The sequence below is a fragment of the Methylobrevis albus genome, assembly GCF_015904235.1.
GTDB lineage: Bacteria > Pseudomonadota > Alphaproteobacteria > Rhizobiales > Pleomorphomonadaceae > Methylobrevis_A > Methylobrevis_A albus.
In genome coordinates, this window is sequence record NZ_JADZLT010000041.1 from 1 (window position 1) to 112,261 (window position 112,261).

The 112,261-nt window shown below is 69.5% G+C and carries 100 protein-coding genes, 2 tRNA genes and 1 riboswitch (1 of these 103 cut by a window edge); of the genes, 48 read left to right on the top strand and 54 right to left on the bottom strand.

Annotation, left to right across the window (positions count from 1 at the left end):
- Positions 1 to 72 precede the first annotated feature (72 nt).
- Positions 73 to 999, bottom strand: a complete 927-nt coding sequence (locus tag I5731_RS04465; RefSeq protein ID WP_197310171.1) for a carbohydrate kinase family protein — start codon at positions 997 to 999, stop codon at positions 73 to 75.
- 147 nt (positions 1,000 to 1,146) lie between these two features.
- Between I5731_RS04465 and I5731_RS04470 the strand changes: the two genes are divergently transcribed.
- The 3 genes from I5731_RS04470 to I5731_RS04480 all read left to right on the top strand — a co-directional run bounded on the left by I5731_RS04470 (position 1,147) and on the right by I5731_RS04480 (position 3,086).
- Positions 1,147 to 1,776: a DUF1131 family protein gene (locus I5731_RS04470; RefSeq protein ID WP_197310172.1), complete on the top strand. Its 630-nt coding sequence runs from the start codon at positions 1,147 to 1,149 to the stop codon at positions 1,774 to 1,776.
- Positions 1,773 to 2,774 carry a methylmalonyl Co-A mutase-associated GTPase MeaB gene (gene meaB, locus I5731_RS04475; protein WP_197310173.1) on the top strand — a complete coding sequence of 334 codons (1,002 nt, stop codon included), beginning with the start codon at positions 1,773 to 1,775 and terminating at the stop codon, positions 2,772 to 2,774. Before I5731_RS04470 ends, meaB begins: the two co-directional genes overlap by 4 nt.
- Before the next feature lie 87 nt (positions 2,775 to 2,861).
- Positions 2,862 to 3,086 carry a hypothetical protein gene (locus I5731_RS04480; RefSeq protein ID WP_197310174.1) on the top strand — a complete coding sequence of 75 codons (225 nt, stop codon included), beginning with the start codon at positions 2,862 to 2,864 and terminating at the stop codon, positions 3,084 to 3,086.
- A gap of 19 nt (positions 3,087 to 3,105) precedes the next feature.
- On the opposite strand, the gene I5731_RS04485 is transcribed toward I5731_RS04480, so the two are convergent.
- The 3 genes from I5731_RS04485 to I5731_RS04495 all read right to left on the bottom strand — a co-directional run bounded on the left by I5731_RS04485 (position 3,106) and on the right by I5731_RS04495 (position 6,171).
- Positions 3,106 to 3,816, bottom strand: coding sequence for an EAL domain-containing protein (locus tag I5731_RS04485; RefSeq protein WP_235981541.1), 711 nt, complete (start codon positions 3,814 to 3,816; stop codon positions 3,106 to 3,108).
- Between the two features lie 148 nt (positions 3,817 to 3,964).
- Positions 3,965 to 4,984 carry an asparaginase gene (locus tag I5731_RS04490; RefSeq protein ID WP_197310176.1) on the bottom strand — a complete coding sequence of 340 codons (1,020 nt, stop codon included), beginning with the start codon at positions 4,982 to 4,984 and terminating at the stop codon, positions 3,965 to 3,967.
- Positions 4,985 to 5,007: 23 nt separating this feature from the next.
- On the bottom strand, positions 5,008 to 6,171 hold the full coding sequence (locus tag I5731_RS04495) for an aminotransferase (RefSeq protein ID WP_197310177.1): 1,164 nt from the start codon (positions 6,169 to 6,171) through the stop codon (positions 5,008 to 5,010).
- Between the two features lie 250 nt (positions 6,172 to 6,421).
- Between I5731_RS04495 and I5731_RS04500 the strand changes: the two genes are divergently transcribed.
- A complete protein-coding gene (locus tag I5731_RS04500; protein WP_197310178.1) occupies positions 6,422 to 6,601 on the top strand; it encodes a DUF1328 domain-containing protein in 180 nt (59 codons plus the stop codon).
- A 232-nt stretch (positions 6,602 to 6,833) separates the two neighbouring features.
- Here the strand turns inward: I5731_RS04500 and xylA are convergent, their stop codons facing one another.
- The 5 genes from xylA to sthA all read right to left on the bottom strand — a co-directional run bounded on the left by xylA (position 6,834) and on the right by sthA (position 12,692).
- The gene (gene xylA / locus I5731_RS04505; protein WP_197310179.1) at positions 6,834 to 8,150 is read right to left on the bottom strand and encodes a xylose isomerase; all 1,317 of its coding nucleotides are present in this window, start codon (positions 8,148 to 8,150) and stop codon (positions 6,834 to 6,836) included.
- Between the two features lies 1 nt (position 8,151).
- A complete protein-coding gene (xylB, locus tag I5731_RS04510) occupies positions 8,152 to 9,609 on the bottom strand; it encodes a xylulokinase (RefSeq protein ID WP_197310180.1) in 1,458 nt (485 codons plus the stop codon).
- A gap of 56 nt (positions 9,610 to 9,665) precedes the next feature.
- Positions 9,666 to 10,691 carry a LacI family DNA-binding transcriptional regulator gene (locus I5731_RS04515; protein ID WP_197310181.1) on the bottom strand — a complete coding sequence of 342 codons (1,026 nt, stop codon included), beginning with the start codon at positions 10,689 to 10,691 and terminating at the stop codon, positions 9,666 to 9,668.
- A 258-nt stretch (positions 10,692 to 10,949) separates the two neighbouring features.
- Entirely contained in the window at positions 10,950 to 11,270 is a 321-nt protein-coding gene (locus I5731_RS04520; protein ID WP_197310182.1) for a heavy metal-binding domain-containing protein, read from the bottom strand.
- Between the two features lie 27 nt (positions 11,271 to 11,297).
- Positions 11,298 to 12,692, bottom strand: a complete 1,395-nt coding sequence (gene sthA, locus I5731_RS04525; protein WP_197310183.1) for a Si-specific NAD(P)(+) transhydrogenase — start codon at positions 12,690 to 12,692, stop codon at positions 11,298 to 11,300.
- A 186-nt stretch (positions 12,693 to 12,878) separates the two neighbouring features.
- Between sthA and I5731_RS04530 the strand changes: the two genes are divergently transcribed.
- The gene (locus I5731_RS04530; RefSeq protein WP_197310184.1) at positions 12,879 to 13,679 is read left to right on the top strand and encodes a GGDEF domain-containing protein; all 801 of its coding nucleotides are present in this window, start codon (positions 12,879 to 12,881) and stop codon (positions 13,677 to 13,679) included.
- Between the two features lie 284 nt (positions 13,680 to 13,963).
- A complete protein-coding gene (locus tag I5731_RS04535) occupies positions 13,964 to 14,788 on the top strand; it encodes a hypothetical protein (RefSeq protein WP_197310185.1) in 825 nt (274 codons plus the stop codon).
- A gap of 107 nt (positions 14,789 to 14,895) precedes the next feature.
- On the opposite strand, the gene scpA is transcribed toward I5731_RS04535, so the two are convergent.
- From scpA to I5731_RS04555, 4 genes are all read right to left on the bottom strand, one after another.
- Positions 14,896 to 17,064 (bottom strand): methylmalonyl-CoA mutase, encoded by a 2,169-nt coding sequence (gene scpA, locus I5731_RS04540; protein ID WP_197310186.1) that lies wholly within the window; start codon positions 17,062 to 17,064, stop codon positions 14,896 to 14,898.
- Positions 17,065 to 17,066: 2 nt separating this feature from the next.
- Positions 17,067 to 18,923, bottom strand: a complete 1,857-nt coding sequence (locus I5731_RS04545) for a methylmalonyl-CoA mutase family protein (protein ID WP_197310187.1) — start codon at positions 18,921 to 18,923, stop codon at positions 17,067 to 17,069.
- A gap of 203 nt (positions 18,924 to 19,126) precedes the next feature.
- The gene (locus tag I5731_RS04550; RefSeq protein ID WP_197310188.1) at positions 19,127 to 20,413 is read right to left on the bottom strand and encodes a hemolysin family protein; all 1,287 of its coding nucleotides are present in this window, start codon (positions 20,411 to 20,413) and stop codon (positions 19,127 to 19,129) included.
- A 266-nt stretch (positions 20,414 to 20,679) separates the two neighbouring features.
- Positions 20,680 to 21,054 (bottom strand): DUF2267 domain-containing protein, encoded by a 375-nt coding sequence (locus I5731_RS04555; RefSeq protein ID WP_197310189.1) that lies wholly within the window; start codon positions 21,052 to 21,054, stop codon positions 20,680 to 20,682.
- Positions 21,055 to 21,279: 225 nt separating this feature from the next.
- Here I5731_RS04555 and I5731_RS04560 point away from each other — a divergent pair, with 225 nt between their 5' ends.
- The gene (locus I5731_RS04560; protein WP_197310190.1) at positions 21,280 to 22,830 is read left to right on the top strand and encodes a helicase HerA-like C-terminal domain-containing protein; all 1,551 of its coding nucleotides are present in this window, start codon (positions 21,280 to 21,282) and stop codon (positions 22,828 to 22,830) included.
- A 43-nt stretch (positions 22,831 to 22,873) separates the two neighbouring features.
- Positions 22,874 to 24,262, top strand: a complete 1,389-nt coding sequence (locus tag I5731_RS04565; protein ID WP_197310191.1) for a dipeptidase — start codon at positions 22,874 to 22,876, stop codon at positions 24,260 to 24,262.
- Between the two features lie 18 nt (positions 24,263 to 24,280).
- On the opposite strand, the gene I5731_RS04570 is transcribed toward I5731_RS04565, so the two are convergent.
- The gene (locus I5731_RS04570; RefSeq protein WP_197310192.1) at positions 24,281 to 24,943 is read right to left on the bottom strand and encodes a haloacid dehalogenase type II; all 663 of its coding nucleotides are present in this window, start codon (positions 24,941 to 24,943) and stop codon (positions 24,281 to 24,283) included.
- 159 nt (positions 24,944 to 25,102) lie between these two features.
- Between I5731_RS04570 and I5731_RS04575 the strand changes: the two genes are divergently transcribed.
- From I5731_RS04575 to I5731_RS04585, 3 genes are all read left to right on the top strand, one after another.
- On the top strand, positions 25,103 to 25,981 hold the full coding sequence (locus I5731_RS04575; protein ID WP_235981543.1) for a branched-chain amino acid aminotransferase: 879 nt from the start codon (positions 25,103 to 25,105) through the stop codon (positions 25,979 to 25,981).
- A 95-nt stretch (positions 25,982 to 26,076) separates the two neighbouring features.
- Positions 26,077 to 26,775: a DUF1194 domain-containing protein gene (locus tag I5731_RS04580; RefSeq protein WP_235981544.1), complete on the top strand. Its 699-nt coding sequence runs from the start codon at positions 26,077 to 26,079 to the stop codon at positions 26,773 to 26,775.
- Complete coding sequence (locus tag I5731_RS04585; RefSeq protein ID WP_197310194.1) at positions 26,772 to 27,095, top strand: hypothetical protein; 324 nt, start codon at positions 26,772 to 26,774, stop codon at positions 27,093 to 27,095. Before I5731_RS04580 ends, I5731_RS04585 begins: the two co-directional genes overlap by 4 nt.
- A 403-nt stretch (positions 27,096 to 27,498) precedes the next feature.
- On the opposite strand, the gene I5731_RS04590 is transcribed toward I5731_RS04585, so the two are convergent.
- Entirely contained in the window at positions 27,499 to 28,170 is a 672-nt protein-coding gene (locus tag I5731_RS04590) for a response regulator (protein ID WP_197310195.1), read from the bottom strand.
- A gap of 118 nt (positions 28,171 to 28,288) precedes the next feature.
- Positions 28,289 to 28,885, bottom strand: a complete 597-nt coding sequence (locus tag I5731_RS04595) for a superoxide dismutase (protein ID WP_197310196.1) — start codon at positions 28,883 to 28,885, stop codon at positions 28,289 to 28,291.
- Positions 28,886 to 29,321: 436 nt separating this feature from the next.
- Here I5731_RS04595 and I5731_RS04600 point away from each other — a divergent pair, with 436 nt between their 5' ends.
- A complete protein-coding gene (locus I5731_RS04600; protein WP_197310197.1) occupies positions 29,322 to 30,380 on the top strand; it encodes a coiled-coil domain-containing protein in 1,059 nt (352 codons plus the stop codon).
- 217 nt (positions 30,381 to 30,597) lie between these two features.
- On the opposite strand, the gene I5731_RS04605 is transcribed toward I5731_RS04600, so the two are convergent.
- Together I5731_RS04605 and I5731_RS04610 are read right to left on the bottom strand one after the other, a co-directional pair.
- Complete coding sequence (locus I5731_RS04605) at positions 30,598 to 31,140, bottom strand: DUF3833 family protein (RefSeq protein WP_197310198.1); 543 nt, start codon at positions 31,138 to 31,140, stop codon at positions 30,598 to 30,600.
- A 1,117-nt stretch (positions 31,141 to 32,257) separates the two neighbouring features.
- Positions 32,258 to 34,342, bottom strand: coding sequence for a S9 family peptidase (locus I5731_RS04610; RefSeq protein ID WP_197310199.1), 2,085 nt, complete (start codon positions 34,340 to 34,342; stop codon positions 32,258 to 32,260).
- 234 nt (positions 34,343 to 34,576) lie between these two features.
- Between I5731_RS04610 and I5731_RS04615 the strand changes: the two genes are divergently transcribed.
- Entirely contained in the window at positions 34,577 to 34,990 is a 414-nt protein-coding gene (locus tag I5731_RS04615; protein ID WP_197310200.1) for a DUF3830 family protein, read from the top strand.
- Between the two features lie 10 nt (positions 34,991 to 35,000).
- Here I5731_RS04615 and msrB read toward each other — a convergent pair whose 3' ends face one another.
- Positions 35,001 to 35,408: a peptide-methionine (R)-S-oxide reductase MsrB gene (gene msrB / locus I5731_RS04620; RefSeq protein WP_197310201.1), complete on the bottom strand. Its 408-nt coding sequence runs from the start codon at positions 35,406 to 35,408 to the stop codon at positions 35,001 to 35,003.
- Positions 35,409 to 35,555: 147 nt separating this feature from the next.
- The gene (locus tag I5731_RS04625; protein ID WP_197310202.1) at positions 35,556 to 35,825 is read right to left on the bottom strand and encodes a PepSY domain-containing protein; all 270 of its coding nucleotides are present in this window, start codon (positions 35,823 to 35,825) and stop codon (positions 35,556 to 35,558) included.
- A 123-nt stretch (positions 35,826 to 35,948) separates the two neighbouring features.
- Here I5731_RS04625 and I5731_RS04630 point away from each other — a divergent pair, with 123 nt between their 5' ends.
- The 9 genes from I5731_RS04630 to I5731_RS04670 all read left to right on the top strand — a co-directional run bounded on the left by I5731_RS04630 (position 35,949) and on the right by I5731_RS04670 (position 43,776).
- On the top strand, positions 35,949 to 36,704 hold the full coding sequence (locus I5731_RS04630) for a GNAT family N-acetyltransferase (protein ID WP_197310203.1): 756 nt from the start codon (positions 35,949 to 35,951) through the stop codon (positions 36,702 to 36,704).
- 163 nt (positions 36,705 to 36,867) lie between these two features.
- Positions 36,868 to 39,252, top strand: coding sequence for a putative monovalent cation/H+ antiporter subunit A (locus tag I5731_RS04635; protein ID WP_197310204.1), 2,385 nt, complete (start codon positions 36,868 to 36,870; stop codon positions 39,250 to 39,252).
- A complete protein-coding gene (locus I5731_RS04640) occupies positions 39,249 to 39,668 on the top strand; it encodes a Na+/H+ antiporter subunit B (protein ID WP_197310205.1) in 420 nt (139 codons plus the stop codon). The genes I5731_RS04635 and I5731_RS04640 overlap by 4 nt, the downstream gene beginning before the upstream one ends.
- 4 nt (positions 39,669 to 39,672) lie before the next feature.
- Positions 39,673 to 40,050, top strand: a complete 378-nt coding sequence (locus I5731_RS04645; RefSeq protein WP_197310206.1) for a Na+/H+ antiporter subunit C — start codon at positions 39,673 to 39,675, stop codon at positions 40,048 to 40,050.
- 5 nt (positions 40,051 to 40,055) lie between these two features.
- Positions 40,056 to 41,660, top strand: coding sequence for a Na+/H+ antiporter subunit D (locus I5731_RS04650; RefSeq protein ID WP_197310207.1), 1,605 nt, complete (start codon positions 40,056 to 40,058; stop codon positions 41,658 to 41,660).
- 37 nt (positions 41,661 to 41,697) lie between these two features.
- Positions 41,698 to 42,174 carry a Na+/H+ antiporter subunit E gene (locus I5731_RS04655; RefSeq protein ID WP_197310208.1) on the top strand — a complete coding sequence of 159 codons (477 nt, stop codon included), beginning with the start codon at positions 41,698 to 41,700 and terminating at the stop codon, positions 42,172 to 42,174.
- Entirely contained in the window at positions 42,171 to 42,545 is a 375-nt protein-coding gene (locus tag I5731_RS04660; RefSeq protein ID WP_197310209.1) for a cation:proton antiporter, read from the top strand. The genes I5731_RS04655 and I5731_RS04660 overlap by 4 nt, the downstream gene beginning before the upstream one ends.
- Positions 42,545 to 42,922, top strand: coding sequence for a monovalent cation/H(+) antiporter subunit G (mnhG, locus tag I5731_RS04665; RefSeq protein WP_197310210.1), 378 nt, complete (start codon positions 42,545 to 42,547; stop codon positions 42,920 to 42,922). The genes I5731_RS04660 and mnhG overlap by 1 nt, the downstream gene beginning before the upstream one ends.
- A gap of 434 nt (positions 42,923 to 43,356) precedes the next feature.
- Positions 43,357 to 43,776: a MucR family transcriptional regulator gene (locus tag I5731_RS04670; RefSeq protein ID WP_197310211.1), complete on the top strand. Its 420-nt coding sequence runs from the start codon at positions 43,357 to 43,359 to the stop codon at positions 43,774 to 43,776.
- 754 nt (positions 43,777 to 44,530) lie between these two features.
- Here I5731_RS04670 and I5731_RS04675 read toward each other — a convergent pair.
- The gene (locus I5731_RS04675; RefSeq protein ID WP_328838160.1) at positions 44,531 to 45,523 is read right to left on the bottom strand and encodes an L-threonylcarbamoyladenylate synthase; all 993 of its coding nucleotides are present in this window, start codon (positions 45,521 to 45,523) and stop codon (positions 44,531 to 44,533) included.
- A 148-nt stretch (positions 45,524 to 45,671) separates the two neighbouring features.
- Here I5731_RS04675 and I5731_RS04680 point away from each other — a divergent pair, with 148 nt between their 5' ends.
- Positions 45,672 to 47,435 carry an acyl-CoA dehydrogenase gene (locus tag I5731_RS04680; RefSeq protein WP_197310213.1) on the top strand — a complete coding sequence of 588 codons (1,764 nt, stop codon included), beginning with the start codon at positions 45,672 to 45,674 and terminating at the stop codon, positions 47,433 to 47,435.
- A 22-nt stretch (positions 47,436 to 47,457) separates the two neighbouring features.
- Here I5731_RS04680 and I5731_RS04685 read toward each other — a convergent pair whose 3' ends face one another.
- On the bottom strand, positions 47,458 to 48,429 hold the full coding sequence (locus tag I5731_RS04685; RefSeq protein ID WP_197310214.1) for a DnaJ C-terminal domain-containing protein: 972 nt from the start codon (positions 48,427 to 48,429) through the stop codon (positions 47,458 to 47,460).
- Positions 48,430 to 48,704: 275 nt separating this feature from the next.
- On the opposite strand from I5731_RS04685, the gene pdxH reads away from it, so the two are divergent.
- On the top strand, positions 48,705 to 49,334 hold the full coding sequence (pdxH, locus tag I5731_RS04690) for a pyridoxamine 5'-phosphate oxidase (protein ID WP_197310215.1): 630 nt from the start codon (positions 48,705 to 48,707) through the stop codon (positions 49,332 to 49,334).
- Positions 49,335 to 49,503: 169 nt separating this feature from the next.
- Here the strand turns inward: pdxH and I5731_RS04695 are convergent, their stop codons facing one another.
- The 3 genes from I5731_RS04695 to I5731_RS04705 form a co-directional block, all read right to left on the bottom strand.
- Positions 49,504 to 49,695 carry a hypothetical protein gene (locus I5731_RS04695; protein WP_197310216.1) on the bottom strand — a complete coding sequence of 64 codons (192 nt, stop codon included), beginning with the start codon at positions 49,693 to 49,695 and terminating at the stop codon, positions 49,504 to 49,506.
- A 304-nt stretch (positions 49,696 to 49,999) separates the two neighbouring features.
- Positions 50,000 to 51,385, bottom strand: a complete 1,386-nt coding sequence (locus tag I5731_RS04700; protein WP_197310217.1) for an aminotransferase — start codon at positions 51,383 to 51,385, stop codon at positions 50,000 to 50,002.
- A gap of 178 nt (positions 51,386 to 51,563) precedes the next feature.
- Positions 51,564 to 51,638, bottom strand: a tRNA-Gln gene (locus I5731_RS04705).
- A 654-nt stretch (positions 51,639 to 52,292) separates the two neighbouring features.
- Here I5731_RS04705 and I5731_RS04710 point away from each other — a divergent pair.
- Positions 52,293 to 53,084, top strand: a complete 792-nt coding sequence (locus tag I5731_RS04710) for a sterol desaturase family protein (RefSeq protein ID WP_197310218.1) — start codon at positions 52,293 to 52,295, stop codon at positions 53,082 to 53,084.
- Positions 53,085 to 53,229: 145 nt separating this feature from the next.
- Positions 53,230 to 53,306, top strand: a tRNA-Pro gene (locus I5731_RS04715).
- 580 nt (positions 53,307 to 53,886) lie between these two features.
- Here I5731_RS04715 and I5731_RS04720 read toward each other — a convergent pair.
- Positions 53,887 to 54,630: a TSUP family transporter gene (locus I5731_RS04720; RefSeq protein ID WP_197310219.1), complete on the bottom strand. Its 744-nt coding sequence runs from the start codon at positions 54,628 to 54,630 to the stop codon at positions 53,887 to 53,889.
- A gap of 175 nt (positions 54,631 to 54,805) precedes the next feature.
- Here I5731_RS04720 and I5731_RS04725 point away from each other — a divergent pair, with 175 nt between their 5' ends.
- Positions 54,806 to 55,831, top strand: coding sequence for a serine hydrolase domain-containing protein (locus I5731_RS04725; protein ID WP_197310220.1), 1,026 nt, complete (start codon positions 54,806 to 54,808; stop codon positions 55,829 to 55,831).
- Between the two features lie 87 nt (positions 55,832 to 55,918).
- A complete protein-coding gene (locus I5731_RS04730; protein WP_197310278.1) occupies positions 55,919 to 56,836 on the top strand; it encodes an MBL fold metallo-hydrolase in 918 nt (305 codons plus the stop codon).
- 43 nt (positions 56,837 to 56,879) lie between these two features.
- On the opposite strand, the gene I5731_RS04735 is transcribed toward I5731_RS04730, so the two are convergent.
- The 3 genes from I5731_RS04735 to I5731_RS04745 form a co-directional block, all read right to left on the bottom strand.
- Entirely contained in the window at positions 56,880 to 57,602 is a 723-nt protein-coding gene (locus tag I5731_RS04735; RefSeq protein WP_197310221.1) for a DUF1499 domain-containing protein, read from the bottom strand.
- Positions 57,603 to 57,727: 125 nt separating this feature from the next.
- Positions 57,728 to 57,880 (bottom strand): hypothetical protein, encoded by a 153-nt coding sequence (locus I5731_RS04740; protein ID WP_197310222.1) that lies wholly within the window; start codon positions 57,878 to 57,880, stop codon positions 57,728 to 57,730.
- A 24-nt stretch (positions 57,881 to 57,904) separates the two neighbouring features.
- Positions 57,905 to 58,174 (bottom strand): hypothetical protein, encoded by a 270-nt coding sequence (locus I5731_RS04745; protein ID WP_197310223.1) that lies wholly within the window; start codon positions 58,172 to 58,174, stop codon positions 57,905 to 57,907.
- Positions 58,175 to 58,254: 80 nt separating this feature from the next.
- Here I5731_RS04745 and I5731_RS04750 point away from each other — a divergent pair, with 80 nt between their 5' ends.
- The 7 genes from I5731_RS04750 to I5731_RS04780 all read left to right on the top strand — a co-directional run bounded on the left by I5731_RS04750 (position 58,255) and on the right by I5731_RS04780 (position 66,295).
- Positions 58,255 to 59,691, top strand: coding sequence for a UbiA family prenyltransferase (locus I5731_RS04750; RefSeq protein ID WP_197310224.1), 1,437 nt, complete (start codon positions 58,255 to 58,257; stop codon positions 59,689 to 59,691).
- Complete coding sequence (locus I5731_RS04755; RefSeq protein ID WP_197310225.1) at positions 59,688 to 61,016, top strand: FAD-binding oxidoreductase; 1,329 nt, start codon at positions 59,688 to 59,690, stop codon at positions 61,014 to 61,016. The genes I5731_RS04750 and I5731_RS04755 overlap by 4 nt, the downstream gene beginning before the upstream one ends.
- Before the next feature lie 153 nt (positions 61,017 to 61,169).
- Positions 61,170 to 61,607, top strand: a complete 438-nt coding sequence (locus I5731_RS04760; RefSeq protein WP_197310226.1) for a DMT family transporter — start codon at positions 61,170 to 61,172, stop codon at positions 61,605 to 61,607.
- On the top strand, positions 61,604 to 62,614 hold the full coding sequence (locus I5731_RS04765) for an NAD-dependent epimerase/dehydratase family protein (RefSeq protein WP_197310227.1): 1,011 nt from the start codon (positions 61,604 to 61,606) through the stop codon (positions 62,612 to 62,614). Before I5731_RS04760 ends, I5731_RS04765 begins: the two co-directional genes overlap by 4 nt.
- Before the next feature lie 168 nt (positions 62,615 to 62,782).
- Entirely contained in the window at positions 62,783 to 64,234 is a 1,452-nt protein-coding gene (locus tag I5731_RS04770; protein ID WP_197310228.1) for an aspartate aminotransferase family protein, read from the top strand.
- Between the two features lie 124 nt (positions 64,235 to 64,358).
- Positions 64,359 to 65,594: a hypothetical protein gene (locus I5731_RS04775; protein WP_197310229.1), complete on the top strand. Its 1,236-nt coding sequence runs from the start codon at positions 64,359 to 64,361 to the stop codon at positions 65,592 to 65,594.
- Positions 65,595 to 65,677: 83 nt separating this feature from the next.
- The gene (locus I5731_RS04780; RefSeq protein ID WP_197310230.1) at positions 65,678 to 66,295 is read left to right on the top strand and encodes a glutathione S-transferase family protein; all 618 of its coding nucleotides are present in this window, start codon (positions 65,678 to 65,680) and stop codon (positions 66,293 to 66,295) included.
- Positions 66,296 to 66,572: 277 nt separating this feature from the next.
- On the opposite strand, the gene gcvPB is transcribed toward I5731_RS04780, so the two are convergent.
- The 4 genes from gcvPB to gcvT form a co-directional block, all read right to left on the bottom strand.
- Positions 66,573 to 68,153 (bottom strand): aminomethyl-transferring glycine dehydrogenase subunit GcvPB, encoded by a 1,581-nt coding sequence (gcvPB, locus tag I5731_RS04785; protein WP_197310231.1) that lies wholly within the window; start codon positions 68,151 to 68,153, stop codon positions 66,573 to 66,575.
- A gap of 205 nt (positions 68,154 to 68,358) precedes the next feature.
- Positions 68,359 to 69,705, bottom strand: coding sequence for an aminomethyl-transferring glycine dehydrogenase subunit GcvPA (gcvPA, locus tag I5731_RS04790; RefSeq protein WP_197310232.1), 1,347 nt, complete (start codon positions 69,703 to 69,705; stop codon positions 68,359 to 68,361).
- A gap of 18 nt (positions 69,706 to 69,723) precedes the next feature.
- A complete protein-coding gene (gcvH, locus tag I5731_RS04795) occupies positions 69,724 to 70,095 on the bottom strand; it encodes a glycine cleavage system protein GcvH (RefSeq protein WP_197310233.1) in 372 nt (123 codons plus the stop codon).
- A gap of 30 nt (positions 70,096 to 70,125) precedes the next feature.
- A complete protein-coding gene (gene gcvT, locus I5731_RS04800; RefSeq protein ID WP_197310234.1) occupies positions 70,126 to 71,274 on the bottom strand; it encodes a glycine cleavage system aminomethyltransferase GcvT in 1,149 nt (382 codons plus the stop codon).
- 167 nt (positions 71,275 to 71,441) lie between these two features.
- Positions 71,442 to 71,543: riboswitch (glycine riboswitch) on the bottom strand.
- Between the two features lie 308 nt (positions 71,544 to 71,851).
- Between gcvT and I5731_RS04805 the strand changes: the two genes are divergently transcribed.
- Positions 71,852 to 72,433, top strand: a complete 582-nt coding sequence (locus tag I5731_RS04805; RefSeq protein WP_197310235.1) for a hypothetical protein — start codon at positions 71,852 to 71,854, stop codon at positions 72,431 to 72,433.
- Positions 72,434 to 72,491: 58 nt separating this feature from the next.
- On the opposite strand, the gene I5731_RS04810 is transcribed toward I5731_RS04805, so the two are convergent.
- The 4 genes from I5731_RS04810 to I5731_RS04825 are packed head-to-tail and all read right to left on the bottom strand — an operon-like array spanning position 72,492 to position 78,152.
- Positions 72,492 to 73,997, bottom strand: coding sequence for a glucosamine inositolphosphorylceramide transferase family protein (locus I5731_RS04810; RefSeq protein ID WP_197310236.1), 1,506 nt, complete (start codon positions 73,995 to 73,997; stop codon positions 72,492 to 72,494).
- Entirely contained in the window at positions 73,994 to 75,148 is a 1,155-nt protein-coding gene (locus I5731_RS04815; protein ID WP_197310237.1) for a glycosyltransferase family 4 protein, read from the bottom strand. Before I5731_RS04815 ends, I5731_RS04810 begins: the two co-directional genes overlap by 4 nt.
- Before the next feature lie 44 nt (positions 75,149 to 75,192).
- Positions 75,193 to 76,575, bottom strand: coding sequence for a lipopolysaccharide biosynthesis protein (locus tag I5731_RS04820; protein WP_197310238.1), 1,383 nt, complete (start codon positions 76,573 to 76,575; stop codon positions 75,193 to 75,195).
- Entirely contained in the window at positions 76,572 to 78,152 is a 1,581-nt protein-coding gene (locus I5731_RS04825; protein ID WP_197310239.1) for a hypothetical protein, read from the bottom strand. The genes I5731_RS04820 and I5731_RS04825 overlap by 4 nt, the downstream gene beginning before the upstream one ends.
- A gap of 261 nt (positions 78,153 to 78,413) precedes the next feature.
- Here I5731_RS04825 and I5731_RS04830 point away from each other — a divergent pair, with 261 nt between their 5' ends.
- Complete coding sequence (locus tag I5731_RS04830; protein ID WP_197310240.1) at positions 78,414 to 80,714, top strand: GumC family protein; 2,301 nt, start codon at positions 78,414 to 78,416, stop codon at positions 80,712 to 80,714.
- Positions 80,715 to 80,767: 53 nt separating this feature from the next.
- On the opposite strand, the gene I5731_RS19965 is transcribed toward I5731_RS04830, so the two are convergent.
- From I5731_RS19965 to ispH, 4 genes are all read right to left on the bottom strand, one after another.
- Positions 80,768 to 81,691: a diacylglycerol/lipid kinase family protein gene (locus I5731_RS19965; protein WP_197310241.1), complete on the bottom strand. Its 924-nt coding sequence runs from the start codon at positions 81,689 to 81,691 to the stop codon at positions 80,768 to 80,770.
- Positions 81,688 to 82,218 carry a ribonuclease HI gene (gene rnhA, locus I5731_RS04840; protein WP_197310279.1) on the bottom strand — a complete coding sequence of 177 codons (531 nt, stop codon included), beginning with the start codon at positions 82,216 to 82,218 and terminating at the stop codon, positions 81,688 to 81,690. The genes I5731_RS19965 and rnhA overlap by 4 nt, the downstream gene beginning before the upstream one ends.
- A 26-nt stretch (positions 82,219 to 82,244) precedes the next feature.
- Positions 82,245 to 83,210: a homoserine kinase gene (locus I5731_RS04845; RefSeq protein ID WP_197310242.1), complete on the bottom strand. Its 966-nt coding sequence runs from the start codon at positions 83,208 to 83,210 to the stop codon at positions 82,245 to 82,247.
- A 73-nt stretch (positions 83,211 to 83,283) separates the two neighbouring features.
- Entirely contained in the window at positions 83,284 to 84,255 is a 972-nt protein-coding gene (gene ispH, locus I5731_RS04850) for a 4-hydroxy-3-methylbut-2-enyl diphosphate reductase (protein ID WP_197310243.1), read from the bottom strand.
- A 171-nt stretch (positions 84,256 to 84,426) separates the two neighbouring features.
- On the opposite strand from ispH, the gene I5731_RS04855 reads away from it, so the two are divergent.
- A complete protein-coding gene (locus I5731_RS04855) occupies positions 84,427 to 85,002 on the top strand; it encodes a hypothetical protein (RefSeq protein WP_197310244.1) in 576 nt (191 codons plus the stop codon).
- A 9-nt stretch (positions 85,003 to 85,011) separates the two neighbouring features.
- On the opposite strand, the gene I5731_RS04860 is transcribed toward I5731_RS04855, so the two are convergent.
- The 5 genes from I5731_RS04860 to I5731_RS04880 all read right to left on the bottom strand — a co-directional run bounded on the left by I5731_RS04860 (position 85,012) and on the right by I5731_RS04880 (position 91,236).
- Complete coding sequence (locus tag I5731_RS04860; RefSeq protein ID WP_197310245.1) at positions 85,012 to 86,208, bottom strand: acyltransferase family protein; 1,197 nt, start codon at positions 86,206 to 86,208, stop codon at positions 85,012 to 85,014.
- 10 nt (positions 86,209 to 86,218) lie between these two features.
- Positions 86,219 to 87,415: a GNAT family N-acetyltransferase gene (locus I5731_RS04865; protein ID WP_197310246.1), complete on the bottom strand. Its 1,197-nt coding sequence runs from the start codon at positions 87,413 to 87,415 to the stop codon at positions 86,219 to 86,221.
- 50 nt (positions 87,416 to 87,465) lie between these two features.
- A complete protein-coding gene (locus I5731_RS04870; protein WP_197310247.1) occupies positions 87,466 to 88,653 on the bottom strand; it encodes a glycoside hydrolase family 5 protein in 1,188 nt (395 codons plus the stop codon).
- Complete coding sequence (locus tag I5731_RS04875) at positions 88,650 to 89,486, bottom strand: WecB/TagA/CpsF family glycosyltransferase (RefSeq protein ID WP_235981546.1); 837 nt, start codon at positions 89,484 to 89,486, stop codon at positions 88,650 to 88,652. Before I5731_RS04875 ends, I5731_RS04870 begins: the two co-directional genes overlap by 4 nt.
- A 160-nt stretch (positions 89,487 to 89,646) precedes the next feature.
- Positions 89,647 to 91,236, bottom strand: a complete 1,590-nt coding sequence (locus I5731_RS04880; RefSeq protein ID WP_197310248.1) for an undecaprenyl-phosphate glucose phosphotransferase — start codon at positions 91,234 to 91,236, stop codon at positions 89,647 to 89,649.
- Positions 91,237 to 91,496: 260 nt separating this feature from the next.
- On the opposite strand from I5731_RS04880, the gene I5731_RS04885 reads away from it, so the two are divergent.
- From I5731_RS04885 to I5731_RS04905, 5 genes are all read left to right on the top strand, one after another.
- Positions 91,497 to 91,688 (top strand): CsbD family protein, encoded by a 192-nt coding sequence (locus I5731_RS04885; RefSeq protein ID WP_197310249.1) that lies wholly within the window; start codon positions 91,497 to 91,499, stop codon positions 91,686 to 91,688.
- A gap of 236 nt (positions 91,689 to 91,924) precedes the next feature.
- Positions 91,925 to 92,848, top strand: a complete 924-nt coding sequence (locus I5731_RS04890; RefSeq protein WP_197310250.1) for an ROK family protein — start codon at positions 91,925 to 91,927, stop codon at positions 92,846 to 92,848.
- A gap of 49 nt (positions 92,849 to 92,897) precedes the next feature.
- A complete protein-coding gene (locus tag I5731_RS04895) occupies positions 92,898 to 93,506 on the top strand; it encodes a TetR family transcriptional regulator (protein ID WP_197310251.1) in 609 nt (202 codons plus the stop codon).
- 167 nt (positions 93,507 to 93,673) lie between these two features.
- On the top strand, positions 93,674 to 94,681 hold the full coding sequence (locus I5731_RS04900) for an efflux RND transporter periplasmic adaptor subunit (protein WP_328838172.1): 1,008 nt from the start codon (positions 93,674 to 93,676) through the stop codon (positions 94,679 to 94,681).
- A 3-nt stretch (positions 94,682 to 94,684) separates the two neighbouring features.
- The gene (locus I5731_RS04905) at positions 94,685 to 97,888 is read left to right on the top strand and encodes an efflux RND transporter permease subunit (protein WP_197310253.1); all 3,204 of its coding nucleotides are present in this window, start codon (positions 94,685 to 94,687) and stop codon (positions 97,886 to 97,888) included.
- A gap of 82 nt (positions 97,889 to 97,970) precedes the next feature.
- On the opposite strand, the gene I5731_RS04910 is transcribed toward I5731_RS04905, so the two are convergent.
- Entirely contained in the window at positions 97,971 to 98,684 is a 714-nt protein-coding gene (locus I5731_RS04910) for a DUF1013 domain-containing protein (RefSeq protein WP_197310254.1), read from the bottom strand.
- A gap of 177 nt (positions 98,685 to 98,861) precedes the next feature.
- Complete coding sequence (locus I5731_RS04915; RefSeq protein WP_197310281.1) at positions 98,862 to 99,845, bottom strand: NAD(P)H-quinone oxidoreductase; 984 nt, start codon at positions 99,843 to 99,845, stop codon at positions 98,862 to 98,864.
- 774 nt (positions 99,846 to 100,619) lie between these two features.
- Between I5731_RS04915 and rcdA the strand changes: the two genes are divergently transcribed.
- The 3 genes from rcdA (at position 100,620) to I5731_RS04930 (ending at position 103,207) form a co-directional block, all read left to right on the top strand.
- Positions 100,620 to 101,168: a protease adaptor protein RcdA gene (rcdA, locus tag I5731_RS04920; RefSeq protein ID WP_197310255.1), complete on the top strand. Its 549-nt coding sequence runs from the start codon at positions 100,620 to 100,622 to the stop codon at positions 101,166 to 101,168.
- Positions 101,169 to 101,369: 201 nt separating this feature from the next.
- A complete protein-coding gene (locus I5731_RS04925; protein WP_197310256.1) occupies positions 101,370 to 102,020 on the top strand; it encodes a thiamine phosphate synthase in 651 nt (216 codons plus the stop codon).
- The gene (locus I5731_RS04930; RefSeq protein ID WP_197310257.1) at positions 102,017 to 103,207 is read left to right on the top strand and encodes a tetratricopeptide repeat protein; all 1,191 of its coding nucleotides are present in this window, start codon (positions 102,017 to 102,019) and stop codon (positions 103,205 to 103,207) included. The genes I5731_RS04925 and I5731_RS04930 overlap by 4 nt, the downstream gene beginning before the upstream one ends.
- A 51-nt stretch (positions 103,208 to 103,258) precedes the next feature.
- Here the strand turns inward: I5731_RS04930 and I5731_RS04935 are convergent, their stop codons facing one another.
- From I5731_RS04935 to I5731_RS04955, 5 genes are all read right to left on the bottom strand, one after another.
- The gene (locus tag I5731_RS04935) at positions 103,259 to 104,935 is read right to left on the bottom strand and encodes a formate--tetrahydrofolate ligase (protein WP_197310258.1); all 1,677 of its coding nucleotides are present in this window, start codon (positions 104,933 to 104,935) and stop codon (positions 103,259 to 103,261) included.
- A gap of 285 nt (positions 104,936 to 105,220) precedes the next feature.
- Complete coding sequence (locus I5731_RS04940) at positions 105,221 to 106,846, bottom strand: acyl-CoA synthetase (RefSeq protein ID WP_197310259.1); 1,626 nt, start codon at positions 106,844 to 106,846, stop codon at positions 105,221 to 105,223.
- Between the two features lie 174 nt (positions 106,847 to 107,020).
- The gene (locus I5731_RS04945) at positions 107,021 to 107,374 is read right to left on the bottom strand and encodes a DUF1491 family protein (protein ID WP_197310260.1); all 354 of its coding nucleotides are present in this window, start codon (positions 107,372 to 107,374) and stop codon (positions 107,021 to 107,023) included.
- Between the two features lie 17 nt (positions 107,375 to 107,391).
- Positions 107,392 to 108,330, bottom strand: a complete 939-nt coding sequence (locus I5731_RS04950; RefSeq protein WP_197310261.1) for a peptidoglycan-binding domain-containing protein — start codon at positions 108,328 to 108,330, stop codon at positions 107,392 to 107,394.
- 231 nt (positions 108,331 to 108,561) lie between these two features.
- Positions 108,562 to 110,370, bottom strand: a complete 1,809-nt coding sequence (locus I5731_RS04955; protein ID WP_197310262.1) for a PAS domain-containing sensor histidine kinase — start codon at positions 110,368 to 110,370, stop codon at positions 108,562 to 108,564.
- Between the two features lie 431 nt (positions 110,371 to 110,801).
- Here I5731_RS04955 and I5731_RS04960 point away from each other — a divergent pair, with 431 nt between their 5' ends.
- Positions 110,802 to 111,161: a DUF5330 domain-containing protein gene (locus I5731_RS04960; RefSeq protein ID WP_197310263.1), complete on the top strand. Its 360-nt coding sequence runs from the start codon at positions 110,802 to 110,804 to the stop codon at positions 111,159 to 111,161.
- A gap of 153 nt (positions 111,162 to 111,314) precedes the next feature.
- Entirely contained in the window at positions 111,315 to 111,734 is a 420-nt protein-coding gene (locus I5731_RS04965) for a SufE family protein (protein WP_197310264.1), read from the top strand.
- 27 nt (positions 111,735 to 111,761) lie between these two features.
- Here the strand turns inward: I5731_RS04965 and I5731_RS04970 are convergent, their stop codons facing one another.
- Positions 111,762 to 112,261: the 3' portion of a DUF6456 domain-containing protein gene (locus I5731_RS04970; RefSeq protein WP_197310265.1), read on the bottom strand. The gene runs 25 nt beyond the window's last position; 500 of the gene's 525 nt are visible here — the last part of the coding sequence; the start codon falls outside the window, past its right edge; it ends in the stop codon at positions 111,762 to 111,764.

The following is a 112,261-nucleotide window of genomic DNA, read 5'->3' on the forward strand; positions in this document are numbered from 1 at the left end:
GAGGGGGGAGGCCACACGACGGACACCTCCATCCGCCCTGTGAAAAGTCGGCGACCCCGCGCCGACCCGGCCTCAGCCGAGTTCGTGCCGCCACGGCGGGTTGGCGCCCGGACGCGACACGGTGATGGCGGCGGCGCGGATGCCGAAGCTGGCGGCCGCGGAAATCTCGTCCGCCGTCATCGCGGCGAGCCGGTCGCGGTCGAGGAACCCGCCTTCATAGAGCGCGACCAGCAGCCCCGCCTGGAAGGTGTCGCCGGCGCCGATGGTGTCGGCCACGGTCACCTTGGCGGCGGCGACCTCTATGCGCCCGGCGCTGGCGTGATAGAGCACCACCCCGTCGCCGCCGCGCGTCACCGCGACGAGCCGGATGCCCATGCCGAGCCACTCGGCCGCCTTCGCGTCCCAGTCGGCGCCGTCGTAGAGGTATTCGAAGTCGGCGTCCGACATGCGCAGGATGTCGGTGTCGCGCATGAAGTCCTCCATGCGCTGGCGGTAGTCGTCACGGCTCTTCGTCAGGCTCGGGCGGCAGTTCGGATCGAGCGAGACGATAGTGTGCGGCCGGGCCGCCGCGACCAGCTTGCGATACTCCGCCGACGACGGGTCGTTCACCAGCGTCGTCGAGCCGACGTGCACCACGGCGACCTGGTCGAACGGGATCGATCCGGCGGCAAAGTGCCAGTTCCGCGCCGCCGTCGTCTCGTCATAGAAGGCGTAATGCGCCTCGCCGTTGACGAGCTTGACGAAGGCGAGGGTGGTCTCGGCGTCGGCGCGGGTGAGATAGCCGAGATCGACCTTCGAGGCGGCGAGGTGGGCGGCGATCATCTCGCCGAACATGTCGGTCGAGACGCCGGCGACCATGCCGGTCGGCGCGCCGAGGCGCGACATGGCGACGGCGATGTTGAGGCACGAGCCGCCGACCACATAGCGGTAGGCGTCGGCGCCGTCGGCGGTCTTGGCGGGAACGAAATCGATCAGGGCGTCGCCACAGGAGAGGAGCATTTGCCGTGCCTTCTTCTCGGTCTGTCGCCCGATCCTGTAGCGGCTGCGGCCGACTGCCGCAACGGGGGTTCGGCGGGCGCGATGCGGCGTGCGGCGGGGAAAACGCCGGGGCCGCGTCCAGTCGCCGCTTTGCGGGCCGTGGGGGGCATGCTATCGGCAGTTATGTCTCGAAATGGCCTCCGCCCGCTGTCCGCCCGCCGTGTCGTGATCGCCGTGCCGGTGTTCGCGCTGGCGCTGCCGGCCCTGATGCTCGCCGGCTGTGCCGCCTCCGTCGAGGACATCGCCTCCGTCCCGACCGAAACGCTGCTGATCGCCGGTGAAGCCGGGGTCGGCCCGATCAACGCCGCGACGCCGGCGAGCCGTGCCGCGCTCGAGGCGGCGCTGCCGGGCTTCACGGTCGAAGACGTCACCATGGCCGGCGAGACCAGCACCGCGACCGCGCTCGCCGCCTTCAAGGACGGGCTGCAGGTGCTGCAGGTGATCCCGGCCGGCAGCGGCGCGATCGGGGCGGTGCACGTCGTCACCCATCACGCAGCCGGCCCGAACGGCGAGCGCATCGGCATGTCGTTCGCCGAGGCGCGGCAGGACGCCAGCCTGTGCCGTCCCGGCATCGGCAACTGGCGCGGCATGCCGATCTGCGCGGCGCGCGGCGCCCCGGCCGTGACGCTGGTCTATTCGATCCCGAACTACGAGGCGACCGACCACCTGCCCGACCCGGCGACGATGGCGGGCGCAGCCCTGCAACGCATCGTCTGGACGCCCGGAGCCGCCTCGTGAACGCCCATGCCCACGGCCCCGCGCCGCTCGACCTCGACAAGCTCGCCCGCGGCATCCGGGCCGGCGACCGGGCGATGCTCGCCCGCGCCATCACGCTGGTCGAATCGCGCAAGCCCGCGCACCAGGCGCTGGCGCGCGAACTGCTGCAGGAACTCCTCGCCGAGACCGGCGGCGCGCTGCGCGTCGGCATCACCGGCGTGCCGGGGGTCGGCAAGTCGACGACGATCGACCAGATCGGCTCCAACCTCACCGCCGCCGGCCACAAGGTGGCGGTGCTCGCGGTCGACCCGTCGTCGTCGCGCACCGGCGGCTCGATCCTCGGCGACAAGACGCGGATGGCGCGCCTCGCCGTCGACCGCAACGCCTATGTCCGGCCGTCGCCCTCGGCCGGCACGCTCGGCGGCGTCGCGGCGAAGACCCGCGAGACCATGCTGCTCTGCGAGGCGGCGGGCTTCGACGTGGTGCTGGTCGAAACCGTCGGCGTCGGCCAGTCGGAGACGACGGTCGCCGAGATGGTCGACTTCTTCCTCGTGCTGATGCTGCCGGGCGCCGGCGACGAGTTGCAGGGCATCAAGAAGGGCGTGCTCGAGATCGCCGACATGATCGCCGTCAACAAGGCCGACGGCGACGGCGCAATGCGCGCCCGGGCGGCGGCGTCGGAATATCGCGCCGCGCTGCACATCCTCGCCCCGGCCTCGCCCGACTGGTCGCCGCCGGTGATCACGGTGTCGGGCCTCGCCAACGAGGGCCTCGACGCGCTCTGGGCCGAGATCGAGCGCTACCGCGACGTGACGCAGAAGACCGGCCGCTTCGCGGCGAAGCGTCAGGCGCAGCAGGTGCACTGGATGCGCGAGATGATCTTCGACCGCTTCCACGAGCGTCTCGCCCGCGACCCGGCAATCCGCAGTGCGGTCGCCGAGCGCGAGGGCGCGGTGAAGGCCGGCCGCATGGCCGCCTCGCTCGCCGCCGCGGAAATCGCGGAAATGCTCGGCCTCTGAGCCCGTCCCGCCAGAAAGTGACCGCCGGTGACCCGGAGCGGAACGGCTCTTGCTCTGTAGACGCGGGGCACGTGGCGGAGCACCGAAATGGATCGCAGGGCGTTTCTTTATGGCACTCTCGCCAGCATAGGCACCGCGCTGATGCTGGCCCCGGCACAGTCGCGCACCGCGCGCAAACCGGCCGTGAATGCGCTGTGCGTGCGGCCGTCCGAGGCGGCGCCGGTCGCGCCGAGCTGTCCGGCTCCGGCCGAAGGCATCCGCGCGACGATCGCCGACAATCCCGTCGACAGGCGCCCGCGCCTCGCGGACTAGGGGGCTGGTCCGACCCGGATCAGGCGGACGGCGCGGTCCGGGACTGCGGGAACACCGGCGGGGTCAGCGCCGCGACGGATGGCCGCCCGAAGTAGTAGCCCTGCATCAGGTCGACGCCCAGGTCGCGCAGCACCGCATACTCGTCGTAGGTTTCGATGCCTTCGCAGATCGTCGTCACGCCGAGGTCGGCGAGGATGCCGAGGGTGCCCTTGAGGATCGACCGCTTGACGCGGTCGGTGTCGATGTCACGCACGAGGTCCATGTCGATCTTGACGAAATCGGGCTGGAACTTCGACAGGATCAAGAGGCCCGAATAGCCCGAACCGAAGTCGTCGATCGCCGTCTTGAACCCCATCGCCCGGTAGGTCTCGAGGATGTTCAGGAGGTGGCCGGCGTCGAGTTTCTCGCTTTCGGTGAACTCGAAGATGATGCGATCCAGCGGGAATTTGAACTTCGTCGCGGTTGCCAGCGTCAGGCGGATGCAGGCGTTGGGCTCGTAGACCGCGTTCGGAAGGAAGTTGATCGAAAGGTAGGTTCCGTCATCGCCGAAGCCGAGGTCGGCGGCGATTTCGATCGCCTTGACCCTGCAGGTCTGGTCGAAGGCGTAGCGATTGTCGTCGGAGACCTGGGCGAGGACCTGCCCGGCGCCGGCGCCGTTGGCACCGCGCACGAGAGCTTCCTGGGCGAAGACGCTGCCCTCGACCACGTTCACGATCGGCTGGAACGCCATCGTGATCGGTAGATCGAAGCCGGCGCCATTCCGGCAGCCCTCGCACCTGACTTGAGAATGCATCTCGCCATCTCGCCTGTTCAACACGGACGAACCATACAACTCATTGTTTGAGTAAAAGTTCGAGTTGCGCCCGGCGAGGCTTGCGTCAGCTGGTGGGCAGCCCGGCGATTGCGGCCGTCAGGGCCGACGCCGCGCGGAGATCACCGACGTGCTCCTTGTTGCGGCTGACGATCGCCGGCCGCTGCAACGCGGCGAGCTCGTCGCCGAGGCCGAGCAGGGCGGCGAGCAGGTCCGCCGTCACCACCTCCGAGGCGCGGGCGGCGCCGTCGTCGATCTTGACCGCGATGCCGAGACCGCGCTCGGGCAGGGCGGCCGTGAACACACCCTCCGCGCCGGTCTTCACGAACGCGCGGGTGCCGAGCAGTTCCATCGACCTCGTGCAGAACCGCCCGGTGCCGGCGACCATGAACGGCTCGGCGGCGACCGCCGCGCGGATCCGCGCCGCCGCCTTCGCCCGCTCGGGCGCGAGGCCGGTGCCGGTGGCAAAGCGGGCGAAGCCGTGCGCGAGATGGGTGAGCGGCACCGCGAAGGTCGGGATCGAGCAGCCGTCCGTGCCGCAGAGGTCTTCGGCGAGCGGCGCGCCGGTCATCGTGGCGACGGCGTCGATCACTGCCTCCATCAGCGGGTGGCCGCGCTCGTTGTAGCCGGCGGGATCGGCGCCCATCGCCACCGCGGCGCAGACGAAGCCGGCGTGCTTGCCCGAGCAGTTGTTGTGGATGCGGCCCGGCCGCGCCTGCATCCGCGCGAGCCGCGCCTTGTCGGCCTCGCGCTCGGGCGGCTGCGGCCCGCAGGCAAGGCAGCCCTCGTCGCGGCCTGCGGCGGCGAGCATCGCGCGCGCGGTCTCGACATGGCGCTGCTCGCCGTTGTGCGACGAACAGGCGAGCGCGATCTGGGCATCCGTCAGCCCAAAGCGCGCGGCGGCGCCGCTCTCGAACAGCGGCAGCGCCTGGAACGCCTTCACCGCCGAGCGCGGGAACACCGGCAGGTCGACGTCGCCGAGCGACAGCAGCGTGCGGCCGTCCGCGTCGACCACGGCGACCGCGCCGCGATGGCGGCTTTCGACGACACCGCCGCGGGTGACTTCGACGAGGATCGGGTTGCTCATGCGGAAAAATGCTCCCGGGGGGATCAGGCGGCGCGCTTCAGCCAGCGGCCGAGCCGCTCGACGGCGGCGTCCAGCACCTCGTCGCGCTTGCAGAAGCAGAAGCGGATGAAGCGGGTCGGCGCATCGCCGGCATAGAAGGCCGACACCGGCACGGCGGCGACGCCGGCCTCGCGCGTCAGCCGGCGGCAGGCCTCGGCATCGTCGTCGATGCCGAGCGGGCCGGTGTCGGTGGTGACGAAATAGGTGCCCTGGCAGGGCATCACGACGAAGCCGGCGTCGGCGAGGCCGGCCGAGAGCCGGTCGCGCTTGGCGGCCTGTGACGCGGCGAGGTCGGTGAAATAGGCGTCGTCCATGCCGAGCCCGAGTGCCACGGCCGCCTGCAGGTTGGGCGGCGTCGTGAAGGTGATGAACTGGTGCGCTTTCGCGATCGGCCCCAGCAGATTCGGCGCCGCGGTGATGTAGCCGATCTTCCAGCCGGTCAGCGAGAAGGTCTTGCCCGCCGAGCCGATGCGCACGACGCGCTCGCGCATGCCGGGAAAGCTCATCAGCGTCTGGTGCTTCAGGCCGTCGAAGGTCAGGTGCTCGTAAACCTCGTCGGCGATCACATAGGCGTCGTGCTTCAGGCAGAGTTCTGCGATGAGGCCGAGCTCGGCCTCGGAGAACACCTTGCCGGCCGGGTTCATCGGATCGTTGAGGATGATCGCCTTGGTCTTCGGGCCGAAGGCGGCCGCGAGCCGGTCGGCGTCGAGCGCCCATTCGGGCGGCGTGATGCGCACGAACACCGGCGTGCCGCCGGCCTGGCGGATGATCGGCACGTAGGAATCGTAATAGGGCTCGATGACGATCACCTCGTCGCCGGGCGCGACGAGGCCGAAGATCGCGTCGGCGAGCGCCTCGGTGGCGCCCGAGGTGACCAGCACCTCGCGCTGCCAGTCGACGTCGAGGCCGTAGAAGCGTCGGTTGGCCGCCGCCACCGCCTGGCGGAGTTCCGGGATGCCCATCATCGACGGGTACTGGTTCGGCCCGTCGACCGCGACCTCCGCCGCCTTGCGGCGGATCTCCTCCGGCCCGTCGACGTCGGGAAAGCCCTGGCCGAGGTTGATCGCGCCCGTCTCGCGCGCGAGCGCCGACATCGCCTCGAAGATCGTGGTCGGCATGCCGGTGAAGATCGGATTGGTCGGCTTCATGGAGTTTCCGCAAGGTTTCGAGCAAGGCGGCGACGATAGGGCCGGGCGGGGGAGGGGGCAAGGGCGCGCACGGACGGCGACCGGGCGCCCGCGCGCCAAGGCTGCGCCCCGCTGCTCCCGCTTCGTTCACAACCGCGTCAGATGACCACGGAACCTTTCGCGACCGGCTCCGTTGACTCGCCAGAACCGATGCACGACGTCGCCGCGCATCCGAGGTCACTAAGGAAAGTTCAATACAAGGAGAATCACCATGATCGGTTGGGCTCTCACCTTTCTCGTCGTCGCTCTGATTGCGGCAGTTCTCGGTTTCGGCGGTATCGCCGGTACGGCTGTCGGCATCGCGAAGCTGATCTTCTTCGTCGCGATCGTCCTCTTCGTGATCTCGCTGGTCTACGGCCTGATCACCGGCCGTCGCCCCCCGGCGATCTGACCACCTTCTCCAGCGGAGCCAAAGGCCGCAGGTCGCCCCTGACCCGGCCGCGGCCCCTCCCATCCGCGGAGCGGAGAGTGGACGGCGACATCGCCGTCCACTCTGTCGCGACCGGGATCGTGCAGCCCTGATGTCCCCCCGCATCCCGGCTGCATGAAGCGAAAAGGCCGGACGGCGATTGCCGTCCGGCCTTTTTTTGTCTGCCGATCACCGCGCGCGTGCGGCTTTGCCGTCAGCAGAAGCGGTTGATCAGGTTCTCGAGATATTCCTGCTTGCCCGACACCGGCTTCGGGTCAAGCCCGGTCGTCTCGACGTGGGCGGCGAGGTCGTCCAGCGTCTTTTCGCCGGCGAGGATCGCCTTCGGCAGGTCGCCTTCCCAGCCCGCGTAGCGCGTCTCGACATGGGCGTCGAGGGTGCCGTCCTCGACGATCGCCGCGGCGGCGACCAGCGCCCGCGCCATCGCGTCCATCGAGCCGACGTGGCCGAGCAGCAGGTCCTCGGCGTCGAGCGACTGGCGCCGCACCTTGGCGTCGAAGTTGAAGCCGCCCGTGGTGAAGCCGCCGGCGCGCAGGATCTCGATCATCGCCAGCGTCAGCTCCGGCACGTTCATGCCGAACTGGTCGGTGTCCCAGCCCGCGGTGTAGCTGCCGCGGTTGAGATCGACCGAGCCGAAGATGCCGAGCGCGTTGGCGAGCGCCAGCTCGTGCTCGAAGGTGTGCTTGGCGAGCACGGCGTGGTTCTGCTCGATGTTGACCTGCACTTCCTTCTCGAGGCCGTAGGCCTTGAGGAAGCCGTACACGGTGGCGACGTCGAAGTCGTACTGGTGCGTCGAGGGCTCCATCGGCTTCGGCTCGATCAGGATCGCGCCCTGGAAGCCGGTCTTGTGCTTGTAGTCGACGACCATCGACAGGAAGCGGCCGAGCTGGTCGAGCTCGCGCTTAAGCGAGGTGTTGAGCAGCGTCTCGTAGCCTTCACGGCCGCCCCACAGCACGTAGTTCTGGCCGCCGAGCTCGCGGGTGACGTCGAACACGTTCTTCACCTGCGCCGCGGCGTACATGAAGATGTCCGGATCGGGGTTCGAGGCCGCGCCCGCCATGAAGCGGCGGTTGGAGAAGAGGTTCGCGGTGCCCCAGAGCAGCTCGACACCGGTCTCCTCGATCTTCTTCGCAAAGATGTCGGCGATGGTGCGGACGTTCTTGTTCGATTCGGCGAGGCTCGCGCCCTCCGGCGCGATGTCGCGGTCGTGGAAGGTGAAGAACGGCACGTCGAGCAGCGTGAACAGCTCGAAGCCGACCTCGGCCTTGAGCTTCGCCATCGCCATCTCGTCGCCGGGAGCGAACCACGGCCGCTCGAAGGTGGCGCCGCCGAACGGATCGAGGCCGGCGAAGGCGAGCGAGTGCCAGTAGCAGACGGCGAAGCGGAGGTGGTCCTCCATGCGCTTGCCGAGCACGACCTTGTTCTTGTCGTACCAGCGGAAGGCGAGCGGATTGCTGCTCTCGGGGCCTTCATACTTGATCGGCGTGATGTCGCCGAAGAATCCGGTGCTCATGTCAGTTCAATGCCTCCTTGATGGCGGGATAGAGGGCCCGGTAGCGGGCGTAGCGGTCGGCATAGGCGCGGGCGCGGCCGGCGTCCGGCTCGGTGACGAAGGCGGTGGGCGGCGGGGTGGCGACGCTGGTGAAGTCGGCGCCGGTGGCGGCGATCAGGCCGAGCCGCGCCGCACCGAAGGCGCCGCCGAAATCGCCGTCCTGCGGCACGTCGAGCGGCAGGTCGAGGATGTCGGCCATGATCTGCAGCCAGAGCTTGGAGCGCGAGCCGCCGCCGATCGCCGAGGCGCGCGTCACCGTGGTGCCGGCATCGGCGAGCACGCGCAGGCAGTCGCGGAAGGCGAAGCCGACGCCCTCGAGCACCGCCTGCGTCATCAGCTTGGCGTCCGCCTCGTGGCCGAGGCCGAGGAAGGCGCCGCGGGCGGCGGCGTCGTTGTGCGGGGTCCGCTCGCCCGAAAGATAGGGCAGGAAGGTCACCGGCGACGGGCCCGAGACGCTGTCGCCGAGCGCGGCGGTGAGGTCGGCGGCCGGTGTCTTCAGCAGTCCCGCGAGCCAGTTCAGGCTGTCGGTCGCGGAGAGAATGACGCCCATCTGGTGCCAGGTGCCGGGTACCGCGTGGCAGAAGGCGTGCACGCCGCCGTCGGTGTTGGGCGAATAGCTGGCGTTCGAGACGAACAAGACGCCGGAGGTGCCGAGCGACACGAAGGCCGAGCCCGGCGTCACCGTGCCCATGCCGACCGCGCTCGCGGCGTTATCGCCGCCGCCGCCGGCGACCACCGGGCTGCCGTCGATGCCGAAGCGGCGGGAAAGCTCCGGCCGCAGGCGGCCCGACAGCTCGGTGCCCTCGACGAGGCGAGGCATCTGGTCCCGGGTCATGCCGGTCGCCGCAAGCAGGTCGTCCGACCAGCGCCGGCCGGCGACGTCGAGCCACAGCGTGCCGGCGGCATCCGACATCTCGGACACCTTTTCGCCGGTGAGGTGCAGCCGGACGTAGTCCTTCGGCAGCAGCACCGTGCGCATCGCCGCGAACACGTCCGGCTCGTGGGCCGCGAGCCAGAGCAGCTTCGGCGCCGTGAAGCCCGGGGCGGCGACGTTGCCGGCGATCGCGCGCAGCCGCGGCTCGTTCGCCTCCATCGCCGCGCATTCGGCCGCCGAGCGGCCGTCGTTCCAGAGGATCGCCGGCCGGAGCGGCCGGTCGTCGGCGCCGAGCACGGTGGCGCCGTGCATCTGGCCCGACAGCCCGATGCCGGTGACGGCGGCCATCGCGGCGGGGTGCGCCGCGGCGAGGGCGTCGAGGGTGGCGAAGGTTGCCGCGATCCACGCCTCGGGGTCCTGCTCCGACCAGCCCGGCTGCGGCCGCGACACCGCGAGCGCCTCGCTGGCGCTGCCGATGATGCGCTGGGCGTCGTCGATGAGCAGGGACTTCACCGACGAAGTGCCGATGTCGATACCGATGTACATGCCGTTTCCTCGCTTCTGTCCGGTACGCGGATCAGACTTGTTATGGGGAGAGCACCTTACGGCAGGTTCTCGCGAAGGAAGATGTCGATGCGGATGCGTTCCTGCGCGTCGACGATCGGCAGGCCGGCGGCGAGCGCCTGCAGCACCCGCGCCGCCGAGCGCACCTCGTGGCCGCTGTCCTGGTTGATCACCGCGTCGATGCGCCCCTCGATCAGGGCGGTGCGGTTGGCGGCGGTGAGCTCGTGCGCGATCACCGTCACGGCGCCCGTGCGCCCGGCCGCCGCCACCGCCTCGACCACCCCGGCGCTGCCGGCGCCGACGTTGTAGAGCCCGGCGAGGTCGGGATGCGCGGCGAGGATCGCCGCCGTCGCTGCCCGGGTCGCCCCCGGTTCGTCACGGCCTTCGCGCACCTCGACCACGGCGATGTCGGCAAAGTCCTCGGCGAGCACCTGGCGAAAGCCGAGCTGGCGCTCGGCATGGTCGCGCAGCGCCAGCGCACCGGCGACGATCGCCACCTTGCCGCGCCGCTCGGCCAGGAACCGCCCCATCAGCGCGCCGGCCGTGCGGCCGGCGGCTGTGTTGTCGATGCCGATGAAGCGCTCGCGCTTCGAGGAGGGCATGTCGGAGACCAGCGTCACCACCGGCACGCGCGCCTCCGCAAGGCGGTTGATGCCCTCGCGCACCGCCGGATGGTCGAGCGCGACCAGCGCGACGCCGGCGAGCGGCAGTGCCGCAAGTTCGGTGAGCACGGCGCCGAGGCGGGGGCCGTCGAAGACGTCGACCCGGCGCACCTCGTAGCGGGCGCCGGGGAAGGGCAGCCAGTCGCCGAGCTGCTCGACGGCACCGGCGAGCCCGGCAACGAAAGGGTTCGCCCCGTCCGGCAGCACGAAGACGAAGCTGTTCGCGGTGCGCGCGACGCGGGCCGACAGCGCCGACGGCGCATAGCCGAGCCGCGCGATCGCCTCCTCGACCCGGCGCGCGCTGCGCGAGCCCTGGCCGACGCGGCCATTGAGGACACGGTCGACCGTCGCGACGCTGACCCCCGCCGCCTCCGCCACGTCCCTGATCGTCACCCGCGCCATGATCGCCGCTCATTCGAGTTGATGCGATCATTAATTTGATGTGATTACATCGTCAAGGGGGTGTCTTTCCGTGGGGCTTCCCCCTCCCTGTCCCTCCCCCGCTGCGCAGGAGAGGGGACGATGGGCGATGGGGCTTTCGCCTCACCAGCGCTTCGCCGAACCGAGACGCTCGTTGAAACAAAGCCCTAACCTCCTGCGTCCCCTCTCCTGCGAAGTGGGGGAGGGACAGGGAGGGGGGAGGCCCCACGGCACAACCCCTCACTCCACCGTCACCGCCGTCCCCGTCGCCGACACCATCAGCATCGACCCCGCCTTGCCCACCGTCTCGTAGTCGAGGTCGACGCCGACCACGGCGTTGGCGCCGAGGTCGCGGGCTTCGTCGGCCATCTCGCTGAGGGCGATGCCGCGGGCACGGCGGAGTTCGGCCTCGTAGGCGCCGGAGCGGCCGCCGACGATGTCGCGGATGCCGGCGAAGATGTCGCGAAAGATGTTGGCGCCGAGGATCGCCTCGCCGGTAACGACGCCGTGGTAGGCGGTGATACGGCGGCCCTCGATGGTGGGCGTGGTGGTGGTCAGCATGGGGGTCTCCCTGTCGTCGCCGTGCGCTCAGGCCCGCGACATCCGGTTCCAGGCATCGAGGCCGGCGATCTTGTAGGCTTCGGCGAGCGTCGGGTAGTTGAACGTGTTCTCGATGAAATAGTCGATGGTGCCCTTGAGGTTGAGCACCGCCTGGCCGATGTGGATCAGCTCCGTCGCGCCTTCGCCGACGATGTGGCAGCCGAGCAGGCGGCGCGTCTTCAGCGAGAAGATCATCTTCATCATGCCGGTGTTGAGGCCCATGATGTGGCCGCGCGAGGTCTCGCGAAACCGGGCGATGCCGCACTCGTAGGGAATGCCGCGCTTGCGCACCTCCTCCTCGCTCATCCCCACCGTCGAGATCTCCGGCACGGCGTAGATGCCGTAGGGAAAATAGTCCGGCGCCGGCGGCAGCGGCATCTCGAAGGCGTGGCAGGCGGCGACGCGGCCCTGCTCCATCGAGGTCGAGGCGAGGCTCGGGAAGCCGATCACGTCGCCGGCGGCGTAGATGTGCGGCACGGTGGTCTGAAAGGTCTTCGGGTCGACGGTGAGCCGGCCGCGATGGTCGGTGACGACGCCGATCGCCGCGAGGCCGAGCCCGTCGACCGCACCGACGCGCCCCGCCGCGAACAGCAGCATTTCGGAGCGCACCCGCCGCCCGCCGGCGAGCTTCGCCACCGGCCAGCCGCCGGCGTCGGTCTCGATTGAATCCACCGCGTCGCCGAGGCGAATGATGATGCCGCGGTCGCGCAGGTCGTGCGTGAATTCCTCGATGATCTCGCGGTCGATGAAATCGAGGAAGCTGGTGCGCGGTTCGACCAGCGTCACCGCGACGTCGAGGGCGCTGAAGATGGTGGCATATTCGACACCGATGACGCCGGCGCCGATCACGGTCAGGCTGCGCGGCAACCGGCTGAGGTCGACGATCTCGTCGCTGTCGAGCACGTGTCTGCCGTCGAACGGCACGTAGTCCGGCCGGAACGGCCGGGTGCCGACGGCGATCAGCACGTTGCGTCCCACGAACTCGGTGGTCTCGCCGGCGTCGTTGGTGACCGCGATGCGGTGCTGGTCGACGAAGTGCGCGGTGCCGAGCACCGTATCGACCGCGTTGCGCGCAAACTGGTGCTCGAGCACGTCGACCTCGTGGTCGAGCGTCTTGAACAGCCGCTGCATCAGGTCGTCGGCCTGGATGTCCTTCTTCACCCGGTAGGCGCGGCCGTAGAAGCCGCGCTCGCGCCAGCCGGTGAGGTTGAGCACGGTCTCGCGCAGCGTCTTCGAGGGGATGGTGCCGGTGTGCACCGACACGCCGCCGACGCGGCGGCCCTTTTCGATGACGAGGACGGACTTGCCGAGCTTGGCGCTCTGGACGGCGGCGCGGCGACCCGACGGGCCGCTGCCGATGACGATCATGTCGTAGTCACGCATGGGAGGGCTGCGGTCCGTTCCTTGGCCGACGCGGGGTGCGATCGGTTCATTCTGGCGAGATCCGGCGACGCCCCAATGACGGCGCCGCCGGGCCCGCCTTGCAATTGAGCATGCACAAGAAGCGCCAGACAGGCTTTCGAATCGGTTCGCGGGAAAATAAAACGACTTATCGTTCCGGGGGATGGCATGGATCAGTCGGTGGCGGCGGAGAAGCCGGGCGAAGGGCGGGCCGCCGGGCGGCGGTCGCTGCTCGGTCGCACGGTGCGCTACACGGCCCTGGCCGTGATCGCGTCGATGCTGGTGACCGCCGCGATCGAACTCGTCTTCGTCGTGCCGTTCATTCCCGACGTCGATCTCTGGATCGGCATGGCGATCGGGGCGGGCGTCGCGCTCCTCACCGCCACCCCGACGATCTACATCTTCCTCAGCATGCAGCAGCGCCTGACCGAGCTCCTCGGGCAGGTGCACCATCTCGCCGGGCACGACGACCTCACCGGCCTGCGCAACCGCCGCAGCTTCCTCGCCGAGGCCGCGCGCGGCTATGAGGCGTCGGGCCGCCCGGCCGCGCTGCTGCTGATCGACATCGACCACTTCAAGGCCGTCAACGACGACTACGGCCACGCCTGCGGCGACGCCGTGCTGCAGCGGACCGCCGCGGCGGTGGAGCGGGTGGCCGAGACGACCGGCGCGCTCAGCGCCCGGCTGGGGGGCGAGGAGTTCGTGCTGATGCTGACGATCGAGAAGACCGAGGACGCCGCCCTCGTCGCCGACGCGGTGCGCCGCTACGTCGAGGCGCAGCAGGTCAACTACCTCGGCGCCCGCCTCAGCGTCACCGTCAGCATCGGCGTCGCCGCCGCCCCCGGCGGCTTCCGCACCGACTGGCTGATGTCGCTCGCCGACAAGGCGCTCTACCGGGCGAAGGCGGAGGGTCGCAACCGGGTGGTCTGGTACCCGGCGCAGGCCGCGGCGGCGCGCGCGGCGGAGTGATCATATTTCTTCGGGCCAAGGACATGCGAAAGCTCTTCCCCCTTGAGGGAGAAGGCGGCGCGGCCCCGGATCAGCGAGAAGCTTCTGTTAAGTTTGGCTCCGAGGCAGACGCCCGGAGCAACAGCGAGAGAGGCGAAGAACCGAGAAATTCAGTGCTTCGGGCAATGGGCAAATCTGTCGTCTTCTGCTCGACTTAGTTGGTTGCACCGACCAATTGACACCCCGAGAAGTTGACAATCGATCAGACCGTGGTACTTTTTTTCATTCGTCCATAGGCAGACACAATGGGCTACGAACTTCCTGCAGGAATCATTCTTGGCAGCGCGATACTAGGTATCGCTTTAGATTCTTTTGACGCAGTCGAAAAGGTTAAGAACTACTTCGTACCGCAGCCCATAATGATTGACGAAAATTATATGATTTTTCCGATGCGTAGTTTAGTTGATCAAGAGTCGGGCAGTAGAGAAGTTTACGAGAAGTCGTGGCGCGTTTTCGCTCAAGAATTGTCCAATCAGTTTCCGGATTTTCTGTTTGCGTCACCAGCGTACATGGAGAGAGCTTGGTCTTTTAGCGCTAGTGATGCGATCGATAAATTTTGTAGTTTTTCGTCTAGTGAACAAGGACAGAGAGACTTAAAGGACTGTACCGATAAAGCCGTAATAGATTGGATTGATGTCGTAAGTTATTCAGTCACCAATCGAAATTCCTTCTCGATCGCCGGCATGAGTTTTATCTTGAGACCATATGGAGAGGGTGGCGAATTCACGGAGAATATTGATATTTTTTTTGCCGATACAGAGGAGAACGGAGATTGCCTGACGAGTGAGTTAGCTGATGGCGGCTGTATTGCGCGTCGATCAGGCCAAGACGAGATTATAGATGTCCCTCAGTCGATCGAAATCGGACAAAAACTCGTTCTTCCTCTCTATCTCGGATTGCGGCTTTCCTACACTGCCGAGGAAGGCCCATCGAACTACGACGGCTATGTCGTCGCGCCCTTTCGCTTGCCACTCTCCGTTACTGTCAATGACAGGGTAATTGTAGAGAAGTCTCGTCCGATGTCCTTGACGCCGATGATATCCAAAGGCGAGTATGAAATCAGGGGTTAAACTCGGTCTTTCTTCCCAAGTGCGTCGGCGCTTTCATCACCGGTTTTGCCGCGTCACCCCTCATCTCCTCTCCGCGTAGATTTACAATAATGCGGTAAGAGGTTACCTCACTCCGCCGCGCGTTGCTCGGCGTGGCCGAGGCGGCGGTTGAGTTCGTGGATGAGCTTGGCGGCGGCTTCCGCGATCACGGTGCCGGGCGGGAAGATCGCCGATGCGCCGGCGGCGATCAGCGTGTCGTAGTCCTGCGGCGGGATCACGCCGCCGACGACGATCATGATGTCGCCGCGGCCCTCGGCTTCCAGCGCCGCCTTCAGCGCCGGCACCAAAGTCAGGTGCCCGGCGGCGAGCGACGAGACGCCGACGATGTGCACGTCGTTCTCGACGCCTTGGCGGGCGGCTTCCTCAGGCGTTGCGAACAGCGGGCCGATGTCGACGTCGAAGCCGAGGTCGGCGAAGGCGGAAGCGATCACCTTCTGGCCGCGGTCGTGGCCGTCCTGGCCCATCTTGGCGACGAGGATGCGCGGGCGGCGGCCCTCGTCCTCCTCGAACTGTTCGACGAGCCGCTGGATCTGTTCGATCTGGTCGTGCATGCGCCCGGCCTCACGCTTGTAGACGCCGGCGATCGAGCGGATCTCGGCCTTGTGGCGGCCGAACACCTTCTCCATCGCGATGGTGATCTCGCCGACGGTCGCCTTCGCCCGTGCCGCCTCGATCGAGAGCGCGAGCAGGTTGCCCTCGCCGCTCGCCGCCGAGGCGGTCAGCGCATCGAGCGCGGTCTCGACCGCGGCCGGATCGCGCTCGGCGCGCAGGCGTTCGAGCTTGGCGATCTGCGCCGCGCGTACCGCCGAGTTGTCGATCTTCAGCACGTCGATCTCGGTTTCCGACGAGACGCGGTACTTGTTGATGCCGATGACGGGCTGGGCGCCGCTGTCGATGCGCGCCTGCGTCTTCGCCGCGGCTTCCTCGATGCGCAGCTTCGGAATGCCGGCCTCGATCGCCTTCGCCATGCCGCCGAGCGCTTCGACTTCGGCGATGTGGGCGAGCGCTTTCTCGGCGAGGTCCGCGGTCAGCTTCTCGATGTAGAACGAGCCGCCCCAGGGATCGATCATCTTGGTGGTGCCGCTCTCTTCCTGCAGCACGATCTGGGTGTTGCGGGCGATGCGGGCGGTGAAGTCGGTCGGCAGCGCCAGCGCCTCGTCGAGGCCGTTGGTATGAAGCGACTGGGTATGCCCCTGCGTCGCCGCCATCGCCTCGACCGCGGTGCGCACCACGTTGTTGTAGACGTCCTGGGCGGTGAGCGACCAGCCCGAGGTCTGCGAATGGGTTCGCAGCGACAGCGAGCGCGGATCCTTCGGATCGAACTCCTTCTTCATCAGGTGCGCCCACAGCAGCCGCGCGGCGCGGAGTTTCGCGACCTCCATGAAGAAATTGGTGCTGATCGCCCAGAAGAACGACAGCCGCGGCGCGAAGCGATCGACGGGCAGGCCGGTGCGGATGCCGGTGCGCACGTATTCGATGCCGTCGGCGAGCGTATAGGCGAGTTCGAGATCCGCCGTCGCCCCGGCTTCCTGCATGTGGTAGCCGGAAATCGAGATCGAGTTGAACTTCGGCATCTTCTCCGAGGTGAAGGCGAAGATGTCCGAGATGATCTTCATCGAGGGCGCGGGCGGGTAGATGTAGGTGTTGCGGACCATGAACTCCTTGAGGATGTCGTTCTGGATGGTCCCTGACAGCTTGTCGGCCGAAACGCCCTGTTCCTCGGCCGCGACGACGAAGAGCGCCAGCACCGGCAGCACCGCGCCGTTCATGGTCATCGACACACTCATCTGGTCGAGCGGGATGCCACCGAACAGGGTGCGGGTGTCGTAGATGGAATCGATCGCGACGCCGGCCATGCCGACGTCGCCCGGCACGCGCGGATGGTCGCTGTCGTAGCCGCGGTGGGTGGCGAGGTCGAAGGCGACCGAGAGGCCCTTCTGGCCCTGCTCGAGGTTGCGCCGGTAGAAGGCGTTCGAATCCTCGGCGGTGGAGAAGCCGGCATACTGCCGGATCGTCCACGGGCTCTGCACGTACATCGTCGGATAGGGGCCGCGCAGGTAGGGCGCGAGACCCGGGAAGCTGTCGATGTGGTCGAGGCCGGCGAGATCGGCGGCCGAGTACACCGGCTGCACCGGAATGCCCTCGGGCGTGATCCACGGCGCGGTGTCGTCGGGCGCGGCGGCGACCGGGGCGCGGCGGGCGTAGCGGACGGTGTCGAATGCGGGGATCTTCGCCATCGTCAGGCTCCCGTGGCGGCGTCGGCGCCGAGGCGGCCGGAAAGGTCGGTGAGGAGTGCGACCATGTCGAGCCCCTCGTGCACGAAGCGGTCGACGCCGGCGGCGCGCAGCGCCGCCTCGCTTTCGCCGGCGCGGCCGGCGATCAGCACCAGTTCGGCACCGGCGGCCTTCAGCGCCTCTGCCGCCGGAACGGCGAACTCGGCATAGGTCGCGTCGTTCGAGCAGAGGCAGGCGATGCGCGCGCCGCTCGCCGCGAACCCGGGACCGACGCTGTCCGCGGAGAGGTGCGCCTCACGGCCGGCGGTCTCGATGCCGCCGGCTTCAAAGAGGTTCTTCGCCCAGTTGTTGCGCGCGATGAACGACGCGATCGGGCCGAGGTTGGCGAGGTAGATCAGCGGCCGGGCGCCGGTGCGGGCAAGAATCGCATCGGACGCGTCGCGCAGCGCCTCCCACGGCTCGGCGATGCGGTAGGGCTGCACCGGGCCGGGGGTGGCGGGCTGCTCGGGCAGCGGGCCGGCGACGACGGCGGTGCGCTCGGTGAGCAGCGGCCAGGTGCTGGTGCCGCTGATCGGCTCGCGCCGGCGGGCGACGGCCTTCTGCGAGGCGGCGGCGGCGTCCGCGATGCGGGCGGGCAGGGCGCCGGCGGCGAGGCTGGCGGCGAGGCCGCCCTCGCGCTCGATCTGCTGGAACTCGGCCCAGGCGGCCTCGGCGAGCGCGTCGGTCAGCGCCTCGATGCCGCCGCTGCCGGCGGCCGGATCGGCCACCTTGTGCAGGTTCGATTCTTCCATCAGCACCGTCTGCACGTTGCGCGACAGCCGGCGGGCCTCGTCGTCGGGCAGGCCGAGCACGGCGGTGTGCGGCAGCGTGCCGATGCTGTCGGCGCCGCCGATCGCCGCCGAGAAGGCCGCAATCGTCGAGCGCAGGATGTTCACCCACGGATCGCGCCGCGTCAGCATGCGCCGCGCGCCCTCGGCGTGGACGAAGGCGGCGGACGGGCGGAAGCCGCAGGCCTCCGCGAACAGCGTGTGCAGCCGGCGGAAGGCGCGCAGCCGGGCGATGGTGAGGAACTGGTTCTGGTCGGCGACGATGCGGAATTCGATGCGGCGGAACAGATCGGCCGGATCGACCGAGCCTTCGCTCTCGCCGGCCCGCAGGTACTCGGCGGTGGTCGCCAGCGCCGCGGCGAGTTGCTGCGCCGAGGTCGCCCCGGCGCCGTGCCAGCCCTGGCCGGCGGTGGTGAGCCAGGTGCCGGGCAGCCCGGCCGACTGGCCGAGCGCGATGGCGTCGGAGACGGCGGCGGCGGACTCGGCCACCATCTGGCCCGGTGCATAGGGGTCGATGCCGAGATGCAGCGTGCCGGCGCTGTCGCCGCGGCGGGCGGCGAGGAAGTTCGCGATCTCGGCCCGCGCCGGCGCGCCCGGCGCGATGCCGGCGAGGTGGATGTCGATGAGGTCGGTGTAGACGCCTTCGAACAGCCGGGCGGGATCGGGCAGGGCGCCGGAGCTCAGCACGATGTCGAGCGCGCCGACGCCGCCGTTGAGCTCGTCGAGCGCCGCGGCGTTGGCGGCGGCGGCATCCGGCCCGACGACGAGCCGCTGCACGATGGTCCACGGGGTGCCGGCTGCGCGGCCGGCGATCGCGACGGCGTCGCGGCGCGGCACCGACAGCGGCGGCACGACGATGCCCTCGGCGGTGCGGGCGGCGATGCCGTCGAGCGTGCCGCCCTTCAGCGCCTTGGCGACGGCGGCCTCCCAGTCGGTCGCCATCGCCTTCGGCATCGCCGGGTCGAGGAAGGCGCCGAGCGTCGGGGCGTCGGCCGGTGCCAGGGCCAGGGCCGGAGACGGAGAGGTGCTGGACATCGCCCTTGCTCTTCTTTCGAGGCATCGTTGACGGGGCGCAGGATAGGCCGCGCCCCCGGACGGCGACAGATGGCCGAACGGCTTACGCCGCAGCCGGACTATCAGCCTTCGCGCGTGCAAAAGAAATCAGTTCGCAAGGCCGCGGAACGTGGCGGCTGGTCGCACGCCCGGCCGCGCGCGGCGGCCGGGGCGCTTCGGGCGGCTCAGTCCGCCGCGGCGCGCGAGGCGAGCACCTTGTCGATGCGGCGGCCGTCCATGTCGACGACCTCGAAGCGCCAGCCGAGCATGTCGACGGTCTCGCCCGTGATCGGCAGATGGCGCAGGCCCGCGAGCACGAGGCCGGCCACGGTCTGGTAGCCGCGCTCGGACGGCAGCGACAGGCCGAGGCAGTCGGCCATTTCGTCGGCCGGCATGCTGCCGGCGAGCAGCCAGGAGCCGTCGTCGCGACGCACCGCGTCGGGGTCCTCGTCGTAGCTATCGGAGCGGAAGGCGCCGGCGATCACCTCGAGCACGTCGGCCGGCGTCACCACGCCTTCGAAATGGCCGTATTCGTCGTGGACGAGCACCATCGGCACCGCGGCGTCGCGCAGCGTCTTCAGCATGTCGAGCGCGTCGACGGTGTCGGGAATCACCGGGGCGGTGCGCACGAAGCTGCGCAGGTCGAACTCGGCGCTGCCGGTGAGCAGCGCGGCGAGCACGTCCTTCACCTGGATCACGCCGACCATGGAATCGGTGTCGCTCTCGGAGACCGGCAGCCGCGAATGCGGCGTCGCCAGCAGCTGCGCCCGGATCGCGGCGGGGCTTTCGTCGAGGCCGATCCAGTCGACCTCGGTACGCGGCGTCATCAGCCCGCGCACCGGACGGTCGCCGAGGCGGAGCACGCCGGCGATCATCTCGCGCTCGTGGGTTTCCAGCACGCCGGCGGTCTCGGCCTCGAGCACCATCGTCTTGATTTCTTCTTCCGTCACCGTCGAGGTCGACGCGCCGGACTGCCCGAGCAGGCGGAAGGCGACCCTGGTGGAGCGGTCGAGCAGCCACACGGCGGGCGCCGCGATGCGGGAGAGCACCGTCATCGTCGGCGAGACGGCGCAGGCGATCGCTTCGGGATTGCGCAGCGCGAGCTGCTTGGGCACCAGTTCGCCGATCACCAGCGACAGATAGGTGATCGAGGCGATGACGATGCCGAAGCCGAGCGGTCCGGCGACCGCCGCCGAAACGCCGTTTTCCCGCAGGATCGTCGACAGAAGATCACCGAGCGCGGCACCGGAAAACGCACCCGCGAGGATGCCGACGAGGGTGATGCCGATCTGGACGGTGGAGAGGAAACGTCCGGGATCGGACGAGAGGCGCAGGGCGCTCGTTGCTCCAGCCCGTCCCGCATCCGCCATCGCCTTGAGGCGAGCGGGGCGCGAGGACACCAGCGCCATTTCGGAGAGTGCAAAAACGCCGTTGAGCAGGATGAGTAGAGCGACGAGACCTAACTCTATCACGGATTGTACGGGGCCCGGATACGCGAGAAGCAGCGCCCGGACCTGAGCTCCCTGTGGGCCCGGCGCGCGCCGGTTGCCGCCGGTGGGCGGAAAACCGTCGAGACCGGCGTCGATGCTTGCGAACTTATCGGACGAAGCCGCCGCCCGTCAATTCGAACACCGTAATGTCCGGACAAATCTGCGCCGGTCCGGCGCACCGCGAAACCACCGACCGGGACGGCCGGTGGGCGGCGCTTCTGTCTCGCAATCTGCTGGGAAGAGGCGGCTCAGATGAACTGCGACAGGCCCGGGATCGAGTTGATGATCTCGTCGACGATGTCGGGGCCGGCCTTCTCGCGCGCATAGGCGACGAATTCCTGCGTGACGCCCTGCACCTGGGTCACGTCGAGGCCGGCGGAGCTGAGTTCGGCGAAGGCGGCCATCGCGCCGCCGCCCATCATGTTGCCGAGGCCGGCCAGCAGTCCGCCACCGCCGGCGCGGGGCGCGATCCAGTCGGAGAGGCCGATGTCGGTGGCGAGTTCGCGGACCTTGTCGCTCGGTCCGTCCTGGTCGAGGAAGTTCAGGATGATGCGAACCGCCTGTTCGGCGGTCGCTTCGCCGATGCCGACGTTGTCCGCAATTCTGGTGACAAGCTCGTGCATGCCGCATCTCCTGTGTGGGTTGCGTGGCGGCGACATAGATACCACCAAGGTGGCGATGACAAGTGAAACTCGCGCAAATGCGGCAAATGACTTAAGTCCATGCGCCGTCGCACGCATTGGCGTCGCCGCCAAGCGCACAGAAGCGACATGGGCCTCGATTGTTCCCGCGCCCGCCCCGTCCTATAAACCAGCGGGGCCGCAAGGGCGGTGGACGCGGGGGCGGGCATGATCGAGGACGGCAAGATCTTCATCGGCGGCAGCGGCAAGCCGGAATACCTCACACTGAAACTCGCCAACCGGCACGGGCTGGTCACCGGCGCCACCGGCACCGGCAAGACCGTGACGCTGCAGATCCTCGCCGAGGGCTTCTCGGCGGCCGGCGTGCCGGTGTTCTGCGCCGACATCAAGGGCGACCTCTCGGGCATCGCCGAGGCCGGCACCCCGAAGGACTTCCTGCAAAAGCGCGCCGATGAGATCGGCCTCGGCGCCGACTATCCTCTCGAGGCGTGCCCGACCGTGTTCTGGGACCTCTTCGGCGAGCAGGGCCACCCGATCCGCACCACGATCTCGGACATGGGTCCGCTGCTGCTCGCCCGGCTGATGAACCTCAACGACGTGCAGGAGGGCGTGCTCAACATCGCCTTCCGCATCGCCGACGAGGACGGGCTGCTCCTGCTCGACCTGAAGGACCTGCGCGCGATGCTCGCCCATGTCGCCGAGCGTGCGAGCGAGATTTCCGCGCTCTATGGCAACGTCGCCCCGGCGTCGATCGGCGCGATCCAGCGCGCGTTGCTGGTGCTGGAGCAGCAGGGCGCCGACCACTTCTTCGGCGAGACCGCGCTCGACATCGCCGACCTGATGCGCACCACGCGTGACGGGCGCGGCGTCGTCAGCGTGCTCGCGGCCGACAAGCTGATCAACAATCCCCGCCTCTACGCCACCTTCCTGCTCTGGCTGCTGTCGGAGCTGTTCGAGGAACTACCCGAGGTCGGCGACCCCGAGCAGCCGCGCCTCGTGTTCTTCTTCGACGAGGCGCACCTTCTGTTCGACGAGGCGCCGAAGGCGCTGGTCGACAAGGTCGAGCAGGTGGTGAAGCTGATCCGCTCAAAGGGCGTCGGCGTCTATTTCGTGACACAGAACCCGCTCGACGTGCCCGAAAGCGTGCTCGCCCAGCTCGGCAACCGCATCCAGCACGCACTACGCGCCTATACCCCGCGCGAGCAGAAGGCGGTGCGCGTCGCCGCCGAGACCTTCCGCCCCAACCCCGCCTTCAACGCCTTCGAGGTGATCACCCAGCTCGGCGTCGGCGAGGCGCTGGTGTCGGTGCTGGAAGGCAAGGGCGTGCCGTCGATGGTCGAGCGCACGCTGATCCGGCCGCCGGCGTCGCGGCTCGGCCCGCTCGCCCCGGCCGAGCGCCAGGCGATCATGGCGGCGAGCCCGGTCGGCGCGATCTATGACAGGGAGATCGACCGCGAGTCGGCGTTCGAGATGCTCTCGGCCGCGGCGACCGCCAAACTGGAGCAGGCCAACGCGCCCCCCGCCGGCGGCTTCCTCGGCGGCCTGATCGGCTCGATCTTCGGCACCGCCCCGACCCAGGGCAAGCGCACCACGATGACCACCGGCCAGCGCATGGCCCGCGATGTGACGCGCACCGTGGTCAACCAGGTCGCCGGCAAGGTCGCGGCCGACGTCGGCAAGAGGATGGCCGGCTCGGTCGGCTCCAGCGTCGGTCGCGCCGTCGTCCGCGGCGTGCTGGGGAGCCTGCTCAGGCGCTGAGGCGACGCGCCAACTCCGCTTTCTCCCGCGAGGTCCAGATTCGATGACCGAAGCCCTCGACGCCGTGCTCACCCGCCTCGATGCCGATTTCGACGCCAGCCTCGCGCGGCTGTTCGACCTCCTGAAGATCCCGTCGATCTCGACCGACCCGGCCTTCCGGGCCGACTGTGCACATGCGGCCGAGCGGCTGGTCGCGGACCTTGCGGCGATCGGCTTCGACGCCTCGGTGCGGTCGACGCCGGGGCATCCGATGGTGGTGGCGCACTGGAAGCAGGCGCCGGGCAAGCCGCACGTGCTGTTCTACGGCCACTACGACGTGCAGCCGGTCGATCCGCTGGGTCTCTGGACCACGCCGCCGTTCGAGCCGCGGCTCGAGACCGCCGGCGACGGATCGCAGCGGATCGTCGGCCGCGGCGCCTCGGACGACAAGGGCCAGATCATGACCTTCGTCGAGGCGGCGCGGGCCTACATCGCCGAAATCGGCGGGCTGCCGGTCAACGTCACCATCCTGTTCGAGGGCGAGGAGGAGTCCGGGTCGCCGAGCCTCGTGCCGTTCATGGCCGCGACCGCGGAGGAGCTGCGCGCCGACGTCGCCCTCGTCTGCGACACCGGCATGTGGGACCGGCAGACGCCGGCGATCACCACCCGGCTGCGCGGGCTGGTGGGCGAGGAGATCACCATTGCCTGCGCCGACAAGGACCTGCATTCGGGCATGTTCGGCGGCCCGGCGCTGAACCCGATCCGCGTCCTGACCAGGATCCTCGGCGAGTTGCACGACGACGAGGGCCGCGTGACGATCCCCGGTTTCTACGACGGCGTCGGCGAGGTCTCCGAGGCGATCAAGGCGAACTGGGCCTCGCTCGGCTTCGACGAGGCGGCGTTCCTCGGCGGCGTCGGCCTCACCACCTCGGCCGGCGAGGCCGGGCGCTCCGCGCTCGAACTCGTCTGGTCACGCCCGACCGCCGAGATCAACGGCATCACCGGCGGCTACACCGGCGACGGCTTCAAGACGGTGCTGCCGGCGGTCGCCAAAGCCAAGGTCTCGTTCCGCCTCGTCGGCGACCAGGATCCGGACAAGATCCGCGCCGCCTTCCGCGCCTTCGTGCATGACCGGCTGCCGCCCGACGCCCGGGTCGCGTTCCACCCGCATGGCGGCAGCCCGGGCCTGCGCCTCAACGACGACAGCCCGGCCCTGCACAAGGCGCTCGCCGCGCTCGCCGACGAATGGGGCCGCCCGGCCGCCATGGTCGGCTCCGGCGGTTCGATCCCGGTGGTCGGCCTGTTCAAGTCGATGCTCGGCATGGACAGCCTGATGATCGGCTTCGGCCTCGACGACGACCGCATTCACAGCCCGAACGAGAAGTACGAGCTCGAGAGTTTCCGGAAGGGCCAGCGCTCCTGGGCGCGGGTGCTCGCGGCGCTGGCGGAGTGAGACCCTAGGCGCTCGGCCTCACCCGAGCGCCGTCAGCCCGGTCAGCGACGGCAGCACGGCGGCCGGCTTCATCTCGGCATATTCGTCGGCGGCACCAATGCGGTTGATCCAGACGGATCGAAAACCGAACTCGCTGGCGCCGGCGATGTCCCAGCGGTTCGACGACTGGAACGAGACGTTGGACGGGAACACCCGGAAGCGATTGGTGACGATGTCGTAGACCTGCGGGTCGGGCTTGTAGACGTGGATGGCGTCGACCGAGAGCACCTCGTCGAACAGCCCGTCGAGGCCGGCCGCCGACACGGCCTTGTCGAGCATCTTCGGCGAGCCGTTGGAGAGGATGGCGATCTTGACGCCCATGTCGCGGAGTTCGGTGAGCAGCGCCGGCACCTCCGGATAGCAGTCGAGCTTGGCATAGGCGTCGAGCAGGTCGGCGCGCAGGCCGCGGTCGGCGGTCGGCACCGCGGTGAACGCCCAGTCGAGCGCGTCTTCGGTGAGCAGCCAGAAGCTGCGGTAGCGCCGGCCGAGCGTGCGCACCCAGCTGTATTCGAGCTGCTTCGCGCGCCAGATCTCGGAGAGGCGCTGCGCGTCGGGGCCGAGGGCGGCGGCGTGGCGGCGCACGGCGGAGTGGACGTCGAACAGCGTGCCGTAGGCATCGAAGACATAGACGGAAAAGCGCATGGCGAGCATCGGTCCTGGCGGCGGCCGTCGCCGGCTGCTGCCGGTGCGTGCCGCCGAGGCGACACTAGCCGGATCGTCGCGGCACGCAACCGCGAACGCCGCGAGCGGCGTTTCCCGCGCTTGACCATCCGCCCCGGCGGGGCCAGAACGGCCGCTGAGATGAGCGAACGGGGCGAGGACGCGATGGCGGAGTGGTCGGAAACCTGGACCTATATCGACGGCGGCTGGCGTTCGGGCAACGAGCCGGTGCTCGGTCCGCGCAGCCACGCCTTCTGGCAGGGCTCCAGCGTCTTCGACGGCGCGCGCGCCTTCGAGGGCGTGATGCCGGACCTCGACCTGCACTGCGCCCGCGTCAACCGCAGCGCCGTCGCCATGGGCCTTGCCGCGACGATGGCCGCCGGGGAGATCGCCGAGCTCGCCCGCGAGGGCGTGGCGAAGTTCGCCGCCGGCACCGCGGTCTATATCCGGCCGATGTACTGGGCGGAGGAGGGCGGCTTCATGGGCGTCGACCCGCTGGCCGCCTCGACCCGCTTCTGTCTCTGCCTCTATGAGACGCCGATGCCGGCGCCGACCGGCTTCACCGCCACCATCTCGTCGTTCCGCCGCCCATCCTATGAAGTCGCACCGACCGACGCCAAGGCGGGCTGCCTCTATCCGAACAGCGGCCGGGCCCTGCGCGAAGCAAAGGCGCGCGGCTTCGAGAACGCGATCATGTGCGACATGCTCGGCAACATCGCCGAGACCGCGACCTCGAACCTCTTCCTCGTCAAGGACGGCAAGGTCGCGACGCCGGTGCCGAACGGCAGCTTTCTCAACGGCATCACCCGCCAGCGCACCATCAACCTGCTCCGCGCCGCCGGCATGGACGTCGCCGAGACGCAGCTCCGCCCGCGCGACTTCCTCGAAGCCGACGAGGTGTTCTCGACCGGCAACTATTCCAAGGTCGTGCCGGTGACGCAGATCGACGGCCGCCATTTCCAGCCCGGCCCCGTGATGGCGAAGGCGCGCGAACTCTATTGGGACTTCGCGCACGGCTGAGGGCGACGCACCCTTGACGTCTCATCCTTCCGGGCCATCTCCCAAATAGGGTGAACGACTGGGCGGAGGGACCAATGCGTCGGATCGGTGCACGCTTGCTGGCCTTCGCGGTCGTCATCGCGGCGGCAATCACCCCGGCCGTCGCCGAGCAGGTCGACGTCGAGCTCGTGCTCGCGGCCGACGGCTCCGGTTCCATCGACGATGACGAACTCGCCCTGCAGCGCCGCGGCTATGCCGAGGCGGTCACCAGCCGCGACGTGCTCGACGTCATCCGCGGCGGCCTGATCGGCAAGATCGCCCTCGCCTATGTCGAGTGGGGCGGCCCGGGCTCGCAGCACGTCATCGTCGACTGGATGGTGATCGAGGACGAAACCTCGGCGCAGGCCTTCGCCGACGCACTGGTCAGCCGGCCGCGCGCCGCTGTAGGCTACAACTCGATTTCGGCGGCGATCGACTTCTCGGTCGGCCTGATCGAGAGCAATGCCTATGAGGGCCTCAAGATGGTGATCGACGTCTCCGGCGACGGGCCGAACATCGGCGGCCGTCCCGTGCAGTTCGCCCGCGACGACGCGGTCGCCAAGGGCATCACCATCAACGGCCTCGTCATCGCCGGCCCCGGCGGCGTCGTGCGCCGCGTCGCCAACGAGCCGCTCGACGAGCACTACCGCCGCGACGTGATCGGCGGCCCCGGCGCCTTCGTGATGACGGTGGAGCGGACCGACGCGTTCCCGACCGTGGTGCGCCGGAAGATGGTGCTGGAGATCGCCGACGGCGGCACGACGGTGCGCCAGTGAAGGCGCTGCTGTCACTCGCCGTCCTGGCGGGCGCCGCCGGCCTCGCCGCCTGCGTTGGCGCCGATGCGGGTGGTCCTCCGCAGATCGGCTCGGCCGGCTGCGCGGCGATCGAGGCCGCGGTCGGGCCGGGCAGCGTCTGGTACGGCGGCTTCCACGGCCAGCGCGAGCGCGCCAGCTTCTACGACGACGACCTCCAGACCATCCGCCAGCGCCGCTGCTTCCAGAGCGAGCCGGAATGCCGGGCCTGGCTCTACGACCTGCAGAGCCGCTATTCGGCGAATGTCTACAGCGCGATCTGCCGGCAGGGTGTGCCGACGTAAGGCGGGGGCGACAGCGCGGCGAGGCATCCGGTTGGAGGCTCGGTGGTCAGGAGCGGCCCGACCGCCTTACCGGGAACCAGTGCTGGCCGACGGAAAGCGGACATCCACTCACTCTCCGCCGTCATCGCCGGGCTTGACCCGGCGACCCACTCGCCGTGCCGCGGGCGATGGCGCATCGTCGATAATTGTTGTTTTTCAATCAGGTACTCGGCCAATCTACCCAGGCCATTGGGTTGCCGGGTCAAGCCCGGCAATGACGGCGGAGGGGAATGGAGAAACCCGCGCGGGTCCGGTCCGGTCCCGTCCCCGTCCCAAAGCCAATGCGATGCAAGGCATCGCCGGGTGTCTCGCAGCGCTGTCTCGCCCGGCCTGCCTCACCCATTGTCCCGGTCCTGCCTCCCCCTCAGTCGAGGAAGATCTGATCGACCTTCGCAGTTGGAGCCGGCGTCGGCGCCGGGGCCACGGCCGTCGGGGCTGCCGGGGCTTCGCTGGCGCGGCGGGCGGCGGCGGCGAGGCGTTCGGCGGCGCGGACCTCGCGGATGTGCACGAAGCCTTCCGCGGTGAGTACCTGGTGGTCCTCGACCTTGCGCCGTTCCGGTCCCCGGTAGTTCGGGTCGTGCCGGCGGCGGCGGTCGGGGCCGAAATAGCCGCTGCGGGTCTTGATGTAGACCCGCGGCGTGTCGATCGCGCCCATCAGCCGCTGGTAGACGTGCTTCGGCCGGATCGGCTTCACCAGCACCTCGTCGATGCCGTGGTTGATCGCGCGCTGGATGTTGGTGCGGTCGGCATGGCCGGTGATCATGATGATCGGCATCATGCGGTTGCGCAGGTCCGGGCTGTGCCGTGCCCGGTCGGCGACCTTGAAGCCGTTGGTGCCGGGCATCATCAGGTCGAGAAAGCAGACGTCGACGAACGACGTCTTCATGTAGTCGATCGCCTCGTCGGGATTGTCGAAATCGACGATGGCGCGGAAGCCGAACTCCCACAGCACCGAACGCAGCAGGACCGTGAACGTCCGGTTGTCGTCGATGAGGACGATCTGCTTGAAGCTGCGACTGTCTTCCGGCTCGGCCATGCTGTCCCCCAACAGGGACGCAGAGTGCCGCGCCGGGCTTAATTTTTGATGGAAACGCGCCGGTCCCGCAGCGGGGAAACCGGGCGGCTCTCCGATCGGGAGAGCCGCCCGGCGAAGGTCAGGCCGCCTTGGCGTAGAGCTCGGCGACGTAGTCCCAGTTGACGAGGTTGTCGAAGAAGGCCTCGAGATACTTCGGCCGCGCGTTGCGGTAGTCGATGTAATAGGAGTGCTCCCAGACGTCGACGCCGAGCAGCGGCGTGCCGCCGTGCACCAGCGGGTTTTCGCCGTTCGGGGTCTTGGTGACGGAGAGCTTGCCGTCCTTCAGCGTCAGCCAGGCCCAGCCCGAGCCGAACTGGCCGGCGCCGGCGGCGAGGAACTCCTCGCGGAACTTCGCGACCGAGCCGATGTCGGCGATGATCGCCTTCTCGAGCTCGCCCGGGATCGCGCCGCCGCCGTTCGGCTTCATCCACTTCCAGAAATGGATGTGGTTGAAGTGCTGGCCAGCGTTGTTGAAGAGGCCGGCGTTCTTGCCGTAGCTCTCCTTGACGATCTCCTCGAGGCTCTTGCCCTCGAGCCCCGAGCCTTCCAGCAGCTTGTTGCCGTTGGTGACGTAGGCCTGGTGGTGCTTGTCGTGGTGGAACTCGAGCGTCTCGGCCGACATGTACGGGCCGAGCGCGTCATAGGCGTAGGGCAGTTCCGGAAGTTCGAAAGCCATCATGGTCTCCTTGGGTGGGGGTTGATCCGCGGCGCGGGGCAGGGCGCAGCGGCGTGACGGGCGGGGGGCGCCGGCGGCGGGCGCGCGCGACGGCGACCCGGTCCTCCGACAACGCCACCCCGATGTGGTGGGTTCCGGGCGCGACCTTAAAAGGTCGCCGCGGCCACGGCAACGCCGTCGCCGCCGCCCGGGCGTACCCCTGTCATGTCGGGACGCCGCCGGCGCGGCGCAAGACCGGTCGGAACGGCGCGGGAGCGGGCCCTTTGCGCTGGCCGAGCCCCGGATATCGCCACGCTTTGCCATCAACCGAACCGACCTTCGCCCAACGCCGATCTCGTCGGACGTCTGCTCATCGGCTAGTCTTGCTCGATGTGGCGTCGGCGGCCGGGGCGTGCGGCCGGCTCGACCAGTCTCAGCGCGATCAGGGAGGGGACCCATGGCACGGACCGCAGGTGGCACGGTATCGATCAGGCCGCGGACCCTTCTCGTGACGGCGGGCGCGCTGGCGCTGTTCGGTCTCGCCGGCTGGGCGATCACCTTCGCCACCTGGAGCGAGAACAACGACCTGCAGCGCGAAGTGGCGCTGCTGCGCCAGGCCGTCGGCACCGAGGCCGGGGTGAAGGCCCGTCTCGCCGACCTCGAACGCCGGTCGAGCCGGGCGACGAGCGCGGTCGTCTCGCGCGAGGCGGCGGTGGCAGTGCGCGAGCGCCAGCTCGCCGCCGCGATCACACGGCTCGACGCGTCCGAAAGCGACGCGGCGGCGGCGCGGGCCGAGGAAGCGCGCGCGAAGACGGCAGCGAGCGACCTCGCCGCGGGGAATACGGCGGCGGCCACCGCGCTGGTGCGCAACCACAACCGGCTGGTGCCGATGATCGCCGCGATCGGGGCGCGCGAACGGCAGCTCGCGGACCTCGGCGCCGACGTCGAGGCCGCGTCCGCCTCGCTCGCCGCGGCGGCAAGGTGGGAGACGGAGCGCGAGGAGCTGGACGCTGCCTCCGCGCAGATCGAGCGCGACCTCGTCCGCGCCCGCAGCCGGCTGGTTTCGCTCTCCGCCGCTGCGGAGGCCCGGCAGCGGCAGGTCAATGTCGCGGCCGCCGCGCAGGCAAAAGCCGAGACCGCCGACCGGGAGGCCACCCTGTCGGTCCGGCGAGCGGTGCGCACGCTCGACGCCGCGGAACAGCGCCTCGCGCTCGCCGAGGCCGAGACGGCGCTGCGCGAGCGCGATCTCGTGCGCTCCAACAACCGGCTGGTGCCGCTGCTCGCGGCGGTCTCGTCGCGCCAGGCGGAGGTCACCACGCTCGCCGCAACCGTCGGCGAACTCGAGCAGCGCCGCCGCGAGACGGCCGCTGCCGCGGCGGACGCCGAGAGCCGGTACGAGACCGCCTCCGGCGCACTGGCCACGATCCGCGGCGAACTCGCCGGCCTGCGCGAGCTGATCGCGAAGAGCGCCGCGCTGGTCGAGCCGGCGGCGGAGGGGGCGGCGGTCGGTCAGTAAGGCAGGACGGCTCGCCGACGCCCGGGCTTTTCCCTCGTCCTTCGAGACAGGCGCTGCGCGCCTTCCTCAGGATGAGGGAAAAGGGCAAGAATTTGAGTGAATTGACGAAATTACCGGAGGCCTCATCCTGAGGAAGGCGCGCAGCGCCTGTCTCGAAGGACGAGGCCGGGCACGCCGACCCTCCGGCTCACTATCGGCAGCGGGTCAGTGTGCCGCGCTATTTCCGGAACGTGACCTCGACCGTGCCGATCGGCAGGCCGAACCAGCGCACGCGGGCGGTGTTCAGCACGGTGCGTGGACCGGTCAGGCGCAGTTCGTCGTCGAAGCGCAACTGTCGTTCGGTGCCGTCCGGCCCGGCCACGGTGGCGACGTAGCCCATGCTGACGATGCCGCTCTCGTCGACCCTCACCGGCACGATGGTCGCGACATGGGTGCGCTTGCCGTCGTAGCCGCCGCGGGCGAGCTTCTCGAAGCGCCAGGCCTCGTCGACGACCTGGCCGTCCTCGTAGACGATGTGCTCTTTCAGGATCAGCGTGCGGCCGTCGAAGCTGCCGTCGGCGATGACGCGGAAGCGGCGCTCGACGCCGGCGATCGGCGCGCGGAACACGCCGTCGCCGACCGTGCGGCCGGCGAAGAACTCTTCCATCACCAGGGGGCCGTGCGGCGGCGGCACATCGGTGGCGCCCGCCGGACCGGCGAGGCCGATGAGGGTCATGAGGCCGGCGAGGGCACGGCGCGCGGGGCTTCTGGCGAAGATCATGGTGCAGCTCCGGCTGGCGCGTCGGCGGACGGTCGCCGCTGTCGTCAGTCCGGATACGCGGCGCGACCGGCCGCGGATCGGCCGCTCACGATCTTGTGGGCGGTCAAAACACCCGTCACGACCCGACATTGGTCGCCCGGCGCCAGGTCGTGGCGGTGCTGGAAATCTGCACATCAAGTTTTTCGCGCCATCGACGCCGGAGGCGTACAGGATGCCGTCCAGGCACATATGCGCCACATATACGCACGTGGGGCGTTGTGAGAATGATGCCCAAGGTAGAGCGTTCACGCCTTATCAACTTAACGGGTTGGCTTACCCTGTTTCACGAGGGTGCCCGCGCGGCCGAAGCCGAATTAGCTTCGGCTCCGACAACGTTGGCGTCGGAAACGAGGGGCCGTCGCCGAAACAGAATTGTGAATTCTGTTTCAGAGTCCGCTTGCGACTCATCTCTGTCGTTTAGGGCACAAGGCGGTCTGAAGCGGACCTTGCACGTCGCCGTTGTCTTGGAGCAAATCTGTCGCGGGTTTTGGGAATCTCTCGAAAGCATGGAGCCGGAATCGACCGGGGCCGACTAAAGTGCGCGCACTGAAAATAGCACGATGAACCGGGGAATTGAGCCATCTATCTGACAGGAAATGCGCGGAGGACTTTGTGTAATGGCCGTAGTTTGGCAATACATTCGCGAGCATTTTTGGGCGGCTGTTGTGACTACGGTGATCTTGGCAGGCCTCCTTTACCAGCCAATTATTCAGTCATCTCCTGTTGTTGAAAGAATTCACATCAGCGGCGTGATCGTCGCGATTACACATTCTGGAGAAGGGTACTTAGCGCGTGGAAGGCAGCCAAGTTACGGCTACCAAATTTCGCCTATCGAGGGTAAGGAAACAATAGCACTTAGGTCGTCAATCCTTCATCGCGTAGGTGATGCGGTGAACGTAGAGCGTGTCGTTCGTCGCAACGGAAACATTAGCTATCTGCTCGTCGCTCCTGACCAGCCCTAACCCGCTCCTGTAGAGATCGGCACGCCACCCATCGCGGACATTCAAATCTGAAACAGAATCATAGTGACCTGTTTCAGTCTCCGCCCCCATCGTACTCCGCGGCTCGGGCGGATTCCTCAGCCCGCCTTCCCCATCACCTTCAGCGCGAAGGCAAAGCGCAGGGCGCTCTCTTTGAGCGCGTCGAACCGGCCCGCAGCCCCGCCGTGGCCGGAATCCATGTCGATCTGCATCAGCACCGGGCTGTCGCCGGTGGAGAGTTCGCGCAGCCGCGCCACCCATTTCGCCGGCTCCCAGTAGGTGACGCGGGGGTCGGTGAGACCGGCGATGGCGAGGATCGGCGGGTAGGCCTGCGCCGAGACGTTCTCGTAGGGCGAGTAGGCGAGGATCGTCGCGAAATCCTCGGCGCTCTCGATCGGGTTGCCCCACTCGGGCCATTCCGGCGGCGTCAGCGGCAGGGTGTCGTCGAGCATCGTGTTGAGCACGTCGACGAAGGGCACGATCGCGATCACGCCGCCGAAGAGGTCCGGCGCCATGTTGGCGACCGCGCCCATCAGCATGCCGCCCGCCGAGCCGCCCATCGCGACGATGCGGCCGCGGCTGGTGAAGCCCTCGCGGACGAGGTGCTCGCCGGCGGCGACGAAGTCCTCGAAGGTCTTCGTCTTGCCGGCCTTGCGTGCCGTCCGGTACCAGTGGTCGCCCTTGTCGTTGCCGCCGCGGATGTGGGCGATGGCATAGACGAAGCCGCGGTTCACCAGCGAGAACACGCCGGTCGAGAACGAGGCCGGCATCGCGATGCCATAGGCGCCGTAGCCGTAGAGCACCAGCGGCGCCGAGCCGTCGAGCGGCGTATCCTTGTGGTAGAGCAGCGAGACGGGGACGAGTTCGCCGTCGGCGCTCGGCGCCTGCACGCGGCGGGTGACGTAGTCGGCCGGATCGTGCCCCGACGGCACCTCCTGCTGCTTGCGCAGCGTGCGCTCGCGCGTCGCCATGTCGTAGTCGTAGACGCGCGCCGGCGTCGTCATCGACGAATAGGTGAAGCGCAGCATCGTGGTGTCGAACTCGTAGGAGCCGGCGAGGCCGAGCGAATAGGCCTCCTCGTCGAAGGCGATCGCGTGTTCCTCGCCCGTCGAGAGCTGCCGGATCACGATCCGCGGCAGCCCGTTCTCGCGCTCGAGCCTGACGAGGCGGTCGGCGTAGACGGTGGCGGCGATGATCAGCCGGCCGGGGACGTGCGGCACCACGTCGACCCAGTTGTCGCGGCCGGGATCGGCGAGCGGCGCCGAGACGATCTTGAAGTCCGGCGCGTCGGCGTTGGTGGTGATCAGCAGCATGTCGCCGCCGTCGTCCTCGACGCTGTATTCGACGCCGGTCGCACGCGCCTCGACGAGATGCGGCGGCGTCTCCGGCGCGTCGGCCGGGATCAGGCGCACTTCCGAGGTCTCGTGGTCGTGCGCGTCGATGACGATGAAGCGGCCGGACTGCGTCTTGCCGACGCCGATGAAGAAGGCCGGATCGCTCTCCTGGTAGACGAGCACGTCGTCCTCGGCGGGGGTGCCCACGACGTGCCGGAAGATCTTCTCGGCGCGGTGGTTCTCGTTGAGCACGGCGTAGAAGAAGCTCTTGCCGTCGGCGGCGAAGGCGACGCCGCCGGTGGTCGAGGCGATCTCGTCGGCGAGATCGGTGCCGGTGTCGAGGTCGCGCAGCTTGACGGTGTAGTACTCCGAGCCCTTGTCGTCGGCCGACCAGGCCAGCAAGCGGTGGTCGGGGCTGTGCTCGGCGCCGCCGAGCTTGAAATAGGCCTTGCCCTTGGCGAGGGCGTCCGCGTCTAGGAGCAGCGTCTCCGGGCCGCCGTCGCGCGGCGTGCGCACGATCTTCGGATGCTGGCCGCCCTCCTCGTAGCGCATCGCATAGGCATAGGCCCCGTCGGGGGAGGGGACGGACGAATCGTCCTCCTTGATCCGCGCCCGCATCTCCTTGACGAGCGCCGTCTGCAAATCCTCGGTTCCGGCCATTTCGGCCTTGGTGTAGGCGTTCTCCGCCTCGAGGTGGGCGCGGATGTCGGGCTCGAGCAGGCTCGTGTCGCGGAACACCTCCTGCCAGCGCGCCGATCGCAGCCAGCCGTAGTCGTCGACGATCTCGGTGCCGTGGATGGTGCGGGCGACGGGGCGCTTCTCGGTGCGGGGCGGCAGGGGCTTGGTCATGGTTTTGTCGAACGGCCTCGGTTGGCGGACGGTGGGGCAGGGTTCGGGACAAGGTCAGACGGGAACGGCCGCCCGTGGAAGGCTTGGCAAAGGCGGCGCCGCGACGCAAGGCCGCCGGCGTGGCTGCGGCAGCGCGCGCGGATCGCGTAGAGTGGTTCGACGATTCGCGCGCGCCGGCCGGCCATCGGCCATTTTCAAGGGCGGCGAGCGGACCTGCTGACGGAGAAGGACACGATGACGAAGCTGAAGATCACCGCCGGACCCTACACCTTCGACGCGAAGCTCGAGACCGAGAAGGCGCCCGCGACCTGCGCATCCTTCCTGTCGCGGCTGCCGTTCGAAAGCCAGGTGGTGCACGTGCGCTGGAGCGGCGAGGGCGTCTGGATGCCGCTCGGCGACATGAACTTCGACGTCGGCTACGAGAACCACACCAGCTACCCGGCCCCGGGCCAGATCATCCTCTATCCGGGCGGCATCAGCGAGACGGAGATCCTGCTCGCCTACGGCGGCGTGCACTTCGCCTGCAAGATGGGCCAGCTCGCCGGCAACCACTTCATCACCATCACCTCCGACCTCGACAAGGTGACCGAGCTCGGCAAGATGACGCTGTGGAAGGGCGCCCAGCCGATCCGCTTCGAACTCGCCTGAAGCGAGGGCTTCAATCGCGACGGTCGAGCGTCATCGCGGTGCCGTTCATGCAGTAGCGCAGGCCGGTCGGCGCGGGGCCGTCCGGAAAGACGTGGCCGAGATGCGCATCGCACTTCGCACAGCGCACCTCGGTCCGGCGCATGAAGAACGAGCGGTCGCTGTGTTCCTCGACCGCCTCGGGGGCGAGCGGGGCGTAGAAGCTCGGCCAGCCGGTGCCGGAGTCGAACTTCGTTTCCGATTCGAACAGCGGGTTGCCGCAGCAGACGCAAGAATAGGTCCCGGCCGCCTTCGTGTCCCAGTTCGGGCCCGTGAAAGCACGCTCGGTGCCGTGCTTGCGGGTGACGCGGTACTGCTCGGGGGTCAGCATCTCGCGCCATTCGGCATCCGTCCGGACGATCTTTTCGGCGACGTCGGCCATTGCGGCTTCTCCTTCTGCGATCCGTTTCGGCGGCGGGCGTGGCGGGAGCGGAGCCCGGCCGCCGTGCTGGGGCGCATGTAAGGCGCCGGCCGGGCTCCGGCAACCGTGGGCCTGGTCGCAGGGCGACGGCGGTCGCGCCGGACGCGGTCAGTCGCGCTCGCGCTTGACCACCGCGAGGTTGCTGTCGAGTTCGAGATCGTACTTCATGCCATCGGTATGGATGGCGTCGTCGATCTCCCACAGGCCGTCGTCGTCGAGTTCGATCTTCTCCCAGCTGGTGAAGCCTTCGGCGATCAGCACCTCCTGGATCGCGGCCCGTTCCTCAAGCGTCGGCGGGCGGTCGGCGAGGGCGGCGGTCGCACCGGCGAGGCTGAACAGGGCGGCTACGGCGAGGGTCCGGAACTTGGTCGAAGGCATTGGATCTGGGCTCCTTTCGAGCTGGGCAAAGCAGGTCGGCAGCGGTCGGCTGCGCCTGGTCAACGCACGACGTCCGGGGTTCATTCCCCGCCGCGTGCCCAAAAACTTCGTGATGGAGGTTTGATGTCCGCAGTCGCCGAACCGCTTCTCAACGCATTCGGCCAGCCGGTCGGCCGCCCGCTCGGCGACTGGTCCGGGGCCGCGCGGCCGCCGCGCACGCCGGCCGATGGGCGGCTCGTGCGGCTCGAGCCGCTCGATCCGGACCGGCACGGCGACGACCTGTTCGCCGCCTTCGGCGCCGATGCCGAGGGGCGCAACTGGACCTATCTCGGCTATGGCCCGTTCGCCGACCGCGCCGCCTTCGGCGCCTGGATGGACGCGACCTGCCGCGGCGACGACCCGCTGTTCCACGCCGTCATCGACCGCGTCACGGGCCGCGCCGTCGGCGTCGCGAGCTATCTGCGCATCGACCCCGCGGGCGGGGTGATCGAGGTCGGCCACATCCATCTCTCGCCGGCATTGCAGCGGACCGCGCAGTCGACCGAGGCGATGTTCCTCCTGATGGCCCGTGCGTTCGACGACCTCGGTTATCGTCGCTACGAGTGGAAGTGTGATCGTCTCAATGCGCCGTCGATGCGTGCCGCCGAGCGGCTCGGCTTCGTCTTCGAAGGCATTTTCCGCCAGGCCACCCATTACAAGGGCCGCAATCGCGATACGGCATGGTTTTCCGTGGTCGACGGCGACTGGCCGGTGGTCAAGGCGGCCTTCCTCGACTTTCTCAGCCCCTCGAATTTCGATGGATCCGGCCGGCAGATCCGGTCACTCGCGTCGATCCGCGCCGGCCGCGCCGCGGAGCGCGATACGCAGTCCACCGTATGACCCACGAAATCGTCAGGCGCCGCCGGTTCGACTTTCCTTGCCCGCGGCATGACTTGGCGTTAGTTCTCGGAGCATCCGACGATTCGAGCGGGATTCGGTCGGCCGGCGTCCTGATCACAGGCCGGTCACGTGTCGACCACCGCGACCTCCACAAGGCGGAGATATGACGAGCGAGACGCACGACTGGATCTTTCTGGCCGCCGCCGCGCCGTTCCTCGCCGCCCTTGTCGCCCCCGTGCTGCACCGTCTGCTCGGCGCGCGGGCCGGATGGGTGCTCGCCCTCGTTCCCTTCGCGATCTTTCTGCAGTTCGCCAGCCTCGTGCCGCTGGTCGCGGCCGGTGGCACCGCGACGGCGGCGGCCGACTGGCTGCCGGCCTACGGCGTCCGGCTCTCCTATTTCATCGACGGCCTGTCGCTGGTCTTCGCGCTGCTGATCTCGGGCATCGGCACGCTGATCGTCGTCTACGCCGGCGGCTACCTCGCCGGCCATCCGCAGCTCGGGCGCTTCTTCTCGTTCATCCTGATGTTCATGGGCGCGATGCTCGGCCTCGTCATCGCCGACAACCTGATCGCCCTGTTCATCTACTGGGAACTGACGTCGATCACCTCGTTCCTGCTGATCGGCTTCGACCATTCCCGCGCCGCCTCGCGCCGCGCCGCGCTGCAGGCGCTGCTCGTCACCGGCGGCGGCGGCCTCGCCCTGATGGCCGGCGTGTTGCTGATCGCCTCGGTCACCGGCACCAAGGAAATGTCCGAAGTGCTGGCGAGCGGCGACGTGCTGCGCAATTCGCTGCTCTACGTGCCGATCCTGCTGCTGGTGCTCGGCGGCGCCTTCACCAAGTCGGCGCAGTTCCCGTTCCACTTCTGGCTGCCCAATGCCATGGAGGCGCCGACCCCCGTGTCGGCCTATCTCCACAGCGCGACCATGGTGAAGGCCGGCGTCTATCTCCTGATGCGCCTGCAGCCGGTGCTCGGCGACACCGTGCTCTGGATGACGATCCTGCCGCTGTTCGGCGCGGTGACGCTGCTGGTCGGCACGCTGCTCGCCGTGCGCCAGACCGACCTCAAGCTGATGCTCGCCTATACGACGGTCGCCTCGCTCGGCCTGCTCGTGCTGCTGACCGGCACCAGCAGCGAGAAGGCGATCGAAGGCGCGGTGCTCTATCTCTTCGCCCATTCGCTGTTCAAGGGTGCCCTGTTCATGGTCGCCGGCATCATCGACCACGAGGCCGGCACGCGTGACGTGACCAAGCTCGGCGGCCTGCGCAAACTGATGCCGATCACCTTCGCCGCCGCCCTGGTCGGCGCAATCTCGATGGCCGGCCTGCCGGTGATGATCGGCTTCGTCGCGAAGGAAGTGCTCTACGAGGGCCTGCTCGGCTCGAGCATCTGGCTGCTCGCCGCCGCCGTCGCCGGCAATGCGCTGATGCTGGTGATCGGCTTCGCCGTGGCGCTGAAGCCGTTCCTCGGTCCCGAGGTGCATACGCCCAAGCACGCCCACGAAGGGCCTCCGGCGCTCTGGCTCGGGCCGGTGGTGCTCGGCCTCGTCGGCCTCGCCTCGGCGCTCGCCGTCGGCACCACGGGCAGCCTGCTGCTCGGCCCGATGGCCGCCGCCGTCTTCGGCGGCCCGGTCGAGAGCGACCTGCATCTTATCCCGACCTACATCTCGGCGCCGCTGCTGCTGTCGATCCTCACGGTCATCCTCGGCGTCGGCGCCTTCCTCGCGCTCGACCGCCTGCGCGATCTCGTCGCCCGGGCGCTGAAGGTCATCGGCTGGGGCCCGGATCGCGGCTTCGACCAGGTCGTCTCGGTCATCGTGCGATTCTCGGCCGTGCTGACCCGCTCGATCCAGGGCGGCCGGCTCGAGGTCTACATGACGGTGACGCTGGCACTCGTCGCGCTCACCTTGCTGCTGCCGATGGGCCTCACCGGCACCTGGCCCGCGATGCCGGCGATGCCCGAGCCGACCTTCTACGAGGCGGGCGTCATCCTGATCGCGCTGCTCGGCCTCGCGGCGGTGGTTGCCGCGCGCACGCGCCTCACCGCCATCGTCTCGCTCGGCATCCAGGGCTTTGCCGTGGCGCTGATCTTCATGCTGTTCGGCGCGCCGGACCTGTCGTTCACGCAGTTCATGGTCGAGACGCTGTCGGTGGTGATCCTGACGCTGGCGATGACCCGGCTCAATCTCGCCGAGCGCGACCACCGCCCGAGCAGCCAGCGCCTGCTCGATGGCACCATCGCGATCACCTGCGGCGCCGGCTTCGGCCTGATTCTGCTCGCCGTGACGCAGCAGGCCTTCGACCGCCGCCTGACCGACTTCTTCGACGCCTACAGCCGCACCATCGCGCACGGCCGCAACGTCGTGAACGTCATCATCGTCGATTTCCGCGGCCTCGACACGCTGGGTGAGATCGCCGTGGTGATGATCACCGGCCTCGCGATCCTCGCCGTCGTGCGCCTCAGCGGCCGCCGGCGCGTGCCGGTGGTGCCCGAGCCGGAGCAGGTCGTGGCGTCGCGCCACAGCCGGGGAGCGGAGACCGTCCGATGAGAACGCTGATCTTCCGCACCGTCGCGCCCTACATCGCCAGCCTGATGCTGCTGTTCTCGATCTTCGTGCTGCTGCGCGGCCACAACGATCCGGGCGGCGGTTTCATCGGCGGGCTGATCGGCGCGTCGGGCCTTGCGATCTACGGACTCGCCTGCGGCGTCGCCACCGTGCGCCGGGCGATCCGGGTGCATCCGATGTCGATCGCCGGCATCGGCCTGATCCTCGCCGCCCTTGCGGGCATCCTGTCGCTGCCGGCCGGCGTGCCGTTCATGACGGGGCTCTGGGTCTACCCGACCATTCTCGGCTCCGAGGCGGCGCTGTCGACGCCGATGCTGTTCGACATCGGGGTCTACTGCGTCGTGATGGGCGCGATCACCTCGATCGCGCTCTGCCTCGAAGAATACGACGGGGACTGATCGCATGGAGACCGCTCTCGCCGGCCTCGTCGCCGCCTTCTTCGCCACCAGCATCTACCTGCTGCTGTCGCGCCACCTGATCCGCGTGCTGATCGGCGTCGCCATCCTCGGCAACGCCGTCAACCTGCTGCTGTTCACCAGCGGCCGGCTGACGCGTGAAGTGCCCGCCTTCATCGGCCTCGACGAGATGGTGCCGGCGCCCGGCGTCGCCAACGCGCTGCCGCAGGCGCTGATCCTGACGGCGATCGTGATCTCGTTCTCCTTCTTCGCCTTCCTGCTCGTGCTCGGCTACCGCGCCTACCAGGAGCTCGGCACCGACGACACCAACGGCATGCGCATCGCCGAACCGCGCAGCGAGCCGCCGCCTCCGATGGGATACTGACAGCGATGGCGACCCCCGATCATGCCGCGACCGCCGTCGACCTGACCGCCGCCCTCGTCGCCGCCCCGATACCGGCGGCCGACTGGCTGGTGATCCTGCCCGTGCTGATTCCGATGGTGGCCGGCGCCATCGGCCTCGTGACGCGCTGGCGCTCGGGTCTGCAGTGGCATCTCGCGCTCGGCGCCCTGTCGCTGACCCTCGTCGTCGACGTGATGCTGCTCATCCGCGTCGCGACGGAAGGCCCGATCGTGATGGCGATGGGGCGCTGGCTGCCGCCCTTCGGCATCTCCTTCACCGCCGACGCCCTCGGCGCGACCTTCGCCGTCACCGCCGCCGTGGTCGCACTCGTCGCCACCTTCTACGCCCGCGACAGCTTCAACGTCTCCGAGCGGCGCTACGGCATCTTCCCGTTCCTGCTGCTGCTGATGGCCGGCGTCTCGGGGGCCTTCCTCACCGGCGACCTCTTCAACCTCTACGTCTGGTTCGAGGTGCTGCTGATCTCGTCCTTCGGCATGCTGGTGATGGGCTCGGAAAAGGCGCAGATCGACGGGACGATCAAATATGCCTTCCTGAACCTCGTCGCGACGACGCTGTTCCTGATCGCGATCGGCCTGCTCTACGGCGTGCTCGGCACGCTCAACATGGCCGACATCGTCGGCGCGGCGCAGCGCGCGCCGTCGTCGGCGCCGCTGATCGCCATCGCCTGCCTGTTCTTCTTCGCCTTCGCGATGAAGGCCGGCGCCTTCCCGGTCAACGCCTGGCTGCCGGCCTCCTACCACACGCCGCGCATCGTGGTGTCGGCGCTGTTCGCCGGCCTGCTGACCAAGGTCGGCGTCTACGCCCTGCTGCGCGTGCTGGTCATGCTGCTGCCGCGCCAGGCCGACGCCTTCAGCGGCCTCGTCGCCGTCATCGCGGCGCTGACCATGGTGCTCGGCGCGCTCGGCGCGCTGGCGCAGTCGGACTTCCGCCGCATGCTCGGCTACCTGATCATCTCCGGCATCGGCTCGATGCTGGTCGGCGTGGCGCTCGCCACCGAGGCGGCACTCACCGGCGCGATCGTCTATGCCGTGCACTCGATGCTGACGATGACGGCGCTCTACCTCATCGCCGGTGTCATGGCGGCGCGCGTCGACGGCAGCTTCGACCTCCGCCGCCTCGGCGGCCTCTACGGCGCCTCGCCGCTGCTCGCCGGGCTGTTCCTCGTGCTCGGGCTCTCGGTCGCCGGCCTGCCGCCGTTCTCGGGCTTCTGGCCGAAGCTGGTCCTCGTCGATGCCTCGCTCGCCGCCGGCTCGCGCATGCTCGCCTTCGCGATCCTCGCCACCGGCTTCCTGACCACGCTCGCCGTCGGCCGGGTCTGGCTCTACGCCTTCTGGCGTGGCGGCCCGGAAGGCACCGCCGACGGCACGCGCACCGTGCTCGGCCCCGCCGGCGACACGGCCGCCGCCGACCGCCGCGGCACGGCGCTGCTGCTGCCCGTGCTGGTGCTCGCCGCCGCCATCGTCGGCCTCGGGCTCTGGCCGGCGCCGCTCTACGATTTTGCCGGCGTGGCCGCACGCGGCCTGATCGATCCCACCGCCTATATCGGCGCGGTCTTCGGGGGCCTGCAATGATGCCGAGCGCGCCCATCCTGATCCGCGGGAGCCAACCATGAACGGCCTGCGCCTCGCCAACCTCGTCTTCATGCTGCTCTGGGCGACGATCACCGAGAGCTTCTCGCCGGCCAACCTCGTGCTCGGCTTCCTGCTCTCCGTGCTCGTGCTCTACGTGGTGCGCGAACCGGTCGGCCAGATCGGCTATCTCCGCCGCACCCGCCTGATCTTCGGGCTGATCGGCATGTTCCTGCGCGAGCTGATGCTGTCGGCGATCAAGGTCGCCAAGGTGCTGATGCGTCGCGACATGCGGCTCAATCCCGGCTTCTTCGCCTATCCGCTCACCGTCGACCGCGACTTCGAGATCACGCTGCTGGCGAACCTCATCACCCTGACGCCGGGCACCATGAGCGTCGACGTCTCCGACGACCGCAAGACCATCTTCATCCACGCCATCGACGTTCCCGACGTCGATGCGGCGATCGCGGATATCCGCAACAGCTTCGAGGCGAAGATCCTGGAGACGTTCCGATGATTGCGGCCGGCTTTCTCGACTTCTGCCTCGCCGTCACGCTGGGACTGCTCGTCCTCGCCTTCCTGATGGTCGTGCTGCGCATCCTGCTCGGCCCGACGCTGCCGGACCGGATCGCCGCGCTCGACATGCTGGTCGCGATCGGTATCGGCTTCATCGCCACCATCGGCATCAAGTCGGGCTTCTATCTCTACATCGACATCGCGATCGCCCTCGGCCTCGTCGGCTTCCTCGCCACCGTCGCCTTCGCGCGTTTCGTGCTGACCCGCGGCAAGGCGGGTGATGCGGCGCCCGGCGAAAAGGTGGCGAAACCCCGGCAGGCGGAGGTGCGCGGCGCACCGGCGACGCGCCGACCCGGCGGAAAGGCACGTTGATGGAACTCCTGCAGAACATCCTGGTTGGGTTGCTGCTGCTGGCGGGCGGCGGATTCGCCTTCTTCGGGGCGGTCGGCGTGCTGCGCTTTCCCGATGTCTACACGCGCATGCATGCGGCGAGTAAGTCCGGCACGGTCGGCTCCGGCCTGCTGCTGCTCGCCGTCGCGGTCTATGCCGGCGACCTCGGCGTCGCGATCCGTTGCCTCGCGGCGATCGTGTTCCTGCTGCTGACGGCCCCCGTCGCGGCGCATCTCCTGTCGCGGGCGGCCTATCTCGCCGGCTACAAGCCGGACCCCTCGACCCGGCTCGACGCCTATGGCCCCGCCCTGCGCCGCCAGCGGCGCAGCGCCGCCGCGGCCGAGAACGAGCCCGGCTGACAGATCGCCCGGGCAGTGGTTCGTTCGGCTGCGCGTCTGGTGAAATGCGGCCATGCTTGTTGCGCATGGCGGTTTCGACTCGCCGTGGTCGCCGGCCCGAGGGCGATCCGGCGCGATTGCAGCCGGAACTGCCAAATTCCGCGGCTTTCCGCAGCCCGACTATCCGCCTATTCGCTGGATCGACGCGCCAAATCCTCCAATTGTGGCCGAACAGCTTTCGATCGGGTGGAAATTCGGTCGAAACAACAGAAAACCATGCCTCGAGGTCTTGTCTTCTCAAGCAGAAAGCGCTACTTCGAAGCAACGCCAAATAAGCGCAGGTCCACGCCTGATGCGCGAATGTCGAGGCGGCGGCACCTCAGAGTGCTTTTCTGCCCGGTCATGGTTTCCAGAACCGGCGGGCAGGTTTACCAACAGCAAGGATCAAGCGCGAGATGACCGATATGAGCGATAACGGAGCCGTGATCGATTTGGCCGCCGAGATTGTTGCCGCCTATGTGAGCAACAATACGGTTCCTGCGTCGGAACTCCCGTCGCTGATTTTCGAAGTCGTGGGAGCGCTGAACCGCGTCCACGGCGGCCCGGTCGAATCCGAGCCGGAGCCCGTCAAGCCGGCGGTTCCGCTGAAGAAGTCGGTCACGCCGGACTACATCATCTGTCTCGAGGACGGCAAGAAGTTCAAGTCGCTGAAGCGTCACCTGCGCACGCACTACAACCTCTCGCCGGAAGAGTACCGCGAGAAGTGGGGCCTGCCGGCCGACTACCCGATGGTCGCCCCGAACTACGCCGCGGCGCGCTCCGAGCTCGCCAAGAAGATGGGCCTCGGCCAGCAGCGCCGCCGCACCACCCGCTGAGCGACCGGCGCCGGGGAGATCCCGGGGCGAGGTTGGCTGAACGGACCTGAATTTGCGAAAGCCGCGGACATCGTCCGCGGCTTTCGTCGTTGGGGGGGGCGGAACAGACTGGCGGCGGAGCGCCCGGCGGCGCGGTGGGCGATGCATCGACCCTTGTCTGGGCCGTCATCCCCGCGAAAGCGGGGATCCAACGCGCCGTGCATGCGAGCTCTCGGTTGAGAACCGTCCTATCCAGGGGCACCCGTCCCGCGGATAGTTGGATCCCCGCTTTCGCGGGGATGACGGCGGAGAGGATTGTGGCCCCACCCCTCCCGACCCGGCCTTCGGCCGGGCCACCCCTGCTTCGGAGCCGCGGGTTTCCTCCGCCTGCCCTGCAGCCCCACGAGGGGGAGGGATTTTTCCAGCCGCATCGTCGCAAGCAAGCCGCCACCCCTCCACCCCCGCTGTCGCTCCTCGCCCCGCCTTGGCGCCGCAGTGCGGCACAGACGGACGTTGATGGCTTCGCCGAGCCGTAGAGGGGGCACATCCCTCCCCCTTGTGGGGAGGGTGGCTCGCGGAGCGAGCCGGGAGGGGTACGGCCTCTCCGCGAGTTTCGAACGGTAGTGTTTGGTGAACCGCTGCACCCCTCCCGACCCGGCCTCCGGCCGGGCCACCCCTGCTTCGGAGCCGCGGGTCTCCTCCGCCTGCGCCGCAGCCCCACAAGGGGGAGGGATGTTTCCAACTGCATCGTCGCAAGCTAGCGGCCACCCCGCCATCACCCCCCGCCCTCCCTCGGCGCCGCGGCGCGGCGGAGGCGGTCGTTGATGGCTTCGCCGAGGCCGTGCGCGGGGATCGGCGCGACGGCGATGGTGGCGGCGCCGGCGGCATCCAGCCGGCGCAGGGCGGCGAAGAGGTTGGCGGCGGCCTCGGTGAGGTCGAAGGTGGCGCTGAGTGTTTCGGCGGGGCCCGTGACCCCGGCGGGCAGCGGGCCGAAACCGAGGAAGGCTTCGCTCGGCCGGGGCGCCGCAGCATCGAGGCGGACCCGGGCGGCGGGGGCGTAGTGCGAGGACAGCAGCCCGGGCGCGACGGGGGCGACGTCGTCGGTCACCGGCGTATCATCGAGGGGCGCGCCGAGCACCGCCTCCAGCGCCGCCCGGTCGATGCCGCCGTGCCGTAGCAGGCGAGCGACGGGGCCGGTGAGGTCGAGGATGGTCGATTCGAGGCCGACGGCGGTCGGCCCGCCGTCGAGGATCATCGCGATGCGGCCGTCGAGATCGGCGGCGACATGGGCGGCCGTGGTCGGGCTGACGTGGCCGGAGCGGTTGGCGCTCGGGGCTGCGAGCGGCCGGCCGGAAGCCTGCAGCAGGGCGCGGGCGACTTCATGGTCGGGCACCCGGAGCGCCACGCTGCCGAGGCCGGCGGTGACGAGGTCGGAGAGGCCGGCGTCGTTCCGCTTCGGCAGCACCAGCGTCAGCGCGCCGGGCCAGAAGGCGGCGGCGAGCCGCGCGGCGCGCGGGTCGAACACGGCGAAGCGTGCCGCGGCCTCCGCCGACGGCAGGTGCACGATCAGCGGGTTGAACGACGGGCGCCCCTTGGCCGCATAGATACCGGCGACGGCGCGCCCGTTGGTCGCATCGCCGCCGAGGCCGTAGACGGTTTCGGTCGGAAAGGCGACGAGGTCTCCGGCGGCGAGATGGGCCGCCGCCACCGCGATCGCGGCATCGTCGGCGGCGGCGAGGATCGTTCGGGGGGTTGCGGCCGTGGTCACGATCCGGTCTGGTCTCCTCGCCGTCCGGGTGTCGTCGCGCCGGGCGGCCTGTCGGCGTTGTTTGACGCCGTGGGCGAGGCCGGTCAAGCCATCGGCCGACGGGACGGCGCGCCGCCCGGCGGGCGACCAGCAGGTGGAGTGGAAAGAGATGCAGTTCAGGGCCCCGGTCGAATCGATCGCCGACATGCTCAACCGGGTCGCCGGGCTCGACCGCGCGCTGGAGCGGGGCCATTTTCCCGATCTCTCCGCGGACGTCGTCAGCGCCATTCTCGCCGAAGCCGGGCGCTTCGCCACCGAGCGCCTCGCGCCGCTGAACCAGCCCGGCGACCGCGCCGGCGCGCGGCTGGACAACGGCACCGTCACGACGGCGCCGGGCTTTGCCGCCGCCTATGCCGACTGGACGGCCGGCGGCTGGAACGGTCTCGCCGCGCCGACCGAGCATGGCGGCCAGGGGCTGCCGCTGATGCTCAACATGGCGGTCTACGACATGTGGAACGCCGCCTGTCCGGCGTTTGCGATCTGCCCGGTGCTGACGGGCGGCGCGATCGAGGCGCTGGAGCGGCATGCCTCTCCGGAACTCAAGGCGCGCTACCTGCTGCCGCTCGTTGAGGGACGCTGGACCGGCACCATGAACCTCACCGAGCCGCAGGCGGGCTCGGATCTCGGCGCCTTGCGCACCCGCGCCGAGCGCCGCGACGACGGCAGCTACCGGCTGTTCGGCCAGAAGATCTACATCACCTATGGTGACCACGACATGGCCGAGAACATCGTCCATCTCGTGCTGGCGCGGCTGCCCGATGCCCCGGCCGGCACGCGCGGCATCTCGCTATTCCTCGCGCCGAAGTTCCTCCCCGATGAGGCGGGGCGGCCGACCGTGCGCAACGACATCGCGGTCGCCGGCCTCGAGCACAAGCTCGGCATCCACGCCTCGCCGACCTGCACCATGGTGTTCGGCGATGCGGGGGGCGCTACCGCCTGGCTGGTTGGCGCGGAGAACCGCGGTCTCGCCGCGATGTTCACGATGATGAACAACGCCCGCCTCGCCGTGGCGATCCAGGGGGTCGGCGTCGCCGAGCGCGCCACCCAGCGCGCCGCCGCCTACGCCGCGGAGCGCCGCCAGGGCCGCGCCCCGGACGCTGCGCCCGGCGCCGGGATGAGCCCGATCGCCGAGCATCCGGATGTGAAGCGCATGCTGCTCACCATGCGCGGGCTGACCGACGCCAGCCGGGCGATTGCCTATGCGCTCGCCTTCGCCATCGACATGGAGCGGGCGGCGCCCGAGGCCGAGCGGCCGGGCTGGGCGGTGCGGGCGGCGCTGTTGACGCCGGTCGCCAAGGCGTTCGCCACCGACGCCGGCTTCGAGGTCGCCTCGATCGGCGTGCAGGTGCACGGCGGCATGGGCTACATCGAGGAGACCGGCGCGGCGCAGCACCTGCGCGACGCGCGCATCTTCCAGATTTACGAAGGCACCAACGGCATCCAGGCGATCGACCTCGTCACCCGCAAGCTGACGCTCGCCGAAGGCGCCGCCTTCCGCGACTATGTCGCCGAGCTGCGCGGCATCGTCGCCGACTGCCGCGGCCACGACGCCGAACTCGACGGCATCGCCGATCTCGCCTCCACCGCCATCGGCGACCTGACCTTTGCGGCGAGCTGGCTGACGCGGGCGCTGGCCGAAGAGCGCACCGCCGAGGCGCTGACCGGGGCGAGCGACTTCCTCGCCCTGTTCGGCACCGTCGCGGGCGCGATCTACCTGCTGCAATCGGCGGCGGGCGGCAGCGAGACCCGCCGCGTCGTCGCCCGCGTCTTCGCCGCGACACGGCTGCCGCACGCCGCGGCGTTGCGCCTCGCGGTGACGCACGGCGCGCGGACGATCGCCGATGCGGACGCCGTGCTGGCGGCGGCGGGGTGAGGGTAGGGCGCCCGGCCGCGCCTCAGCTTTCCTTAAACTCCGGCCCGCGCGGGTCGTAGGGCTTCATCTCGCGCCAGCGCGTCATCAGCTGCTCGAGGCCGCCGTCGGCGCCGTCGGGCAGCACGATGCGCGGGGTGACGAGCAGGTCGCCGCGCCCGCCTGCCCGGGTCGGCAGCCCGCGGCCGCGCAGGCGCATGGCGCGGGCGCCGGTGGTGCCGGCGGGAATCGCGAGATCGACCCAGCCTTCCAGCGTCGGCACCCGGATGCGCGCCCCCAGCACCGCCTCGTCGAGGCTGAGCGGCAGGTCGAGGCGCAGGTTGCTGCCATCGGGGCGGAACAGCGGGTGCGGCTCGTGCACCAGCACGGCGATGGCGTCGCCGGGCGGCGTGCCGGGGTTGCCCTGGCCCTTGAGGCGCATCGGCTGGCCCGGCTCGAAGCCGGCGGGCAGGGTGACGTTGAGCACCTTGCCGGAGGGAAGCTCGACCCGCGCCTTGCCCGAGCCGACGATGTCGGCGAGCGGCACCTTCACCGTCACGGTGACGTCGGTGCCCTTGCCGGCGCCGGCCGCCGCGGACGGCTGTTCGCGGCCGCCGTCGAAGTCGAAACCGCCGCCGCCGCGCCGCGCCTTGCCGCCGCGGGCAAAGCCCGCGAAGGCGTCGCCGAACACGTCGTTGAGGATGTCGTCGGCCGAGCGGCCGCCGAAGTCACCGGCGCCGGCCGTGCGGCGTCGGCCCCCGCCACCGCCCATGCCGTCGAAGCCGGTGAAGCGCGGCTTGCCCTCGGCGTCGATTTCGCCGGCGTCGAATTTCTTGCGCTTGTCGGCGTCGCCGACGATCTCGTAGGCGGAGTTCACCTCGGCGAAGCGCTCGGCGGCCTTCGGGTCGCTGGTGTTCTGGTCGGGGTGGTGCACCTTGGCGAGCTTGCGATAGGCCTTCTTGATGTCGGCCTCGCTGGCGCCGCGCGCCACGCCCAGGACGTCGTAGGGATCGCGCATGGAACTTCAAAACCTCGGACTTGCGGAAGGTCGCAGGGGACTGCGATGCCCGGCCGGAGCATACCCCGCCCGGCCGCACCGCGCTGCGCATGTAGGCGGACCTAGGAAAAAAATCCAGAGCGCATGGCGGCCGTTTCGGATCCGCGGCCGCACGGCGCTCGGGGAGTCGCGTCGAGGATACTCCGGATAGCGGTGGAGTTTCCAGCGCCGCGGCGCGGCCCTATATCAGGCGCGCGGCCGGCCGTTCCGGCCGGCAAAGTGATTCGGGGACAATCATGGCCGAGGACGCCGGGACCGGAGCGGTCGCCGCAGACTTCACCGCCGAGCAGGAGCCGTTCGATCTCTTCGCCCGCTGGCTGGCGGAGGCGACCGAGACCGAGATCAACGATCCGAACGGCATGGCGCTCGCCACCGTCGACGCGGACGGCCTGCCCAACCTGCGCATGGTGCTGCTCAAGGGCTTCGATGGCGCCGGCTTCGTGTTCTACACCAACCTCGGCAGCGCCAAGGGGCGGGAACTGATCGCGTCGCGGAAAGCCGCGCTGCTGTTCCACTGGAAATCGCGCCGGCGCCAGGTGCGCGTGCGCGGCCTCGTCGAGGACGTGACGCCGGAAGAGGCCGACGCCTACTATGACACCCGGCCGCGCGGCAGCCGCATCGGCGCTTGGGCCTCGAAGCAGTCGCGGCCGCTGGAAAGCCGGTTCGCGCTGGAAAAGGCGGTGGCGGAGTTCACCGCGCGCCACGCCATCGGCCGCATCCCGCGTCCGGAGTGGTGGTCGGGCTTTCGTGTGCTGCCGCTCGCCATCGAGTTCTGGCAGGACGGCGCCTTCCGCCTGCACGACCGCGTGCTGTTCACGCGGCCGGCCCCCGACGGCGACTGGACACGGGCGCGGCTCTATCCCTGAGCGGGGCCGATCTTCGGAACGACCGGCCCGGGCGAGGCACGGAAGAGGCCCGGGACGGCTGAAGCTCTCGAGCCGGCGCTGCCGGCTCCAGACGGGTCTTTCGGTGTTCTGCGGCGGAATGTGCCGCACCGGACCCGTTCGCAATCAAATGACGCCTGCGCGACCGGCCTCAGCCGTCGTCGCGATCCTCGAACTTCAGCATCTGCCGGTCGATCTTCGCAGGCTTGCGGCCCTTGAACAGCGATACGGCGTTGACGGCCGAGATACCGATGCTCCGGTACTTGCCGGTCAGATCGAGCTTCGACTGCTGTTGCTGCTGCTGCTGGGGACGATCCTTTTCGTCCGCCGGAGGCATATGCATGACACACATCCAAATCAACGCGGCGCCGATCGTGGGGACTTCGCCAAGACCTTGGCGGCGCAGGACAAGTTTACCGCGATCACGCGTTCGAGAGAAGAAACTCGAACCGCTCGCAATGTCATTCCCATCCCGAGAATGAGACTTTATTTTGTCTCAAGCAGTGAGCCGGCGCAATGCATGCAAAATGCCGCAGCGGCGATGGTAGAATGAATGGACTAGGCCGCAGCGCGGAAATATTGGTGCGGTGCGGCAGAATCAATTCGCCTTCCGCGGCTCGGCAAGCGCCGCGGAAGGCGATGGTTCATCATGCTGCAGTGCGAAGATCTTCACGGGCGACGTGCGCCTCGCCGTCGGCGAGCGCCTTCTCGACCCGGTCGAACATCTCGTCGATCTCCGGCTCGGTGATGATCATCGGCGGGCAGAAGGCGATGGTGTCGCCGATCGCGCGCACGATGACGCCGTGCGCCTCGCCGTAGCGCGCGACGATGGCGCCGACCGTCTTCGCCGGCTCGAACGAACGCTTCGTCGCCTTGTCGGCGACGAGTTCGGCGCCGCCGACGAGGCCAACGGAGCGGACGTTGCCGACGAGGGGATGGTCGGCAAGCGCCTTGATGCGCTTTTCGAACAGCGGCGCGATGCGGCGGACGTGGCCGACGATGTCCATCCGCTGGTAGATCTCGAGCGTCTTCACGGCGATGGCGCAGCCGAGCGGATGGCCGCCATAGGTGAAGCCGTGACCGAAGGTGCCGATCTTCGCCGACTGCTGCTCCAGCATGTCGGTGATGAAGGCCGGCAACAGCAGCGCGCCGAGCGGCGCGTAGGCCGAGGTCATCTGCTTCGCCACCGACACCGTGTGCGGCTTCATGCCGAGCGTCGTCGCGCCGAACCAGTTGCCGGTGCGCCCGAAACCGCAGATCACCTCGTCGTCGATCAGCATGATGTCATGCTCCTCGAGGATCGGCTGGATCGCGGCGAAATAGCCCTCCGGCGGGATGATCACGCCGCCGGCGCCCATCACCGGCTCGGCGATCATCGCGGCGATGGTCTCGGGGCCCTCGGTCTCGATCATGCTGCGCAGGTTCGCCGCGAGCCGCGCCACGAACTCCGCCTCGCTCTCGCCCTCAGTGGCGAAGCGGTAGTACTGCGGGCAGTCGGTGTGGCGCACCGAGGCGACGGGCAGGTCGAAGTCGCGGTGGTTGTTCGGCAGGCCGGTCAGCGACGCCGACATCACGGTGACGCCGTGATAGGCCTTCACCCGGCTGATGATCTTCTTCTTCTCCGGCTTGCCCCGGGCGTTGTTGTAGTACCAGGCGAGCTTGATCTGGGTGTCGTTCGCCTCCGAGCCCGACGAGCAGTACAGCACCTTGTCGACCGGGCAGGGCGCGATCTCCTTCAGCTTCTCGGCGAGCTCGACCGCCGGCTCCATGCCCTTGCCACCGAACAGGTGGTAGTAGGGCAGCTTGCGCATCTGCTCCGTTGCGGCGTCGACCAGTTCCTCGTTGCCGAAGCCGAGCCCGGTGCACCAGAGCCCGGCCATCCCCTCGATGTATTCCTTGCCCTGGGTATCGTAGACGTAGATCCCCTTGCCATGCCCCATCACCAGCGGCCCGACCTCGCGCAGCTTGTGCAGCGGCGTATAGGGATGGACCACGGCGGCGAGATCGCGGGCCTGGGCATTGGTGAGCGGCATGGGCGGGCCTCGTTGCTGAACGATAGTACAGTGCGGGGGAGTCTAGCCTGCGGCAGCTGATTTGGGCAGGGGGACGGATGGGCAATCCGCGGGCATCGGCCTCAGGACGTGGCCGAATGTCAGGCGCCGGTGCCGTCGCGCAGCAGACTGGGAGACCCGGAGCGGTGCCTTGCCGGGCTGGCTGGGGCGCCAGGATTCGAACCTGGGAATGGCGGTACCAAAAACCGCTGCCTTACCACTTGGCGACGCCCCATTGCCGGGTGCCGCCTTGGCGGCGGCCGGACGACAGTGCCTATACAATCGCGCGATGCCGCCGTGCAAGCGTTCCGGGGCGGGGCGGGGCAATCCTGCGCGGGGAGGGGCGAGCGGGGCGGGCCGTGGAGCGGGATCCACCGTGGGCCTTGCCGGAACTCGCGGGGCCGGGTTCCACCCCTCTCCGTCCGCGCGGGGCCGGGGGCCTTCCTCTCGGGCCGCGCGGGGCCGGGTTCCCACCTCTAGGGTCGTCATCCCCGCGAAAGCGGGGATCCAACTCTCCGCGGGAGCGGCATTGCCGATGCGGCACGGTCGTGCCGCCCCATCTTCGCCCAGCCCGCCGAGAGTTGGATCCCCGCTTTCGCGGGGATGACGTGTGGAGAGGTTGAGGCGTTGAGCCGAGAGGTCTGGTCGAGGCGCCGAAAGGTCGAGTCGGCGAACCGAGAGCGCAACCTCCAGGAGCCGGGCGGTGGAAGACCGCAGGCTGCGCAGAACGGCACCGCGACGACCGCGTGGCAGACGACGCGGGGCGGCAATGCCCCGGTCACTTCCCCGTGCAGGCCATTCGCCCGGCTGGCGGACCACCCCGCGCAGCGCTAGGTGAGGTGTCGGGCGGCCGTATGGGCAGGGCGCCCGCGGAGCATCGAACCCAGGCATGGAAGCGGCGATCAGGTTTGCGATCTTCTTCGGCGTCTTCGCCGCCGTCGCCGCGGCCGAATGGGCATTGCCGAAGCGGGTGCCGGGGCCGGGGCGCTGGGCGCGCTGGCGGGTCAATATCTCGATCCTGATCCTCGACGTCGTGGTGCAGCGGCTGACGCTGGGGGCCGCGGCGCTTGCCGCCGCGCTCTATGCCGAGGCGAACGGCATCGGACTTTTCCATCTCGCCGGCGTACCGATGCTGATCGCGGCGCCGATCGGCTTCCTCGTGCTCGACTTCGCCGTCTGGTTGCAGCATGTCGCGAGCCACCGCGTGCCGCTGTTCTGGCGCCTGCACCAGGTGCACCACGCCGACCTCGAGGTCGACCTCACCACCGGCACCCGCTTTCACCCGGTGGAGATCCTGCTCTCCGCGCTGTGGAAGGTCGTCGTGGTCCTGGCGCTCGGCATCGACCCGTGGACGGTGATCGCCTTCGAGGCGGTGCTCAACGCCGCCTCCGTGTTCAGCCACGCCAACCTCAGCCTGCCGGCCGGCCTCGACCGGCTGCTGCGCCGCGTCGTGGTTACGCCGGACATGCACCGGGTGCATCATTCGGTGATCCCCGCCGAGACCGATTCCAACTACGGCTTCTTCCTCTCGGTCTGGGATCGCCTCTTCGGCACGATGGTCGAGCAGCCTGCCGCAGGCCACGCCGGCATGACCATCGGCCTCTCCGAGCACCGCGACCCGCAGCGCCTCGGCCTCGCCCGCCTGCTGATGATGCCGTTCGAGCGGCGGAAACCGCGCTGAGCGGGCGGGGCGGATGTCGCCTCGCCACCCATGTCTCGGCGGCCAAGCCCTTGGTTTTTCTCGCCACCGCCATCGATGCGCCGAACCCGAAAATCCCCCTTGCGGCCCCCCGGTCGCGCGGCTATAACCCCGGCCACCAGAGAGTCGGAGTGTAGCGCAGCCTGGTAGCGCACCTCGTTCGGGACGAGGGGGTCGTGTGTTCGAATCACACCACTCCGACCATTTTTCCTACTGATATCTGTCGAACGCCCAGCGCCGCCGAGCGGCTGGTGACGTGTGCTCGGCGTCAAGGTTCCCTCGCGCTTGGTCGGCCGACAGTCTCGATGGACGCAGCAGCTCTGCGGTTCAACTGCCTTTGCATCCGTTGAATGGCTGCGACGATTGGAAGAACCCGGAAGTTCGCCGGCGCCCCGGCTTTTCCCTCGCCCTTCGAGACAGCCGCTGCGCGGCTTCCTCAGGATGAGGGAAAAGGACAAGTGACTGCANAAAACCTCGGAGGCCTCATCCTGAGGAAGCCGCGCAGCGGCTGTCTCGAAGGGCGAGGCCGGGTGCACCGACCTCTGCCGTTGGCTAAAGCGGGACAGCCGTGCTGGACGTCATGGTCCGCGCAGGCGGACCATCCACGAAGCGGCGTCTCGTGTATTTTTAAAGAAGTGATCGGGCTCGGCGTAGGTGCAAATGCCGGCCGGACTGAGTTTTTGGCCCTCGTGGATGGTCCGCCTGCGCGGACCATGACGATCACAACGTATCGTTCACGCGAAACGACAGTCTATCGCCGGTCTGGCGAACCGCCTGATGGCTTTCACCCCCCGAACGTCAGCATCAGCCCCCGCGTCAAATAAATCGCCCCGATCACCGTCACCACCCAGCGCACCCAGCGGCGGAAATTGGCGTCGGTGATGCGTTGCAGGATGGCGTGGCCGGCGGCGGTGCCGGCGATGGCGAAGGGGAGGGAGAGCGCGATGGCGCCGGCCTCGGTCATGCCGAGCACCGAGGCCGAGCGCCAGTAGAACGCAACCTTCACGCCGTGCGAGATCACCTGCAGCGCCGCCTTGGTGGCGATCACCGTGCGGCGGTCGAGCTGGGTGCGGATGAAGAACACGTCCACCGTCGGCCCGGCGACGCCCACCGTCAGCGTCAGCGCGCCGCCGATGAAGCCGCAGACGACGGCCTGCGGCGGGCGTGAGGCGTCGAGCGTGAACCAGTGCGCCGGGATCCAGACGAGAATCGGCATCAGCCCGACGACGATCGAGACGAGGCGAACGTCGGGCGTGTAGTCGACGACGAGCAGCAGCAGCGTGGCGCCGGCGAGCCCCGAGATGGCAAAGCCGAGAATATGCCAGTCGGCGTAGCGCCGCGACATCACGGCGCGCGAGCCGTTGGCGGCGAACTGGATCACGCCGTGCACCGCCATCGCCGCGGTGGCGGGCAGCGCCAGCAGCAGCACCCAGAGCAGCACCAGCCCGCCGGCCATGCCGAACACGCCGGAGAGGGCGGAGGTGAGGAACACCGTCGCGACGAGGCCGAACCCGATGAGTATGCCCAAGCCGATGCACCTCCGTTGCCGTCCTGCTTCACCACGCCGGGCGGCGCAGGGCAAGTGCTTGTCCGTACAAAGTCTGCCGCGGTGCACGCGAAATTGATCGCGACGACGGCGTCCCGCCTCGGCTTTGCCACATCGCGCGGTCGACGATGAGTCCTCATTGCCGGAAGGACCCTCGATGCCGTTGATCGATCGCCGTCGCCTGTTGCTTGCCTCCGCGGGGCTGATCGGCTTCGCCGCCACCCGCCCGGCGTTTGGCGCCGTTCAGCCCCAGTTTTCCGACGTCGTTGCCGCGGCGCGGCAGTATCCGCAGCTGCGTACGGTGCTGGTCGACCGGGGCGGCACCATGGTGCTCAGCGAGACGCTGTCCGGGCCGGCGCCGGAGCGGGCGGTGAATGTGAAATCGGTGTCGAAGACGATCCTCGCGACGCTGGTCGGCATCGCTATCGACCGCGGGCATCTGAAAGGCGTCGACGAGCCCATCGCGCCGCACTTCCGCGACAAGCTTCCGAAATCCCCCGATCCACGACTGGAGCGCGTCACGGTCGGCCATCTCCTGGCGATGCGCAGCGGGCTGGAGCGCACCTCGGGCGCCAACTACGGCCGCTGGACGGCGAGCACCGACTGGGTGCGCTTCGCGCTCGGCCGGCCGTTCGTCGACGAGCCGGGCGGACGGATGCTCTATTCGACCGGCAACTCGCACGTCCTCGGCGCACTCCTCGTCCGCCGCACCGACCGCACGCTGCTGCAGCTCGCGCGCGAGTGGCTCGGCGAGCCGCTCGGCATCACCATCTCGCCCTGGCCGCGCGACCCGCAGGGGCTCTATTTCGGCGGCAACGACATGACGCTGTCGCCCGAGGCGCTGCTGCGCTTTGCCCGGATGACGCTGGCCGGCGGTGAGTTCGAGGGCCGGCGCGTCGTCTCGAAGGCCTGGATCGACGCCGCCTTCGTGCCGCAGGCGCGCTCGCCGCACACCGGCCACGCCTATGGCTACGGCTGGTTCCAGATGGGTCCAGCGGATCGGCCGGTCCATTACGGCTGGGGCTACGGCGGCCAGATGGTCTACGTCGTGCCGCACCTCGGCCTTTCGGTGGTGATCACCTCCGACCCCGCCAGCCCCTCCGGCCGCACCGGCTACGTCCGCGACCTGCATGCGCTGCTGGCCGAGGAGATCATCCCGGCGGTGACGGCCAGCGCGGGCTGAAACAGCGACGTCCGGCTGCGGCGATCGGGTGGGTGCCGCCGCGTCGGCGGCGGGCTATGCTCGGCCGACGGGAGGGGTGTCTTGGCGATCCAGCAGCTTGTTTTCGACCGGGCGTTCGAGCCCGACTATGGCGTCGCCGTCGAGGTGGCGCCGGGGGTGCGGCGGCTGACGGCGCGCAACGCCGGGCCGTTCACCTTCCGCGGCACCAACAGCTGGCTGATCGGCACCTCGGAACTGGTGGTGATCGACCCAGGGCCGGCGGACGAGCAGCACCTTGCCGAGCTGCTGGCGGCGATCGGCGGCCGGCCGGTGAGCCATATCCTGGTGACGCACACCCACCGCGACCATTCGCCGGGCGCCGCGGCGCTGGCGCGGGCGACGGGGGCGATGCTGGTCGGCGAGGGGCCGCACCGGCCGGCGCGGCCGCTGGCGGCGACGGCGCAGACCGAAGCCTCCGCCGACCGGGATTTCCGGCCCGACCTGTTGCTTGGCGACGGCGACCGGCTGCCGACCGCCGCCGGCGAATTCACCGCGCTGGCGACGCCCGGCCACACCGCCAACCACCTCGCCTTCGCGCTCGCCGGCAGCGATCTCGTCTTTTCGGGCGACCATGTCATGGGCTGGTCGACGACGATCGTCGCGCCGCCGGATGGCGCGATGGCCGACTACATGCGCTCGCTGGACCGGCTGGAGGCACTCGGGCCGACCCGCCTGCTGCCCGGCCACGGCGGCATCGTCGCCGACGGGGCGGGCTTCATCGCCGGGCTGCGGGCGCACCGCAAAGCGCGCGAGGCCGCGATCGTCGATGCGGTGGCGGGCGGCGCGGCGGAGATCCCGGCGATCGTGGCGAGGGTCTATGCCGGGCTCGACCCGAAGCTCGTCGGTGCCGCGGCGCTGTCGGTGCTCGCCCATCTTGACGATCTCGCCGAGCGCGGCCTCGTGCGCGCCACCGGACCGGCGGGCGACGCGCAGGCCGGCCTCGACGCGCTGTTCCGTTTGTCCTGACTCCGGGGCCTGACGCCGGGGCCGGACGCCGCGGCGGGCGCGCCTACTGCTCGGCCGGGCGGCGCAGGCCCTCGCCGAGGGCGGCGAAGAAATCGTCGATCCGGCGCTGGCCCAGCCCGCCGTCGACCGTGCCGATCCGGAACGCCGTGGTGAGGTCGGCGCGGGCGCCGCCCGGCGCCGGCCGGATCCGCACCGTGACGTCGGCCGGCACGGCGAGCAGCAGCGTTCGGGTCTCGGCCGCAAAGCCGCCCGCGTCCCCCTCGGCGCCGGGCTCGTCCTCGGAGAGAATCGTCCAGCCGAGTTCGAGCGCCGCGGCGCGGGCGGCGGCGAAGAGCTCGACGGAGGACATCGGATAGCGCCGGCCGGAGATCGCCGCGTCCGGCGCGATCACGGCGCGGCCGTCGGCGGCGACCGGGCGGCCGGCCAGCGGCGGCGGGTCGCCGGGATCGGTGGTGGCGATCGCCCCCGGCGGCGCGAGCCGGAGACCGACACCCGCCGCGACGAACGGCGCCAGCACCACGAGCGCCAACACCCCCGTCAGCAGCGAATGGCCGAACCCGGAGGCCCCGTCGCGCCAGATGTCGCGCCAGGCGACGAGGGTCGCGAGCAGCGCGGCGAGGGTTGCAAGGAGCGCTGCGCCGAGCGCGACCAACAGGGTCGGCGTGTCGATGAGGTCGATGCGATGCGCGAGATCGGCCTCGATGACGAGGAGCGCCGCGAACACCGCCAGCCGGCGGCCCCAGCCGAGCCCGCGGGCTCGCCACACTATCTGGCGTCGGTTCATGCCGGTCCCGGTTGTCGCGGGCGGGCTGCGCCGCGCCGCCGATCCTGCGCACCGTCGTCGATCGCCGGCAGCCGGTCAACCGGATGATGGGAGAGGGATCCGCGCCGTCAGAAGCCGCCGGCCCCGACCAGGGTGGTTGCGACGATGACCGCGAAGGCGGCGGCGACCAGCGCGACGTCGAGAATGCGGTAGGCGCGCGCGCCCAGCGATGCGGAACGCTGGCGGCGGGACCCGGTGCTCGACTGATCGGTGGCCGACATGGCGATGGCTCCATCGCTGTGAACTCAATGGTCGTATTCTCTACCAAGCTGGTGGGGTTGGTCCATTCCATTGATTCCGGCGGCTTGGAACAGGTTGGCGCCGCGCGGAGCGGCCGGAGAAGATTTTTCCGACGCGTCGGCTATCGCCGCTTTCCGGGCCTTTCCCGATAGGGCCGAGATTCGGTGATCGGCTTTTGCTCCCGTTAACCACCGAAACAAGTCGAAGCCCCAGCCGCGGGTTGTCGCCGCACTCGTTAACGGGTGATCCGCCTTGGCGTGGTAGAAGCTGGGCATACGACGACATCTCGTTTTCAAGTCTTCGATCGCCCGGATGTGCAAGTCCGGGTTCGACTGAGTGGTGCAGGGGCAGAATCATGGATGCACGCGTCGGTGAACTGACGACAATACCCTGCTGCGTCGACCTCGACGGCACGTTGGTGGCGACAGATACGCTGCACGAAGGTGTATTGGCGCTCTTGAAGCTCAATCCGCTCTTCCTGTTCCTGCTGCCGTACTGGCTTCTGCACGGCAAGGCGCGGCTGAAGCGCGAGGTCGCCCTGCGCACGCGGCTCGACCCGGCGCTGCTGCCCTACCGGCCCGAGGTGCTGGCGGCGCTCCATGACTGCCGCGCGAACGGCCGCCGGATCTATCTCACCACCGGTGCGCACCAGACGGTCGCCGAGGGCGTTGCAAAGCACCTCGGCATCTTCGACGGCGTCTTTTCCACCGACGGCGACGTCAACCTCACCTCGCATGCCAAGCGCGAACTGCTGGTCGCCAAGTTCGGCGAAGCCGGCTTCGACTATTTCGGCAACAGCCGTGAGGACATCGAGATCTTCGAGCACGCCCGCCAGGTCACGGTGGTGGCGCCCGACCGCACGGCGCGCGGCTGGAGCCGGCGCAACGCGTCCGGCCTGATCGACCACCCGGCCGGGCTGCTGAAGCCGCTGATCAAGGCGATCCGCGTCCACCAGTGGATGAAGAACGTGCTGATCGCCGTGCCGCTGATCCTCGCGCACCAGCACGACGAGTTCGGCGCCGTGCTCGCCGCGGTGACGGCCTTCTTCGCCTTCAGCTTTGCGGCCTCCGCCGTCTACATCCTCAACGACCTGATGGACCTCTCGTCCGACCGTCGCCACGCGACCAAGCGGCGCCGGCCGTTCGCCGCCGGCACGCTGTCGGTCTCTGCCGGGATCAAGACCGCGGTCGTCCTCGTCGCCGCTTCGATCGGTCTTGCGACACTGCTGCCGCCGCTGTTCGGCGTGGCCCTCGGCGTCTACGCGGTGATCACCACGGCCTATTCGCTGTCGCTGAAGCGGATGCTGCTCGTCGACGTCATCACGCTCGCCAGCCTCTACACGCTGCGTGTTCTCGCCGGCGCCGCGGCGACCGGGGCAGGGGTGTCGTTCTGGCTGCTCTCCTTCTCGATGTTCTTCTTCCTCGGCCTCGCCCTCGTGAAGCGCTACGTCGAGCTCAGCGGCCAGGAGAAGTCCGAAGTCCGCATCGAGGGGCGCGGCTACCGCCCGGCCGACATCGACGTGATCATGACCAGCGGCCTTGCGGCGTCCTTCGTCTCGACGCTGGTGCTGGCGCTCTACATCGACAGCGCCGAGGTCCGCCAGCTCTACGGCCAGCCGTGGCTGCTGTGGCCGCTCTGCCCGATGGTGCTCTACATCACCATGCGCATCTGGGTGCTGGCGCGCCGCGAGGAGATGCACGACGACCCGGTCGTGTTCATCCTGAAGGACTGGCGCAGCCAGATCGTCATCGCCCTCGGCGCCGTCCTCGTGTTCACGGCGACCGTCGGATGAGCCCGCGCTTCGAAAGCTGGGGCCGGCTCGGCGGCCCCGCGCAGACCGGCATCGCGCTCGCCGGCTGGCGCACCGCCGCCGGCAGCGTGCTCCCCTACGGCAACGGCCGCAGCTACGGCGACAGCTGTTTCAACAGCGCCGGCGCGCTGGTCGACATGCGCGGCCGCAATCGTATCCTCGGGCTCGATCCCGAAACCGGCGTCATCCGCTGCGAGCCGGGCGTAATGCTCTGGCAGATCGCGGAGGCCGCCGCGCCGTACGGCCTGTTCCTGCCGGTGACGCCCGGCACCCGCTTCGTCACCATCGCCGGCGCCGTCGCCAACGACGTGCACGGCAAGAACCATCACCGCCGCGGCACCCTCGGCCGCCATGTCGCGTCGCTGCGGCTCGAGCGCTCGGACCGCGCGACGACCGACTGTTCGCCGACCGACAACGCGGCACTGTTCTCAGCCACGATCGGCGGCATGGGGCTCACCGGCATCATCACCGAGGTGGCGCTGACGCTGATGCGGGTGCCGTCGCTGGCGATCCGCCAGGTCAGCCACCGCTTCGAGCGGCTGGACGACTATTTCGAGCTCAGCGACGCGCACGACGACGACCACGAGTATTCGGTCGCCTGGATCGACCAGCTCGCCCGCGGCGACCGCTTTGGCCGCGGCGTGCTGATGCTCGGCGATCACGCATCCGAGGGCGGTCTCGACGCCACCCCGGCGCGGCCGCTCGGCACCGTGCCGTTCACCCCGCCGTTGAGCGCACTCAACCGCCTGACGCTGACCGCCTTCAACGCGCTCTACTACGGCCGCGCGCCGATGGGGCGCAGCGAAGCCACCGTGCGCTGGGACAGCTATTTCTATCCGCTCGACCGGGTGATCGGCTGGAACCGGCTCTATGGCCCGCGCGGGCTGATGCAGCATCAGTCGGTGGTGCCGGAGCGCGGCGGCCGCGAGGCGGTGCGCGAGCTGCTCTCCTGCGCCGCGCGGCACGGGCAGGGCTCGTTCCTCACCGTGCTGAAGCGCTTCGGCGACGTGCCCTCGCCGGGCCTGCTGTCGTTCCCGCGCGCCGGCTACACGCTGACCCTCGATTTCCCGCACGCCGGGCCGCGCACGCTGGCGCTGATGGCCGAGCTCGACGCGATCACGGTCGCCGCCGGCGGCGCGGTCAATCCCTACAAGGACGCCCGCATGTCGCCGGCGACCTTCGCGGCTTCGTTCCCGAACTGGCGCACGCTCGAAGCGCAGCGCGACCCGAAGATCCTCTCGGATTTCTGGCGCCGCACCGCGCTGCAACTCGGCGCCGAACGGCCGCTGGCCGAGGCGGCGGAGTAACGTCAAAAATTAGAGTTACTGGAAAATTACTTCGATATCCGAGTATTTTTGGTTCGAGTTGGGAAAATCGAAAAACGTTTCCAGTAAAATTCGCTTCAATTCGATGCCAACGGGCTCGAGGCAGTGTCAGGGTGCGGGGATGCGGCGGCAATGATGAAATATCTACCATTCATTCTCTTCACCGTGCTGACCAATGCGGCGGCGCAGGTGATGCTGAAATACGGCATGATGAACCTCGGCGCGCTACAGTTCAGCGCCGACACGATGGTCCAGCGCGTCTTTCAGATCCTGTTTCAGCCCTGGGTGTTCGCCGGCCTGACGATGTTCGTCATCTCGATGGCCTCGCACCTGTTCGTGCTGTCGCGGGTCGAGCTCTCCTTCGCCTACCCGTTCCTCAGCCTCGCCTATGTCGCTGTCGCGGCCTTCGCGTTCTTCGTCTTCGGCGAGGACCTCAACGCCTACCGGATCGGCGGCATCGCCCTGATCTGCCTCGGCACCGTTCTCATCGCCCAGAGCGGCGTCTCGTCCTCGCACGATGTCGCCGCTGCTGATGCCACCACTCACGAACTCCCCCGGAAGGCAGTCCAATGAGGCACATCATCTATGGTGGCGACGGCTTCGTCGGTCGTCATCTCGCGCAGAAGCTCGTCGCCGATGGCGAAGAGGTCGTCGTCGCCGACATCGTGAAGAGCGAACTGCCGCATTACGCGCAGGCCCGCTTCATCCACACCGACGTGACCGATGCGGCGGCCGTCCGGGCCGTCGGCCTGAAGCCGGACGACATGGTCTACAACCTGTCGGCCAAGATGCTGTCGCCGATCGTCACCCGCGCCGAGCGCCACGAGTTCTTCTTCCCCGTGAATTTCTACGGCACGAAGAACATCATGGAGGCGATGGGCGACGCCGGCGCCGACCGCCTGGTGCACTACACCACCGACATGATCTACGGCCACACCTACAGCTGGCCGCAGACCGAAGAGCATCCGGCGGTGCCGCTCGGCGAATACGGCCTCTCGAAGCTGAAGACCGAGGAACTCGCCGCCGAGTGGCGCACCCGCGGCATGCGCGTGTCGCTGTTCCGGCCGCGCCTGATCATCGGCCCGGGCCGGCTCGGCATCCTCGCCAAGCTGTTCAAGCTGATCGACTGGAACCTGCCGGTGCCGATGATCGGTTCGGGCAAGAACCCCTACCAGTTCATCTCGGTGTTCGACTGCGCCGAAGCCGCGCGGCTCGCCTGGAAGGCGGGCGTGCCGAACGAGGCCTACAACCTCGGTTCGAACGAGCCGCCGCCGGTGCGCAAGCTGCTCGGCGACCTGATCCGCTTCGCCGGATCGAAGTCGATCCTGGTGCCGACGCCGGCCTGGGCGGTGAAGAAGACGCTCGACCTGCTCGACGCCGTCAACCTGCCGATCATGGACCCGGAGCAGTATTTGATCGCCGACGAGATGTGCATCCTCGATTGCACCAAGGCCGAGCGCGACCTCGGCTGGGTGGCGAAGTATCGCGACGAGGACATGCTGATCGCCGCCTACCGCGAGTACCGCGCCAAGAAGACCGGCGCGGCCCACGCACCCGGCGCGGCCGTTCCGGCGGAATGACCTTGCCGCGCGGACGGCGCCAGTCGGCGCCGCCCGCAGCGCGCCAAATTTGACCGGCCGGCGGCGCGTCGCCCCGGCTTGGGTCCGCCGCCCGTCGCGGCTGCGGACACGACACTTCGAACCCGAACCAACCGTTCAACGCCTTGCCGTCCCGGAGGGACAGACCCGATGCTCGATCGTGCTTACCGCCTGCCCGTCGAGGAGCCGGCCGAACTCGCCCCCGTCGTGAAGCCGCCGCTGCTCAGCGTCGACGACGCCAAGGCGATGGACCTCCCGAAGATGACGGAGCTGTTCCGCGACCACATCAACCCCGGCCAGCTCCACTTCATGAAGCTGCTCGGCTTCAACCGGGTGAAGGTCGAGCGTGCCGAAGGCATGTACTACATCGACCAGAACGGCCGGAAGATCCTCGACTTCTTCGGCGGCTTCGGCTCGCTGGCGCTCGGCCACAACCACCCGCGCATCCTCGCCGCCCGCCAGAAGTTCCAGGACGAGCAGCGCCACGAGATCGCGATCGCCTTCCTGTCGCAGTACGCCTCGGCGCTCGCCTACAACCTCGCCCAGATCTCGCCCGGCGACCTCGACATGGTCTTCCTCGGCTCGACCGGCTCGGAAGCGATGGAAGCGGCCGTGAAGGTCGCCGAGCGCGCCGCCGGCCCGAAGCGGCCGAAGATCGTCTATGCGGAGAATTCGTTCCACGGCAAGACCAAGGGCGTGCTGTCGCTCACCGACAGCCCGCTCTACCGCGGCGAATTCCGCCTCGTCGGCGATACGGTCAAGGTGCCGTTCGGTGACATCGAGGCGATCCGCCGGGCCTTCGAGAGCGACCCGACGATCGGCGTGATCGTGCTCGAGACCATCCAGGGCGGCGGCGGCATCATCCAGGCCCCCGAGGGCTTCTGGAAGCAACTGCGCGCGCTCTGCGACAAGCACGGCGTGCTCTGGGTCGCGGACGAAGTGCAGTGCGGCGTCGGCCGCTCGGGCAAGTTCTACGCCTTCGAATACGAGAACGTGGTGCCGGACGTGACGGCGCTGGCAAAGTCGCTCGGCGGCGGCAAGACCGCGATGGCGGCGATGATCGCCCGCCGCGAGGTCTACATGAAGGCCTACGGCTCGCCGAAGACGGCGATGATCCACGCCCAGGCCACCTTCGGCGGCATCGGCGAAGCCTGCGTCACCGCGATCGAGACGCTGAACGTCCTCTACGACGAGAACCTGATCGAGAACTCGGCGAAGCAGGGCGCCTACCTGCTGCAGCGGCTGGAGGCGATCCGCCAGAAGCATCCGAAGCTCGTCAAGGAAGTGCGCGGCCGCGGCCTGTTCGTCGGCCTCGAGTTCCAGGACTTCTCGCAGACGCTGCCGATGGTGCTGAAGCCGATGGTGGCGATGCTGGACGACAAGCTGAAGGGCTCGCTGTCGGGCTTCATCGGCGCGCTCCTGTTGCGCGACTACGGCGTGCTCGTCGCCTTCACCGAGTACAACCGCAACGTCATCCGCCTCGAGCCGCCGCTGATCTGCGAGGCCGAGCACGTCGACGCCTTCTGTGATGCCCTCGACGACCTCCTGTCGCGCGGCATCACCGGCATCGTGAAGGACTTCCTGATGTCGCAGGTCAACTGACCGGCGACCACCGGACAGCATCCCTCGGCAAGAACAACCTTCTCCCCGCGCGGGGAGAAGGCTCGCCCCTCGACGACTGCCGACCGCAAGGGCGCAAGGCCCGAGGTCGGGTGGAGACGACCCCATGAGCGTCACCGACCTCCGCGCCGCCCTGACCCAGCCTCCGCCGCCGCGACCGGCGCCCGTCGATGCGCCGGTGGTCGGCGCCGCCGGGCGCCTCGTCGCCGGCTGGATGAGCGAGGCGCTCGTGACCCGCCTCGCGCAGGTCGTGTTCCTCGCCTTCGTCTGCTTCAGCGCGGCGGGCGCCTGGGTGAAGCCGCTCTACGACTGGGACACGGTGGCCTACATCGCGGTCGCCATGGAGCCGGACTACAGCGATCCGGTCGCGCTCCACCGCGATGCCTTCGCGCTGGTCGAGAAGCACGCCGCGCCGGCCGGCAAGTGGTACTTCTTCACCGCCGAGAACGAGTACAAGGCGCACCAGTACGCGAACGCCGAGAGCTTCGTCTCGCAGCTGCCGATGTACCGGGTGAAGCCCGCCTATGTCGCGGCGATCCGGGCGCTGTCGGGCGTCGCCGACCCCTTCGTCGCGACCAAGATCATCGCCGTGCTCTCGACGCTCGCTGCCGGCCTCGTCGTGTTCTGGTGGATGAGCCGGCGCGGCTTCGCCCAGGCCGGCCTGCTGCTCGCCCCCGTGATGGCGATCGGCGGCTTCTTCCACATGGCGCTGCTCGCGACCCCCGACATGCCCTATGCGGCGCTCGGCCTCGCCGGGCTCTATCTCCTCGCCAAGGGGCGTGACTGGGCGGCCGTGCCGCTGCTGCTCGCCATGTTCCTGATGCGCGTCGACGCGATCATCCTTCTGTTCGCGCTGCTGCTGGCTGCCCTTGCCTTCCGCACGGCGGTGAAGCCGCTCGCCGTCACCTTCGCCGTGGCGCTCGCCGCCTATTTCGCGATCTCGGCGGCGGCCGGGCACATCGGCTGGTGGCCGCACTTCGTGTTCTCCAACATCGAGATCCAGAACACGCTGGTCGGCTTTGCGCCCGAGTTCAGCCTGAAGGTCTACCTCGAGGGCATTTTCCGCGGCGTCGTCCTTGCGGTGCGCGACTACAACTGGCCGGCCATGATGCTGGTGTTCATCGTCGGCGGGCTGATGCTGGTGCGTGGCGGCGTCCGCTTCGAGCGCCGGGCGGCGATGCTGCTCTTCGCCCTCCTGCTCGCCTTCGGCGGCAAGTTCGTCACCTTCCCGCTGCCGGTCGACCGCAACTACTTCCTGTTCGTGGTGGCGACGGCGCTGGTGCTGCTCGAGGCCTGGAAGCCGCGCATGGATCTTGCCGGCCTCTCGCGGCCGGGACGCTGATCGCGGCACGGTGATCGCCCGGCCGCTTGCACGGCCCCTTGCGGCATGGAACCTTCGGCGCCCGACGGGAAAGGGGCGCTGCCATGAAAATCTGGGGCCGGATCAATTCGACCAACGTGCGCAAGGCGTTGTGGGCGGCGGAGGAAGCCGGCGTCGCCTATGATCATGAATCGGCGGGCGGCGCCTTCGGCATCGTCGATTCGCCCGCGTTCCGCGCGATGAACCCGAACGGCCTCGTGCCGGTGCTGGAAGACGACGGCCTCGTGCTCTGGGAATCGAACGCCGTGACGCGCTATCTCGCGGCGCGCTATGCGCCCGGCACGCTCTATCCGGAGGATCCCGCCACCCGCGCCGTCGGCGACAAGTGGATGGACTGGACGGTGACGACGATCGCGCCGGCGCTCCGCCCGCTGTTCTGGGGCCTGCTGCGCACCCCGCCCGCCGAACGCGACCTCGCCGCGATCGACGCCGCGCGTCTGCAGATGGCGAAGCTGCTCGCGATGCCCGACGCGGCGCTGCAGGATGCGCCGTATCTTTCGGGCGAGAGCTTCGCGATGGGCGACATCCCGCTCGGCTGCGTCGCCTACGCCTGGTTCGAACTCCCCATCGAGCGCCCCGACCTGCCGCACCTCGCCGCCTGGTACGAGCGCCTGAAGACCCGCCCGGCCTTCGTCAAGGCGGTGATGACGCCGCTGACGTGAGGGGGGGTGTAGCCCCACGACGGACCCCATCCCTCCCCCTTGTGGGGAGGGTGGCCCGCCGGAGGCGGGGTCGGGAGGGGTTACGGCCTCTCCGCGAACTGTGCGCAAGTGCAGATTCGACCAGCTTCAGCTTAACTGACGTTTGAATTCGAGGCGCCGCCGCTACCCCTCCCGACCCCGCTTCGCGGGGCCACCCCTGCTACGGAGCCGCGGGTCTCCTCCGCCTGCTGCGCAGCCCCACGAGGGGGAGGGATGAGATCCGTCGTGGGGAGCCCCCTCACTCCGCCGCCACACGCCCCTCCGGCTCCGGCGCCCGCCAGGCGAGCCGCGGGTTGCGTGCCGCCGCCGTCTCATCCAGCCGCCGCCGCGGCGCGAACACCGGCGCCGCCTTGAACGCCTCGACCTCGCCGGCCTTCGCCCGTTCCACCAGATGCCGGAGCGCGCCGACGAACTGGTCAAGGCCGGCCTTCGATTCCGATTCCGTCGGCTCGATCAGCAGCGCGCCGTGCACGACGAGCGGGAAATACATCGTCATCGGGTGGAAGCCCTCGTCGATCATCGCTTTGGCGAAATCGAGCGTGGTGACGCCGGTGCCCTCGAGGAAGCGGTCGTCGAACAGCACCTCGTGCATCACCGGCACGTCGCCGAACGGCAGGGTCATCACGTCCATGAGCTGCGCCTTGACGTAGTTGGCGTTGAGCACGGCGTCCTCCGACGCCTGCCGGAGCCCGTCGGCGCCGTGGGCGAGCATGTAGGACAGCGCGCGCACGAACATGCCCATCTGGCCGTGGAAAGCGGTGATGCGGCCGAACGGCGTCGCGCTGCCCGCCGCCTGCTTGCGCGTCTCGACGAACTCGGCCGAGCCGTCGTCGGCAAAGCGCACGAAGGGCACGGGGGCGAAGGGGGCGAGCTTGTCGGAGAGCACGACGGGCCCGGCGCCCGGCCCGCCGCCGCCGTGCGGCGTCGAGAAGGTCTTGTGCAGGTTGATGTGCATGGCGTCGACGCCGAGGTCGCCCGGGCGCGTCTTGCCGACGATCGCGTTGAAGTTGGCGCCGTCGGCATAGAAGTAGGCGCCGGCCGCGTGCACCGCCTCGGCGATGGCGACGATGTCGCGCTCGAACAGGCCGCAGGTGTTCGGGTTGGTCAGCATGATCGCCGCCACCTGCGGCGACAGCTTCGCCTTGACGGCCTCCGGGTCGACGGTGCCGTCGGCGCGGGCCGGGATCGACACGACCTTGAAGCCGAGCTGGGCGGCGGTCGCCGGATTGGTGCCGTGCGCCGATTCAGGCACCAGCACGATGGTGCGGTCCTCGCCGCGCGCCTTGATCGCGGCCTTGATCGCCGCCATGCCGCACATCTCGCCATGCGCGCCGGCCTTCGGGCTCATCGCCACCGAGGCCATGCCGGTCATCTCGAGCAGCCACCGGCCACACTCGGCGACGAGCTCGATCGCGCCGGAAACCGTGCCGAGCGGCTGCAGCGGGTGCACGTCGGCAAAGCCCGGCAGCCGCGCCATCTTCTCGTTGAGCCGCGGGTTGTGCTTCATCGTGCACGAGCCGAGCGGATAGAGGCCGAGGTCGATCGCATAGTTCTGCGTCGAGAGGCGCACGTAGTGCCGCATCGTCTCGGGCTCGGTGAGCCCCGGCAGGTCGAGCGGGGTTTTCCGCGCATGGCCGCCGAGGCGGAACGGGGTCTCGCCGGCGTCCTCGATGTCGACGCCGGAGACCTCACGCCGGCCGACCTCGAAGATCAGCGGTTCCGCGATGTCGAGGCCGCGGTTGCCGGTGAAGGTCGGGCTGGCGGGGAGGGGGGCAGAAGCGGTCGGGGCAGTGGGGCGGCCCTGGGTATTCATGGTCATGCGAACCTCGATCCTGATGCGGCTGCCGCTGCAGCGATCCCTCCCCCTCGTGGGGAGGGTGGCGAGCGAAGCGAGCCGGGAGGGGTGCAGCCTCTCGGTTGAGTCCGGTGGTCGTGATCGGCGCCGCTGCCCCCTCCCGACCCGGCCGTTGGCCGGGCCACCCTCCCCACAAGGGGGAGGGAGGGTTGCGAGGCAGCGCCCGCCATCACCCCAGCACCTCGGCCAGCGCCGCCGCGAACGCCGCCCGGTCCTCGTCGGTATTCACCTCGGTGGAGGCGACGACGAGGAGGTCGGAGAGCTCGGGGTGGCGGGGTTCCAGGCGGGTGGCGGGGACGCCGGCGAGAATGCCGCGGCCGGCAAGCTGCTCGACGATCGCCGCCGCGTCGCCGGGGACGCGGATGGTGAACTCGTTGAAGAAGCTGTCGTTCAGCACCTCGACGCCGGGGATCGCGGTAAGCAGGCCCGCGAGCTTCACGGCGTTGGCGTGGTTGAGCCGGGCGAGCTTCTCGAGCCCCGCGCCGCCGAGCATCGACATGTGGATCGAGAACGCCGTCGCGCAGAGGCCGGCGTTGGTGCAGATGTTCGACGTCGCCTTGTCGCGGCGGATGTGCTGCTCACGGGTGGACAGCGTCAGCACGAAGCCGCGCTGGCCGTCGGCGTCGACGGTCTCGCCGCAGAGCCGGCCCGGCATCTGGCGCACGAATTTTTCCCGGGTCGCGAACAGGCCGACATAAGGCCCGCCGAAGGAGAGCGCGTTGCCGAGCGACTGGCCCTCGCCGACGACAATGTCCGCCCCTTGCGCGCCCGGCGGCTCGATCAGGCCGAGAGCGACGACCTCCGTGAACACGGCGACCAGCAGCGCGCCGTGCGCGTGCGCCTTCTCGGCGATCGGGCGGAGATCAACGAGGTGGCCGTAGAACGACGGCGACTGCACCACGACGCAGGAGGTGGTGTCGTCGATCGCGGCGAGAATGTCCTCGGTGCCTTCGGGATCCGGGGGAAGGTCGGAGACCGTGCCGCCGGACATCGTGGTGACGGTGCGCACGACGCCGCGGTAGTGCGGATGCAGGCCGCCGGAGACGACGGCCTTCGAGCGCCGCGTCAGCCGGTGCGCCATCAGCACCGCCTCGGCGGTGCCGGTCGAGCCGTCGTACATCGAGGCGTTGGCGACCTCCATGCCGGTGAGGCGGGCGACCTGGGTCTGGAACTCGAACAGCACCTGCAGCGTGCCTTGCGAGACTTCCGGCTGGTACGGCGTATAGGCCGTGAGAAACTCCGACCGCTGGATCAGGTGGTCGACGGTCGCCGGCACGTGGTGCTTGTAGGCGCCGGCGCCGACGAAGAACGGCACCGAGCCGGCCGGCACGTTCTTCGCCGCCATGCGGCCGAGCGTGCGTTCGACGGAAAGCTCGGTCGCGCCGCGCGGCAGGTTGAGGAGGCCGTCCACCCGCTTGTCGGCGGGGATCGCGGCGAAGAGGTCGTCGACCGAACCGGTGCCGATCGCCGCCAGCATGGCGGCGCGGTCGTCGGCGGTGAGGGGATGGTAGCGCATGGGCTGGCCTTGCTGCCGTCAGAGGCTTTCGCAGTAGTCGTCATAGGCGGAGCGGCTCATGAGGCCATCGAGCTCGGCGGGGTCGGCGAGCTTCAGCTTCAGGAACCAGCCGTCGGTCTCGGGCGCGGCGTTGACCTTGGCCGGCTCGTCGACGAGCGCGTCGTTGACCTCGGTGACGGTGCCGGAGACCGCGGCGTAGACCTCGCTCGCCGCCTTGACCGATTCGACCACCGCCGCCTCGTCGCCTTTTGCAAAGGTCTTTCCGACCGCGGGGAGCTCGACGTAGACGACGTCGCCGAGGGCGGACTGGGCGTAATTGGTGATGCCGATCATGGCGATGTCGCCGTCGACGGCGATCCATTCGTGGTCGGTCGTGAAGTAAACGGGCATCGATCTGTCCTGCTGGTCGGGGAGGATGGGTCAGGCGGGCTTGCGCACGAAGCGGGCCGGGACGAAGGGGAGGGCGGCGACGGTGGCGGCGAGCGGCTTGCCGCGCACGAGGAGCTGCACAGGGGTTCCGGGCGCCGCGAAGGCGGCGGCGACGTAGCCCATGGCGATTGGGGCACCGACGCTGGGGCCGAAGCCGCCCGAGGTGACGGTGCCGATGTCGGCCCCTGCGGCCGAGAGGATCGGCGTGCCCTCGCGCGCCGGCGCCCGGCCTTCGAGCCGCAAGCCGACGCGGCGGCGCTTCGGCCCCTCGGCGATCTCGCGCAGCACGACGCCGTCGCCGCGGAAGCCGCCCTCGGCGCGGCGGCGCTTCTGGATCGACCAGACGAGGTTCGCCTCGACCGGCGTCGTGGTCTCGTTGATGTCGTGGCCGTGCAGGCAGAGGCCGGCCTCGAGCCGCAGCGAATCGCGCGCACCGAGCCCGACGGGCGCGACCTCGGGCTCGGCGAGCAGCGCGTCCCAAAGCTCGCCCGCGCGGGTCGCCAGCACGGAAATCTCGAAGCCGTCCTCGCCGGTGTAGCCGGAGCGGCTGACGTGGCACGGGATGCCGGCGATGGTGGCCGGGCCGGCGGTCATGAACGGCATGCCGGTGACATCGGCGCCGGAGCGGGTGAGCACGGTGACGGCGAGCGGCCCCTGCAGCGCGAGCAGCGCGCGGTCGTCCGCCACCTCGACGGCAACGGCAGGCGGCAGATGGGCGCGCAGCAGCGCGTAGTCGATCTCCTTGCGGCCGGCGTTGACGACGAGGAACAGGCGGCCATCGTCCGCCGGGTCGGCCGAGCGGTGGATCATCAGGTCGTCGACGATGCCGCCGGTCTCGGTCAGAAACTGGCTGTAGCGCTGGGCGCCCGGGGCGAGGTTCACGATGTCGGCGGGGACCAGCGCTTCCAGCGCGGCCGCCGTCGTGGCGTGGTCCGGGCCGACGAGGAACACCTGGCCCATGTGCGAGACGTCGAACAGGCCGGCCTTGTCGCGGGTGTGCAGATGCTCGGCGAGGATGCCGGCGTACTGCACCGGCATCGCATAGCCCGCGAACGGCACCATGCGGGCACCGAGGGCGCGGTGGCGCGCATCGAGCGGGGTGGTGCGGAGGTCGGTCGGATCACTGTCGGCAGCGGACATCGCGCGCGGGTCTCCCGTCGAGGGTTGCGTCGGACTCCGGGCATCCGGAGTCCTGGAACGCCCCCTCTGTCAGGAAACCTGAGAGATTCCCGCGGCAGTTCACCTGCCTCGCGGTTACTCCGTCGGTGGACGGCCGTTGGACCGGCCGTCGCTTTCCAGAGTGTCGCTCGCCGAGAGCGGTCCTTCTGCCTGAGAGTTTCCGGGGCGGTTGCTCCTTCGGCGCCGGCTTCGCCCATCGAGGGCTGACCGGTCTCTCCCGCTCGGCGGTCTTCGTGCGCCGCACGGGATGCGGCGTGGTGCCGGCGACCGAAGCCGACCGACTACGGGAAACTCTATCAGGTGATCGGAATTGTCAATGGTGGATCAGGTCGATCCGGCGCGCAGGCGGGCGGCCCGGAATGGATCCCGACCGATCGACGCGGGCGCCTCTCGGCGCGAAGGTAACCTTTACCCGTAAGGTTAATTATACTTGGGAAATCACGAAATACTGTTTCCATTTAAAACAAAATCCGCCTGCGTTAAGAATTGAGTCATCAAAGAGGGCGGCGTCGCGCCGACCCATCGAGGGGGCAATACCATGCGGATTCGTGATGCGGTTCTCGCCGCCGGACTGGGTTTCGTCGCCTTGACCGGGGCGCTTTCGTCAGAGGCGGCGGCCGGCGAGCCGGCCCGCGGCAGTGTCTGGTATGTCCAGGCCTCGAGCCTGGCGGCGCTCAATTCCTATATCGAGCGCGAGAACACTGCTCCCAAGGTCGAACGGGTCAGCCTGCAGACCGTGCTCGAGATCACGCACAACGACAACGGCAATTTCGTCGGCCGCGCCGTCCAGTACATGCGTGGCTCGAAGCAGTACCCGCAGGCCCAGCCGCAGACCTATTGCCTGCGCGTCATCGGCAGCGTCTCGAAAGGGATCGTCCAGTTCGGGCTGGTGGGACTGGCGATGACCAACCGCGGTGACGGTCATGGCGTCTTCACCAAGCGGAACGGCCGCGATTTCCTTGAAGTGCAGTTCTCCCGCATCTCGTTCCCGAACGCGGTCGCCCAGAAGGCCGTGATGGCCGAATGCAAGCCGGGGGAGGGGTGCAATACGTCCGTTCCCGGCGGCGGTGGCAAGACGATCCAGGAGATCCTCGCGCTCTGCCCCGCCAACGCGTCCTGATCGGGCTGGCGACAACAACCGTCGGGAACGTCGGTCGAGTCTTCGACCGGCGTCCGCCTTACCCCCGCGGTGCGAAGCGCCGGTCGGCGATTTTCGCCAGTGCCGGCAGCTTCGGACGGTAGGTGGTTCCGTCGATCACCTCGAGCCGACCGGCGCGGTTCAGCGTGTGCAGCTTGCGTCCCGGCCAGCGCGGGCCGGGACGAACGATCGACCTCATCTCCTGCGCAAATCCCTCCGGATCGAGCCGCGTCACCTCGGCGAGCCCGAGCGCGGAACCATAGCCTCCGGAGCAGTCCTGCACCGGGCGGATCAGCCGGCCGCCGATCCTGACCATGTTGCCGGCGGGGCGCGCACTGTCGCGGTCGATCAGCACCGGGTTCAGCGGATGCGCCTGCCACGGGCCGAAGAGATCGGGCGCGTGGAACAGCGACAGCGTGTCGGACCAGCCGCCGGCGTCGTCCCGGGTGGCGGTGAACATCCACTGGCGCCCGCTTTGCGCCGTGATCGTCACGTCGGCGGCCTCGAGCCCTGAGAGCAGCACGGCGCAGCGCTCCCAGCGACCGGGGAACTCGGCGCAGCGATAGACCGCGACGTCGCGGTTGCCGGTCGTCTCCGGAATCATGTAGAGCGCGCCGCCGTGCTCGATCAGGAATGGATAGGAGAGGTGCCACGGGTCTTCGAGCACCGGAAACACCGGGCCGACCGGGCCCTCCGGGCCGAACTCGACGCCCGAGATCACGCCCTTGCCGTGGCGATGATCGAGATCCTCGAAGAACAGCACCGTGCGGCCCTGCCACACCACCGGCACCGGGTCGGCGTAGAAATGGTCGCCCGGATCGGCGAGCACCTGCCAGCGGGGACCGGAGAGATCGCCGGTCTCCAGCACCCCCGGCCCGTCGTGCAGCCGCCAGCCGATCCGCCAGTGCGGCGCGTGGCAGCAGAGCCGGTAGAGCGCCCTGACTGCGGTAGCGGCGAGGTTGCGCGCGGCGAACAGTGGCACGGGGCGGGGCTGCAGCAGGGGAGGCGAGGTTCGGTCCAGCCGAGCCGGTGTCCGGCCGGTCAGGTGCTCGCGGACGATCTTTTCCAGCAGGGTGACGACCCGCGCCGACACCGCGTCGATGCCGCCCGACAGGCCGCCGGCGGTCTCGGGCGAAGGGTTGGCGCGGCCGCGGACGACGCCGTGTTCGTCGATGATCTCGATCAGCGGCAGCCGGCCGCCAAGCACGCTGGCGAACAGCGCGTCCTCGCCGGTGGCACCGTCGTAGAGCACCTGCAGCGCCGCGGTGCCGGCCGGGAGTGACAGGCCGGCGAGGTCGATCACGAGGTCGGGGGCGCCGTCGTCGGCGGGAGAGGCGGGCAACTCGGCCGCATCCGCGGCGCCGGGGCGGCTGCGATGCAGCACCATGCGCTCGAAGGCGAGCAGGAGCGACACGGCGGACGCCGGCGGGGTGCCGGGGGCCGCCTCGACCCTGAGGTCGATGCCGCGAACGGCCGCGAGCCGCTCGGCGAGGCGCACGGTCCAGCGGCGGGTGCGCGCCGCATCGATCCGGAGCAGGACCCTCATGCGGTGCGGACGTCGGTGGTCGCCCGCTGCGGGGCGCCTGAACGCAGCCCTTCGATCACCTTCACATAGCCGTCGACCATGGCATCGAGCGAATAGCGCTGCTCGAGACGCTTGCCTGCCCGCGACAGCTTGCCGGCGAGCACCGGATCGGCGAGCAGGCCCCCGACGGTCGCTGCAAACGCCTCGGTGTCGCTGGCGTCGACGAACAGCGCGCAGGGTTCGCCCTCGGTTTCCAGCACCTCGCGTAGCACCGGCATGTCGTTGGCGACGACGGGGAGACCGGTCTGGGCGGCCTCGACGCCGGCGAGCCCGAAGGTCTCCGAGCGCGAGGGAAACAGGAAGACGTTGAGCGCGGCGAGGAACTCGCCGACGCGCTCGGCCTCGACCTCGCCGACGAGGTGGAACCGGTCGGCGACGCCGACTTCGGCGGCGACGCCGAGCAGGCGTTCGCGGTCGGGGCCCTGGCCGGCGGAGGCGAGGTGGACACCCGGCAGCTTCGGCAGGATCCGGATCGCCGCATCGATCTGCTTCAGCGGGTTGAGCCGGGCGACGGTGCCGAGCAGCGGCACGCCCTGCGGCAGGCCGAACTGCGCCCGGGCGGCGCCTTCCGAAAGCGACGAGGTCTTGTTCTGGAAGCCGTGCGGGATATGGACGAGGCGGCGGCGATAGGCGGCGGGGTGGTGCGCGAACTCGCGCTCGGTGTCGTGTGAATTGGTGACGTTTGCGTCGTAGAGGCCGTAGCTGCCCGACCAGCGGTCGACCAGCCGCACGACGCGGTTCATCATCTCCGGCGCCGAGTTCTGGTTGGCAACGATGACGGGCACGCCGGCGAGGCGGGCGAACGGGGTGCCGAAGAAGTTGCCGTAGTGCTGGAAGGTCAGCACAACGTCCGGCTTCACGCGGCGGATCTCGGAGAGCAGCCGCCAGAGGAAGCGGCCGAAGGCGAGTGGCGTGCCCGGGCGGTCGAGCGCGCAGAAGCGCGTGTTCGGCACGTTGTCGAAGCCGCCGGTGCGCCGGTAGAAGAACAGCTGGTGCACCTCGTAGCCGCGCGTGCCGAGGCCGCCCGCGAGCAGCCGCGCGATCTCCTGCGCCCCGGCGTTTTCCGCCTGGGTCTGGATCATCAGGATGCGGGGAGTGGTGCGGGCTGTCATGGTCTGGATCCTTGCGCGGACCGGAAGGGCAGGGCCCGTTCCGATCAGGCCGGCATTGCCGGGCGGAACAGCTGCCGGACCGACGGATCGAGCCCGGTTAGGCGGCGGCACTGGATGTTGAGCAGCGTGGTGATGGCGACGAAGGAGACGGCGGTGGCGATCGCCGCGCCGATCACGCCGAGCCAGGGGATCAGCACGAAGAAGCCGGCGCAGCGCAGCGCCACACCGGCGGCGATCACCGCGAGATAGCGGCCCTCGTGGCCGGTGAGCAGCAGGATCGACGGTGCGGGGCCGGCGGCGGCGACCGCGGCGGTGCCGATCGAGAGGATCAGCAGCAGCGGGTACTGGCTCATGTACTGCTCGCCGAAGATCCACAGCATCAGGTGGCCGCCGAAGATGACGGCGAGCAGGCCGCAGGCGACGATGAGGGCGGTGAACATCGCCATCGACCGCATGGTGCGGCCGAGTTCCGCGGTCTCGCCGGCAAAATAGAGCCGCGGAATGTGGCGGGTGCCGAAGGTGTTGATCCCGTCGGCGGCCATGGCGAAGCTGTTGGCGAGGCGCGACGCGACGAAATAGGCGCCGGCGGCGACCGGGTCGATCAGCAGGCCGATCACCAGCACCTCGACGTACTGGTTGATCGATTCCATGATCGCCGATAGCCACATCTTGAACGACCGCGGCACCCAGCTCTTCTCGTCGAACTCGGAGCGGGCGGCCCGGGCGTCGGCCGGGAACTTGCGGGCGATCGCGACGAGCTGGATCGACACCGACACGGCGATGCCGGCGGCGGCGACGAGGAAGAAGCTGCCGGCCGTGGCGGCCACCCCCGTCGCCAGCGCGGTGCCCATCGCCAGGACGACGACGAAGCGCCAGGTGATCTCGCGGTGGGCGTCGCCGACGAAGATGCTGACGATCGCGCGGGCGGCGTGGGTGGTGAACAGCAGCAGCGTGTGCAGGATCAGGAAGGCGGCGAGGCCGATGGCGAGCCAGAGGTCGCCCTCGCGCAGCATCTCGAAGCCGAACACGGCGAGGCCGATCGGCACGCCGGCGCCGATCGAGATCGCGAAGCCGAAGACCAGCGCGCCCTTGGCAAGCCCCGGCTGCTTCGCCGCGGTGTACTCGTTCCAGGCGCGGACGATGAGGAGTTCCTGCCCGAACACCGCGACAACGGAGAGTAGCGAGACGACGCTGAACCACATGGCGAAGCGGCCGAATTCGAATTCGCCCATGGCGCGGGCGCAGAGCGACAGCATCAGGAAGGAGGCGGCGGCGCTGCCGACCTTGAGCACGAGGGTGCCGAAGATCGCGCGGTGCGACCGGTCGGAGACGAGGCGGCGCAGCCGGGCGACGGTTCCCGTCGGACCCGATCCGGGCGGCCTGCCTGCCGCGCCGTCGTCGACGGCCACCGTTCCCTCAATGCTCATGCTGCTACTCCGCCGGCCTCGGCCGGCCGCCCTCGACGGCGCGCGAGCACGCTGTCCAGTGCGCCCGTGCGTGCCGCCGAGCCGAGGATGAGCCCCGCGAAGGCGACCATCAGACCGAGCGACAATGGAGAAAATAGCGCCTCCTCCTGAAACAATCCGTTCACGAGGATGACGAACAGTCCGTAACCGGCGACGCCGAATTGCGGGATCTTGTAGCGGTCGTAGAGCCGCCAGACCGTCCAGGCGACGTAAAGGTAGAAGCCGATCACCACGAAGGCGGCGATGCCCATCTGGAACAGCAGCACGCCGATGGCGCTCTCGACCGCGCCCGCCGTTTCGCCCTGCGCCTGTGCGGCGCTCCAGTCGAGGGTGCCGAAGTTGGTGGCGAGATTGCCGCCCGAGCCGATGCCGTGGCCGACCGGATTGCCGAGAAAGCCGTTGATGCCGCCGATCAGGCCGAGCACGTGATAGTCGCCGTGGCTGAGGCCGCTGATGATGACGAAGGGGATGTAGAGCGCCATCAACCCGATGAAGCCGGCGAACACCAGCCAGCCCTGGAAGAAGCGGCTCGCCGTGACCATCGTCAGCGTCACGATCAGCACGATCATCGCGCCCTTGGCGCTGGCGAAGATCAGCAGCGGCAGCATCAGCGCGAACAGCACCCAGCGGCCGGCGGCGAACAGGAACAGCGCCAGGAAGCCGGCCGAATAGGCGAAGCTGATCGAATGGAAGTTCGGCCCGTTGAGGCGCAGCACCTCGATCTCGAGATCCTTCAGCAGCGCGGTGTTGAACAGCACGACGCGGAAATTGTCGAGAACGCCGGTGTAGACCTGCCGGTACTGGCGCGCGATCGACTCGTAGGCGCCACTTTCGCGGAAATCGGTGGCGTTGAGATACCAGTAAACCTCGGAATTGGTGAGGTCGAACCACTCCTGCCGGAAGAACAGCTCCAGATAGCCGCAGCCCATCACGATCAGTGCGACGCAGGTGATCGCGGTGGTGACGTTCGGTCGGAAGCTGTAGGCGACGACGAGCGAGATCTGGAAGATCATCATCGGCAGCGCGATGTTGCGCAGGTAGATCACCGCGCCGGCCGGCGACTTCGCGGCGCCGTAGCCGAAATAGAGCCCGATGGTGACCAGGGCGATGGTGCTGCCGTAGAAGAAGATAAGGAACGGCCGGTTGAACCGATCGCGGTGGTAGAGCGTGTAGAGCCAGCAGAACAGGAAGAAGATGACGATGGTGAGGAAATTGAAGCCGCGGACGAAGTTGAGATCGTTCTTGTCGGTGACGTAGGGCGAGACCAGCGCCACGAACAGGTTCTGGAAAATCACCGAGACGACGAAGACGACGGGCACGGTCTTCGGCAGGAAGTTGACGGTGATCAACGCCACCAGGGCGCAGGCGGCGATGGCGATGCCCTTGTTGACCTCACTGACGACGATCGGCAGCGCCGTCACGATGAAGGCGACCGCCAGCATCGCGAAGGCGTGCGTATAGCGCCGGCCGAGGTCGGCGACGGCGAGGCCGATGCGATCCTCCGTCGAGGACGCCGCGGAGGCGACGGGGTGTGGCATGTGCGATCCTGCGGCGGTTGCGGCTGCCGGCTCGGGCCATTGAAGCCCTTTCGCATTAAGGACCTGTTGTCAGCCGCCGCATGCCCCTGCGGCCGAGCCAAATAGCGCTATGGTCAACCGAATCTTAATCGTCGGCGTGCTGATCTGGCAGTGCGTCATTCCGGCCTGCCGGATGCCACGCGCCATTTCGCGGGACGCCGCGCGCCGGCTCCTTGCCGCAGCGACCGTCCCCCGAGTCGAGGATCGATCCGGGAACCGATGATGAGCCAGGGTACGGCCAGTCAGACATGGGAAGATCCGGCACCGGGGCGGGCCGCGACGGACGCTGGTCTGGTCGATCCGGCCGCCATCGTGCGGTTCGTTCAGCGCTATTGGCGCCGGGCCGCGGTCTTCGCGGGCATTGCCCTGGCGCTGGCCGTCGTCGCCTTCCTCATGATGCCGGTCCGCTACGCCGCCACCGCCCTGATCCTCGTCGACCCGCGCACGCCGCGCGTCACGCTGCAGGAAGACGTGCTGCCCGGCATCGGTTCGGATGCGGTGGCGCTCGAGAGCATCGTGCAGGTCTCGGCCTCCGACGGCTTCGTGGCGCCGCTGTTCGACAAGCTCGGCATCGTCGACGACCCGGAGTTCAACCAGCGTTCCATGTTCGGCACCATGCCGAGCCGCAATGCCATGCTGGAGCGGTTCCGCGAGCGGATCTATATCGCCCGGCGCGGCATCACCTATGTCGTCGAGGTCAGCTTCACGTCGAACGACCGCGAGAAGGCTGCCCGTTACGCCAACACGATCGCCGAGACCTTCGTCGCCGAGCAGTCGGGCATGCGCGTCGAGGCCGCGACCGAAGCGGCCGACTGGCTGCGCACCCGGCTGACCGCGCTCGCCGAGGCGGTGCGGAAATCCGAGGCGGCCGTCGCCGCCGCCCGGGCCGAGTTCGGCATCGTCGATGCCGGCAACAACGCCACCGTGCGCGAGCAGGAACTCTCCGACCTCGTGCAGCAGGTGGCACTCGCCCGCAGCCAGGCCGAGCAGGCCCGCGCCCGCTACGACCAGGCGCGAATCGGCGCGGCCGACCCGCTGTCGGAGGGCGCGCAGGAAACCTCGTCGAACGTCCTCTCCGACCTCCGGCTGCAGCATGCCCAGGTCGTGCGCCAGATGGCCGAACTGCAACTCACCTATGGCGAGCGCCATCCCCGCCTGCAGTCCCTGCGCGTCCAGGCAACGAGCCTCGAGCGCCAGATCACCGCGGAAGTCGGCCGCCAGGTCGACCAGACCGGCCGCGCTGCCGATGCCGCGCGCGACCAGCAGCGGGCGCTGGAGACCCGCCTTGCGGAGCTCGAGCGCAACGCCTCGGCCGTCGACGAAGCGTCGGTGCGCCTGCGCGGCCTCGTGCGCGAGGCCGATGCCAACCGGCAGATCTACGAAGAGTTTCTCGCCCGCTTCAAGTCGACCAACGAGCAGAGCTCGCTGACGAAGTCCGAGGCGCGGATCGTCTCGCGCGCCGCGCCGCCGATCAAGTCGACCCGCATGAGCCCGGTGATCCTCGGCGCCGCGGCGCTGATGCTCGGCACGGTGGCGGGCTTCGGTTCGGCGCTGGTCGGCGAGGCGCTGTCCGCCGCGGGCATCCTTCGCCGCGGCGAGCGGGCGCCGCGCGCCGCCGCCACGATGTCGGGTCCGGTGGCGTCCGCCCCGGCGGCTCCGGCGAAGGCCGTGCCGGTTGCCGCGGCGCCGACGCCCGCCGCGCCGCGCGCGGCCGACGAGACGCCCGAACGGCGCTCGCGCCGGATGCAACTGCGCGACCGCTTTCGCCGTCGCCGCGCCGAACTCGGCACGCCGGTGCGCCCCGAACCGGTGCTGGACGACGCTTCGCCGGCCGTCGCCGCCGCGCCGGACCTGCCGGATGTCGACAGCGACGTCCCGGAGACCGCCGATCACGCGGGCTTCGACGACGCGCTCGAAATGATCGCGCTGCCCTGGGCGGTGCTGTTCGCCCGTGGCGGCGAGGACGACAGCCGCTTTGCGGAACTCGTGATCGCCCCGGCGACCTCGCGCGCCGGGGGCCGCGACGTCGCGGTGGCGGTCGCCGCGGTAACCGCGGCGGCGGGCGTCTCGACCGTGCTGCTCACCACCGACGCGGTCGCGCCCGACGGCAGCATCGTGCGCGACGACACGCCGGGCCTGCGCGACCTGATGCGCGGCGATCTTCCCCTCTCGGCGCTGACGGTCGACGAGCGCGGCCTGCTGGTGCTGCCGGCCGGCGTGCCGGACGCGGACGGCACCGCCTTCGACTACCTTTCCCATCCCGCACTGCCGGCGGTGCTGACGGCGCTGAAGGTCAAGTTCGACGCGGTGGTCGTCGAGGGTCCGGCGGCCGGCTTCGACCGCGACCTCCCGGCGCTGGCCGCGACGGCCGACGGCCTGCTCGTCGTGACCGAGCCCGGCGCGGTCGGCGAGCGCGCGGCGGAACTGCTGATCGAGCAGATCGCCCCGCACGAGGATTGCCTGACCCGCACCGCGGTGCGCCCGGGCGCGCGCCCGCCGACGTCGGCGCGCCGCCGGGCCTGAGCGAACCTTCCGAAGACAATGCCAGTCGGGGCCCGTCGGGCCGGCGCCTGTTGTCAGGCCGTGATGATACTGAGCACGCGCGGATGCGCCTCGATCGAGCCGTTCGTCGGGGCGATCGGGTCGCCGTCGACCTGCATTTCCACGTCGGCACCGGCGAAGCGCACCTTCACCACGGCACGGTCGGTGACGCCGGAGAGGCGCGCGAGGCGGCCGAGCCCCAGCATGACCCCGGCCTTGAGCAGGGCGAGGGGGCGGTCGTCGTCGACCGTGACGAGGCGGAGGCCCGGCACGGTCACGCCGGTGTGCGGCGTCAGGGTCAGCGGTCCGCCGTAGCAGCGCGCGGTGGTGGCGACCGCGATCCGGCAGGTGAAGGTCTCGCCGTCGGCGGTGACGATGACGTCCGGCCGGTCGCGGCGGAAGGCGAGGCGGAAGATCGCCGCCACATAGGCTAGCTTGCCGATCCGGCGCTTCAGTTTCGGATCGACCCCGTGCACCACGGCGGCGTCGAAGCCGGCCGAGGCCATCAGCAGGAACGGTCGGTCGCCGATGCGGCCGAGATAGAGCGGCGCGATCTTTCGCGCGACGATCGACTCGGCGATGCGGTGCGCGGCGAACGGCAGCGAGAGTTCGGCGGCAAGGACGTTGGCGGTGCCGAAGGGCAGGATCGCCAGCGCCGGTGGCGCCGCGGGCCGGTCGACGAGCCCGCGCACCGCCTCGTTGATCGAGCCGTCGCCGCCGCCGACCACCAGCGTATCCACGGTCGGCGACAGGCCGCGCGCGATCTCGACGAGTTCACCGGCCTGCCGCGTCAGCCGCACGTCTGTGCGCACGCCGAGATCGTCGAGACGCGCCACCAGCCGGTCGAGTGTCTGGAAGCGGAAGCCGCCGGCGGTCGGGTTGGCGACCACCTGGACATGCCGCGTCACCGGGGCGACCGGCTCGGGGCCGCCGAAAGCCGGCACCGTCTCCGTGTTCACCCGGCCTCTCCACCGCCTGCGGCGGGCAGCCCGCCGCGCCGCTTCAGGAACGGCCGCATCCCCTCGCGCGCCAGCGCGTCGGCGCGCTCGTTCATCGGATGGCCGGCGTGGCCGCGGACCCAGTGCCAGGTCACGGTGTGGCGCAGGCGCTGCTCCTCGAGCGCCTGCCAGAGCTCGGCGTTCTTGACCGGCTTGCGGTCGGCCGTGCGCCAGCCGTTGCGCTTCCAGTTGTGGATCCAGCTCGAGATGCCGCCCTTCACATACTGCGAATCGGTGTGGATCTCGACGGTGCACGGGCGCTTTAGCGCCGTCAGCGCCGCGATCGCCGCCATCAGTTCCATGCGGTTGTTGGTGGTGTCCGGCTCGCCGCCGCAGAGCTCCTTCTCGACGTCGCCGAAGCCGAGGATGGCGCCCCAGCCGCCGGGGCCGGGATTACCCGAGCAGGCGCCGTCGGTGAAGATCACCACCTTGCGGCCGGCGTCGATCGCCGTCTCGATCGCGGCGGCCGTCGTCTCGCTGTCTTGCATCTTGGTCCCGGTCGTCGGTTGGGCGGTCATGGCGTCATCCCGTAGGCGCCGACGCCGGTGACGCGCTGGTGGAAGCGGAGCTTGCGGAGATACTCGATCGGATCCTTCGGCGTCACCAGGGCGCCGGGCGGCACGTTGAGCCAGTCGTAGAGCCGCGACAGCAGGAAGCGCATCGCGGCGCCGCGGGCGAGCAGCGGCAGCGCCGCGCGTTCCCCGGGCGTCAGCGGCCGGCGGCTTTCGTAGCCGGCGATCAGCGCGCGGGCCTTGGTGACGTTGAACTGCAGGTCGGTCTCGAAGCACCAGGCGTTGAGGCAGATCACGAGGTCGTAGGCGAGGAAGTCGTTGCAGGCGAAATAGAAGTCGATCAGCCCCGAGAGGTCGTCACCGAGGAAGAAGACGTTGTCGGGGAACAGATCGGCGTGGATCACCCCGGCCGGCAGCGCCTTCGGCCATTCCGCCTCGAGGCGGCCGAGCTCGGCGTCGATCTCGGCGGCAAGGCCGGGCTGTACCTCGTCGGCGCGGTCGGCGGAGCGCTCGAACAGCGGGCGCCAGCCGGGCAGCGACAGCGCGTTGGTGCGGTGCACGGCGAAATCGGCGCCTGCGGCGTGCAGGTCGGCGAGCGCCACGCCGAGCTGGGCGCAATGCGGCAGCCGCGGCCGGCGCACCGAGACCCCATCGAGGAAGGTGACGATCGCCGCGGGCCGGCCGGCGAGGCGGCCGAGGGCGGCGCCCGAACGGGCGCGCACGGGGGTGGGGCAGTTGATGCCGCGACCGGCGAGATGCTGCATCAGGCCGATGAAGAACGGCAGTTCGGCCTCGTTCACCCGCTTCTCGTAGAGCGTCAGGATGAAGCTCGCCGCGGTGGTGCGCAGCAGGAAGTTGGAGTTCTCGACGCCTTCGGCGATGCCCTTGAACGACACGAGTTCGCCGATGTCGTAGTCGGCGATGAAGGCGGCGAGGTCCTCGTCGCCGACGTCGGTGTAGACCGCCATGAACGTCCCCGGTACTGGGCGAAGAGATCGGATCGGTGAAGATACCGCCCGGCGAAGGTGATGGCGGAGGCTGCTACTCGGCCGCCGGCTGGCGCAATTCGCGCGGCAGGTTGAACGACACGGTCTCGTCGGCGGTGCGCACCTCCTCGACCGTGACGGCGTAGCGGGCGGCGAAGGCGTCGATCACCTCCTCGACCAGCACTTCCGGCGCCGAGGCCCCCGCGGTGAGGCCGAGATTGGCGACGGGGCCGACGGCGTCCCAGTCGATGTCGCTGGCGCGCTGGATCAGGAAGGCGCGCTCGCAGCCGGCGCGCGCGGCGACCTCGCGCAGGCGCTGCGAGTTCGACGAGTTCGGCGCGCCGACTACCAGCATCGCGTCGACCTTCGGCGCCACGACGCGCACCGCGTCCTGCCGGTTGGTGGTGGCGTAGCAGATGTCGTCCTTGTGCGGGGCGACAATGGCCGGGAAGCGCCGGGTCAGCGCCGCGACGATCGCGCGGGTATCGTCGACGGACAGGGTGGTCTGGGTGATCCAGGCGAGATTGGCTTCGTCGCGCGGCTCGACGGTCTCGGCGTCGGCTTCCGTCTCCACCAGCGTCACGGCGCCCTCGGGCAACTGCCCCATGGTGCCGATCACCTCCGGGTGGCCGGCGTGGCCGACGAGGATGATGTGGCGGCCGCGGCGATGGTGGATCTCGGCCTCGCGGTGCACCTTGGAGACCAGCGGGCAGGTGGCGTCGAGGTAGAACATCGACCGCGCCGCGGCATCGGCCGGCACCGCCTTCGGCACCCCGTGCGCGGAGAAGACCACCGGCTGGCGATCCGACGGCGGGATCTCGTCGAGTTCCTCGACGAAGACGGCGCCCTTCCGGCGCAGCCCCTCGACGACGTATTTGTTGTGGACGATCTCGTGGCGCACATAGACCGGCGCGCCATAGCGCTCCAGCGCCAGCTCGACGATCTGGATCGCCCGGTCGACGCCGGCACAGAAGCCGCGCGGCGCACAGAGATAGACGTTGAGCGGCGGCTTTGCGGCGTCGGTCACGGTGGTTCTCGTCCGGGTGGGCGGCCCTGCGGTGGCGCCCCGCACAAGGCGCAATTGGAGGCGATGGGCCCCGTGTGTCAAGGCCGGAGCGGCCGGGCGGGGCGCGGTGCCGCCCCTGTCGCCAATCCGAAACGGCCCTGCTATAGAGGGCGCCGTGGAGGGACCTCGCGCATGTCTTCGGTCGGTCGTCGCTTTTTCCGTCTTGTCGCTGCCGCGCCGCTCGCCATCCTGGCGGCCTGTTCGAACGGCCCGGATCTCAATCCGGCCAGCCTAGTCTCCGGCGGCAGCGATCCGCAGGCCGTGGCCGAATCCGCCGCGCGCTTCACCAGCGCCCGCACCTGCCCGACCGTCGCCGTCCGCGACGGCACCCAGGTCTTCACCATCTACGAGCGCGGCCGCGACCAGGATCCGAAGGGCATCCGCTTCCAGGCGAACATCGGCCAGATGGCGCGCGAGTGCACCGACGTCGGCGACTCGACCATCGTCAAGGTCGGTGTCGCCGGTCGCCTGATCAACGGCCCGACCGGCGCCACCGGCAATGTCGACCTGCCGCTGCGCGTCGTCCTGCTGCGCAACGGTGCCGAGGTGGTCTACTCGCAGCTCTTCCGCGTGCCGGCGTCGCTGGCGGCCGGCCAGGGCAATGTGCTGTGGACCCACGTCGCCGACGGCATCCAGATTCCCGCCGACAAGCGCTCCGGGACGCTGCAGATCTACGTCGGCTTCGACGAAGGCCCGGCCGGGAGCTGATCCCCGGTCTCAGTCCTTTCCTGCGATCCGGCGCGACAGGCCGCGACCGGCGGCGATCATCGGCGCTTCGAGGAAGCGCCAGGCAAGCGCGCTGGCGGCGAGCGTCGCGAGCGTTGCCGTGACGGCGAGGCCGATCGCGAACAGCTCGCGGTGGGCGCCCAGCGTCTCGTTGCCGAAGCCGAGCACGAACAGGCCGGCGACCGTGAACAGCATCGGGAAGTGGATCAGGTAGATCCCGTAGGAGAGGTCGCCGAGCGCCTTCAGCGGTGCCGACACCGCGACCCGTGGCGGCGCTTCCAGCAGCAGCACGACGAGCGCGACCGAAACCATCACCTCAAAAAGGTTGGTGACCGGATCGGCGTGGCCGCCGTAGGCGTAGCCGGCGGCGTCCATCAGCGCGCGGCCGTTCATCAGCACGAGGAACAGCGCGACCGGCAGCAGCACGCGGGCGGCGGTGCCGAGCGCAGCGAGCCTCGGCCGCAGCATCAGGCCGATATGCAGGGCGAGGATGCCGGCGGCGAAGTTCACCATGAAGGCCGGCCAGCGGTAGAGCAGGATGTGGCTGTCCGGCGCCATGCGCATCGCGAACGAGACGACCAGCAGCGCCAGCGTCAGCACGATCGCGCGCGCCGGAGTGCGGGCGCCGAGCACGAACAGCGGCATCAGCGCCGAGGCGACGAGTTCGACGAAGATCGACCAGGTCGGTGGGTTTAGCTTGTCGATCAGGCCGAGGAAGCTCGCCGCGATCTTCACCGGCGAGAACGCCTCGTCGTAGTGGCCGAAGAACGACGCCTCGAACAACGGGCTCGTCACGCGCGGATGCAGGAAAAGGTAGTAGGCCAGCGCGAAGGCGGAGGTCGCGATCAGCAGCGGATAGAGCCGGAACAGCCGGCGCACGCCATAGGCGACGGTCTCGGCCAGGCCCCCGGCGTAGCGCCGGAGCGAGATCGCCAGCACCGCGCCGCTGAGCACGTAGAACAGCGCCACCGCCGCGCCGCCCCCCGCCATCAGCCCGAGCGGGCTGGTCGACAATGCATTGAAGGCGAGCAGCGCGAGCACGTGGCTCCACAGCACCGCAAGGGCGGCGATCCCGCGCACGCCGTGCAGCGCGCCGGCGAACGGCCGGTCGAAGGCGGCAGGCACCGCCAGCAGGGCCGGGCGCTCCATGGCCCGGCGACGATAGGCGCGGATGTCGTCGACGGTCATGGCGTGCTCCTTACTTGCCGACCACCCGGCGAACGCGGCGGTTGAGCTCGGGATGCAGGTCGAGGTAGTGGCGGATCGAGCGGCGCAGCCGGGCCTCGATGGCAACGATGCGGCCGCGGGTGGTGAGCGGCTGCTGGTACTCGAAGAGGTCGACCTGCCGGCCGTCGAAGCGCTCCTTGTAGTGGAGGTTGCCGACGCCGATGTCGAAGACGTCGAGCCCCGCCGCCTTCCAGTGCGCCTGGGTCTCCACCATGTTGCAGAGGCCGGGCGAATAGCGACGGTACTCCTCGCCGCCCATCGCGGTGACGATGCCGTTCCAGCGGCCGCGGTGGACGAAGCCGTAGATGACGGCGATCAGCGTGCCGTCGAGTTCGATCGCCGTCAGGCTGACCCGGCCGTCGGCGCAGCCGCGGTGCGCGAGGTCGCGAAAGAAGCCGCCGATATGCGGCTCGTCGAGATTGCTGGTCTGGCCGAGTTCGGCGCAGCGCACCCGGCGCTGCAGGATCATCGCGTCGATCAGCCGGTCCGCCTCGGCGGCATTTCCGGCGACGAGGAAGCGGTAGTCGCCGGCCTTCTTCATCTTGCGGATCTTGCCGGCGGCGTCCTTGTAGGCGCCGGTCCGGGTGATGTCGACGCCGGCCATCGGCACCACGGCCGTGGTGACGCCCATGGCGGCGACGCCGGGCAGCAGTGCCAGCGGGTTGGGGAGGTTGCCGACGGTCGGCGGCATCTTCTTCATGGTGATCGCGTCGGCCACCGGCAGCTTCGCGATGATGCGGCGCCAGAGCTGGACGGCGCTCGCATGGTCGAACACGGCGTCGCGCGCCAACAGCGGCGCGGCATAGTCGCAGAGGTCGAGGTCGGCGAGCTCGATCTTCCTGAGGCCTTTCACCCGCCGCATCACGAACGGCACGATGACCTGTGGCCGCCCGTCGGCGCCGTGCACGGTGACGACGATCGGCGCTGCCCGGCTCGCCGGGACGAGTTCGGTGAGGAACGGCTGCATGAAGAAGCGGGTCTGGAACACGCTGAGGCTGCCGGACTGCTCCAGCCGGTCCCAGGCCGCCCAGAGCGCCGGGTTCGCCATGTCGGTGTGGACCTCGATCGCGAGCTGGCCGACGTCGACGGCGCCGGCGGGCGCGGCACTCCACGCGGGCTCGGCGGCGAAATCGGCAAGGTCGAGGCGGACGGCGCCTTCGGTCATCATTGCACGCGTGTCCCTCGGGTTCGTGGTGCCGGCGGACCGGCGAGAATGGGTCAGAGCCCGTCGCCCTCGCCGCCGACCGACGCCGGGTCGAACAGGGCGCGGACGATGAGCGAATCGGGCAGGCGGGTCAGGTCGTCGAGCAGGCCGAAGCCGTCGGAAAAGTCCCAGTGGGTCCAGGCGGTGCAGTTCGTCTCCGCCGCATCCACCACCGCGGCGAGCCAGCGGGCCCGGTCGGTCGGGTTGGCGACGAAGCGCAGCACGCCGAATTCGTTGACGAGGGTCGGGCGCCCCGCCTTGCGGCTCCATTCGGCGAGCAGCGCGAACTCGCGCGCCACCATCGCCGCGTTCCAGTCGATCGTCAGCGTGCGGTCGAGCAGATCGGCGCTGCGCTGGTGCCCCTGCGCCTTCAGCGCCTCGATCTGCGACACCACGGCGGGATCGTTGCGCGTCGCCGGGAACGGCACGGCGGCGAGTGGCGCCAGCGGATCGCCCGGCGGCGCCCAGGTGAGGCCCTGATGCGTGAACGGCATCGGGTCGTAGTAGTGCACGGCGTAGACGACGTTGGGATCCTCGAGCGGCTGCATGCGCACGAGCTGGTCGATGCGCTGCGCGCCTGACGGGCCGACGATCAGCGTGTGCTCGGGCAGCACCTCGCGCAGGTGCGCCGCGAGCCGCGGCATCTGCTCGGACCAGACGGCTTCGCCGGCCGAGGGCTCGTTGAGGAGTTCCGCGAACACGGCATCGGCGGGGAAATCGCGAATGACGCCCGCGAGGCGGGTCCACGCGGTGGCGATTTCCGCTTCCGCGGCGTCCGGATCGCTGACGTGCAGCTCCGAGAAGCGGCGACCGGGGTGGAGGTCGACCGACGCGGCCCAGCCGTTCGCGGTCAGGCGGGCGAGCACGCTGCGCAGGCTTTCGAGGGTGAGCGCCGTCTCGGCCTCGCTCGCAAAGCGCGGCATGACCAGCTCGCCGTTCACCGGCAGGCGGATGTGGCGCATGCCGAGCAGCTGGAGGTGGTCGAGCACCACCGGGTCGGGCGTGCGCGTCTCGGGCGCTTCCACCCAGTCCGGCACGTTGAAGCCGCGCGACAGCGCCGCCATGCGGTTGGCCGGGACGCTCGAACCCTCGAGGGCGAAGCAGCCGGGAAAGTCAGCCGCCGCCATCGCCGGCGCCGGCAGCAGGGCGGCGGCGAGGGCGAGGAGGCCGGCGGCGAGGCCGCTGCGCGTACGGCCGCTCATCGCGACCTCGTCGCGAGCAGCCACACCGCGTGCGGATTGGTGGTGAGGTAGCGGCGGCCGAGGCGCTTCGGCTCCAGCATCATCCGGTAGAACCATTCGAGGCCGAAGCGCTGCATCAGGCCGGGGGCGCGGCTCTTCGCTCCGGAGAGGAAGTCGAACAGGCCACCCGAGGTCTTGATCAGGCCGACGCCGGTGAGGCGGTGGCGGTTGCGCGACACGAAGCGCTGTTCGAGCGGCACGCCGAAACCGATCCACAGGATGTCCGGCGCTGCGGCGTTGATCTCGGCGACCAGCGCATCCTCGTCCTCGCGCTTGAAATAGCCGTCGCGGGCGCCGGCGAAGACGAGCCTTGGATAGAGCGCGCGCATGTTGGCGACCGCTTTGCGATTCACCTCCGGCGAGCCGCCGAGGAAATAGAAGCGCGTGCCGGTCGCCTCGGCGACCTTGGCCGAATCGTGCACGAGATCGGTGGTGGCGAGGCGCTCGGGCAGGGGGCGGGCGCAGACGTAGCGCGAGGCGACGACCATCGGCGTGCCGTCGGCATGGATGAGATCGGCCTCGGCGAACAGCGCCCGGATCTCCGGATCGGTGGCGCAGTTGGACAGCACCTGGCCGTTGGCCGAGGTGACGTAGAGCGGCGGCAGGCCGCGTCCGCGGCGGGAGAGCGCCCAGTCGTTCATCAGCCGCGCCGCCTCGCCGCGGTCCTGCACGGCGATCGGCAGGCCGCCGAGCACTACGGTCGGGATCGCCGCGGGGGAGGGGGCGTCCGGCCGGGGAGACGGGGCGGCCTCCGCGCGTGCGGCAAAGGTATCGTCGGTCAACGCAACGGACATGGTGGCAATCCTGTCGATGTCACGCCGGTCGAGACAGCGTTGGGGCGTTGTTGTCGTGATGCTGCGGAGTATAGGTCTCCGTCTTTAAGATTGTTGCGTCTGGAAAGTCGAAAAACCGCGCTGTACCGGTAACGGATCATCAACCGTGACCGCTCCCGCCTCAGTAGGCGTTTTCCTGGTTGAGCACGCGGATCGGCGTCAGGAACAGGATGTAGAGGTCGAACAGCACCGACCAGTTGTCGATGTAGTGCAGGTCGTACTGGACGCGCGCCTCGATCTTCTCGCGCCGGTCGATCTCGCCGCGCAGGCCGTTGACCTGCGCCCAGCCGGTGACGCCGGGCTTCACCTTGTGGCGGGCGAAATAGCCGTCGACGACCTCGTCCCAGAGCTGCTGCTCGGTGCGGGCGTTGACGGCGTGCGGGCGCGGGCCGACCAGCGACAGCTCGCCGCGCAGCACGTTGAAGAGTTGCGGCAACTCGTCGATCGAGGTGCGGCGGATGAAGCGGCCGACGCGGGTGACGCGCGGATCGCCCCTGGTGACGACCTTCGCCGCCGCCGGATCGGCCATCTCGTGGAACATCGAGCGGAACTTCATCACCTCGATGACCTCGTTGTTGAAGCCATAGCGCTTCTGCCGGAAGATCACCGGGCCACGGCTTTCAAGGCGCACCGCCAGCGCGGCGCCGACCATGAGCGGCGACAGCATGACGATCGCGATCGAGGCGAACAGGATGTCGAAGGCCCGCTTCACCACCGAGTCCCAGCCGGCGATCGGCTTGTCGAAGATGTCGAGGAACGGCACGCTGCCGACGAAGGAATAGGAGCGCGGGCGGAGCTTGAGCCGGCTCGCGTGGGCGCTGAGGCGGATGTCGACCGGCAGGATCCAGAGGCTCTTGAGAAGCTGCAGCAGCCGGTGCTCCGCCGTGATCGGGATCGCGACGATCAGGAGGTCGACCGCGGCGAGGCGGGCGAAGACGACGAGCTGGTCGATGTTGCCGAGCTTCGGATAGCCGCCGATGTTCTCCGGCGAACGGTCGTCGGCGCGGTCGTCGAAGATGCCGAGCACGCGGATCTCGTTGTTGCCGCCGGCGTCGATCGCCTTGATCAGCTCCTCGGCCGCCGCGCCGCCGCCGACGATAACGGCGCGCTGCTGCAACCGGCCGAGCGCCGTCCAGCGCTTGACCGCGACCGTCATGGTGATGGTGGCGGCGATGATGGCGAGCAGGCCGCCGACGAACCAGAGCCCGAGCCAGCCGCGCTCGATGTTCTCGCCGACCCCGACGACGAACATCGCCGCGAGGAAGCCGCCGACCACGGAGGTCCACAGCGCGAGCGCCCGGCCGAGCCGGCGGTGGCCGCGGCGGAAGGCGGCGACGGAATAGCCGTCGGCGGCATGGATCGCGAGCACGGCGAGCATCGGCGCGCCGAGCGCCGGACCGAGGTAGCCGAGTTCGATCAGCGAAACGTCGCCGATCATCGACGCATGGATGGCGACCCCGGCAATGACGAGGAAGCTGAATTCGAGCAGGGCGGCGAGACCGGAGATGATGGACGGCGCGATCGCCCGGTCGCGGTAGTCGGCGGCGACCCGCCGCGCCCGAGCGGTGAGCGTCGTCGCCCGCAGCGAGCGGGCGCGCCGCTCGGCGCCGGGGGAGCGCTCCGGGGTGCCGGCCGCCGGATCGCCGACCGGAACATCGGTGCGCGGGGGCGGCACTTGATCGAACGTTTGTGAACTGTCGGTGATCGCCATCGTCGTCCGCATCCGTGGGCTCTGTCCTTGCCCGACGCTGCGCCGCCGACCCTCAGCGCAGCGTTAACAAGGCTCTGATTCTGCGGGGCGAATGCGACTCGATCGTCGACATGCTTTCGCGTTGATGAACGCCGGTTCGAAAATGCGGAGGTATCGTGATCGAGCGGCGAAGGAGGTCTCGGCTGGAACAAAGCGCGGATCGGCCACGTTGAGTTTTCGAAGTCGCAAGATTTCGAGAAAAATCAGGAAAGGACACTCCGATGGGCAGCACTGGCGACAAGATCAAGGGCATGGCCAACGAAGCGGCCGGCAACGTCAAGCAGGCGGCTGGCAAGGCGATGGACGATCCGAAGATGCAGGCCGAAGGCATTGCGCAGGAGCGCAAGGGCGAAGCGCAGCAGACCGTCGGCAAGGCCAAGGATGCCGTCAAGGACGTCGTCGACAAGGCCTGATGCAAATGCAGTCGAGCCGCTGGCACAGGGTGCCGGCGGCTCCTGCAGTCTGGACTCTGGGTTCCCTCCCAAGACCACTTGCGGCGACCGGTTCATCCCGGTCGCCGTATTTTTTTGTCCTGCGCCGGTTTGGGCCGAGATTGGCGACTCGGGTGCCGCTGTGCCAGATCAGAAGGTGACAGCGGCGCCGGAGGGCCCGGCCGCGGTGGCTTGAGCGCATCTGGCAGGAACCGGCAATGGCGGCGATCCGTCTCGGCATCGACATCGGCGGCACCAAGATCGAGGCGCTGGGGCTCGCGCCGGATGGCGCCGTCACCGAGCGCCTGCGCCTCTCCACCCCCGCCGGCTACGACGATCTGATCGCCGCGGTTCGCGATCTCGTCGCGAAATTCGAGGCGGCGAAGGGCCCGGTCGTCAGCATCGGCGTCGGCGCGCCCGGGTCGCGTTCGCCGCGAAGCGGCCTCTGGCGCAACTGCAATATCCTGTCCTGCAACGGCCGCGATCTCGGCGGCGACCTCGGCGCGGCGCTCGGACGCGCGATCCGGATCGAGAACGACGCCAACTGCTTTGCGCTGTCCGAAGCGATCGGGGGCGCCGCGGCCGGCAAGCGGATCGTCTATGCCCTGACGCTCGGCACCGGGCTCGGCGGCGGCTTCGTCTGCGACGGCGTCATCCATACGGGGATCAACGGCACCGCGGGCGAGGCGGGTCACGTGCCGATGCCGCGGCCGACGGTCGAGGAACTCGGCGTCGGCCCCTGCTACTGCGGCCGGATCGCCTGCGCCGAGCAGTTCCTGTCGGGCACCGGCTTTGCCGCCGACCATGCCCGTGCCACCGGCCGGGACGTACCGGCCACCGAGGTCGCGGCGCTCGCTGCCGCGGGCGATCCGGATGCCGTCGCCGCCGCCGGCCGGCTCGCCGATCGCCTGGCGCGCTACGGCGGCCTGCTGGCGACACTGATCGATCCCGACGTCATCGTGCTCGGCGGGGGGCTCGCCCGGATGCCGGGACTGATCGAGGCGGCGTCGGCGGCCGTCGCACACCACACCTTCGGCGACGAGGCGGTCGCCGTGTTCGCGGCAAGCCGCTTCGAGGGCTATGGCGGCGCCCGCGGCGCGGCGCTGCTCTGGCCCCGGGCGGAGGCCGAGAATCCCGCTTGACGATCTGACGAATGAAGAATATTGAAAATCATCAGCAAGTGAGGACGCCATGAGGGCCGCAGTTCGCGGACGCGCCGATCCCGACGAGGTCCGCGCCCGCATCATCGAAGTCGCCGAGGTGCTGTTCCGCAGCATCGGCTACCAGAAGACGTCGATGGCCGACATCGCCGCCGAGCTCAAGATGAGCCCGGCCAACCTCTATCGCTTCTTTCCCTCGAAGCTCGCCCTCGTCGAGCAGATCTGTGCCCGCGTCACCGGCGAGATCCAGGCCGTCGCCTGGCGCATTGCCCGGTCGAACGGCAGCGCCAGTGAGAAGCTGGAGCGCTTCGTCGTGGAATTGCATCGTCATAACAAGACGGTACTGCTGAAGGATCGCCGCCTGCACGATATGGTTTCCATTGCGATGGTGGAGAACTGGCAGTCGATCGAGCGCCACATCGAGCAGATGCGCGGCGTGGTCGAGTCGATCATTCGCGAGGGTGTCGAGAGCGGCGAGTTCAAGGTCGCCGATCCCGCGGCGATGGCCCATGTCGTAAAGAGCAGCTTCGTGGCGTTTCTCCACCCGCAGTTGCTCGAGCAGTGCTTCCACGAAGACATGGAGCCGCTGGCGCGCGGGGTCGCGCGGCTGGTGGTGAAGGGGCTTCGGGCGGGCGACTGATCGGAAAGGGCGCCGGTTCCGGCGCCCTTTTTCAGGCCTGTTCAGTGACGATTATACAGAATCAACAGTTGATATCCTTCAATCCAAGGGGGTGTGAGATGCGCAGCTCCGGCCTTGTCCTTCTTCCTGTTCTCGCGGTGCTGCTTGCCGCCTGTCAGGAGGCCGAAGTGACCGTGGCGCCTGATCCGGTGGTCCGGGTGCAGGCGGCCCACTTCGTCTCCATCGCCGAGACCGGCCTCTATGCCGGCACGGTGCGCCCGCGGTCGGAGGTCGCGACCGGTTTTCGCGTCGGCGGCAAGCTGATCGAGCGTCCGCTCGATGTCGGCGACGTCGTCGCCCCGGGCGACCTGATCGCCCGCCTCGATCCGGACGACCTGCGGCTGTCGCTCGAGAGCGCCGGCGCTGAACTCGATGCGGCGCGGGCGAACCTCGCCCAGGCGGAGGCCGACGGTGCGCGCTATGCGACGCTCGCCGACCGCGGCCACGCCAGCAAGGCGACCGACGAGCAGCGCCGCCTCGCGACCGACGAGGCGCGCGGCCGTCTGCTGCGGGCCGAGCGCAGTGTCGAACTCGCCCAAAACCAGCTCGGTTATGCCGAGATCCGCGCGACCTTCGCCGCCGTCGTCACCGCCGTCTCGGCGGAACCGGGGCAGGTGGTGAGCCTCGGCCAGCCGGTGGTGACGCTGGCGCCGACCACGGACAAGGAAGTCGAGATCGCGGTGCCCGAAAGCCGTGTCGCGCAGCTCGCTGCGGGCAGCGCGATGGCGCGGCTCTGGGCCGACGGGCGCAGCTTCCCGGCGAAGCTGCGCGAGGTCTCGCCGCAGGCCGACGCGGCGACCCGCACCTACCGGGCCCGCTTCACCCTGCCGGACGCGGACGACAGCGTGCGCTTCGGCATGTCGGCGACGATCGAACTCCTCAACGGCGATCCGACCCCCGTGGTGCGACTGCCGGCCACCGCGGTGCTCGACGAGGGCGAGGGGCCGCGCGTGTTCGTGATCGACCCGAGCGGCAGCAAGCTCGCCAAGACGGCGGTCGAGGTCCGGCGCTTCGGCACCGACACCGTGCTGATCTCCGCCGGTCTCGCCAATGGCGACGAGGTGGTGACGCTCGGCGTCAACAAGCTCGAGGACGGACAGAAAGTGCGCGTTGCCATCGTCGAAGCGCGGAGGTGAGCCATGACGGGCCAGAACGGACACGGTGAGCCCGAAGCCGAGCGGGGCAACCTGCCGCCGCTGCCGGTCTCGCGCTTCAATCTCTCGCAGTGGGCGGTGACGCACCAGACGCTGGTGCTGTTCCTGATCATCGCCATCTCGCTCGGCGGCATCTTCTCCTACGCCCGGCTCGGCCGCGCCGAGGATCCGAGCTTCACCATCAAGGTGATGGTCGTCTCGGCCGTCTGGCCCGGCGCCACGGCGGCGGAAATCCAGCGCCAGGTCGCCGACCCGATCGAGAAGACGCTGCAGGAGGTGCCGCACTTCGACAAGGTGCGGACCTATTCCCAGGCCGGTGCGGCCTACATGCAGGTGCAGCTCGAGGACACAACGCCGCCCGGCGCGGTGGCGGACATCTGGTACCAGGTCCGCAAGCGCATCGCCGACATCCGCGGCCAGCTGCCGGCCGATATCATCGGCCCGTTCTTCAACGACGAGTTCGGCGACGTCGACAGCGCGCTCTACATGCTGCGCGGCGAGGGCACCGACCTGCGCGAGCTGAAGGACGAGGCGGAGATCATCCGCCAGCGCCTGCTGCGCGTGCCCGACGTCGCCAAGGTGCGGCTCTACGGCGACCAAGACGAGAAGATCTTCGTCGAACTCAGCCATACCAAGCTCGCGACGCTTGGCATTTCCGCCGAGGACGTCTTCGCCTCGATCGCCGCCCAGAATGCCGTGACCCCGGCGGGCGCCGTCGACACGGCGGACGAGCACATCTCCGTGCGTGTCGAGGGCGCGCTCGACGGCGTCGCGGCGGTTGCCGACGTGCCGGTCGCCGGCAACGGCGTCACCGTGCGGCTCGGCGACATCGCCGAGGTGCGGCGCGGCTTCGAGGATCCGCCGAGCTACGTCGTGCGGCACGAGGGCCAGCCCGCGATCGCCATCGGCGTCGTGATGGCCGAGGGCGCCAACATCGTGACGCTCGGCGAGGAACTCGACGCGGCGATGCAGGACGTGCGCGCCGACCTTCCCGTCGGCTTCGAGATGCACCAGGTCGCCGACCAGCCGAAGATCGTCGAGGAATCGGTGAGGGAGTTCATCCAGGCCTTCGCCGAGGCGCTGGCGATCGTGCTCGCCGTCAGCTTCCTGTCGCTCGGCTGGCGGACCGGCATCGTCGTGGCGCTCGCGGTGCCGATCGTGCTCGCGGTGGTGATGATCGCGCTCGACCTGATGGGCCTCAGCCTCGAGCGCATCAGCCTCGGCGCGCTGATCATCGCGCTCGGCCTGCTGGTCGACGATGCGATCATCGCCGTCGAGATGATGGTCGTGAAGATGGAGGAGGGCTACGACCGCCTGCAGGCGGCGACCTTCGCCTGGAGCTCCACCGCCTTCCCGATGCTGACCGGCACGCTGGTGACGGCGGCGGGCTTCCTGCCCGTCGGCTTTGCGAAATCGACGGCCGGCGAATACGCCGGCGGCATCTTCTGGGTCGTCGGCATCGCGCTGGTCGCGTCGTGGTTCGTCGCGGTGATCTTCACCCCCTACCTCGGCGTCAAGCTGCTGCCGGAGATGAAGCGCCACGGCGGCGGGCATGGCGAGATGTACGGCTCGCGGACCTACCGGGCGCTCAGGGCCGTGATCGAATGGTGCGTCGCGCACCGGCTGGTCGTGGTGATGGCGACGGTGCTGCTGTTCGCCGGCTCGATCATGTCGTTCCGCTTCGTCGAGCAGCAGTTCTTCCCCGATTCGCCGCGTCCCGAACTCACCGTGGAAATCCGGCTCGCCGAAGGCGCGTCCTTTGCCGCGACCGAGCGGGCGATGGCGGCGGTTGCCGGCGTCGTCGATGGTGACGACGACGTGCTGACCTGGTCGACCTACACCGGCGCCGGCGCGCCGCGCTGGTTCCTCGCCTCCAATCCCGAGCTGCCGAAGGCCAACTACGCCAGCATGGTGCTGGAGACCACCGGTCCGGAGGCGCGCGACCGGGTGAAGGCGAAGCTCGAGCAGTTCGCCGCCGAGGGCGGCGTGCCGGAGGCGCGGGTGCGCGTCAGCGCGCTGGCGCTCGGCCCCCCGGTCGGCTTCCCGGTGCAGTTCCGCGTCATCGGCGAGGATCCGCTGGAAATTCGCCGCATCGCCGGCGAGGTCAAGGCGGTGATGCAGGCAAACCCGAAGATCGTCGACCCGCAGTTCGACTGGAACGAGCAGGCGAAGACCGTGAAGCTGGTGCTGGACCAGGACCGGGTGCGGGTGCTCGGCCTGACGCCGCAGGCGGTCAGCCGGACGCTGCAGACGCTGATCTCGGGCTACAGCGTGACGACCGTGCGCGACGGCATCGAGAAGGTCGAGGTCGTCGCCCGGGCGGTCGCCGCCGAACGCCTCGACCTCGACCGCCTCGGCGACCTGACGGTGGCGGTGCGCGGCGGTGTCGCCGTGCCGCTGTCGCAGGTGGCGCGGGTCGAATACGGCTTCGAGGAGCCGATCCTCTGGCGCCAGAACCGCGACCTGATGATCACCGTGCGCGCCGACGTCATTCCCGGCGTGCAGCCGCCCGACGTCTCGAACGAGATCCGCCCGATGCTCGCCCCGGTCGAGGCGAAGCTGCCCGTCGGCTACCGCATCGAGATGGGCGGCTCGGTCGAGGAGAGCGCCAAGGCGAACGTCGCGCTGTTCGCGGTCTTCCCGCTAATGATCATCGCGATGCTGACGCTGCTGATGATCCAGTTGCAGAGCTTCTCGAAGCTGGCGCTGGTGTTCTCGACGGCGCCGCTCGGCCTGATCGGCGCCACGGTGGCGCTGATCCTGTTCAGCCGGCCGTTCGGCTTCGTCGCGCTGCTCGGCATCATCGCGCTCGCCGGCATGATCATGCGCAACACGGTGATCCTCGTCGACCAGATCGGCCAAGACATCGACGCCGGCCATGCGCCCTGGCAGGCGGTGGTGGACGCCACGGTGCGCCGGGCGCGCCCGGTGGTGCTGACGGCGCTCGCGGCGATCCTCGCGATGATTCCGCTGTCGCAGAACGTGTTCTGGGGCCCGATGGCGGTGGCGATCATGGGCGGGCTGTCGGTGGGTACGCTGCTGACGCTGATGTTCGTGCCGGCGCTCTATGCGCTGTGGTTCCGGGTGAAGCGGCCGGCCGCCCAGGCCGCGGCGGCGGAAGCTCCCCCGGCGCTGCCCGAGCCCGTGCAGCCGATGCTGCCGCTGCTGCTGCGCGACGCGGCGGAGTAGCGGCCGGGTTGCTCATCCTGAAACGCAAAACGGCCGGCGATGACGCCGGCCGTTTCATGTCGGGCTTCTCGAGAGAGACGGATCAGACCTCGTCGTCGTCCTCGTCCACCGGCTTGTTCTGCATCGCATTGAGCTTGGCGAACACGGCGGCGGCGTCGAGTTCCTCCTCCTTCTTCTCCTGGCGCGCGCTGCGATAGGAGGAGAGGGCGGACTCGGACGTCGTTTCGTCGACCGGCAGCAGGGCGGCGGAGGGCTGCTCGGCCTGCGGCGGCAGGTTCTTCGCGGCCTTCTCGACCTCGAGGTCGAGCTCGATCTGCGAGCAGAGGCCGAGCGTCACCGGATCGAGCGGCGACAGCGAGGCGGAGTTCCAGTGCGTGCGCTCGCGGATCTGCAGGATGGTCGGCTTGGTGGTGCCGACGAGGCGCATGATCTGCGCGTCCTTCAGTTCCGGATGGTTGCGCACCAGCCAGAGGATGGCGTTGGGACGGTCCTGGCGGCGCGACACCGGCGTGTAGCGCGGACCCTTCCGCTTCGATTCCGGCACGCGCACCTTCGGATCGGCGACGCGCAGCTTGTGGTTCGGGTCCTTCTCGGCGCGCACGATCTCTTCGCGCGTCAGCTGGCCGGTCTGGATCGGGTCGAGGCCCTTGATGCCCTGCGCGGCCTCGCCGTCGGCGACCGCCTTGATCTCCAGCGGGTGCAGCTTGCAGAAGTTGGCGATCTGCTCGAAGGACAGGGCCGTGTTCTCCACGAGCCAGACCGCGGTGGCCTTGGGCATCAGCGGTGCGTTGGACATGGGATAAAGTCCTCCTGTGTGCTCTGCCGGTTCGGGCCGGCGGAGCCGTCGTTCTATACTTGATAGACGGGGAATGCCGCGCTTATAGCCGCAGACGAAGTCGAGCGCAATTTGAAAGCCGATCTTTCCCGGCCCGCCTCCAGCGTCGTCCCGAGGTAGGGCGGATGCCCCCTCTCGTCAGGGGGCACCCGGCACCAGGATGATCTTGCCGACATGGTCGGCCTCGAGCAGCCGGTGCGCCTCGGCTGCATCGGCGAGCGGCAACACGGTGTCGATCACGGGGGCGACGCTGCCGGCCGAAAGCAGCGGCCACACCTTGCCTTCGAGCTCGCGCGCGATCGCCGCCTTGAAATCCGGCTCGCGGGCGCGCAGCGTCGAGCCGGTGTGGACGAGGCGCTTCAGCATCAGCCGGGTGAAGTCGACCTCGACCTTCGAGCCCTGCAGGAAGGCGATCTGCACGATGCGGCCCTCAATCGCCGCGGCCTCGTGGTTGCGGGCGATGTAGCTGCCGCCGACCATGTCGAGAATCACGTCGGCGCCTTTGCCCTCGCTCGCCGCCTTCACCGCGGCTACGAAGTCCTCGCTGCGGTAGTTGACGGCGAGGTCGGCGCCGAGCCCGCGGCAGACGGCGCATTTCTCGTCCGAACCCGCCGTGGTGTAGACCGTCGCGCCGAAAGCCTTGGCGAGCTGGATCGCCGTGGTGCCGATGCCGCTGGTGCCGCCGTGCACGAGGAAGCGCTCGCCGGCGCGAAGGCCGGCCCGGTCGAAGACGTTCGACCAGACGGTAAAGAAGGTTTCGGGCAGCGATGCCGCCTTGACCGCGTCGTAGCCGTCCGGGAAGGGCAGGGCGCTGCCTTCCGGCACCGCGCAATACTCCGCATAGCCGCCGCCGGTGACCAGCGCGGTCACCCGGTCGCCGAGCTGCCAGCGGGTGACGCCGTCGCCGACGGCGACGACCTCGCCGGCGACCTCGAGGCCGGGAATGTCGGAGGCGCCCTTCGGCGGCGGATAGGCGCCGGCGCGCTGCAGGGCGTCGGGCCGGTTGACGCCGGCCGCCTCGACCCGCAGCAGCACCTCGCCGGGGCCCGGCGTCGGCACGGGCCGCGTCGTCGCCCGGAGCACCTCCGGCCCGCCCGGCGCGGTGATCTCGATCGCAGTCATGGTGGCGGGAAGGTCGGCCACGGCATCCTCCGCTGTTGTGCGTGTCTCGGTCGCTTCAGACTGAGACTTAAGCCGCGGCGCCGGGCAATGCGAGCCGTGGCGGTGATCGCCGGCCAGCGACATGATGTCGGCGGGCGGGCGTGCCGGGGCGGGAAGCCGTGCTGCTCCGGGACGCCGGTGGCGACGGGGCCGGTCCCGGCGGGGCGGCCGCTCTGGTGATGCCGGGGCGTTTGGCGGCGATCAAGCGTTTTGTGAGCAGCGACGGCGGCGGTGTCGAGCCCAAAGATCACGACAGCAGATTCGGCCGCGAATACATGGCGATAGCGGCGCGCCACCTGCGCGGGGGCACCCCGGAACGGCCGCAGCGTGCCGTGGCGGCACGATTTGGCCGGATTGGAACGCCGCGTTTACCGTTCGTTAAGCTTTCTAATCTATTACTTTGCTTGTCCAGCCTTCTGGATCTGCGAGTGGCTCCCGTCACTCCTTTTGACGCCTCCCTGTCGACTTGCAGAGCCGCGCTTCGTCGCGGCTCTCTTTTCGTGGTCGGACAGCCTCCGGTGTCGCCGTTTCCCGCCTGCCGTCCCCCGCCACGGCGTGCCGTCTCCCGCGATGGCACGCGTGTTGCCAATCGATCTCCGAGCGGTCGCATGCGGCTCCCGAAACGGGACGTCGTTCGACACCGACCGCAGGACCGGCCGTCGTCCCGACTTTTTCGGGTGCTACGGCCCGGATGGGGTCGCGGACTCGACGTCCGCCAGCAGGGACTATAAAAAGATGACCGACAGGACGCAGGAGCTTGGACCGGTGATCGATGCGGCCATCCCGTTCGCGGAGCGTTTCGCCGGCTCGCCGACGTTCCGGGAGCTGTTTCGCGAGGGCATGGATCTCGTCGAGGAAACCGCTGCCTATCTCGACGGCGACGGCCGTGCCCACTCCAAGGTGCTGAGCCGCAACGCGTCGCTGAGCTACGCCACGGAATCGATGCGCCTCACGACCCGGCTGATGCAGCTCGCCTCCTGGCTGCTGCTGCAGCGTGCGGTGAACGAAGGCGAGATGACGCAGAGCCAGGCCGGGGCCGAGAAGGCGAAAGTTCGCCTCGACGGGGCGTCGGCGGCGGTCATGGCCGGCCAGCCCGACGAACTGCCCGAGGCGCTGCGCGACCTGATCACGCGTTCGCTGCGGCTGCAGGACCGGATCCGCCATCTCGACCAGGCGATCTACACCCCGCCGGAGAGCCGCATGCCGGCCGCCAACCCGGTCGGCCGCCAGATCGGTCGCCTCGCCGACGCCTTTTCCGGCTCGGCCGCGCGCGACCGTCTCTGATATCTCGTGCCATGACGGGGCCGGTCCGCCACGGGCCGGCCCTTCGTCGTCCGGATGATGCCGGATTTGGCCGCAATCGGCGGCGATGATCTCGCCTCGAGCGGCCGGGCGGTGCTACAGCAGGCGCTGCCGGGATGTCCGGCCGGCGCGGAGCCGGCCGGTGTCCCCTCCCGACCTGCTTCCCGAGCGAAGGCCGCATCCTTGTCCCGTTCCCGCCTGTTCCTGATCACCCCGCGCAGCATCGACCTCGAGCCCTTCGCCGCCGAGCTCGACGAAGCGCTGGCCGCCGGCGACGTCGCGTCGCTGCTCGTCGCCGTCGAAACCACCTCCGAAGCCGCGCTGCAGCGGATCGCCGAGCGGCTGGTGCCGATCGCCCAGGCGCGCGGCGTCGCGGCGATGGTGCGCGGCGACAGCCGGGCCGCGGCGCGCGCCAAGGCCGACGGCCTGCACGTCGACACCGGCATCGCCGGCATCACCGACGCGGTGGAGAAGTTCCAGCCGAAGTCCTTCGTCGGCGCCGGCGGCATCAAGACCCGCGACGACGCGATGGCGGCGGGCGAAGCCGGGGCCGACTATCTGCTGTTCGGCATGATCGACCTGCCGGAAGCGCCCGAGCCGCATCGCAAGTCGATCGACCTCGGCCACTGGTGGGCCTCGGTGTTCGAGCCGCCGTGCGTGGTGCTGGCCGGCGCCGACATCGAATCGGTCACCGATGCCGCCGGCACCGGGGCGGAATTCGTCGCCGTGCGCGATGCCGTCTGGGCGCATCCGGAGGGTGCCGCCGCCGCGATCCGCCGTGCCAATCTCCTGCTCGATGCGGCGGCGACGCCGAACGGCGAGGAGGACGCGTGAACCGGCGCCGGCGCGACAGCGGCTTTTCGGCGGCCTGGCGGGCAACGGCCCTCGCCGGGCTTCTCGCCGCGGCGTCGCCCGCGCTGGCGCAACCCGCGGCGCCGGCACCCGAGACGGACGGTCCCCGCCTGCTGCCCGGCGTCATCGACGGCGCGGTGGAACTGCTGCCGAACGGCACCGCCGGCGGCCTGCAGAGCGACGGGCCGGCCCTGCTGCCGCCCGTCCTAGGCCAGCCGCGCGCGCCCGGCTTCCTCGCCGCCGTGCAGAACCTGCCCGACGCCGACAAGATCGACTACGCCTATGGCGCGTTCCAGCGCGGCTACTACCTGACGGCGCTGGCGATCGCCACCGACCGTGCCGCCGCGGGCGATGCGGCCGCGCGCACGCTGATCGGCTTCATCTACCGCTATGGCCTCGGCGTGCCGCGCAGCGAGGCGGAGGCGGCGATCTGGTACGAACTCGCAGCCGATACCGGCGACGCCGCGGCGATGGTCGAGCTCGCCGATCTCTACTCGCAAGGCGTGGGGGTGCCGCAGAACCTCGACAAGGCCGCCGAGTTGCTGGAGCAGGCCGACGCCAAGGGCCGCGTCGAGGCGGCCTACGGGCTCGGCATGGTCTATCTCACCGGCAAGGGCCGCGAACGCGACCCTGCCAAGGCGCTGGCGCTGTTTACCCGCGCCGCGGACGGCGGCAACGCCGACGCCGCCTATGCGCTCGCCGTGCTCTATCAGGAAGGCACCGACGTGCCGGCCGAGCCGGGGCAGGCGGCGACCTGGATGGCGCGCGCGGCCAAGGCCGGGCATACGGCGGCGCAGGTCGAGTACGCGATCATGGTGTTCAACGGCACCGGCATCAACCGCAACGAGGCGGTGGCCGCAGCCTGGTTCCGGCTGGCCGCAAACGCCGGCAACCCGGTGGCGCAGAACCGGTTGGCGCGCCTGCTCGCCGCCGGCCGCGGCGTCGAGAAGAACGAGCGCGAGGCCGCCGTCTGGCACCTGCGCGCCCGCGCCGCGGGCCTCGAGGATCAATGGCTCGACGAAATGGTGGCGGGCCTCGCGGAGGCCGATCGCGCCGGCGCGGCGGAAGCGGCCGCAGGCACCGGCCAGTCGCCGGCACCCGTCGTTCCGCCGTCCGCAGCGCCGGAGCCGGTCGCGCCGGCCCCCGTCACGCCGCCGCCAGAGCCCTGACCGAGACCTCATGAGGGACGGCCGCCCGGCGCGGGGCGACCGAAGCGCTCGTCAGCTGAGGCCTTCGATCTCGCCGTTGGCGTCGAGGCGGATGTGCAGCGCCGAGGGCACCTTGGGCAGGCCCGGCATCGTCATGATGTCACCGCAGATCACGATGACGAACTCGGCGCCGGCCGACAGCCGCACCTCGCGGATCGGCAGCACGTGGCCGGTCGGCGCATTCTTGGCGTTCGGATCGGCCGAGAACGACGACTGGGTCTTCGCGATGCAGACCGGCACGTGGCCGAAGCCGGCCGCCTCGTAGTCGGCGAGCTGCTTCCTCACCTTGGCGTCAGCGCTGACCGCACTCGCGCGGTAGAGCTCCTTCGCGATGGTCTCGACCTTCTTCAAGAGCGGCATGTCGTCGGGGTAGAGCGTGGTGAACGGCGTCGCGCGCGGCGCGTCGAGGATTGCCTCGACCTTGCGGGCGAGCTCCTCGGTGCCCTTCGAGCCGTCGGCCCAGTGGGTGCAGAGCACCGCATCAACGCCCGCCTGCTCCTTGCAGAGCCGGATCACCGTTTCGATCTCGGCGTCGGTGTCGGTGACGAACTTGTTGATGCAGACGACGGAGGGCACGCCGAACTTGGCGACGTTCTCGATGTGGCGGGCGAGGTTGGCAAAGCCTTCCTCGACGGCGGCGACGTTTTCCTTGGAAAGGTCGGCCTTGCCGATGCCGCCGTGCATCTTCAGCGCGCGGATGGTGGCGACGATCACCGCGGCATCCGGCTCCAGCCCGGCCTTGCGGCACTTGATGTCGAAGAACTTCTCCGCGCCGAGGTCGGCACCGAAGCCGGCTTCCGTCACCACGACGTCGGCGAGCCGCAGCGCCGCCTGGGTGGCCGAGACGGAGTTGCAGCCGTGCGCGATGTTGGCGAAGGGGCCGCCGTGCACGAAGGCCGGATTGCCCTCCAGCGTCTGCACGAGGTTCGGCGCCAGCGCGTCCTTCAGCAGCACGGTCATCGCCGGGGCGGCGCCGATGTCGCCGGCGGTCACCGGCTTGCGGTCGCGGGTCTCGGCGACGACGATCTTCGCGAGGCGGGCCTCGAGGTCGGTGTAGTCTTTCGCGAGGCAGAACACCGCCATCACTTCGGACGCGACGGTGATGTCGAAGCCGTCCTCGCGGGCAAAGCCGTTCGAGACGCCGCCGAGCGACGAGGTGATCTGGCGCAGCGAGCGGTCGTTCATGTCGATGGCGCGGCGCCAGGCGACGCGGCGGGTGTCGATGCCGAGGTCGTTGCCCCAGTAGATGTGGTTGTCGATCATCGCGGCGAGCAGGTTGTGCGCCGAGGTGATGGCGTGGAAGTCGCCGGTGAAGTGGAGGTTGATCGCCTCCATCGGCACCACCTGCGCCCAGCCACCGCCGGCCGCCCCGCCCTTGACGCCGAAGCAGGGGCCGAGCGAGGGCTCGCGCAGGCAGATCGCCGCGCGCTTGCCGATGCGGTTCAGCGCGTCGCCGAGGCCGACGGTGGTGGTCGTCTTGCCTTCACCGGCCGGCGTCGGGGTGATCGCGGTGACGAGGACCAGCTTGCCCTTCGGCTTGTCGGCGAGCGTCGCGAGATAGGCGTTGTCCACCTTGGCGATGTGCTTGCCGTAGTTGTTGAGCGCCTCGTCGGGAATCCCGAGCCGCGACGCCACCTCCGAGATCGGTTTCATGGTGACGCTGCGTGCGACTTCGATATCGCTCATCATGGACGTTTGCTCCGACGTTCTTGCCCCGCACCGCGGCGGATCGCTTTTCGCCGTCAACATGCACGATGGTCGGAAGGGGCGGAAGGCGTGGGGGCTGCGGCAGATTTGAGCAGGGGGGGAGGACCGGTGGCTTCGGGTCCGGCCTAGGGCGCCCAGAGGTCATCTGACGACCTGAAACGGCGGGAAATACGCGCGGCCGGCGGCTGCCGCGGTCAGATCGCCGCGGGCTGTTGAAACAGCTGCTCCGGGAGAGCGAAGATCGGCGGCGGCGGTTGGGCCTGCCCGTCAGATCTCCCGCGTCCGTTCGCGCAGCGCGAACTTCTGGATCTTGCCGGTGGAGGTCTTCGGCAACTCGCCGAAGACGACATGGCGCGGGCACTTGTAGCGGGCGAGGCGGTCGCGGCACCAGTCGAGGATGTCCGACTCGCTGGCCGCGACGCCGGCTTTCAATTCGACGAAGGCGCAGGGCGTTTCGCCCCATTTCTCGTCGGCCTTGGCGACGACGGCGACCGACTGTACGGCCGGGTGCTTGTAGATCACCTCCTCGACCTCGATCGACGAGATGTTCTCGCCGCCGGAGATGATGATGTCCTTCGAGCGGTCTTTCAGCTGGATGTAGCCGTCGGGATGCAGCACGCCGAGGTCGCCGGAATGGAACCAGCCGCCGGCGAAGGCCTCGGCCGTGGCGGCCGGATTGCGCAGGTAGCCCTTCATGACGATATTGCCGCGGAACATCACCTCACCGAGCGTCTCGCCGTCGGCGGCAACCCGGGTCATCGTGGCCGGATCCATCACGGTGAGGTCGTCGAGCGCCTGGTAGCGCACGCCCTGCCGCGCCTTGCGCGTGGCGCGGGCGGCGGGGTCGAGCCCGTCCCATGCGGCCTTCCACTCGTTGATGACGGCGGGGCCGTAGGTCTCGGTGAGGCCGTAGAGGTGCGTCACCTCGAAGCCGGCGCCGGCCATCGCGGCCAGCACCGATTCGGGCGGCGGGGCCGCGGCGGTGAGGAACTTCACGGCCTGGGAGAACGGCTGCTTCTCCGCCTCGGGGGCGTTGAGCAGGATGCTCATGACGATCGGCGCGCCGCAGAGATGGGTGACGCCGTGCTCGGCAAGCGCGGCGTACATCGCCGGCGCCCGTACCCAGCGCAGGCAGACGTGGGTGCCGGCGACCACCGACAGCGACCACGGGAAGCACCAGCCGTTACAGTGGAACATCGGCAGGGTCCAGAGGTAGACCGGATGGCGCTGCATGCCGCAGGCGACGATGTTGCCGTAGCCCATCAGCGCCGCGCCGCGGTGGTGGTAGACGACGCCCTTCGGATTGCCGGTGGTGCCGGAAGTGTAGTTGAGCGAGATCGCATCCCACTCGTCGCCGGGCATCTGCCAGTCGAAATCGGGATCGCCCTCGGCGAGCAGCGCCTCGTAGTCGAGGTCGCCGAGGCGTTCGCCGAGGCCGGCGAATTCGGGATCGTCGAAATCGACGACCAGCGGCTTGACGCTGGCGAGCGCCAGCGCCTCGCGCACGGTCTTCGAAAATTCCGCGTCGGTGATCAGCACCCTGGTTTCGGCGTGGTCGAGCGAGAAGGCGATGATCGCGGCGTCGAGGCGGGTGTTCAGCGTGTTGAGCACCGCGCCGCACATCGGCACGCCGTAGTGCGCCTCCAGCATCGGCGGCGTGTTGGCGAGCATCACCGAGACTGTGTCGCCCTTGCCGATACCGCGCCGGGCGAGCGCCGAGGCGAGGCGGCGGGCGCGCGCGTAGAAGTCGCGGTAGCTGAGGCGCTGGCTGCCGTGGATGACCGCGGTGTGGTCCGGAAAGACGCCGGCGGCGCGGGCGAGATGGCTGAGCGGGGTCAGGGGCTGGAAATTGGCCGGATTGCGCTCGAGACCCGTGTCGTAGATCGAAGCCATTGCCTGCCCCCCGCCTGTTGGTCGATCGCCGCGACCTATGATCCGAGCGGCGATCTCGATGCCGCCATGGCATCAGCAATAGCGCCAAGGTCGCGCCAATCTCAATCGGCGCCGTGGGCGGTCGCAACACGGGAGGCGAGGCGCGATGCCGCAGGGGCGGCAGCGCGGGGACGTTCAGCCGGTCTCGGCGACGTCGAGGTCGTGGCTGGCGTCACGGCACTCGGTCTCGATGACCCAGCAGTCGGGATCAAAGCGTCGTTCGCCGGCGAGGCGGCCGTCGATCTCGGCTTCCGGCACGCCGGTGGCGAGCTTCTCGAAGACGCGGCCGCCGCTGGTCGCGGTCTCCTCGGGGCCGAAGAAGGCCTGGGGCAGGGGGCCGTAGAGGTCGGCGGTGCCGTCGAGGCGGGAGACCTTGACGAAGACCGCGCCGGCGGCGGCGGCGCCGCGGCGCACGACCGCGGTGAAGCGGCCGGCGTCGTTGCGCCGGCGCACATAGGCCGAGACCCAGAAGTCCGAGGTGACGCGCATTGCCTGGGCCGCCGCGGTTACTGGTTCAGCGACAGGCCACCGATGGCGACGAGTTCGGCGAGAACGCGCTCGTTGACCGACCCCGTTCGCGGCAGGCCGCGATAGGATTCGAAGTCGGCAATCGCGGCGCGAGTCGCCTCGTTCATGACGCCGTCGGCGGCGACCGGGCCGAAGCCGAGATCGCCGAGGGCGGCCTGGATGCGGGCAAGGCGCGGGTCGGCGGTGGCGGTGACGGTGGGCGCCGTCGCGGCGGGTTCGCCACCCTCCTCGAAGGCGCTGATCCGGATCGGCTGCACCTTGACCGAGCGGATCGGCGCGGCGGCGCCGGACTCCGCCACGGCGGCGGGGACCTGGACCGGCGCGGGCGCCGGGGCGGGCGGGGCCACCGGCTCGACGCGGGCCGGCGCGCTCGCGACCGGGGCGGGCGGCGGTGCCGGCGCTTCGGACGGGGCGGGGGTCGCGGCGGCGACGAGGGCGGCAATCGGATCGACCGGCTCTGCCGCGGCGCGCGGCTTGGCCCGCGGGATCGGCGCGCCGCTCGCCTGCGGTGCGACGACCTCGTCGGCGACCGGTTGGAGAGCGGGCGGCGCGGCAGCGACGCGGGACGTGCCGCGCAGCGCGGCGAGCAGGGTGTCGTCGGGCTCACCGGTCTCGGGCAGGCCGGCGGCGGCTTCGAAGCGCATGATGGCGGCGGACGTCACCGGGCCGCTCAGCCCGTCGACCGCGCCGTCGTAGAAGCCACGCGCCCGCAGCTCGGCCTGGACGGCGGCGACGATGGCGCGGTCCTGCTCGGCGATCGCCGCGCTCGGGCGGATGCTCTCGGTGGTCGCAGGGTCGACGGCGAGCGGAAAGCGGTCGTCGCGCACCGGACGCGGGTCGCTGAACAGCGGGCTCGGGTGGCTGCCCGTCTGCATGGAAACGGCGTTGGTGATGATCGCGGCGGCCATGGCGATCATGACGAGCCCACCACCGGCGGCGGTGGGATTACGGACCAAACCGTCGATGGATCGGCTGATCAGGCCGCGCCTCGCTCCTCGTGTCATTCCGGTCAACCTTCCAAAGTCCTCGTCCAGCTCGGTGCCCCCCGGCGTCTTCTAGCAGCGGTCCGGCGGCCCGTCTCCAGGCCGCGGCCGGCACCGCCGTCTTCTTCGGTCGCGGCCCCGCGAGGGGCCGGACGATCCTCGTCGTCAGGCCCGGCGAGCCGTCCGCACCGGCGCCGCCGGCGGCGGCAGCTCGGCACCGCGCCGTGACGGCAGCCGGACGGTGACGTCCTTCTCGGCGTTGAGCGGCAGCGTCACGGTGACGGTGGTGCCGGCGCCGAGCACGCTGTCGATGGTCATGGTGCCGCCGTGCAGGGCGGCGAGGCCCTTCACGACCGAAAGCCCGAGACCGGTGCCCTCGTGGCGGCGGTCGTAGCCGCTCTGCGCCTGCACGAAGGGATTGCCGAGCCGCGGCAGGTCGGCGGCGGCGATGCCGATGCCGTTGTCCTTGACGAAGATCGACACGGTGCGGCCGTTGCGCCGCGCGCCGCAGACGATCTCGCCGCCGCAATCGGTGAACTTGATGCCGTTCGAGAGCAGGTTGAGCAGGATCTGCCGGCAGGCGCGCCGGTCGGCGACGAGCTCGGGCAGGTCGGGCTCGACGTCGGCGCGCAGCACCACCTTGGCGGCCTCGGCCTGCGGCGCCAGCATCTGGCGGCAGCGCTCGATGACGGCGCCGAGATCGAAGGGCTCGGGCGTCACGTCGAAGCTGCCGGCCTCGATCTTCGACATGTCGAGGATGTCGTTGACGACCTGCAGCAGGTGCTCGCCCGATTCGTGGATCAGGCGGACGTATTCGCGGTGACGCTCGTATTCGAGCTTGCCGAAGATCTCCTGGCCGAGCAGATCGGAGAAGCCGATGATGGCATTCAGCGGCGTGCGCAGCTCGTGGCTGACGTTGGCGAGGAAGCGCGTCTTGGCGAAGCTCGCCTCCTCGGCCTCGTTGCGGGCGCGCAGCAGTTCTTCTTCCTGGTGCTTGCGGCGGTCGATGTCGCGGATCACCGCGACCGCGCTGGCGCCGGCGACCGGATCGGCGTCGTCGATGCGGCGGATCACCGCCTCGACCCAGACGAAGCACTCGGCGTCGGTGCCTTCGTCGGCGCGGCGCAGGCGGAACTCGACCTCGGCGTAGCCGTCGTGGATGCCGGCGGAGAGGGCGGTGAGCCAGGCCGGGCGGTCGGCGACATGGACACGGCGGAACAGGCCGTCACCCATCAGCGCGGATGGCATCACGCCGGTGAGCCGGCCGGCGGCGGGCGAGGCGAAGGCGACGTCGCCGTTGGCGGCGTGGCAGGTGACGACGTCCTTCACGGCATCGGCGAGCAGGCGGTAGTGCCGCTCGCCGGTGCGCATGCGGGTTTCGGCCTCGCGGTGGATGCGGTCGATGCGGATCGCGACGAGGGTGGCGTAGAGCACGGCGGCGAGCGTCACGATGGACGCCATCGCACCGGCATGGCCGGGAAGCTGGAGCGGGGCGGGCAGGATGCCGGCAAAACCGGCGATGCCGACGAGGACGACGCCGGAGATGCCGATCAGCGCCGAGGCCGCGACGACGCGGCGGTCGCCCGAAAGCGCCGCCTCGACCGGGGCGAAGGCGAACCAGACCAGGGCGAACGAGCCGAGACCGCCGGTCCAGCCGGCGACCCAGCCGACGATGCCCGTGAGGCAGACCGCCGAGAGGACATAGCCGAGGCCGAGACGACCGGTGCGCGAGACGACGACGGCGACGACCGCCTCGAGGCCGAGGATGGCGAGGGCGATGCTGGCGAAGACGGCGCCGTCAGCGGTCGCGAGCACCGCCAGCGGCAGCGCCGCCAGGGCACAAAGCCCGCCGACCAGATGCGAGCCGATGAAAGCGCGATGACGGGACCCGTCGAGGGCGTCGGACGCGGCGGAGCCGTGCACCATGCCTTCGAGCGACCAGTCGAACAACCGCTTGAGTTCGCGGATACGCAATACGACACCCCACTTCGTCGGGCCCCGCCACCGAGGCTCCGTCGCTCCCCAGAAGGTGCCACGCTGCGCCTTTAAGGAACGCTAATGGGGGGCGACCGGCAATGGCGGAAACCGGCGCTGCAAAGCCCCTTCGGCCGATTTTCCCCGACCGATCCGAAACAGGGTAAACCAGCGGTCAACAACCCGGTTGGCCGCGCCAAGCGATTGATCGCAAAGGCATCCCGGACCGGCGCCGCCGCCGGCCGGCATCCTCGCGAGATGATGCCTAAAATTCGAATCGAATCTCACGCAGCGGCGCAAAGCGATCGAAAAGCCTGCGCCCTATGGTGGTATCCGTGGCGCTTGGAAAAAGCGTTCGCGGCCGGGGAACCGGCCTCCCGCCGATCCGTTATCGATCGGCAACCGACCGACATCGAAGGACGCGCGACCCCATGTTTCTCATCCGCACCGCCTTCTGGCTCGTCGTCGTCATCGCGCTGATTCCGGTCGACGAGGAGCGTGTCCAGGCAAGCAGCAGCGAGCCGACGCCGATCGCGGCAGGCGAGGCGATCTTTGCCGCCCAGGCGCTCGTCGCCGACCTCGGCGGTTTCTGCGACCGCAACCCGAGTGTCTGCGAGGTCGGCGGCCGCGTCGCCACCACGATGACGCTGAAGGCGAAGTCGGGCGCGCTGATGGTCTACGAATACCTCGGCGGCGCCGACCCGCTGACGGCGGAGCCGGCCGAGCCGCCGATGCGCAGCGCCGGGACGCTGACCCCCGCCGACCTTGCGGCGGCATGGCGCGGCGCCTGAAGCGGCGCCGATCTTCACGCCTGCGGCCACCGTGGTGCTGTCTTGCACCCGCCGCGGTGGGCAAATTCGCGAGACCCGGTTCTCAATCGGCAGTGCCGCCTCTATATCCGTCGTGAGCGCCCGGGCTTTGCCGGGCCGGCGCCGGGACAGGCCATGACACTCGACGAGATCCGCGACAACTTCGCCTACCTCGACGACTGGGAAGACCGCTATCGATACATCATCGAGCTCGGCCGCAGCCTGACGCCGCTGCCCGATGCGGCGCGCACCGACGAGAACAAGGTGCGCGGCTGCACGAGCCAGGTCTGGCTGGTGACGACGCCGCGGGCGACCAACGACGGCCGCGTGCTCGACTTCACCGGTGATTCCGACGCCCACATCGTCCGCGGCCTGATCGCGATCCTGTTCGCGACCTATTCGGGCCGCCGGCCCGAGGAGATCCTCGGCGTCGATCCCGGCACGGTGTTCACGGAACTCGGGCTCAAGGAACACCTCTCGCCGCAGCGCTCCAACGGCCTTGCCTCGATGGTGCGGCGGATCCACCTCGACGCGGAAGCGGCGCTCGCCGCCTGAGCCCTCGGCGGCGACGACGGCCGCCGGTCACGCCGTCGGGCGGTAGCCGTCGCTGCCCCAGTGGCGCAGGCGGGTCGTCGCCGGACCGGTGGCGGGGCCGAGCCCGTAGTGGCGGGCGAGCACGTGCAGGGCGGTCAGCAGCATCAGCTTGGCCGAGCGTGCCGGCCATTGCCGTTCGCGTTCGACTTCCGACAATCCCTTCAGGAAGCAGCAGACGTCGATCAGGATGCCGGAGAGCTCGGGTCCGACGGCGGCGATCGCCGCCTCGAACCGGCCCCGCGCGGCGAGCGCCGCCTCGCCGATCGTCAGCGCCGCGCCGGCGCCGCCGCCCCGGCGCTCCGCCCCGCCGGCGAGCCCGTCCCAGTTCATCGTGGTGCGCGGCATCAGGCCGGCGATGGTGAAATCGCGCCTGAGCCGCTCGCCGGCCTCGAAGGCCGCGTCGTCGAGCAGTGGCTCCCCCGCCTTGTCGCGGCGGCGGCGCAGCCAGTCGAGCGGGCTTTCGTCGCGGTCGGCCGGGCCGGCCCCTG

Excerpts from the sequence above, each read along its gene's own strand:
- I5731_RS04465 (WP_197310171.1), bottom strand. The coding sequence starts at position 999 with ATGCTCCTCTCCTGTGGCGACGCCCTGATCGATTTCGTTCCCGCCAAG.
- I5731_RS04470 (WP_197310172.1), top strand. The coding sequence starts at position 1,147 with ATGCTATCGGCAGTTATGTCTCGAAATGGCCTCCGCCCGCTGTCCGCC.
- I5731_RS04480 (WP_197310174.1), top strand. The coding sequence starts at position 2,862 with ATGGATCGCAGGGCGTTTCTTTATGGCACTCTCGCCAGCATAGGCACC.
- I5731_RS04485 (WP_235981541.1), bottom strand. The coding sequence starts at position 3,816 with ATGGCGTTCCAGCCGATCGTGAACGTGGTCGAGGGCAGCGTCTTCGCC.
- I5731_RS04490 (WP_197310176.1), bottom strand. The coding sequence starts at position 4,984 with ATGAGCAACCCGATCCTCGTCGAAGTCACCCGCGGCGGTGTCGTCGAA.
- I5731_RS04495 (WP_197310177.1), bottom strand. The coding sequence starts at position 6,171 with ATGAAGCCGACCAATCCGATCTTCACCGGCATGCCGACCACGATCTTC.
- I5731_RS04500 (WP_197310178.1), top strand. The coding sequence starts at position 6,422 with ATGATCGGTTGGGCTCTCACCTTTCTCGTCGTCGCTCTGATTGCGGCA.
- xylA (WP_197310179.1), bottom strand. The coding sequence starts at position 8,150 with ATGAGCACCGGATTCTTCGGCGACATCACGCCGATCAAGTATGAAGGC.
- xylB (WP_197310180.1), bottom strand. The coding sequence starts at position 9,609 with ATGTACATCGGTATCGACATCGGCACTTCGTCGGTGAAGTCCCTGCTC.
- I5731_RS04515 (WP_197310181.1), bottom strand. The coding sequence starts at position 10,691 with ATGGCGCGGGTGACGATCAGGGACGTGGCGGAGGCGGCGGGGGTCAGC.
- I5731_RS04520 (WP_197310182.1), bottom strand. The coding sequence starts at position 11,270 with ATGCTGACCACCACCACGCCCACCATCGAGGGCCGCCGTATCACCGCC.
- sthA (WP_197310183.1), bottom strand. The coding sequence starts at position 12,692 with ATGCGTGACTACGACATGATCGTCATCGGCAGCGGCCCGTCGGGTCGC.
- I5731_RS04530 (WP_197310184.1), top strand. The coding sequence starts at position 12,879 with ATGGATCAGTCGGTGGCGGCGGAGAAGCCGGGCGAAGGGCGGGCCGCC.
- I5731_RS04535 (WP_197310185.1), top strand. The coding sequence starts at position 13,964 with ATGGGCTACGAACTTCCTGCAGGAATCATTCTTGGCAGCGCGATACTA.
- scpA (WP_197310186.1), bottom strand. The coding sequence starts at position 17,064 with ATGGCGAAGATCCCCGCATTCGACACCGTCCGCTACGCCCGCCGCGCC.
- I5731_RS04545 (WP_197310187.1), bottom strand. The coding sequence starts at position 18,923 with ATGTCCAGCACCTCTCCGTCTCCGGCCCTGGCCCTGGCACCGGCCGAC.
- I5731_RS04555 (WP_197310189.1), bottom strand. The coding sequence starts at position 21,054 with ATGCACGAGCTTGTCACCAGAATTGCGGACAACGTCGGCATCGGCGAA.
- I5731_RS04560 (WP_197310190.1), top strand. The coding sequence starts at position 21,280 with ATGATCGAGGACGGCAAGATCTTCATCGGCGGCAGCGGCAAGCCGGAA.
- I5731_RS04565 (WP_197310191.1), top strand. The coding sequence starts at position 22,874 with ATGACCGAAGCCCTCGACGCCGTGCTCACCCGCCTCGATGCCGATTTC.
- I5731_RS04570 (WP_197310192.1), bottom strand. The coding sequence starts at position 24,943 with ATGCGCTTTTCCGTCTATGTCTTCGATGCCTACGGCACGCTGTTCGAC.
- I5731_RS04575 (WP_235981543.1), top strand. The coding sequence starts at position 25,103 with ATGAGCGAACGGGGCGAGGACGCGATGGCGGAGTGGTCGGAAACCTGG.
- I5731_RS04590 (WP_197310195.1), bottom strand. The coding sequence starts at position 28,170 with ATGGCCGAGCCGGAAGACAGTCGCAGCTTCAAGCAGATCGTCCTCATC.
- I5731_RS04595 (WP_197310196.1), bottom strand. The coding sequence starts at position 28,885 with ATGGCTTTCGAACTTCCGGAACTGCCCTACGCCTATGACGCGCTCGGC.
- I5731_RS04600 (WP_197310197.1), top strand. The coding sequence starts at position 29,322 with ATGGCACGGACCGCAGGTGGCACGGTATCGATCAGGCCGCGGACCCTT.
- I5731_RS04605 (WP_197310198.1), bottom strand. The coding sequence starts at position 31,140 with ATGATCTTCGCCAGAAGCCCCGCGCGCCGTGCCCTCGCCGGCCTCATG.
- I5731_RS04610 (WP_197310199.1), bottom strand. The coding sequence starts at position 34,342 with ATGACCAAGCCCCTGCCGCCCCGCACCGAGAAGCGCCCCGTCGCCCGC.
- I5731_RS04615 (WP_197310200.1), top strand. The coding sequence starts at position 34,577 with ATGACGAAGCTGAAGATCACCGCCGGACCCTACACCTTCGACGCGAAG.
- msrB (WP_197310201.1), bottom strand. The coding sequence starts at position 35,408 with ATGGCCGACGTCGCCGAAAAGATCGTCCGGACGGATGCCGAATGGCGC.
- I5731_RS04625 (WP_197310202.1), bottom strand. The coding sequence starts at position 35,825 with ATGCCTTCGACCAAGTTCCGGACCCTCGCCGTAGCCGCCCTGTTCAGC.
- I5731_RS04630 (WP_197310203.1), top strand. The coding sequence starts at position 35,949 with ATGTCCGCAGTCGCCGAACCGCTTCTCAACGCATTCGGCCAGCCGGTC.
- I5731_RS04635 (WP_197310204.1), top strand. The coding sequence starts at position 36,868 with ATGACGAGCGAGACGCACGACTGGATCTTTCTGGCCGCCGCCGCGCCG.
- I5731_RS04640 (WP_197310205.1), top strand. The coding sequence starts at position 39,249 with ATGAGAACGCTGATCTTCCGCACCGTCGCGCCCTACATCGCCAGCCTG.
- I5731_RS04645 (WP_197310206.1), top strand. The coding sequence starts at position 39,673 with ATGGAGACCGCTCTCGCCGGCCTCGTCGCCGCCTTCTTCGCCACCAGC.
- I5731_RS04650 (WP_197310207.1), top strand. The coding sequence starts at position 40,056 with ATGGCGACCCCCGATCATGCCGCGACCGCCGTCGACCTGACCGCCGCC.
- I5731_RS04655 (WP_197310208.1), top strand. The coding sequence starts at position 41,698 with ATGAACGGCCTGCGCCTCGCCAACCTCGTCTTCATGCTGCTCTGGGCG.
- I5731_RS04660 (WP_197310209.1), top strand. The coding sequence starts at position 42,171 with ATGATTGCGGCCGGCTTTCTCGACTTCTGCCTCGCCGTCACGCTGGGA.
- mnhG (WP_197310210.1), top strand. The coding sequence starts at position 42,545 with ATGGAACTCCTGCAGAACATCCTGGTTGGGTTGCTGCTGCTGGCGGGC.
- I5731_RS04670 (WP_197310211.1), top strand. The coding sequence starts at position 43,357 with ATGACCGATATGAGCGATAACGGAGCCGTGATCGATTTGGCCGCCGAG.
- I5731_RS04680 (WP_197310213.1), top strand. The coding sequence starts at position 45,672 with ATGCAGTTCAGGGCCCCGGTCGAATCGATCGCCGACATGCTCAACCGG.
- I5731_RS04685 (WP_197310214.1), bottom strand. The coding sequence starts at position 48,429 with ATGCGCGATCCCTACGACGTCCTGGGCGTGGCGCGCGGCGCCAGCGAG.
- pdxH (WP_197310215.1), top strand. The coding sequence starts at position 48,705 with ATGGCCGAGGACGCCGGGACCGGAGCGGTCGCCGCAGACTTCACCGCC.
- I5731_RS04695 (WP_197310216.1), bottom strand. The coding sequence starts at position 49,695 with ATGCATATGCCTCCGGCGGACGAAAAGGATCGTCCCCAGCAGCAGCAG.
- I5731_RS04700 (WP_197310217.1), bottom strand. The coding sequence starts at position 51,385 with ATGCCGCTCACCAATGCCCAGGCCCGCGATCTCGCCGCCGTGGTCCAT.
- I5731_RS04710 (WP_197310218.1), top strand. The coding sequence starts at position 52,293 with ATGGAAGCGGCGATCAGGTTTGCGATCTTCTTCGGCGTCTTCGCCGCC.
- I5731_RS04725 (WP_197310220.1), top strand. The coding sequence starts at position 54,806 with ATGCCGTTGATCGATCGCCGTCGCCTGTTGCTTGCCTCCGCGGGGCTG.
- I5731_RS04740 (WP_197310222.1), bottom strand. The coding sequence starts at position 57,880 with ATGTCGGCCACCGATCAGTCGAGCACCGGGTCCCGCCGCCAGCGTTCC.
- I5731_RS04745 (WP_197310223.1), bottom strand. The coding sequence starts at position 58,174 with ATGCCCAGCTTCTACCACGCCAAGGCGGATCACCCGTTAACGAGTGCG.
- I5731_RS04750 (WP_197310224.1), top strand. The coding sequence starts at position 58,255 with ATGGATGCACGCGTCGGTGAACTGACGACAATACCCTGCTGCGTCGAC.
- I5731_RS04755 (WP_197310225.1), top strand. The coding sequence starts at position 59,688 with ATGAGCCCGCGCTTCGAAAGCTGGGGCCGGCTCGGCGGCCCCGCGCAG.
- I5731_RS04760 (WP_197310226.1), top strand. The coding sequence starts at position 61,170 with ATGAAATATCTACCATTCATTCTCTTCACCGTGCTGACCAATGCGGCG.
- I5731_RS04765 (WP_197310227.1), top strand. The coding sequence starts at position 61,604 with ATGAGGCACATCATCTATGGTGGCGACGGCTTCGTCGGTCGTCATCTC.
- I5731_RS04770 (WP_197310228.1), top strand. The coding sequence starts at position 62,783 with ATGCTCGATCGTGCTTACCGCCTGCCCGTCGAGGAGCCGGCCGAACTC.
- I5731_RS04775 (WP_197310229.1), top strand. The coding sequence starts at position 64,359 with ATGAGCGTCACCGACCTCCGCGCCGCCCTGACCCAGCCTCCGCCGCCG.
- I5731_RS04780 (WP_197310230.1), top strand. The coding sequence starts at position 65,678 with ATGAAAATCTGGGGCCGGATCAATTCGACCAACGTGCGCAAGGCGTTG.
- gcvPB (WP_197310231.1), bottom strand. The coding sequence starts at position 68,153 with ATGACCATGAATACCCAGGGCCGCCCCACTGCCCCGACCGCTTCTGCC.
- gcvPA (WP_197310232.1), bottom strand. The coding sequence starts at position 69,705 with ATGCGCTACCATCCCCTCACCGCCGACGACCGCGCCGCCATGCTGGCG.
- gcvH (WP_197310233.1), bottom strand. The coding sequence starts at position 70,095 with ATGCCCGTTTACTTCACGACCGACCACGAATGGATCGCCGTCGACGGC.
- gcvT (WP_197310234.1), bottom strand. The coding sequence starts at position 71,274 with ATGTCCGCTGCCGACAGTGATCCGACCGACCTCCGCACCACCCCGCTC.
- I5731_RS04805 (WP_197310235.1), top strand. The coding sequence starts at position 71,852 with ATGCGGATTCGTGATGCGGTTCTCGCCGCCGGACTGGGTTTCGTCGCC.
- I5731_RS04810 (WP_197310236.1), bottom strand. The coding sequence starts at position 73,997 with ATGAGGGTCCTGCTCCGGATCGATGCGGCGCGCACCCGCCGCTGGACC.
- I5731_RS04815 (WP_197310237.1), bottom strand. The coding sequence starts at position 75,148 with ATGACAGCCCGCACCACTCCCCGCATCCTGATGATCCAGACCCAGGCG.
- I5731_RS04820 (WP_197310238.1), bottom strand. The coding sequence starts at position 76,575 with ATGAGCATTGAGGGAACGGTGGCCGTCGACGACGGCGCGGCAGGCAGG.
- I5731_RS04825 (WP_197310239.1), bottom strand. The coding sequence starts at position 78,152 with ATGCCACACCCCGTCGCCTCCGCGGCGTCCTCGACGGAGGATCGCATC.
- I5731_RS04830 (WP_197310240.1), top strand. The coding sequence starts at position 78,414 with ATGAGCCAGGGTACGGCCAGTCAGACATGGGAAGATCCGGCACCGGGG.
- rnhA (WP_197310279.1), bottom strand. The coding sequence starts at position 82,218 with ATGCAAGACAGCGAGACGACGGCCGCCGCGATCGAGACGGCGATCGAC.
- I5731_RS04845 (WP_197310242.1), bottom strand. The coding sequence starts at position 83,210 with ATGGCGGTCTACACCGACGTCGGCGACGAGGACCTCGCCGCCTTCATC.
- I5731_RS04855 (WP_197310244.1), top strand. The coding sequence starts at position 84,427 with ATGTCTTCGGTCGGTCGTCGCTTTTTCCGTCTTGTCGCTGCCGCGCCG.
- I5731_RS04860 (WP_197310245.1), bottom strand. The coding sequence starts at position 86,208 with ATGACCGTCGACGACATCCGCGCCTATCGTCGCCGGGCCATGGAGCGC.
- I5731_RS04865 (WP_197310246.1), bottom strand. The coding sequence starts at position 87,415 with ATGATGACCGAAGGCGCCGTCCGCCTCGACCTTGCCGATTTCGCCGCC.
- I5731_RS04870 (WP_197310247.1), bottom strand. The coding sequence starts at position 88,653 with ATGAGCGGCCGTACGCGCAGCGGCCTCGCCGCCGGCCTCCTCGCCCTC.
- I5731_RS04875 (WP_235981546.1), bottom strand. The coding sequence starts at position 89,486 with ATGTCCGTTGCGTTGACCGACGATACCTTTGCCGCACGCGCGGAGGCC.
- I5731_RS04880 (WP_197310248.1), bottom strand. The coding sequence starts at position 91,236 with ATGGCGATCACCGACAGTTCACAAACGTTCGATCAAGTGCCGCCCCCG.
- I5731_RS04885 (WP_197310249.1), top strand. The coding sequence starts at position 91,497 with ATGGGCAGCACTGGCGACAAGATCAAGGGCATGGCCAACGAAGCGGCC.
- I5731_RS04890 (WP_197310250.1), top strand. The coding sequence starts at position 91,925 with ATGGCGGCGATCCGTCTCGGCATCGACATCGGCGGCACCAAGATCGAG.
- I5731_RS04895 (WP_197310251.1), top strand. The coding sequence starts at position 92,898 with ATGAGGGCCGCAGTTCGCGGACGCGCCGATCCCGACGAGGTCCGCGCC.
- I5731_RS04905 (WP_197310253.1), top strand. The coding sequence starts at position 94,685 with ATGACGGGCCAGAACGGACACGGTGAGCCCGAAGCCGAGCGGGGCAAC.
- I5731_RS04910 (WP_197310254.1), bottom strand. The coding sequence starts at position 98,684 with ATGTCCAACGCACCGCTGATGCCCAAGGCCACCGCGGTCTGGCTCGTG.
- I5731_RS04915 (WP_197310281.1), bottom strand. The coding sequence starts at position 99,845 with ATGACTGCGATCGAGATCACCGCGCCGGGCGGGCCGGAGGTGCTCCGG.
- rcdA (WP_197310255.1), top strand. The coding sequence starts at position 100,620 with ATGACCGACAGGACGCAGGAGCTTGGACCGGTGATCGATGCGGCCATC.
- I5731_RS04935 (WP_197310258.1), bottom strand. The coding sequence starts at position 104,935 with ATGATGAGCGATATCGAAGTCGCACGCAGCGTCACCATGAAACCGATC.
- I5731_RS04940 (WP_197310259.1), bottom strand. The coding sequence starts at position 106,846 with ATGGCTTCGATCTACGACACGGGTCTCGAGCGCAATCCGGCCAATTTC.
- I5731_RS04945 (WP_197310260.1), bottom strand. The coding sequence starts at position 107,374 with ATGCGCGTCACCTCGGACTTCTGGGTCTCGGCCTATGTGCGCCGGCGC.
- I5731_RS04950 (WP_197310261.1), bottom strand. The coding sequence starts at position 108,330 with ATGATCGCCATGGCCGCCGCGATCATCACCAACGCCGTTTCCATGCAG.
- I5731_RS04960 (WP_197310263.1), top strand. The coding sequence starts at position 110,802 with ATGTTTCTCATCCGCACCGCCTTCTGGCTCGTCGTCGTCATCGCGCTG.
- I5731_RS04965 (WP_197310264.1), top strand. The coding sequence starts at position 111,315 with ATGACACTCGACGAGATCCGCGACAACTTCGCCTACCTCGACGACTGG.